Origin of the sequence: Planococcus shenhongbingii, assembly GCF_030413635.1 — a bacterium.
GTDB lineage: Bacteria > Bacillota > Bacilli > Bacillales_A > Planococcaceae > Planococcus > Planococcus shenhongbingii.
This window is the reverse complement of sequence record NZ_CP129235.1, coordinates 3281774-3397116: the sequence shown is the minus strand read 5'-3', so window position 1 is coordinate 3397116 and position 115343 is coordinate 3281774. Positions and strand designations below refer to the sequence as shown.

Annotated in this window: 115 protein-coding genes and 1 riboswitch (2 of these 116 running past the window's edge); of the genes, 76 read left to right on the top strand and 39 right to left on the bottom strand. The window is 44.8% G+C overall.

The window, feature by feature from the left end; translation table 11 throughout:
- Window positions 1-936, top strand: partial view of a phosphoglycerate dehydrogenase gene (gene serA / locus QWY16_RS16445; RefSeq protein ID WP_300990310.1) — the 3' portion only. The gene continues 651 nt to the left of window position 1, outside the view; 936 of the gene's 1587 nt are visible here — the last part of the coding sequence; its start codon lies off the left edge, out of view; the stop codon is at window positions 934-936.
- Window positions 937-981: 45 nt separating this feature from the next.
- On the opposite strand, the gene QWY16_RS16440 is transcribed toward serA, so the two are convergent.
- Window positions 982-1767, bottom strand: coding sequence for an HAD family hydrolase (locus QWY16_RS16440; protein ID WP_300990309.1), 786 nt, complete (start codon window positions 1765-1767; stop codon window positions 982-984).
- A gap of 137 nt (window positions 1768-1904) precedes the next feature.
- Between QWY16_RS16440 and QWY16_RS16435 the strand changes: the two genes are divergently transcribed.
- Together QWY16_RS16435 and QWY16_RS16430 are read left to right on the top strand one after the other, a co-directional pair.
- Window positions 1905-3008, top strand: a complete 1104-nt coding sequence (locus tag QWY16_RS16435; protein WP_300990308.1) for a nitric oxide synthase oxygenase — start codon at window positions 1905-1907, stop codon at window positions 3006-3008.
- 13 nt (window positions 3009-3021) lie between these two features.
- Window positions 3022-3261: a hypothetical protein gene (locus QWY16_RS16430; protein WP_300990307.1), complete on the top strand. Its 240-nt coding sequence runs from the start codon at window positions 3022-3024 to the stop codon at window positions 3259-3261.
- Window positions 3262-3290: 29 nt separating this feature from the next.
- On the opposite strand, the gene QWY16_RS16425 is transcribed toward QWY16_RS16430, so the two are convergent.
- The gene (locus QWY16_RS16425; protein ID WP_300990306.1) at window positions 3291-4034 is read right to left on the bottom strand and encodes an SDR family NAD(P)-dependent oxidoreductase; all 744 of its coding nucleotides are present in this window, start codon (window positions 4032-4034) and stop codon (window positions 3291-3293) included.
- A 183-nt stretch (window positions 4035-4217) separates the two neighbouring features.
- On the opposite strand from QWY16_RS16425, the gene QWY16_RS16420 reads away from it, so the two are divergent.
- From QWY16_RS16420 to QWY16_RS16350, 15 genes are all read left to right on the top strand, one after another.
- Window positions 4218-4937 carry a YebC/PmpR family DNA-binding transcriptional regulator gene (locus QWY16_RS16420; RefSeq protein WP_300990305.1) on the top strand — a complete coding sequence of 240 codons (720 nt, stop codon included), beginning with the start codon at window positions 4218-4220 and terminating at the stop codon, window positions 4935-4937.
- A gap of 151 nt (window positions 4938-5088) precedes the next feature.
- A complete protein-coding gene (locus QWY16_RS16415) occupies window positions 5089-5673 on the top strand; it encodes a TetR/AcrR family transcriptional regulator (protein ID WP_300990304.1) in 585 nt (194 codons plus the stop codon).
- A gap of 21 nt (window positions 5674-5694) precedes the next feature.
- On the top strand, window positions 5695-6681 hold the full coding sequence (locus QWY16_RS16410; protein WP_300990303.1) for a quinone oxidoreductase family protein: 987 nt from the start codon (window positions 5695-5697) through the stop codon (window positions 6679-6681).
- 245 nt (window positions 6682-6926) lie between these two features.
- Window positions 6927-8171: a dicarboxylate/amino acid:cation symporter gene (locus QWY16_RS16405; RefSeq protein WP_300990302.1), complete on the top strand. Its 1245-nt coding sequence runs from the start codon at window positions 6927-6929 to the stop codon at window positions 8169-8171.
- Between the two features lie 137 nt (window positions 8172-8308).
- Complete coding sequence (locus tag QWY16_RS16400; protein WP_300990301.1) at window positions 8309-9292, top strand: LacI family DNA-binding transcriptional regulator; 984 nt, start codon at window positions 8309-8311, stop codon at window positions 9290-9292.
- Window positions 9289-10170, top strand: coding sequence for a ribokinase (rbsK, locus tag QWY16_RS16395; RefSeq protein WP_300990300.1), 882 nt, complete (start codon window positions 9289-9291; stop codon window positions 10168-10170). Before QWY16_RS16400 ends, rbsK begins: the two co-directional genes overlap by 4 nt.
- Window positions 10167-10553 (top strand): D-ribose pyranase, encoded by a 387-nt coding sequence (rbsD, locus tag QWY16_RS16390; protein WP_300990299.1) that lies wholly within the window; start codon window positions 10167-10169, stop codon window positions 10551-10553. Before rbsK ends, rbsD begins: the two co-directional genes overlap by 4 nt.
- Before the next feature lie 17 nt (window positions 10554-10570).
- Entirely contained in the window at window positions 10571-12073 is a 1503-nt protein-coding gene (locus QWY16_RS16385; RefSeq protein WP_300990298.1) for a sugar ABC transporter ATP-binding protein, read from the top strand.
- A complete protein-coding gene (locus QWY16_RS16380; RefSeq protein WP_300990297.1) occupies window positions 12054-12998 on the top strand; it encodes an ABC transporter permease subunit in 945 nt (314 codons plus the stop codon). Before QWY16_RS16385 ends, QWY16_RS16380 begins: the two co-directional genes overlap by 20 nt.
- A 13-nt stretch (window positions 12999-13011) precedes the next feature.
- On the top strand, window positions 13012-13935 hold the full coding sequence (gene rbsB / locus QWY16_RS16375; RefSeq protein ID WP_300990296.1) for a ribose ABC transporter substrate-binding protein RbsB: 924 nt from the start codon (window positions 13012-13014) through the stop codon (window positions 13933-13935).
- A gap of 85 nt (window positions 13936-14020) precedes the next feature.
- A complete protein-coding gene (locus tag QWY16_RS16370) occupies window positions 14021-14290 on the top strand; it encodes a hypothetical protein (protein WP_300990295.1) in 270 nt (89 codons plus the stop codon).
- Between the two features lie 352 nt (window positions 14291-14642).
- The gene (gene dacB / locus QWY16_RS16365; RefSeq protein WP_300993488.1) at window positions 14643-16073 is read left to right on the top strand and encodes a D-alanyl-D-alanine carboxypeptidase/D-alanyl-D-alanine endopeptidase; all 1431 of its coding nucleotides are present in this window, start codon (window positions 14643-14645) and stop codon (window positions 16071-16073) included.
- A 147-nt stretch (window positions 16074-16220) separates the two neighbouring features.
- Window positions 16221-16943: a gamma-glutamyl-gamma-aminobutyrate hydrolase family protein gene (locus QWY16_RS16360; protein ID WP_300990294.1), complete on the top strand. Its 723-nt coding sequence runs from the start codon at window positions 16221-16223 to the stop codon at window positions 16941-16943.
- A complete protein-coding gene (locus QWY16_RS16355; RefSeq protein ID WP_300990293.1) occupies window positions 16944-17969 on the top strand; it encodes a dipeptidase in 1026 nt (341 codons plus the stop codon).
- Window positions 17917-18687 (top strand): class I SAM-dependent methyltransferase, encoded by a 771-nt coding sequence (locus QWY16_RS16350; protein ID WP_300990292.1) that lies wholly within the window; start codon window positions 17917-17919, stop codon window positions 18685-18687. Before QWY16_RS16355 ends, QWY16_RS16350 begins: the two co-directional genes overlap by 53 nt.
- Before the next feature lie 38 nt (window positions 18688-18725).
- Here QWY16_RS16350 and QWY16_RS16345 read toward each other — a convergent pair whose 3' ends face one another.
- The 4 genes from QWY16_RS16345 to QWY16_RS16330 form a co-directional block, all read right to left on the bottom strand.
- Window positions 18726-19574 (bottom strand): YihY/virulence factor BrkB family protein, encoded by an 849-nt coding sequence (locus QWY16_RS16345; protein ID WP_300990291.1) that lies wholly within the window; start codon window positions 19572-19574, stop codon window positions 18726-18728.
- 118 nt (window positions 19575-19692) lie between these two features.
- A complete protein-coding gene (locus QWY16_RS16340; protein ID WP_300990290.1) occupies window positions 19693-20055 on the bottom strand; it encodes a YolD-like family protein in 363 nt (120 codons plus the stop codon).
- Between the two features lie 131 nt (window positions 20056-20186).
- Complete coding sequence (locus QWY16_RS16335) at window positions 20187-21470, bottom strand: hemolysin family protein (protein WP_300990289.1); 1284 nt, start codon at window positions 21468-21470, stop codon at window positions 20187-20189.
- Window positions 21471-21581: 111 nt separating this feature from the next.
- On the bottom strand, window positions 21582-22208 hold the full coding sequence (locus QWY16_RS16330) for a YfbR-like 5'-deoxynucleotidase (protein WP_300990288.1): 627 nt from the start codon (window positions 22206-22208) through the stop codon (window positions 21582-21584).
- A 93-nt stretch (window positions 22209-22301) separates the two neighbouring features.
- Here QWY16_RS16330 and QWY16_RS16325 point away from each other — a divergent pair, with 93 nt between their 5' ends.
- The gene (locus QWY16_RS16325; protein WP_300990287.1) at window positions 22302-22781 is read left to right on the top strand and encodes a metal-dependent hydrolase; all 480 of its coding nucleotides are present in this window, start codon (window positions 22302-22304) and stop codon (window positions 22779-22781) included.
- A 71-nt stretch (window positions 22782-22852) separates the two neighbouring features.
- Window positions 22853-23047: a hypothetical protein gene (locus tag QWY16_RS16320; protein WP_300990286.1), complete on the top strand. Its 195-nt coding sequence runs from the start codon at window positions 22853-22855 to the stop codon at window positions 23045-23047.
- Between the two features lie 15 nt (window positions 23048-23062).
- Here QWY16_RS16320 and QWY16_RS16315 read toward each other — a convergent pair whose 3' ends face one another.
- Both QWY16_RS16315 and QWY16_RS16310 read right to left on the bottom strand, forming a co-directional pair.
- The gene (locus tag QWY16_RS16315) at window positions 23063-24262 is read right to left on the bottom strand and encodes an MFS transporter (RefSeq protein WP_300990285.1); all 1200 of its coding nucleotides are present in this window, start codon (window positions 24260-24262) and stop codon (window positions 23063-23065) included.
- Window positions 24263-24383: 121 nt separating this feature from the next.
- Window positions 24384-24815 (bottom strand): hypothetical protein, encoded by a 432-nt coding sequence (locus QWY16_RS16310; protein ID WP_300990284.1) that lies wholly within the window; start codon window positions 24813-24815, stop codon window positions 24384-24386.
- Window positions 24816-25104: 289 nt separating this feature from the next.
- Between QWY16_RS16310 and QWY16_RS16305 the strand changes: the two genes are divergently transcribed.
- From QWY16_RS16305 to QWY16_RS16215, 19 genes are all read left to right on the top strand, one after another.
- Window positions 25105-25797, top strand: coding sequence for an aspartate/glutamate racemase family protein (locus QWY16_RS16305; protein WP_300990283.1), 693 nt, complete (start codon window positions 25105-25107; stop codon window positions 25795-25797).
- Window positions 25798-25866: 69 nt separating this feature from the next.
- Complete coding sequence (locus tag QWY16_RS16300) at window positions 25867-26544, top strand: SOS response-associated peptidase (RefSeq protein WP_300993486.1); 678 nt, start codon at window positions 25867-25869, stop codon at window positions 26542-26544.
- A gap of 144 nt (window positions 26545-26688) precedes the next feature.
- Window positions 26689-27537, top strand: coding sequence for a patatin-like phospholipase family protein (locus QWY16_RS16295; protein ID WP_300990282.1), 849 nt, complete (start codon window positions 26689-26691; stop codon window positions 27535-27537).
- A 33-nt stretch (window positions 27538-27570) separates the two neighbouring features.
- Window positions 27571-28422: a pirin family protein gene (locus tag QWY16_RS16290; RefSeq protein WP_300990281.1), complete on the top strand. Its 852-nt coding sequence runs from the start codon at window positions 27571-27573 to the stop codon at window positions 28420-28422.
- Window positions 28423-28528: 106 nt separating this feature from the next.
- Window positions 28529-28975: a GNAT family N-acetyltransferase gene (locus tag QWY16_RS16285; protein ID WP_300990280.1), complete on the top strand. Its 447-nt coding sequence runs from the start codon at window positions 28529-28531 to the stop codon at window positions 28973-28975.
- 106 nt (window positions 28976-29081) lie between these two features.
- Entirely contained in the window at window positions 29082-29531 is a 450-nt protein-coding gene (locus tag QWY16_RS16280) for an Lrp/AsnC family transcriptional regulator (RefSeq protein ID WP_300990279.1), read from the top strand.
- Window positions 29532-29824: 293 nt separating this feature from the next.
- Complete coding sequence (gene nikB / locus QWY16_RS16275) at window positions 29825-30766, top strand: nickel ABC transporter permease (protein ID WP_300990278.1); 942 nt, start codon at window positions 29825-29827, stop codon at window positions 30764-30766.
- Between the two features lie 14 nt (window positions 30767-30780).
- Window positions 30781-31668 carry an ABC transporter permease gene (locus QWY16_RS16270; protein WP_300990277.1) on the top strand — a complete coding sequence of 296 codons (888 nt, stop codon included), beginning with the start codon at window positions 30781-30783 and terminating at the stop codon, window positions 31666-31668.
- Between the two features lie 18 nt (window positions 31669-31686).
- Window positions 31687-33246: a glutathione ABC transporter substrate-binding protein gene (locus QWY16_RS16265; protein ID WP_300990276.1), complete on the top strand. Its 1560-nt coding sequence runs from the start codon at window positions 31687-31689 to the stop codon at window positions 33244-33246.
- Between the two features lie 7 nt (window positions 33247-33253).
- Entirely contained in the window at window positions 33254-34267 is a 1014-nt protein-coding gene (locus QWY16_RS16260) for an ABC transporter ATP-binding protein (protein WP_300990275.1), read from the top strand.
- Window positions 34233-35252 (top strand): ABC transporter ATP-binding protein, encoded by a 1020-nt coding sequence (locus QWY16_RS16255; protein WP_300990274.1) that lies wholly within the window; start codon window positions 34233-34235, stop codon window positions 35250-35252. Before QWY16_RS16260 ends, QWY16_RS16255 begins: the two co-directional genes overlap by 35 nt.
- Before the next feature lie 42 nt (window positions 35253-35294).
- On the top strand, window positions 35295-36899 hold the full coding sequence (locus QWY16_RS16250; RefSeq protein WP_300990273.1) for a gamma-glutamyltransferase family protein: 1605 nt from the start codon (window positions 35295-35297) through the stop codon (window positions 36897-36899).
- Between the two features lie 11 nt (window positions 36900-36910).
- Complete coding sequence (locus tag QWY16_RS16245; protein WP_300990272.1) at window positions 36911-37492, top strand: chromate transporter; 582 nt, start codon at window positions 36911-36913, stop codon at window positions 37490-37492.
- On the top strand, window positions 37489-38022 hold the full coding sequence (locus QWY16_RS16240; RefSeq protein WP_300990271.1) for a chromate transporter: 534 nt from the start codon (window positions 37489-37491) through the stop codon (window positions 38020-38022). Before QWY16_RS16245 ends, QWY16_RS16240 begins: the two co-directional genes overlap by 4 nt.
- A 140-nt stretch (window positions 38023-38162) precedes the next feature.
- On the top strand, window positions 38163-38645 hold the full coding sequence (locus QWY16_RS16235) for an RrF2 family transcriptional regulator (protein ID WP_300990270.1): 483 nt from the start codon (window positions 38163-38165) through the stop codon (window positions 38643-38645).
- 26 nt (window positions 38646-38671) lie between these two features.
- Window positions 38672-38896, top strand: a complete 225-nt coding sequence (locus tag QWY16_RS16230) for a DUF896 domain-containing protein (protein ID WP_300993484.1) — start codon at window positions 38672-38674, stop codon at window positions 38894-38896.
- Window positions 38897-39043: 147 nt separating this feature from the next.
- Window positions 39044-39922 (top strand): Hsp33 family molecular chaperone HslO, encoded by an 879-nt coding sequence (gene hslO / locus QWY16_RS16225; RefSeq protein ID WP_300990269.1) that lies wholly within the window; start codon window positions 39044-39046, stop codon window positions 39920-39922.
- A gap of 385 nt (window positions 39923-40307) precedes the next feature.
- On the top strand, window positions 40308-40910 hold the full coding sequence (locus tag QWY16_RS16220; protein WP_300990268.1) for an alpha/beta hydrolase: 603 nt from the start codon (window positions 40308-40310) through the stop codon (window positions 40908-40910).
- 118 nt (window positions 40911-41028) lie between these two features.
- Window positions 41029-41994 (top strand): glutaminase, encoded by a 966-nt coding sequence (locus QWY16_RS16215; protein WP_300990267.1) that lies wholly within the window; start codon window positions 41029-41031, stop codon window positions 41992-41994.
- Between the two features lie 26 nt (window positions 41995-42020).
- Here the strand turns inward: QWY16_RS16215 and QWY16_RS16210 are convergent, their stop codons facing one another.
- Window positions 42021-42602, bottom strand: a complete 582-nt coding sequence (locus QWY16_RS16210) for a hypothetical protein (RefSeq protein WP_300990266.1) — start codon at window positions 42600-42602, stop codon at window positions 42021-42023.
- Window positions 42603-42864: 262 nt separating this feature from the next.
- Between QWY16_RS16210 and QWY16_RS16205 the strand changes: the two genes are divergently transcribed.
- The 4 genes from QWY16_RS16205 (at window position 42865) to QWY16_RS16190 (ending at window position 48172) form a co-directional block, all read left to right on the top strand.
- Complete coding sequence (locus tag QWY16_RS16205) at window positions 42865-44127, top strand: YsnF/AvaK domain-containing protein (RefSeq protein WP_300990265.1); 1263 nt, start codon at window positions 42865-42867, stop codon at window positions 44125-44127.
- Window positions 44128-44223: 96 nt separating this feature from the next.
- Window positions 44224-44427 carry a YwbE family protein gene (locus QWY16_RS16200; RefSeq protein WP_300990264.1) on the top strand — a complete coding sequence of 68 codons (204 nt, stop codon included), beginning with the start codon at window positions 44224-44226 and terminating at the stop codon, window positions 44425-44427.
- 308 nt (window positions 44428-44735) lie between these two features.
- Window positions 44736-46862 (top strand): ATP-dependent helicase, encoded by a 2127-nt coding sequence (locus QWY16_RS16195; RefSeq protein ID WP_300990263.1) that lies wholly within the window; start codon window positions 44736-44738, stop codon window positions 46860-46862.
- A 41-nt stretch (window positions 46863-46903) separates the two neighbouring features.
- The gene (locus QWY16_RS16190) at window positions 46904-48172 is read left to right on the top strand and encodes an MDR family MFS transporter (RefSeq protein ID WP_300993482.1); all 1269 of its coding nucleotides are present in this window, start codon (window positions 46904-46906) and stop codon (window positions 48170-48172) included.
- A 502-nt stretch (window positions 48173-48674) separates the two neighbouring features.
- On the opposite strand, the gene QWY16_RS16185 is transcribed toward QWY16_RS16190, so the two are convergent.
- Window positions 48675-48986 (bottom strand): DUF3243 domain-containing protein, encoded by a 312-nt coding sequence (locus tag QWY16_RS16185; RefSeq protein ID WP_300990262.1) that lies wholly within the window; start codon window positions 48984-48986, stop codon window positions 48675-48677.
- Window positions 48987-49147: 161 nt separating this feature from the next.
- On the opposite strand from QWY16_RS16185, the gene QWY16_RS16180 reads away from it, so the two are divergent.
- Window positions 49148-49987 (top strand): VLRF1 family aeRF1-type release factor, encoded by an 840-nt coding sequence (locus QWY16_RS16180; protein WP_300990261.1) that lies wholly within the window; start codon window positions 49148-49150, stop codon window positions 49985-49987.
- Window positions 49988-50027: 40 nt separating this feature from the next.
- Here the strand turns inward: QWY16_RS16180 and QWY16_RS16175 are convergent, their stop codons facing one another.
- Window positions 50028-50708, bottom strand: coding sequence for a hypothetical protein (locus QWY16_RS16175; protein WP_300990260.1), 681 nt, complete (start codon window positions 50706-50708; stop codon window positions 50028-50030).
- A 144-nt stretch (window positions 50709-50852) separates the two neighbouring features.
- Here QWY16_RS16175 and QWY16_RS16170 point away from each other — a divergent pair, with 144 nt between their 5' ends.
- The gene (locus QWY16_RS16170) at window positions 50853-51221 is read left to right on the top strand and encodes a VOC family protein (RefSeq protein ID WP_300990259.1); all 369 of its coding nucleotides are present in this window, start codon (window positions 50853-50855) and stop codon (window positions 51219-51221) included.
- A gap of 50 nt (window positions 51222-51271) precedes the next feature.
- Here QWY16_RS16170 and QWY16_RS16165 read toward each other — a convergent pair whose 3' ends face one another.
- Both QWY16_RS16165 and QWY16_RS16160 read right to left on the bottom strand, forming a co-directional pair.
- Window positions 51272-51916 (bottom strand): hypothetical protein, encoded by a 645-nt coding sequence (locus QWY16_RS16165; protein WP_300990258.1) that lies wholly within the window; start codon window positions 51914-51916, stop codon window positions 51272-51274.
- Window position 51917: 1 nt separating this feature from the next.
- Window positions 51918-52745 (bottom strand): ABC transporter ATP-binding protein, encoded by an 828-nt coding sequence (locus tag QWY16_RS16160; protein WP_300990256.1) that lies wholly within the window; start codon window positions 52743-52745, stop codon window positions 51918-51920.
- A gap of 194 nt (window positions 52746-52939) precedes the next feature.
- On the opposite strand from QWY16_RS16160, the gene QWY16_RS16155 reads away from it, so the two are divergent.
- Both QWY16_RS16155 and QWY16_RS16150 read left to right on the top strand, forming a co-directional pair.
- On the top strand, window positions 52940-53917 hold the full coding sequence (locus QWY16_RS16155; protein WP_300990255.1) for an ABC transporter substrate-binding protein: 978 nt from the start codon (window positions 52940-52942) through the stop codon (window positions 53915-53917).
- A complete protein-coding gene (locus QWY16_RS16150) occupies window positions 53917-55878 on the top strand; it encodes an iron ABC transporter permease (protein ID WP_300990254.1) in 1962 nt (653 codons plus the stop codon). Before QWY16_RS16155 ends, QWY16_RS16150 begins: the two co-directional genes overlap by 1 nt.
- Window positions 55879-56058: 180 nt before the next feature.
- On the opposite strand, the gene hmpA (QWY16_RS16145) is transcribed toward QWY16_RS16150, so the two are convergent.
- Together hmpA (QWY16_RS16145) and hmpA (QWY16_RS16140) are read right to left on the bottom strand one after the other, a co-directional pair.
- A complete protein-coding gene (hmpA, locus tag QWY16_RS16145) occupies window positions 56059-57240 on the bottom strand; it encodes an NO-inducible flavohemoprotein (RefSeq protein ID WP_300990253.1) in 1182 nt (393 codons plus the stop codon).
- Window positions 57241-57404: 164 nt separating this feature from the next.
- Window positions 57405-58622: an NO-inducible flavohemoprotein gene (hmpA, locus tag QWY16_RS16140; RefSeq protein WP_300990252.1), complete on the bottom strand. Its 1218-nt coding sequence runs from the start codon at window positions 58620-58622 to the stop codon at window positions 57405-57407.
- Between the two features lie 83 nt (window positions 58623-58705).
- On the opposite strand from hmpA (QWY16_RS16140), the gene QWY16_RS16135 reads away from it, so the two are divergent.
- Window positions 58706-59140 carry an RrF2 family transcriptional regulator gene (locus QWY16_RS16135; RefSeq protein WP_300990251.1) on the top strand — a complete coding sequence of 145 codons (435 nt, stop codon included), beginning with the start codon at window positions 58706-58708 and terminating at the stop codon, window positions 59138-59140.
- 34 nt (window positions 59141-59174) lie between these two features.
- On the opposite strand, the gene QWY16_RS16130 is transcribed toward QWY16_RS16135, so the two are convergent.
- The 3 genes from QWY16_RS16130 to QWY16_RS19420 all read right to left on the bottom strand — a co-directional run bounded on the left by QWY16_RS16130 (window position 59175) and on the right by QWY16_RS19420 (window position 61527).
- On the bottom strand, window positions 59175-59597 hold the full coding sequence (locus QWY16_RS16130) for a pyridoxamine 5'-phosphate oxidase family protein (protein WP_300990250.1): 423 nt from the start codon (window positions 59595-59597) through the stop codon (window positions 59175-59177).
- A 709-nt stretch (window positions 59598-60306) separates the two neighbouring features.
- Window positions 60307-61200 carry an EamA family transporter gene (locus QWY16_RS16125; protein ID WP_300990249.1) on the bottom strand — a complete coding sequence of 298 codons (894 nt, stop codon included), beginning with the start codon at window positions 61198-61200 and terminating at the stop codon, window positions 60307-60309.
- A 96-nt stretch (window positions 61201-61296) separates the two neighbouring features.
- Entirely contained in the window at window positions 61297-61527 is a 231-nt protein-coding gene (locus QWY16_RS19420; protein WP_300990248.1) for a YczO family protein, read from the bottom strand.
- Between the two features lie 181 nt (window positions 61528-61708).
- Here QWY16_RS19420 and QWY16_RS16115 point away from each other — a divergent pair, with 181 nt between their 5' ends.
- Complete coding sequence (locus tag QWY16_RS16115) at window positions 61709-62728, top strand: STAS domain-containing protein (protein WP_300990247.1); 1020 nt, start codon at window positions 61709-61711, stop codon at window positions 62726-62728.
- Between the two features lie 64 nt (window positions 62729-62792).
- On the opposite strand, the gene pepT is transcribed toward QWY16_RS16115, so the two are convergent.
- Together pepT and QWY16_RS16105 are read right to left on the bottom strand one after the other, a co-directional pair.
- Window positions 62793-64016, bottom strand: coding sequence for a peptidase T (gene pepT / locus QWY16_RS16110; protein WP_300990246.1), 1224 nt, complete (start codon window positions 64014-64016; stop codon window positions 62793-62795).
- A 240-nt stretch (window positions 64017-64256) separates the two neighbouring features.
- Window positions 64257-64898: a glycerol-3-phosphate acyltransferase gene (locus QWY16_RS16105; protein WP_300990245.1), complete on the bottom strand. Its 642-nt coding sequence runs from the start codon at window positions 64896-64898 to the stop codon at window positions 64257-64259.
- A gap of 131 nt (window positions 64899-65029) precedes the next feature.
- Window positions 65030-65145: riboswitch (SAM riboswitch) on the top strand.
- Window positions 65146-65248: 103 nt separating this feature from the next.
- Here QWY16_RS16105 and QWY16_RS16100 point away from each other — a divergent pair.
- The 3 genes from QWY16_RS16100 to QWY16_RS16090 all read left to right on the top strand — a co-directional run bounded on the left by QWY16_RS16100 (window position 65249) and on the right by QWY16_RS16090 (window position 68498).
- On the top strand, window positions 65249-66538 hold the full coding sequence (locus tag QWY16_RS16100) for an O-acetylhomoserine aminocarboxypropyltransferase/cysteine synthase family protein (RefSeq protein WP_300990244.1): 1290 nt from the start codon (window positions 65249-65251) through the stop codon (window positions 66536-66538).
- A gap of 12 nt (window positions 66539-66550) precedes the next feature.
- On the top strand, window positions 66551-67564 hold the full coding sequence (gene metX / locus QWY16_RS16095) for a homoserine O-acetyltransferase MetX (RefSeq protein ID WP_300990243.1): 1014 nt from the start codon (window positions 66551-66553) through the stop codon (window positions 67562-67564).
- Window positions 67565-67712: 148 nt separating this feature from the next.
- Window positions 67713-68498, top strand: coding sequence for a hypothetical protein (locus tag QWY16_RS16090; protein WP_300990242.1), 786 nt, complete (start codon window positions 67713-67715; stop codon window positions 68496-68498).
- 47 nt (window positions 68499-68545) lie between these two features.
- On the opposite strand, the gene QWY16_RS16085 is transcribed toward QWY16_RS16090, so the two are convergent.
- Complete coding sequence (locus QWY16_RS16085) at window positions 68546-68776, bottom strand: helix-turn-helix domain-containing protein (protein ID WP_300990241.1); 231 nt, start codon at window positions 68774-68776, stop codon at window positions 68546-68548.
- Between the two features lie 110 nt (window positions 68777-68886).
- Between QWY16_RS16085 and QWY16_RS16080 the strand changes: the two genes are divergently transcribed.
- The 3 genes from QWY16_RS16080 to QWY16_RS16070 all read left to right on the top strand — a co-directional run bounded on the left by QWY16_RS16080 (window position 68887) and on the right by QWY16_RS16070 (window position 72864).
- On the top strand, window positions 68887-69792 hold the full coding sequence (locus QWY16_RS16080; RefSeq protein WP_300990240.1) for a DMT family transporter: 906 nt from the start codon (window positions 68887-68889) through the stop codon (window positions 69790-69792).
- An 80-nt stretch (window positions 69793-69872) separates the two neighbouring features.
- The gene (locus tag QWY16_RS16075; RefSeq protein ID WP_300990239.1) at window positions 69873-70562 is read left to right on the top strand and encodes a response regulator transcription factor; all 690 of its coding nucleotides are present in this window, start codon (window positions 69873-69875) and stop codon (window positions 70560-70562) included.
- Between the two features lie 142 nt (window positions 70563-70704).
- On the top strand, window positions 70705-72864 hold the full coding sequence (locus tag QWY16_RS16070; RefSeq protein ID WP_300990238.1) for a sensor histidine kinase: 2160 nt from the start codon (window positions 70705-70707) through the stop codon (window positions 72862-72864).
- A 122-nt stretch (window positions 72865-72986) separates the two neighbouring features.
- Here QWY16_RS16070 and QWY16_RS16065 read toward each other — a convergent pair whose 3' ends face one another.
- The 5 genes from QWY16_RS16065 to QWY16_RS16045 form a co-directional block, all read right to left on the bottom strand.
- Window positions 72987-73622, bottom strand: coding sequence for a response regulator transcription factor (locus QWY16_RS16065; protein WP_300990237.1), 636 nt, complete (start codon window positions 73620-73622; stop codon window positions 72987-72989).
- Window positions 73600-74643, bottom strand: a complete 1044-nt coding sequence (locus tag QWY16_RS16060) for a sensor histidine kinase (protein ID WP_300990236.1) — start codon at window positions 74641-74643, stop codon at window positions 73600-73602. The genes QWY16_RS16065 and QWY16_RS16060 overlap by 23 nt, the downstream gene beginning before the upstream one ends.
- Window positions 74640-75338, bottom strand: a complete 699-nt coding sequence (liaF, locus tag QWY16_RS16055; protein WP_300990235.1) for a cell wall-active antibiotics response protein LiaF — start codon at window positions 75336-75338, stop codon at window positions 74640-74642. The genes QWY16_RS16060 and liaF overlap by 4 nt, the downstream gene beginning before the upstream one ends.
- A gap of 65 nt (window positions 75339-75403) precedes the next feature.
- Entirely contained in the window at window positions 75404-76042 is a 639-nt protein-coding gene (locus QWY16_RS16050) for a PspA/IM30 family protein (RefSeq protein WP_300990234.1), read from the bottom strand.
- Window positions 76043-76054: 12 nt separating this feature from the next.
- Entirely contained in the window at window positions 76055-76396 is a 342-nt protein-coding gene (locus QWY16_RS16045) for a lmo0954 family membrane protein (RefSeq protein ID WP_300990233.1), read from the bottom strand.
- Between the two features lie 174 nt (window positions 76397-76570).
- Here QWY16_RS16045 and QWY16_RS16040 point away from each other — a divergent pair, with 174 nt between their 5' ends.
- From QWY16_RS16040 to trhO, 5 genes are all read left to right on the top strand, one after another.
- Entirely contained in the window at window positions 76571-77656 is a 1086-nt protein-coding gene (locus QWY16_RS16040) for a metallophosphoesterase (RefSeq protein ID WP_300990232.1), read from the top strand.
- A 13-nt stretch (window positions 77657-77669) separates the two neighbouring features.
- Window positions 77670-78287, top strand: coding sequence for a DedA family protein (locus QWY16_RS16035; protein ID WP_300990231.1), 618 nt, complete (start codon window positions 77670-77672; stop codon window positions 78285-78287).
- A 129-nt stretch (window positions 78288-78416) separates the two neighbouring features.
- Window positions 78417-79367: a 2-hydroxyacid dehydrogenase gene (locus QWY16_RS16030; protein WP_300993480.1), complete on the top strand. Its 951-nt coding sequence runs from the start codon at window positions 78417-78419 to the stop codon at window positions 79365-79367.
- 11 nt (window positions 79368-79378) lie between these two features.
- Window positions 79379-79792, top strand: a complete 414-nt coding sequence (locus QWY16_RS16025; RefSeq protein ID WP_300990230.1) for a VOC family protein — start codon at window positions 79379-79381, stop codon at window positions 79790-79792.
- Between the two features lie 172 nt (window positions 79793-79964).
- Window positions 79965-80927 carry an oxygen-dependent tRNA uridine(34) hydroxylase TrhO gene (trhO, locus tag QWY16_RS16020; protein ID WP_300990229.1) on the top strand — a complete coding sequence of 321 codons (963 nt, stop codon included), beginning with the start codon at window positions 79965-79967 and terminating at the stop codon, window positions 80925-80927.
- Between the two features lie 500 nt (window positions 80928-81427).
- On the opposite strand, the gene QWY16_RS16015 is transcribed toward trhO, so the two are convergent.
- From QWY16_RS16015 to QWY16_RS15990, 6 genes are all read right to left on the bottom strand, one after another.
- Complete coding sequence (locus QWY16_RS16015; protein ID WP_300990228.1) at window positions 81428-82954, bottom strand: tripartite tricarboxylate transporter permease; 1527 nt, start codon at window positions 82952-82954, stop codon at window positions 81428-81430.
- Window positions 82955-82972: 18 nt separating this feature from the next.
- Entirely contained in the window at window positions 82973-83422 is a 450-nt protein-coding gene (locus tag QWY16_RS16010; protein ID WP_300990227.1) for a tripartite tricarboxylate transporter TctB family protein, read from the bottom strand.
- 50 nt (window positions 83423-83472) lie between these two features.
- The gene (locus QWY16_RS16005) at window positions 83473-84483 is read right to left on the bottom strand and encodes a tripartite tricarboxylate transporter substrate binding protein (RefSeq protein WP_300990226.1); all 1011 of its coding nucleotides are present in this window, start codon (window positions 84481-84483) and stop codon (window positions 83473-83475) included.
- Between the two features lie 137 nt (window positions 84484-84620).
- Complete coding sequence (locus tag QWY16_RS16000; RefSeq protein ID WP_300990225.1) at window positions 84621-85298, bottom strand: response regulator; 678 nt, start codon at window positions 85296-85298, stop codon at window positions 84621-84623.
- Complete coding sequence (locus tag QWY16_RS15995) at window positions 85291-86883, bottom strand: ATP-binding protein (protein WP_300990224.1); 1593 nt, start codon at window positions 86881-86883, stop codon at window positions 85291-85293. Before QWY16_RS15995 ends, QWY16_RS16000 begins: the two co-directional genes overlap by 8 nt.
- Before the next feature lie 266 nt (window positions 86884-87149).
- Window positions 87150-88055 (bottom strand): MerR family transcriptional regulator, encoded by a 906-nt coding sequence (locus QWY16_RS15990; RefSeq protein ID WP_300990223.1) that lies wholly within the window; start codon window positions 88053-88055, stop codon window positions 87150-87152.
- A 253-nt stretch (window positions 88056-88308) separates the two neighbouring features.
- Between QWY16_RS15990 and QWY16_RS15985 the strand changes: the two genes are divergently transcribed.
- Genes QWY16_RS15985 through QWY16_RS15975 form a run of 3 tightly spaced genes read left to right on the top strand, consistent with a single transcriptional unit; the run spans window position 88309 to window position 92191 of the window.
- On the top strand, window positions 88309-89790 hold the full coding sequence (locus QWY16_RS15985) for an aldehyde dehydrogenase family protein (RefSeq protein WP_300990222.1): 1482 nt from the start codon (window positions 88309-88311) through the stop codon (window positions 89788-89790).
- A gap of 20 nt (window positions 89791-89810) precedes the next feature.
- Window positions 89811-90977, top strand: coding sequence for a saccharopine dehydrogenase family protein (locus tag QWY16_RS15980; protein ID WP_300990221.1), 1167 nt, complete (start codon window positions 89811-89813; stop codon window positions 90975-90977).
- 20 nt (window positions 90978-90997) lie between these two features.
- Window positions 90998-92191, top strand: coding sequence for an acyl-CoA dehydrogenase family protein (locus tag QWY16_RS15975; protein WP_300990220.1), 1194 nt, complete (start codon window positions 90998-91000; stop codon window positions 92189-92191).
- A 39-nt stretch (window positions 92192-92230) separates the two neighbouring features.
- Here the strand turns inward: QWY16_RS15975 and QWY16_RS15970 are convergent, their stop codons facing one another.
- Window positions 92231-93145 carry a diacylglycerol/lipid kinase family protein gene (locus QWY16_RS15970; protein ID WP_300990219.1) on the bottom strand — a complete coding sequence of 305 codons (915 nt, stop codon included), beginning with the start codon at window positions 93143-93145 and terminating at the stop codon, window positions 92231-92233.
- Between the two features lie 106 nt (window positions 93146-93251).
- Between QWY16_RS15970 and QWY16_RS15965 the strand changes: the two genes are divergently transcribed.
- From QWY16_RS15965 to QWY16_RS15945, 5 genes are all read left to right on the top strand, one after another.
- Window positions 93252-94448: an alanyl-tRNA editing protein gene (locus QWY16_RS15965; protein ID WP_300990218.1), complete on the top strand. Its 1197-nt coding sequence runs from the start codon at window positions 93252-93254 to the stop codon at window positions 94446-94448.
- A gap of 59 nt (window positions 94449-94507) precedes the next feature.
- Window positions 94508-96655 (top strand): beta-propeller domain-containing protein, encoded by a 2148-nt coding sequence (locus QWY16_RS15960; protein WP_300990217.1) that lies wholly within the window; start codon window positions 94508-94510, stop codon window positions 96653-96655.
- Window positions 96656-96820: 165 nt separating this feature from the next.
- Window positions 96821-97960 (top strand): zinc-dependent alcohol dehydrogenase, encoded by a 1140-nt coding sequence (locus QWY16_RS15955; RefSeq protein ID WP_300990216.1) that lies wholly within the window; start codon window positions 96821-96823, stop codon window positions 97958-97960.
- A gap of 357 nt (window positions 97961-98317) precedes the next feature.
- Window positions 98318-99073 (top strand): threonine/serine exporter family protein, encoded by a 756-nt coding sequence (locus QWY16_RS15950; RefSeq protein WP_300990215.1) that lies wholly within the window; start codon window positions 98318-98320, stop codon window positions 99071-99073.
- Between the two features lie 11 nt (window positions 99074-99084).
- Complete coding sequence (locus QWY16_RS15945; protein ID WP_300990214.1) at window positions 99085-99552, top strand: threonine/serine exporter family protein; 468 nt, start codon at window positions 99085-99087, stop codon at window positions 99550-99552.
- Between the two features lie 21 nt (window positions 99553-99573).
- Here QWY16_RS15945 and QWY16_RS15940 read toward each other — a convergent pair whose 3' ends face one another.
- Window positions 99574-101580: a bifunctional diguanylate cyclase/phosphodiesterase gene (locus QWY16_RS15940; protein ID WP_300990213.1), complete on the bottom strand. Its 2007-nt coding sequence runs from the start codon at window positions 101578-101580 to the stop codon at window positions 99574-99576.
- Between the two features lie 186 nt (window positions 101581-101766).
- On the opposite strand from QWY16_RS15940, the gene QWY16_RS15935 reads away from it, so the two are divergent.
- From QWY16_RS15935 to QWY16_RS15915, 5 genes are all read left to right on the top strand, one after another.
- Window positions 101767-102315, top strand: coding sequence for a copper resistance CopC family protein (locus tag QWY16_RS15935; RefSeq protein WP_300990212.1), 549 nt, complete (start codon window positions 101767-101769; stop codon window positions 102313-102315).
- A complete protein-coding gene (locus tag QWY16_RS15930; RefSeq protein ID WP_300990211.1) occupies window positions 102312-103373 on the top strand; it encodes a CopD family protein in 1062 nt (353 codons plus the stop codon). Before QWY16_RS15935 ends, QWY16_RS15930 begins: the two co-directional genes overlap by 4 nt.
- Before the next feature lie 44 nt (window positions 103374-103417).
- Window positions 103418-104353 (top strand): DMT family transporter, encoded by a 936-nt coding sequence (locus QWY16_RS15925; protein WP_300990210.1) that lies wholly within the window; start codon window positions 103418-103420, stop codon window positions 104351-104353.
- Between the two features lie 114 nt (window positions 104354-104467).
- Complete coding sequence (locus QWY16_RS15920) at window positions 104468-106195, top strand: ABC transporter ATP-binding protein (RefSeq protein WP_300990209.1); 1728 nt, start codon at window positions 104468-104470, stop codon at window positions 106193-106195.
- The gene (locus QWY16_RS15915; protein ID WP_300990208.1) at window positions 106188-108011 is read left to right on the top strand and encodes an ABC transporter ATP-binding protein; all 1824 of its coding nucleotides are present in this window, start codon (window positions 106188-106190) and stop codon (window positions 108009-108011) included. Before QWY16_RS15920 ends, QWY16_RS15915 begins: the two co-directional genes overlap by 8 nt.
- Window positions 108012-108055: 44 nt before the next feature.
- On the opposite strand, the gene QWY16_RS15910 is transcribed toward QWY16_RS15915, so the two are convergent.
- Window positions 108056-109108 carry an acyltransferase family protein gene (locus QWY16_RS15910; protein WP_300990207.1) on the bottom strand — a complete coding sequence of 351 codons (1053 nt, stop codon included), beginning with the start codon at window positions 109106-109108 and terminating at the stop codon, window positions 108056-108058.
- Between the two features lie 144 nt (window positions 109109-109252).
- Between QWY16_RS15910 and QWY16_RS15905 the strand changes: the two genes are divergently transcribed.
- Window positions 109253-110104 carry a GNAT family N-acetyltransferase gene (locus QWY16_RS15905; protein ID WP_300990206.1) on the top strand — a complete coding sequence of 284 codons (852 nt, stop codon included), beginning with the start codon at window positions 109253-109255 and terminating at the stop codon, window positions 110102-110104.
- Window positions 110105-110145: 41 nt separating this feature from the next.
- Here QWY16_RS15905 and QWY16_RS15900 read toward each other — a convergent pair whose 3' ends face one another.
- Window positions 110146-110655, bottom strand: coding sequence for a YusW family protein (locus tag QWY16_RS15900; RefSeq protein ID WP_300990205.1), 510 nt, complete (start codon window positions 110653-110655; stop codon window positions 110146-110148).
- 148 nt (window positions 110656-110803) lie between these two features.
- Here QWY16_RS15900 and kynA point away from each other — a divergent pair, with 148 nt between their 5' ends.
- Window positions 110804-111658: a tryptophan 2,3-dioxygenase gene (kynA, locus tag QWY16_RS15895; RefSeq protein WP_300990204.1), complete on the top strand. Its 855-nt coding sequence runs from the start codon at window positions 110804-110806 to the stop codon at window positions 111656-111658.
- 11 nt (window positions 111659-111669) lie between these two features.
- Window positions 111670-112383 carry a glycerophosphodiester phosphodiesterase gene (locus tag QWY16_RS15890; protein WP_300990203.1) on the top strand — a complete coding sequence of 238 codons (714 nt, stop codon included), beginning with the start codon at window positions 111670-111672 and terminating at the stop codon, window positions 112381-112383.
- A gap of 744 nt (window positions 112384-113127) precedes the next feature.
- On the opposite strand, the gene QWY16_RS15885 is transcribed toward QWY16_RS15890, so the two are convergent.
- From QWY16_RS15885 to QWY16_RS15875, 3 genes are all read right to left on the bottom strand, one after another.
- Entirely contained in the window at window positions 113128-114147 is a 1020-nt protein-coding gene (locus QWY16_RS15885) for a DUF2804 domain-containing protein (RefSeq protein ID WP_300990202.1), read from the bottom strand.
- 140 nt (window positions 114148-114287) lie between these two features.
- Window positions 114288-115142: a DegV family protein gene (locus QWY16_RS15880; protein WP_300990201.1), complete on the bottom strand. Its 855-nt coding sequence runs from the start codon at window positions 115140-115142 to the stop codon at window positions 114288-114290.
- Between the two features lie 132 nt (window positions 115143-115274).
- Window positions 115275-115343: the 3' end of a glycerol-3-phosphate acyltransferase gene (locus QWY16_RS15875; protein WP_300990200.1), read on the bottom strand. 498 nt of this gene lie beyond the right edge of the window; only the last 69 of its 567 coding nucleotides appear in the window; the start codon falls outside the window, past its right edge; the stop codon is at window positions 115275-115277.

The window sequence follows — 115343 nt, the reverse complement described above, 5'->3', positions numbered from 1 at the left end:
GCATTTAAAATTATGAAAGACGGTGTACAGATCATCAACTGTGCTCGCGGCGGCATCATTGATGAAAATGCGCTGTATGATGCCATCAAAGGCGGAAAAGTGGCCGGAGCTGCTCTTGACGTTTTTGAGCAGGAACCGATGGTGGATTTCCGTTTATTGGACTTGCCGGAAGTAGTGGCTACCCCGCATTTAGGGGCCAGCACTATTGAAGCGCAGGAAAGCGTCGCAGTGGATGTCAGCAAAGATGTCATTAGTTATTTCACAACCGGCATTGTCCGCAACTCCGTCAACTTGCCGTCTGTTCCAAAAGAAATTATGGCGAAAATCGAACCCTATTTTGATTTGGCTGAACGGCTTGGAAGATTTTTGACGGATCTGAGTGAAGGCACTGCAGAAGAAGTTCATATCCATTATTCAGGGGAATTGGCGAACGTAGAAGTAGGCCCGCTAACGCGTAATGCCTTAAAAGGCTTGCTGAAGCGCCATCTCGGGGAAAACGTTAATGACGTCAATGCTTTGTACTTGGCTAACCAAAAAGGAATCACGGTTAATGAAAGCAAGTCGACCACTGCAAAAGGCTTTACTAATTTAATCACAATGGAAGTGAAATCAGCTAATGGCACAAGAACAGCGGCCGGCACGTTGCTGAATGGACAAGGCGCACGCATCGTCAAAGTAGACAATTACCTGGTGGATATTGTTCCTCAAGGACACCTGGTGTTTATCCGCCATAATGACCGTCCAGGAGTGATCGGGCGTGTCGGAACCTTGCTTGGCGAAGAAGGCGTTAATATTGCAACAATGCAGGTATTCCGTTCAAATGCAGGCGGAGACGCCATCATGATGCTGTCAATTGATAAAATGGCTGAAGACAGCGGCTTAGCGCAATTGGCAAGCATGGCGGAAATCGAACATGTGACAGCTATTAATATGTGAATGAAAACGAAAAGAGACCCTTGTCGAAGGGTCTCTTTTGTGTTTCTATGGCTTCTCTAAAATCGGAAACAATTCTTCAAGATGTGTGATTTCGTATGTAGGAGTGATGCTTTCGTGTGGCGCTTTTTGTTCCCGGTTGATCCATACCGAGCGGATGCCGGCTTTTTCGGCTCCGATGATATCGGTCATTAAATTGTCGCCAACCATTAATACATCGTCTGCCTGATAGCCGAATTTGGCCAGCGCATGTTCAAATATCGCAGGATCAGGTTTTCCTTTGCCGAATGCTCCAGAAATGACGATGTGGTCGAAGTAAGGGGCTATTTCCGGAGTGATTTCAAGTTTGATATTCTGCAAAGCTGGAGAACCGTTCGTCAACAGCAAAAGCTCATACTTCCCTTTCAAGCGGTCGAGAACGGAAAGTGTTTCTTCATATAGGACAGGGCTCTGTCTGCGGGCTTCAGGGAAATATTCGGCAAGCTCCTGGCCAAGGTCCGGGTCATCGATGCCGATTCTTTTTAAACCGCGTGTCCACGCGTCACGCCGGTATTCGGGAACGATTTTTTTCATTTCCTGAAAATCAGCGCCTTCGTCTTCAAAAGTTCCCCATAACCCTTCAAAAGGATTGATGCCAATCATCTGGGTGAAAGGATAAGTTGCATATGCAGCATAAAGGCCGCTTGCTTCCTGGCGAACAGCTTCTTCAAGCCCGGTGCAATCTTTTCCGCTTTTATCTGCTGCCATTTCACAGGTTTTCTGGAATGCCGCAGCAACACTTTTTTTGTCCCATAACAACGTGTCATCCAAATCAAAAAAAATAGCCTTTACCATCAATGATTCTCCTTGTGACTGTATTTTCGCTCAATTCAAGTGTACTGCACCTGTTCTCAAAAAACAAAGTGCATAAAGGTTCTGCAAGTGAAAAAAATGAATGGATGATGATATGATGTTGACGAGGAGTGATGAAGTTGAACGCTGTGGGGACACCCAATGCCTTACTCGACGAAGCGATAGAGTTTTTATCCGTTTGCTACTATGAATTAGGGAAGAATGAGCAACAACTGAATGATAGAATTGCTGAAATTGCCAGTGAAATTGAAACTACTGATACGTATCGACATACATTTGAAGAGCTTGAACACGGTGCCCGGATGGCATGGCGCAATAATAACCGCTGCATCGGCCGCCTTTTTTGGAACTCATTGACCATTTTTGATGAACGCCGGCAAACCACTGCCGAAGGGGTTTATGACGCTTTGGTGAATCACATTGAATTTGCGGCGAATAAGGGTAAGATCCGGCCAACGCTCACTGTTTTTCCGCCAGCTGCAAATGGCGAAGACGCGATGAGAATCTGGAATCACCAATTGATCCGGTACGCCGGTTATGAAAAAGACGGAGAAATTATAGGAGATTCGACTTCCATCGAGTTCACTAAGCAATGTGAAAAATTAGGCTGGCAAGGTGAAAGGACGCATTTTGACTTACTGCCCTTGGTCATTCAAGTGAAAGGCGAAGAACCCCGTTATTTTGAAATGCCTAAAGAATCTGTGATTGAAGTGGAACTGGAGCATCCGGAATTTGACCGTTTTGCAGAGCTGCAGGCCAAATGGTATGGCGTTCCGATTATTTCCGACATGAAATTGGAAATAGGCGGCATCCATTATCCGATGGCACCGTTCAATGGCTGGTATATGGGGACGGAAATAGGAGCCCGCAACTTAGCTGATGAAGACCGTTATAACTTGCTGCCGGCTGTCGCGGAAGTGATGGGCTTGAATACCGAGTCCAACCGTTCGTTGTGGAAAGACAAGGCGCTGGTTGAGCTGAATATTGCGGTTCTGGATTCATTCCAGAAGGCCGGTGTCACCATTGTGGATCATCATACCGCTGCCAAGCAGTTTAAAAGTTTTGAGAAAAAAGAAGATGCGGCGGGCAGAAATCTGACCGGCAACTGGGTATGGCTGATTCCGCCGATATCACCAGCGACAACGCATATTTTCCATAAGCCGTATAAGAATGATATAGTCAAACCCAATTACTTTTTTCAGAAGGCTCCGTATTCTAAATAAGGGGATGGCTGCTTTGAAGGAATTCAAAATCACTTACTTTTTTGATGAAGAACATTACATCCGCAGATTTATCCACGTGGAGTCACAGGAAAAAGCGGAAGCTCTGATCCACAGTGAACGGGATCAGTATATATCGTTTACAGACAGCAGAGGCATTTATCATGAATTGCATACGGGGAATGTCCGCGTTATTCAGCTGTCGGAATATTTTCGAGTAGATAAAAGCAAAACCAAAAAAGCTGCCTTTGACTGAAGGCAGCTTTTTTCTAGTTGAAGATTTCTTTATTTGAAGCTTAAGAATCCGTCATCTACCGCAACAGTTGAACCGTTGATAGCAGAGGCTTCTTCAGAGAATAGAAACTTTACTACATTGGCCACTTTTTCAGGCTGAATCAGCTGATTGTGCATATGCAGCGCAGACAAAGCTTTTTTCATTTCTTCATTGTCTCCAAGAATCGGCGTATCAATGAACCCAGGAGCAACGCCGACTACACGGATGCCATGTTCAGCCAGTTCAAGGGCTCCCGATTTGGACATCATGACCACCGCAGCTTTTGCGGCATTGTAATTGAAGCTGCCTTTTGCAGCCATTGAGCCGTAAATGGAAGCGGTGTTGACGATTGTCCCTTTGGCTCCAAGTTCCACCATTTTTTTCGCTCCATAATAGATGCCGTAGTAGACACTGTGCTGATCGACATCAATTACTTTATGGTAAGAAGCGGGATCCATTTCAAGCAATGGTTTAACTAAGCCGATGCCGGCATTGTTGAATAGGCCATTCAATGTACCGAATGTATCAACCGCAAAATCAACCATCGCTTCAACTTCTTCCGCTTTCGATACATCCACTTTAAACGCTGCTGCTTTGCCGCCTTGCGCTTTGATATTTGCTGCCGTTTCTTTTGCGCCTTCTTCGTTGAAATCGGCTACCACAATTGCATTTCCTGCTTTGGCTAATTGATAAGCAGCCTCGCGCCCGATGCCGCTAGCTCCGCCTGTGATAATAATTGCTTTGTTTCCTGCCATTTAGAATTCCTCCTTTTAAATTTAATACATCCTTCTCTTATAGTGTCTTGCCTCCGAAGTACCTATTCAAACCAAGTCATGAAGTTTTTGAGTATATATGTCGATAGAAATGCAGGATTTATTATATAATAAAGATTAGTGAACGTTCTTCACATTCAAAGCTGAAAGAAAGTGGGAAACCATATGGGACGCAAGTGGAATAATATTAAAGAGAAAAAAGCTTCCAAAGACGCTAACACAAGCCGTATTTATGCGAAGTTCGGCCGGGAAATCTACGTTGCCGCTAAACAAGGCGAGCCGGATCCGGAATCGAATCAGGCGCTGAAAGTGGTACTTGAACGTGCGAAAACATATAGTGTGCCAAAAGCCATCATTGACCGGGCCATTGAAAAAGCAAAAGGCGGTTCAGAAGAAAGCTATGATGAACTGCGTTACGAAGGCTTCGGCCCTAACGGGTCAATGGTGATTGTCGATACATTGACGAACAATGTGAATCGCACAGCTTCAGACGTGCGTGCGGCATTCGGCAAGAACGGCGGAAATATGGGCGTCAGCGGATCGGTTTCGTATATGTTTGACCATACGGCTGTCTTCGGGATTGAAGACAAAACAGCTGATGAAATTCTTGAATTGCTGATGGAAGCGGACATTGATGTGCGTGATATCATCGAAGAAGAAGATTCGGTAATCGTTTACGCTGAACCGGATCAGTTCCACGTCGTGCAGGAAGCATTCAAAAATGCCGGCATTACTGAATTCAGCATTGCCGAGTTGACGATGCTTGCACAAAATGAACTGGAACTGCCGGAAGACACGCAAGTGCAATTTGAGAAAATGATTGATGCCATCGAAGATTTAGAAGATGTGCAACAGGTATATCACAATGTTGACTTAGGTGAATAATAGAGTTGAGGGCCCTTCATTTTACAATGAAGGGCTTATTTTTTGTTCGTCGTATTTAATCGGCCATTCAAAATTGTTTCAGTAATTTATAATAGGGAAAAAGGCAAAAGAGAGCAGGCAATGAGAAAATAAATAAGTATGAGGTGCTGCGATGAATTTAAGAGAAAAAAAAGCGGCTAAGAAAAGAGAGGACATCCTTCGTTCAGCCAGTCTGGTTATCTCAAGAAAGGGATTCCATCATACGACAATGGAAGATATTGCAGCTGAACTGCTGATGACAAAAGGATCGCTTTATTATTATTTTAAGAATAAAGAAGAATTGTTGTTTCAATGCCACGATTTAATCCTGTCTAATGCTTTTAATCAGTTGGAAGACATATATGGAAAGGAAATTTCCTCCGGGGAAAAAATGAAGGCAGCCATAAAAGTCCATTTGGATATTGCCATACAAGAGAAAGAAATTTTCAACCTGACTGTAAAACCGGAGCAGATTTTCTCGGAAGAATACATCGATCCGATTGTAAAAAAGAGAGATGCATATGCGGGGCTTTTCGATCAAATGATTCAGCAGGGAATTCAAAAAGGGGAGTTCACGGTAAACCAAAAAAAAATGGCCAGGATGATTATTTTAGGTGCGGCCAATTGGATTCAAGTCTGGTATTCGCCAGAAGGAGAATTCAGCAAAGAGGAAATTGAACAGATTTATGCGGATTATTTACTTAAAATTTTAACATGAAAATTTTAGGGGGATGGGTGAATGAAAGCAATCGTTGTGAAGGAACTGGGAGCGCCTGAAGTCATGCAGCTTCTGGAAGTGGAAGAACCGAAAATTACGCCGAACCAGGTGCTGATACAAGTACAGGCAATCAGCGTGAATTTTGCAGATATCAAAGCGCGCCAAGGACAATACCATGGAACAGCGCCGGGAGCAGCGTTTACTCCGGGGCTGGACTGTGCAGGGGAAATTATCGAAGTGGGAAGTGAAGTAACGAAGTGTAAGCCGGGGCAGCGGGTGATGGCATTTCCAAAAGAAGGGTCTTACGCTGAGTACGTGGCAGCGGACGAAGATTTGACTTATATGGTTCCGGATGGAATGGATATCGAAACGGCCGCAGCTTCGCTGACCGTGGGAATTACCGCGTACAACGTCATACAAAAAATGGCGCGGCTCGCTCCGGGAGAGAGCATCCTGATCCATGCGGCGGCAGGCGGCATCGGCTCGACGGCGATTCAGTTAGCCAAAATCTTCGGTGCAGGAATGATTATTGGAACGGTTGGCAGTGACGAAAAAAAGGGCATCGCCAAAAACTTTGGGGCTGGCCATGTAATCAATTACGTGACAGGAGATTTTGTAGAAGAAGTGAAAAAATTGACGGACGGCAAAGGGGTGGATGTCATTCTGGATACTGTTGCTGGAGAGAATTTTGAGAAAAGCATGAAATGCCTGGCTCCGTTTGGCAGAATCATTTCTTTTGGCCATGGAAATTCAGGGTCTGTGCCGGGAAAAATCACGACTGCTGATCTGCATTCCAGCTGCCGCTCAGTCATCGGCTACAGTACAGGAACTTACCGCAAACAGCGGCCGGAATTTTTACAGGAAGCAGCACAAAGAATAACGGCATTCATGCTTGAGAAAAAGCTCGAAATGGCCATCTCAAAACGCTTTCCGTTAGCGGAAGCTTCAGAAGCGCATGCCCACATTGAAAGCAGAAAAAGCATCGGCAAGATATTGCTGATACCCTAGTGTAAAATAACATATTTTCCTTATTAAGGAAAGTGGGTTATTATTATGCCTTTCAGCCCGCTTCCATACCCTTCCTTTTTAAATTTATTGAATATTGGAAAGTTCAGTAGGGTAATATATCTAGGAGCCATAATGATATCGAAGTATATTAATTATTGTCGTTAGCTGAATACATTTAATACTTGTATATTAATTTGATTTTCAGTTAAACTAATGTCTAAGTCAAAAAAAAGAGGAAGAGATACATGAAAAAAACGAGTTTAACTGTAAAAGTATTAACCGGACTTGTTACAGGTGCTATTGTAGGATTACTTATTAATTTATTTGCACCCGGAGCTTTCGAAAATTTAAATACATTTTTATTTGTGCCGCTTGGCCAACTATTTTTGAGCATGATCAGTATGCTTGTAGTACCACTTGTACTGTTCTCTATCATTTTGGGGACAGCAGGACTTGGTGATCCAGCTAAACTGGGGCGCATCGGCTTTAAGACGGTTACATATTTCTTAGTGACTACGACAATTGCGATTATAATTGGGCTTAGTCTGGCAACAATAATCAAACCTGGCCTTGCAGGAGATTTTGATCTTGGAAGTGCTTCATTTGAAAGTGAGGAAGCTCCTTCCGTAGCTGATACGCTATTAAATATTATTCCAGACAACCCGTTGGCTGCTATGACAGAAGGCAATATGCTTCAAATTATTGTGTTTGCCGTATTTATTGGACTGGCACTGACAGCGCTTGGTGAAAAGACAAAAGGGATCTTCAATCTTATTGAACAAGGAAACGAAGTCATGATGTATCTGGTGGGCTTGGTCATGAAGTTTGCACCGTATGGTACATTCGGATTGATTGCGACAGCGGTAGGGTCTCAAGGGTTTTCAGCGATGAAAGCAATGGGATCTTATATGATAGTAATTTTAGCTGCACTTTTTATTCATTCTGTGGTTACATATGGGGGAACGGTTGCATTTTTGGCAAAGAAAAATCCAATCTGGTTCTTCAAGAAATTTGCACCAGCAATGAGTGTAGCATTTAGTACATCCAGCAGTAATGCGACCTTGCCGGTATCGATGGAAGTGGCACAAAAAGATTTAGGCGTGCCAAAATCCATCAGTTCATTTGTACAGCCGCTTGGGGCGACTATCAATATGGACGGCACTGCAATCATGCAAGGTGTTGCAACGATATTCATTGCACAGGCCTTTGGAATTGAATTGACATTAGTAGAGCTTGCTACAGTTGTATTGACAGCAGTATTAGCCAGTGTCGGGACTGCAGGAGTTCCGGGCGTCGGCCTCATCATGCTGGCAATGGTCCTTAGCAGCGTTGGGCTGCCGGTTGAAGGAATTGGTCTGATCATCGGTATTGACCGCTTGCTTGATATGACAAGAACCGCCGTTAACATTACGGGCGATGCAGCTTGCGCAGTTTATGTAGCGGAAACAGAAGAAAAGCGTCTGCAGAAAACTGAAGAAGTAAATGCTTAAAATGATAAATGAATCGAGAAAAACAGACTTTCAATGAAAGTCTGTTTTTTTATTGCAAAAATTCATATTGACAGATTTTATGGAACGATGTATATTTTTGTGTAACCGGTTACATATTTAGAGAACGGAGTATGATTATGACGACGATTAGAGACGTGGCAAAGAAAGCGGGAGTTTCAGTGGCGACCGTGTCCCGTTACTTGAATGACAGCGGATATGTCAGCGGAGAAGCAGCGAGAGCGGTCGCTGACGCTGTTAAAGAGTTGAAATATGAGCTGAATCCAGTTGCCCGTTCTCTCAACACGAAAAAGACGAACATCATCGGCCTTATTGTACCCGACATTACCAACCCTTTTTTTCCGGAATTGGCCCGCGCCGTTGAAGATGTCGCCTTGACATATGGCTATACGGTCATCTTATGCAATTCGGATGAAAACCCTGAAAAGGAAAAAAATTATATTGAAACATTGAGAAAAAAATACATTGACGGATTTATCGTCACCTCCAACCAGTTGGATGCTCCCCATTATGCCAATATTCCTTTGCCGATCGTAGCACTTGACCGGGCGATCAATGCGAATATTCCTACGGTAGCTTCCAATAACCGGGAAGGCGCTGGAATCGGAACCCGCGCGCTATTGGAAAGAGGCTGCAAGAAAATTCTCTTTCTGCGGGGACCGGAAGAATTGAATCCGGCGAATGATCGCTATGAAGGGTTTATGGATGTCATCCGCCATTCCGGCATTGAACATCACGTGGCCATTTGTCCATTCCATTTTACGGAATCAGAAAAAATAGTAGAAAGCATTCTGCAGGAACAAAAAGATATTGATGGCATATTCGCCAGCAGCGATGTGTCTGCAGCAGGCGCTTTGAAGGCGGCGAATACGCTTGGCATCAGTGTGCCGGATGAGCTGCAGATCGTGGGCTTTGACGGAATCGCGATGGGGGAAATGCTGTCGCCCGGATTGACGACAGTAGCACAGGACATTTATAAAATGGGCGCTATCGCCACCCGAGTTTTAATCAAACGGATAGAAAATCAAACGGAAGAACAGCATTTTTATGAAGTGCCAGTGGAATTGAAAATCCGGGGAACTACAAGGAGCGTGGAAGAGTGATTACAGTAGTGGGAAGCATTAACATGGACTTGGTCGTGCGCACCAGCCGTTTTCCAAAACAAGGAGAAACGGCTTTGGGCGATCTATATACGACAGTACCTGGAGGGAAAGGTGCCAACCAGGCCGTTGCAGCCGCTCGGCTTGGAAGTGAAGTGCATATGATTGGAGCGGTTGGCACTGATGCTTTCGGCGATGAGCTGCTTGCTGGATTGAAAATAGAATCCGTCCACATAGAAGCGGTGAAACGGATGCCGGGAACAAGCGGCATTGCCAACATCCTATTGTCTGAAGGCGACAACCGGATTATCGTCGTTCCGGGAGCGAATCATGGTCTGAAAGCGGAAGAAATGGATACCTTTGAATCGCAGTTGTCACGAAGCAGCATGGTGATCATGCAATTGGAGATGCCGATTCCGGTTATTCAGAGGACTTTGGAAATTTGTCATCAGCACGGGGTGCCGACTATTTTGAATCCGGCTCCGGCAACAGGCTTCACTGATAGTTTTCTGCCCTATGCAACGTATTTAACGCCGAATGAAACAGAGGCGGAAGAGATGTTTGGCGAAGATTGGGAAAAAGCGCTCGAACAGTATCCAAACCGGCTTATCGTCACAATCGGCCAACAAGGGGCGCGCTATTTTGATGGCTCCCGCCACGTCATAGTTGAAGGGTTCACAACCGAAGCTGTTGATACAACGGGTGCTGGAGATACATTCAACGGTGCGCTTGGTGTTGCGCTGGCTGAAGCTATGCCATTTGAAGAGGCGGTGCGATTCGCTAATGCAGCAGCTTCCTTGTCTGTTGAAAAATTTGGTGCCCAAGGCGGAATGCCTAAAAGGGAAGAAGTATTGGCACGCTTGAAAGGGGAACGGCTATGAAGAAATTGGGAATGATCAATCGGGATATTGCAGCTTCTCTCGCATCATTCGGCCATACAGACTTATTGGTGATAGGCGACTGCGGATTGCCAATTCCAAAAGGTGTACCGTGCATTGATTTATCCTTCCGTATCGGGGAGCCTTCTTTTTTAACTGTTTTAGAGGCAATTCTAGAAGATTTCCAAGTGGAAGCGGCTTTTATTGCCCGGGAAATAACAGAAGGGAATCGGGAAGTGGAAACTGGAATTCTGGACCAAATTGAAGCCGGCTACATATCGCATGAGGAACTGAAAGAACAAAGCAAGCAAGCAAAACTGATTATACGCACAGGAGAAGCTACCCCTTATGCGAATATCATCCTTCGTTCCGGGGTAATTTTTTAACAGGGAGGTGAGCCGCCATGATAAAAATGAACAATATATCAAAATCGTTCAGTGGAAACAAAGTTCTTAATAACGTCCAATTTTCTTTGGAAAAAGGAGAAATCCATGCATTGATGGGGGAAAACGGTGCAGGGAAATCGACATTGATGAAAATATTGACCGGCATTTATTTCCGCGACAGCGGAACCGTTGAAGTAAAAGGGAAAGAAGTCCATTTCACTTCGCCTAAGCAAGCAGAAGAAGCCGGAATTGCAGTGATTCATCAAGAATTAAACATTCTGCCGCATTTGTCGATTACCGATAATCTTTTTCTGGGAAAAGAAGAAACATTTGGACGCAGTGGAATTTTAAAGACCAAAGATATGCGGGAGAAAACGCGCAAGGCTTTATCAGAACTCGGTTTGAATGTCGACCCATCTCAGCCAGCCAGCATGCTTTCGGTTGGACAGCAGCAAATCGTAGAGATTGCAAAAGCGCTGTCTGCCGAGGCTGAAGTGATTGTCATGGATGAACCGACTGCTGCTTTAACAGACCGGGAGATTGACACGCTGTTTGCGACAATCCGCAATTTGCAGAGCAAAGGAGTTTCGTTCATCTACATATCTCACCGAATGGAAGAGATTTTCTCTCTATGTGACCGCATCACTATATTGCGGGACGGCCAGTATGTTGGAGACCGGAATATCAGTGAAACTTCTTTTGAAGAAATTGTCCAAATGATGGTTGGGCGTGAACTGGGTGAACGCTTTCCTGAGCGCAATGCGCAAATCGGAGAAGTCAAATTGGCAGTCAAAGGATTGTCGCGGAAAGACTGTTTCGAAAATGTCTCATTCGAAATCCGAAAAGGGGAAGTCCTTTCGATTGCCGGTTTGATGGGAGCTGGGCGTACAGAAGTGGCTCAATCTTTGTTTGGCTATAAGAAAGCGGATACAGGGACGATTGAGTTGGACGGCCGCCAAGTCAAAATCGATAAGCCAAAGACTGCAAAAGAACTGGGAATCGGTTACGTAACAGAAGACCGGAAATCCGAAGGGTTGATTGTTGATTTTAGCGTAGAAGAGAATGTCAGCATGACCAACTTTTCTTCTATTTCCAAGAATGGCTTGATTTCGAAAGATAAAGAGCGTTCGCTATATGATCGGATGGTCAAACGTTTAGGGATCCGGACTTCGGGGCCGACCCAGACAGCAAAATCACTGAGCGGTGGGAATCAGCAGAAAGTGGTAATTGCTAAATGGCTAGGAATCGAACCGGAACTGCTGATTCTCGATGAACCGACTCGCGGCGTCGATGTCGGAGCGAAAAAAGAAATTTACTCGATCATCAACGAGCTGGCTGAACGCGGCGTGGCGATTTTGATGATTTCATCTGAATTGCCGGAAGTGATTGGCATGGCAGATCGGGTCATCGTTATGCACGAAGGAAAAGTGACGGCCGATCTGCCGAAACAGGAAATGACGCAGGAACGAATTATGCATTTTGCTACAGGAGGTGGAAAACTTGCAGTTGAAAACAGGTAACCAATCGGTGCTTCAAAAAATCGCTCCGTTTATCGGATTGATCCTTATTGTCCTTATTATCTCTATTTTAGAGCCAAGATTTCTGGCTGCGAATAACTTGCTGAATGTTTTGCGGCAAGTTTCAATGAATGCGCTGATCGCATTCGGAATGACGTTTGTCATTTTAACCGGAGGAATTGATTTATCGGTCGGTTCGATACTCGCCCTTACCGGTGCTGTTACAGCCGGGATGATGGCGAGCGGGATGGACCCGATTCTGGCCATGCTGCTCGGATTATTGCTCGGAGCTGTTTTAGGGGCGATAAATGGAATCATCATTGCCAAAGGAAAAGTGGCACCATTTATTGCGACACTTGCCACAATGACGATTTATCGTGGCTTGACGCTGGTTTATACAGAAGGCCGTCCGATTTCGGGCCTGGGTGACAGTATGGCTTTCCAGATGCTTGGGAAAGGTTATTTTCTAGGGATTCCAATTCCTGTGGTTACGATGCTCATCAGTTTCGGGATTCTGTACTTTATCTTGAAAAAGACCACATTTGGCAGGCGTGTGTTTGCAGTAGGAGGCAATGAAGAAGCATCTATTCTTTCAGGCATCAATGCCGACCGCATTAAAATCTATGTATATGCATTGGTTGGTCTGCTTGCCGGACTTGCTTCTTTAATCCTGACTTCACGGCTGAACTCAGCTCAGCCTACAGCAGGGGAAATGTTTGAACTGGATGCCATTGCAGCGGTTGTCCTTGGCGGCACCAGTTTAACGGGAGGCCGGGGATGGATTGTCGGCACTTTGATCGGTGCATTGATCATCGGCGTCTTGAATAATGGATTGAATTTGATCGGGGTTTCATCCTTTTTTCAGCAAGTGGTCAAAGGTGCAGTAATATTATTGGCGGTTCTCCTGGACCGCAAAAAAACAGCATAAGGGGTGTAAGAAAATGAAGAAAATATTTTTACTATTGGTATTGGCAGCAATGATGATTTTGGCAGCATGTTCAATGGAAGCGCCTGGTTCTGAATCAGAGGATGCTGGAGGCGGTGGAGAATCGGGTGGAGATTACAAAATCGGTTTCTCTATTTCTACATTGAATAACCCGTTCTTTGTCACATTGAGTGAAGGTGCTGAAGCGAAAGCGAAAGAACTGGGCGCAACGATTTCTGTAGTAGATGCTCAAGATGATGCAGCAAAGCAGGCAAGTGACGTTGAAGATTTAATTCAGCAAGGCGTGGATTTAATCATGATCAACCCTGTGGATTCTGAAGCGGTGGCTGCAGCAGTTGAATCTGCCAATTCAGCAAACATTCCTGTGATTACAGTTGACCGAAGCGCAGCAGTCGGAGAAGTTGTTTCCCATATTGCATCAGACAACATTGCCGGTGGGGAAATGGCAGGAGAATACTTATTGTCGCTTGTTGGCGACGGCGCACAAGTAGCTGAACTGGAAGGCGTGCCAGGAGCTTCTGCAGCACGTGAACGCGGAGAAGGCTTCAACAAAGTAGCAGTAGAAGGTTTAGAAGTAGTAGCGAAACAAACAGCTAATTTTGACCGTGCAGAAGGTTTGACGGTTATGGAAAACATTCTTCAAGGAAACCCTGACATTAAGGGAGTGTTTGCGCACAACGACGAAATGGCATTGGGCGCTCTTGAAGCGATTGAAGCAGCAGGAAAAGACATCACAGTGGTTGGCTTCGATGCAACAGAAGACGCAGTTAAAGCGGTGGAAGAAGGCCGCTTGGCTGGAACCATTGCCCAGAAGCCGGAATTGATCGGGCAGACAGCAGTCGAGACTGCTGTAAAAGCATTGGATGGCGAAGAAGTGGAAGCATCGATTCCGGTTGAACTGGAATTGGTGAAACAATAATTAGAAAACGAGGCATTGCGGAAACGCAATGCCTTTTCTATTTCTGCTATACTGACTTTAACAGTAACGAGCAGGAGGCGATGGTATGAGGCATGTCTGGAAGTTGAAGTACGGATCGCACACAATTCAAGTAGAGAAAACCTTATCAAGTGAAAAGCTTTTTGTGGATGGCGTTTTGCAGGATGAACAATTGGGGTTCCATTGGAGTTCACGGCTGTTCGGGAAAGTGCAAAATGATGAAGGCGAGACTGAAGACATCAAAGTCTCGATCGGTTTGTTCCTTTTTAAAGTGCAATGCCGGATTTTTGTCGGAGAACGGCTTGTCCATTCAACGGATATCCAGTGGGAAGGCTGAAAATTAAAGCGGGTGTATGAAGAGAGGCAGGACATGCCTCTCTTTTTTTCGTTTTATGCTCTACTTCAAGCCGATTATACCCTACTCTGGATGCTTTATGCCCAACTAGCAAGGTAATATGCCCAATTGCCATTTCCAGCTATTATTTTTTAATAAAAAATGGATAATATTACTACTAATGATAAAAATTATATGTTCATTGATTCATTTGTATAAAAAACGGAATATTCTTTCTATTGATATGCTACGCTTCTGTTATTACACGATTGAAGGAGATGGAAAAGTGGAAAAGAAGCGGTCTTGGAAGTGGGGAGTTCTTTTATTTTTAGCAGCGGTATTGGCTTTTTCGCCGATGCAATGGGGTGATGGCAACCAGTCGGCGGGGGCGGATGAAGACTATGCAGGGTTGGTTAATGACATCAATGGAATTTTACAGGATAAGCGGCTGGATGGGGCAACCACCGGTGTCAGTGTACGAAAAGCTGATTCAGGGGAAGTGATTTACGACCATTTCGGCGATGTTCGCCTAAAACCGGCGTCGAACACGAAATTGTTCAGCAGTATGGCTGCACTTGAAACGCTTGGGGAAGACTATCAGTTCACCACGGAAATACATACAGACGGCAAGCTTAAAGGAAAAGTCCTGCAAGGCAATTTGTATTTGAAAGGCAAAGGAGATCCGACTTTGCTGCAGGAAGACTTTGAACAGTTTGCTGCCGAATTGAAAAGCCAAGGCATCCAAAAAGTGAAAGGCGACTTAATCGGCGATGATACTTGGTATGACGACGAGCGGTTGTCTGAAGACATCACTTGGAAAGATGAAATCTACTATTACGGGGCGCAAGTATCCGCCCTTACTGCTTCACCAAATGAAGACTACGACGCCGGGTCAGTCATTGTGGAAGTCAATCCGGGAGATCAAAGAGGAACCGAAACAAAAGTGACACTCACGCCGCATACGGATTATGTAAATGTCATCAATAAAACAACGACCGTGCCGGCGGGGCAGAAAAAGACAGTTTCCATCACACGCGATCACGGAACAAATGACATCCTTATTGAAGGGGAAATGCCGCTTGAAGGATCGCGGACACGCGAGTGGATTGCGGTCTCAGAGCCTGCCGGCTATGCGCTTGATTTATTTGAAAACGCATTGCTGGCTGAGGGCATCCAATTGACCGGCAATCACGGTCTAGAGATGGGAGAAACCCCTGAAGGCACCACAATGCTTGCTGATCGGAAATCCATGCCGCTGCGCGATCTTTTCATTCCGTTCATGAAGCTGAGCAATAACGGGCACGCGGAAATTTTGGCCAAAGAGATGGGACAGGTGGTATCCGCTGAAGGCAGCTGGGACGCGGGCCTTGATGTAATTGAAGAAGTAGCGGCAGAGCTGGGCGTCGATACGGATACCATTCAATTGCGCGACGCTTCAGGTATGTCTCATGTGAATTTGATTCCAGCGAATGAAATTTCTCAGCTGCTTTACGCGGCGCAGCCAAAAGATTGGCATGACACTTTCTTAACTTCTCTCCCAGTAGCTGGTGCAGCAGACCGCATGGTCGGAGGAACGCTTCGCAACCGGATGAAAACAGGGGAAGCAACAGGAAATGTCACAGCTAAAACCGGAAGCCTGACAGCTGTTTCTTCATTATCCGGATATGCCACCACGAAAGAGGGAGAGAAGCTGGTCTTTTCGATTGTGATCAACAATGATTTAGCCACCGTTACGCCAATTGAAGACGCCATCGCTACAGCGATTGCAGCGTATGACGGTGAATAACTGACACAAGCCCCGAAAAGTAAATTTCTTTTCGGGGCTTGTGCTGATTTGGAGAAAAACTCAATAACCTCATTGAGCGTCTAGTAATTTCACTCTCAATTCTGTATGTTTAAGGTATTCAGAAAAATAAGCAAGGAGGAACTACATATGAGACCGATTATTGGAGTTACTTCATCAAAAGAGTTAGGCAAAGAAAAATACCAGATTCAACTGGCGGATACAGAAGCGATTCTGCACGCGGGAGGATTACCCATTATGCTTCCGCATTTAACAGAAGAAGCAGATATAGACCAGATAGCTGAGCACATTGATGGGCTATTTGCAGCAGGCGGCTATGATGTGGATCCAACTCTTTTCGGAGAAGAGCCCCATCCGAATTTAGGCACCATTATTCCTTCAAGGGATGCTTTTGAACTGGCATTGATCCAAAAAGTCCTGGAACTGGGCAAACCGATCCTAGGCGTATGCCGCGGAGCACAAATTTTGAATGTCGCAGTGGGTGGAGATATGTATCAGGATATTCCTGCTCAAAAAGAAGGCGATGTGCTTCAGCACCAGCAAAAGGCGCCAGTGGAACATGGCAGCCACTTCGTTCACGTGGAAGAAGGTTCGTTGCTTCATCGTTTGACTGGAACTGAAAAACTGAGAGTCAACAGCCGCCATCATCAGGCGAACCGGCATGTTCCTGATTCATTTCTAATCAGCGGAACCGCAAGCGATGGCGTAATAGAAGCGATTGAAAGCAAGGCGCATCATTTCGTACTGGGGCTGCAATGGCATCCCGAAAATATGGCGATCGCATCCGATGAGCCTTCTCAGAAAATTTTCAAGGGATTCGTTGAAGCTTGCGTGGAAGAAGGAGATGAATAAATGAAAATCATCGATACACATTGTGATGCTTTGCTGAAATTGCAGTTAGCTAAAAGAGGAAGTTTTTTTCAACAAGAGCCGTTAAACTTTACTGATTCTGAGGCATTGGATACAAATTTCCAGCGCCTCCATGCAGGCGGCGTAAAAGTCCAGTTTTTTGCTATTTTCCTTTACCCGGATGTACCGTCAGATGAGAAGTGGCAGCATGCGCTGGAGCAAGTGGATTTGTTCTACACGGAAGTTCTCGGTAAAAACCCGGCGATGAAACATATCAAAAAATGGGAAGACATCGACCGCTTAAAAGACAATGAAATTGGCGCTGTTTTGACGCTTGAAGGAGCGGATGCATTCGGCAACGATTTGATGAAACTGCGCCAATTATACCGCTTGGGTGTGCTGTCAATTGGACTGACGTGGAACAACGCCAATTTATGTGCAGACGGCGCAGGAGAACCGCGTGGAGGCGGCTTGACGCTGCTAGGCAAAGAAGTGGTGCGCCTGAACAATGAACACCGGGTTTTCACGGATGTTTCTCATTTATCCGTAAAAGGCTTTTGGGATGTCATGGAACTTGCGGATTATCCGATGGCGAGCCATTCCAATGCCCGCGCGCTCCGTAATCATCCGCGCAACCTCGACGACGATCAGGCCAAAGCGATGTTTGCGAAGAACGGTTTGATCGACGTGGTATTTTGTCTGGACTTTATTAAAGAAGATACGTCCAAGGTCACCATTCCGGATTTGATCAAGCACATCGACCACTTCTGCGGACTTGGCGGCGTCCAGAATATCGGAATCGGTTCCGATTTTGACGGCATCGGTGCGTATATAGAGGATTTGGAAAATGCCTCGAAATTCCAGAATCTTGTCAATGAACTGCAAAAGCGTTATTCGGAAGAGGAAGTTGCCGGTTTCGCCTACCGGAACTTTTTAGAGCATCGGCCTGGCATCCAAGCATTAAGGGGGATAGATAATGGAAGAACAAGTGAAAAACAAAGTGAAGTCGGTATTTGGCAAAAACGCTGACAAGTATGTAACAAGCGATATCCATGCGAAAGGGGACGATCTTCCGCTCTTAGCTGAGTGGCTGCACCCTGAAAAAACATGGACCATCCTGGATATTGCGACAGGCGGCGGGCATGTCTCCAGAGTACTGGCACCGCGAGTCGGTACAGTCGTTTCAACCGATTTGACAGAGGCGATGCTGGAAAACACAGCAAAGCATCTCCAAAAGGACTTTGACAATATTTTTTATGTGGTTGCAGATGCTGAAGCTTTGCCTTTTTTAGCCGATAGCTTTGATGCAGCAGTTTGCAGAATCGCGCCGCATCATTTTCCACATCCGGAAAAGTTCATCCAGGAAACAGCACGGGTATTAAAGCCGGGCGGAAAACTTATTTTGATTGATAATGTTGCCCCAGAAGATGCTGAATTGGGCATTTTCATGAATACCACAGAAAAACTGAGAGATGACAGCCATGCGCGTTGTTTGTCCAAAAGGGAATGGCGCCATTTGCTGGAAGCTAATGCACTGGAGGAAATCCAATCACTGGACCGCAAAAAAACATTCAAGTATCCAACATGGGTAAGACGGACGGCAGACAGCGAAGAACAGATTGAACGTGTCACGTGGCATTTGCTGGAGGCAAATGCCGCAGCCAAAGACTATTTTAAAATCGCTGTCCAAAACGGAGAAATTCAGACTTTTGAGATTGATGAATGGATGGTTATGTACCAAAAATAAACCAGCGCACTGATTTTTATCAGTGCGCTGGTTTTTTGCTACTCTTCAAATACTTGAGCAGGTGCATTTTTTGTGTGTTTTCGTTTATGCAGGATGGCGTTTATTTCCGCACCGACGACCAGGATTAGACCGGTCAGGAAAAACCACAGCATTAAAACAATAATGCCGCCGAGACTGCCGTAAGTAGCAGAATAGCTGCCGAAGTTTGAAACATAAAACGAGAAGCCGAGTGACACGACTTGCCACAGAACCGTAGCAATAACAGCGCCGATAATTACTTCTTTAAACGGAAAACTCTTATTCGGCGCAAATTTATAAAGGAACGCCAATACAATGCTCATAACCGCAATGGAAATGACCCAGCGAAGCACTTGGAAGATAATTTCGGTTTGCGGGGGTAAACTTAGAATTGAACTGATCGTGTCGATAATGGTGCCGCCGAAAATCGGCAGAACCAGTGCCACAATAACAGCAACCAGCATAAAGAGAGTCAAGATAATTGCCATGCCTTTCAATTTGATGAAAGAACGCGTTTCTTCTACATCATAAGCTTGATTAGTCGCTTCGATAAAGGCTGTCATGGCATTAGAAGCAGACCACAGCGTTCCCAAAATACCGAATGTCAATAAACCGCCGGATGGTGTAGTAACTACACTAACAATTGTATCCTGGAACGTGGCAGCCATTTCTCCTGGAAGAACCGTACCGACCAAATCCATCACCCGTTGTGGGTCGAGCTGTAAATACGGAAGAATTGCTAGTAACAAGATTAATAATGGAACAATAGCTAATAAATAATAATAAGCTTGTGCAGCAGCCAGTGTCGTGGCCCTGTCTTTTTTAATTTCGCCGACCAAATCTTTGGCGACGGCCTTCGCTTTGCTCATAAATCCAACCTCCTTAGTTAATGTTGCTTATCTTTTATATGCCCCGTAATGCTGTACTTTAATCCTCTAAACGGAAAGAAGCGGACATGCAGATGGGCATGCCGCTTCTTTTTCCTGCTTAATCCAAGGTCTTAGCACCTATAATTTCTGCAAATGAAAGCTTTTGGGTATGGAGTCCGGTATCGAGATGGAGCTTCTGCAGGCGCAAGTCAACAACAGTGACAATGCCCGCGAAAGTTTGCGCGTCTCCGCGCCAGACGCGGATTTCAATATCACATTGCCGTTTATAGGCGAGTTGGATTTCTTCATAAATAGCTTCCAAGTCAAATTCGTCCAGATCAGGTTTCGTGTTGTAGCGGTCTTCTTTCTGCCATTCGCGAAGCATTTGCACATGCTCTGGCAGCATCATAGCAGTCCATTTAATGCTTCCTCGGTCTTTAATGTGCCCTTTTACTGATAAATGTTTGTTTAGCTTCATCATGAGCCTCCTTCTGTTAAGAACGTTTGTTCTTATTTTATATAAGAGATGACTAAAGGTCAATTCTGAGCCGAATTAATTGGATTTTTTAGACAAAAAGAAAGGCATTCCAACTTAGGAATGCCTTTCTTTTATTAATTGGTGACGATTTCAACCGCCACTTTCAGGATATGGTGGTTCTCCATGTCAATAATTGACCAGCGGTGGCCTTCTTTTTCGACAACATCTCCAGTTTCAGCCTCAATCAACTGGTGTTGAATCCAGCCGGCTATCGTATCGATGTCTTCGCTGTCTTCAAATTCCATGTTAAAGCGCTCTTCCAAGTCTTTTAAAAGAACGCGCCCGTTTATAAGATAACGGTCTTCGCTTTCTTTAATAATTTCAGCTTCTTCTTCATCGTCAAATTCATCGCGTATTTCGCCAACGATTTCTTCTAAAATATCTTCCATCGTAATGATGCCGGATGTTCCGCCGTATTCGTCAATAACAAGCGCGATATGTGTACGGTCCTTTTGCATTTTCATGAGCGCCGTTTGAAGCGGCGTAGTTTCATGGAAATAAGGAAGTTCATGCATAAAGTCAACCATGTTGACACTGCCATTTACCGCATAATGCGTTAAAATTTCCTTCGCATTAATAAACCCAATCAAATCGTCTTTATCTCCGTTATTCGCAATAGGATAGCGGGTATACCGGTGTTCTCGAAGCTCCGCCAGCAATTCCTCGCTGTTCAAATCCTGCGGGAATGCAATGATTTGTGTGCGGGGGACCATGACGTCCTTCGCACTTCGCTCATCGAATGCAAAGATGTTTTGCATATAGGAAAGCTCAGTCTGATTGATTTCACCACTTTGAAAACTTTGAGCCATGATGATTTTCAGTTCTTCTTCTGAATGGGCCTGATCTTCTTTGACCTGCTGTACGCCGAAGATCCGCAGAAACACTCGAGCGGAGCCATTTAAAATGAAGATAAAAGGTGCCATGACTTTACCAAACCAGTAAAGTGGTGGAGCCAAGGACAAAGTCATGCGCTCAGCAAATTGCAGCGCCAGCGATTTCGGTGCCATTTCACCGACTACAACATGCAGGAAAGTCACAAGTGAGAATGCCAGGACAAACGAAATAATCAGGGAAACAGAAGCAGGAACGCCAAGAATTTCGAATAGAGGATGCAAAAGGCGCTCAATTGTAGGTTCTCCCAACCATCCGAGCCCGAGCGCTGTCACTGTGATGCCAAGCTGACAAGCCGATAAGTAATAATCCAAATCGCTGACTACTTTTTTTACAAGCACAGCTTTTTTATTTCCTTCTTCAATCAGCTGATCAATGCGCGAAATGCGGACTTTGACAACAGCAAACTCTGCACCGACGAAAAACGCAGTCAACGCGATTAGTAAAACGAGTAAAGCTAAATTCATTAAAAGTATGGGGTCCAATAAATTCCCTTAAATAAGGGATTCACCTCCGGGTTATTTTATATAGTAATAAATTTACCATAAATTTAAGATAAAACATATAGCAAACGCTTGTTAGCCCTTCAATACCTCGCGGGTAATTTCCCTGATATCAATAATGGTCTCTTCGCTGATGACATCTTCAAGCACAACTTCTCTAAAATAAGTGACACTTGCTTTTAGCGGGATGGCCAGCAACTTTTTCAATGCAATCCGGTACATCGCCACAAATTCCTGGTCAGCGTTGCCTCGTTTCAGTTCTGCAAAAGATTCGTAAAACTGATCCAGTTTGTCCGCCATTTCAAGCAGCCGGCCTTCAATAGTCGCATCTTTGCCTTCTTTCATCCGATCAAAAAAGACTTCCTGAAAATCTTCAGGGATTTCCCGTAGAATGAACTTTTCCATCATGCCTTCTTCAACTTTTGCAATCATTTCCTTCAATTCAGGAGATGAATGCTTGACGGGGGTTTTGATATCCCCGATAAAGACTTCTGCAAAGTCATGATTGATGGTTTTTTCATACAGGGATTTCCAATCGATGGTCTGTCCAGCCCGCTCTTCAATTGTTGCAAAGAATAAGGCATACTGGCTGACTTTCCAAGAGTGCGCTGCCACGTTATGTTCTTCGAATTTAAATCTTCCAGGAGCCCGGATAATACGCTCCAAATCATTCAATGAAGTAAAAAACTTATGAATTCCCATTCCCTCGACTCCTTTTACGTAATTTCTCTAACAACACCATACCCTATTTTGCGTATAATAAAAGATGGAACAATAAAAAAGGAGACAATTCGCATGACAGGAAAAACACATATCACAGGCGGTATCGCAGCAAGCCTTGCTTTTGCACAAATCACCCATTACGATCCGGTGATCTTGCTGGGCGCCGGAGTGATCGGCGCTATCCTTCCCGACATTTGCCACGGCGGCAGCAAAATCGGAAGAACTTTTCCGATGTTGTCAAAAATTATTAATACATTATTTGGGCACCGTACCTTCACTCACAGTCTGCTGTTTTTAATATTGATTGGCGCTTTATTAAATGCTGTTTCTGTAAACGAAGCGGTAACTGCTGGAATCTTAGTAGGGATGGTGAGCCATTACATATTGGATATGGCGACAAAAAACGGCATCAAGCTGCTGTTTCCCCTTAAAATTACAGTTCGTTTCCCTATAACCACCAAAACTGGAAGCATAGCCGAATATGCAGTATTTGCTGCCTTGTCTCTTTTGTCGGTTTATTTCGGCTACGAAGCTTTCTCTTTCTATTTTTGATTGCCGAAATGATGTTTTATAAAAGGCAATAAGGGAATATGTTCCTTAAAAGAGATAGGGAGGCAGGTTTAATGGGGAAAGACGACTTTTCAACTGAAAGACAGCCGAATTCGAATGGTACAGAAGATCGGCGGCAGCGGGAAGAATTTGAAACCATTGAGCAGGAATCCAATGAGGATGGCATTGAAATGGGGAAAAAAGGCGCTCACAGCAACTTAGGAATCGGAGATGAACAAAATCCGATTAAAGAGCGTGAACAAGATTGAAAAGGAAAAGCACCTTTAGGTGCTTTTCCTTTTTTCTTTGCGTCTGTACAAAGTGACTGCAAATAAGTAAAGCAATGGCAGAAAAGCCGTAAAGAGCACCAATCCGGTCCAGCCGCTGACTAACCATAACGGGCTTAGTAATGAACTTCCGGCAGCGACGCCAATATAATAAGAAACCAGGTAAAGGCTTGAAGCACTGCCTTTATGGTGAGCCGCTTGCTGGCCGACAGAAGCGGCAGTCAGAGAATGGGCTGTGAAAAAACCGAGGCAGGTAATACATAAACCGGCCACGACTACCCAAAGAAAAGGGCTTAAAGTTAAAAGGATGCCGAAGGAAAGAATCACGACGCCGGCTCTGCGGATTTCCCGCAATCCAAACTTTTCTGCAGCCCGTCCGGCCAACGGCGAACCGATCACGCCGATTCCGTAAACAAAAAACAAATAGGAAATTGACTGAAGGGACATGGAGAAAGGCGGGTTTTCCATGTGAAACGGCAAATACGTCCAAATGCCTGTAAAGGAGATTTGAAGAACGGCACCCAGCCCGAAGACAACCAGCAATGATGGATTTTTCAAATGAAACCAAAAACCTTCAAGGTCTTTTGCAAAAGACACATCGCCTGGCTGAAAATGGCGGGATTTTGGCAGCAGGAACAAGACCGCTATGAATAAGAAGAGGCCCGTGACACCAAAAAGGACAAAAGCGGCTTGCCAGGAAAAGCGATCAGCCAAAAAACCTGCAAGCACTCGCCCAATCATGCCGCCAAGAGCATTGCTGGAAATGTATAAAGCTGTCGCATAACCGATATGTTTAGGAGCGATTTCCTCACTTATGTAAGCAAGCGCTGCGGCTGGTACGCCGGCAAGCGCAAATCCCTGGACAAAACGGAGCAGTAAAAACCAAGTATATGATTCAACCAGTGGAAGCAGGAAAAAAGGAAGCGCTGAGCCCAACAAAGAGAAAATAATGTAAGTCCGTCTGCCGCTGCGGTCTGAAAAAAAGCCTAAGACAACCAAACCGATGATGAGCCCGATTGTAGTCAGCGACATGGCTAAGCTTGCAGCAGAGACCGACACTTGGAATTCAGTTACGAACAGCGGCAAAAGCGGCTGGACAGCATAAAGGTTAGCGAAAATAAAAAGAGAAGCCAGCAGCAGGCTGAACATGATTTTCCAGAATTCGTGATTTTCTGTTGTATACCTTTCTGCCTCCATAAAACCACTTCCGTTCGTTTAGCAATACGTTCATATTACCATTAAACAGAAAATTCCGGAGGTTAACAAAGCAATTATCCGCATTAAAAAATCCCGCAATTAGAATCATTGCGGGAGCCGTTTATATTTTTTTAAAGAAAGCAATGATTTGTTTTTTTGAAGGTTCTTGTAGACGGTAACGAAGTTCTTTGTTCTGAGTGTTTACCAGATGGTATGCAGGGTTTTCCGCGACGGTAAACTTCCAATGCGGTTTGGTATTTTTCTTCTTGATTTGCAGTTCAGGCGGCATCATCTTTTTTTGAAAACTTTCCAGCTTAGCCATTAAAAAGGTGTCCATATACCGTACGATCAAAAAGCCTTGCTGACGTTCCGGATCAAATTTCGCCAAATTGAACTCGCTGATATCGAACCCCTTCTCATAACGCTGAACCGATGGGGACAGCACAAAACAATCCTCGTTTGTAAAGACCGTAGAATTGCCCTGTTGTTTCAGCCCTAATTCTTCAACCAGAAAATCCTTGTTAACCAGACTCATTTCTCGCGCCGTAGCCATGTAATTCCTCCTAATGAAACATATTATACTTTTATTATAACACTCTTCCGACAATAAAGGGGCTAAGATGAGCTGTTGCATTTTCGTGTCCTCTAAAAAACTTATATCGGACAAAAGCTTTGGAGAGGAGATGGCAATAAAGAGAAACTCAATCAATAGAAGATCTTCATTCCTCACTAAGTAAAAGCGGACATAGGCTGAGAGTCTTTAAAGATGAACAAAACGGGAATAGTGGTGAGAAGTGCTAGCTATTGTTTGGAAAACGAAATACAGGAAAGGAAGGAACTCCATGAAAACAATCGGAATGATCGGTGGCATGAGCTGGGAATCTTCGGCTGAATACTACCGGCTGATAAACGAAGAAGTGAGAAACCGCTTAGGCGGCCTACATTCAGCGAAATCCATCCTTTTCAGTGTGGATTTTGAAGAAGTGGAGCGCTGGCAGGCAACCGGGGATTGGGAGAAAGCCGGGAATTTACTGGGCCAAGCAGCAGCGGCGCTTGAAAAAGCGGGAGCTGATTTTATTGTCATCTGCACCAATACAATGCATAAAGTAATAAGCGACATTGAAGAGAATATCTCGATTCCGGTACTGCATATCGGAGAGGCGACTGCCCGAAGGATACACGACAGGCAAATTCGAAAAGTGGGCTTGCTCGGCACAACATACACGATGGAAATGGATTTCTATAAATCCCGCCTTACTTCAAATGGAGTGGAAGTGTTGATTCCGGAAGAAAAGGAACGGGAAGAAATTAACCGCATTATTTTCGAGGAATTGTGCATGGGTAAAGCGGTACCGTCATCGAGGGAATTTTTTCAGGAAACGATTCAGAAATTGGCAAGCAAAGGGGCAGAAGGAATTGTGCTTGGCTGCACGGAAATCGGCTTGCTGATTCAAGAAAAGCATGCAGCTATTCCTTTGTTTGATACCACCGCTATCCATGCGCAAGCAGCCGTAGAACAAGCGCTCAGCAAATAATCGGCATTGCGGGAAAGGTTCTGCTATATTAAAGATAATAACAAGCCAGCTTCGGAAAGGATGGTCATGATGTGTGGAAGATACTCATTGTATGCAGATTACAGTGCGATACTGGAACGCTTTGACATTGATGAAGTGACGTTTGGAGAAGAAGAATATTCGGAGAGCTATAATATCGCCCCTTCCCAGCAAGTGGTGGCAGTAGTCAATGACGGAACCAAGAACCGTTTAGGATTTTTGAAATGGGGACTTGTTCCGCCATGGGCAAAAGATGAGAAAATCGGCTACAAAATGATCAATGCACGCGCGGAAACAGCGGCTGAAAAGCCAAGTTTCCGGAATGCCTTCAAGAAAAAGCGCTGTCTCGTTGTAGCTGATTCTTTTTATGAATGGAAACGGACCGATGACGGAAAAACACCGATGCGCATCAAATTGAAATCGGGTGAGCCTTTCGCTTTCGCGGCATTATGGGAATCCTGGAAGTCGCCCGAAGGCAAGACAGTCAATACTTGTTCCATTTTGACAACTAAAGCAAATGAGTTAATGGGTTCTATTCATGACCGAATGCCGGTGATTTTATCGAAAGAAGCGGAAAAAGTTTGGCTTGATCCGAAAGTGCAAGATGAAGAAGTGCTTGGAAATCTATTGAAGCCATTTGATTCCGCACAATTAGAAGCATACGAAGTTTCGGATGCAGTCAACTCTCCAAAAAACAATGGGCCCGAATTGATCCGGAAAGTAGGCTGACGGGAAGCTGGCGGAAATGATCCGGCCAGCTTTTCTTGCCTTCTTTATTCGCAAGGAGAATTTATAGAAAAAGACAATGAAGACAAATACCGGCTTTTGAAAAACCCAAATGGGCACTGTGCTTATAAAAGAGGGGGATTTCGAATGAAAAGCGGTCTGATATTAGAAGGCGGAGGCATGCGGGGGGTGTACACTGGAGGTGTCCTCGAGAAATTCTTGGAAGAAGAGATTTTTGTGGATTATATTATTGGGGTTTCGGCCGGTGCCTGCAATGCTTCTTCTTATGTGTCGCGGCAGACGGGGCGCAATCATAAAGTGACCATCGGCTCTGTGCATCATCCGGATTATATTTCTGTAAAGAATTTATTGTTGAAAAGAGAACTGTTCGGGATGAATTTGATTTTTGATGACATTCCGAATCGGCTGGTGCCTTTCGATTATGACAGTTTCCATAATGCAACTGAAGAATTTGTTATAGGGACCACGGATTGCCTGACTGGGGAAGCGGTCTATTTTGAAAAACGCCAGCATGCCAAGGATGTCTTGTCCCTCGTCCGGGCCTCCAGTTCACTGCCTTTTATGGCGAAGCCGGTTGAATTCAAAGGCAGACTCCTGATGGACGGCGGAGTGGCTGACCCTATTCCAATCCGTAAAGCTCTCGAAGATGGTGTAACAAAGCCTATAATCGTCTTGACCAAAGAAAAAGGATACCGGAAAAAGAGAAATTCTTTTGCCAAATTGATGCCGGCTTTTTATCGCCAATTTCCTGGCATCGTGAAAAGCATGGAAAGCTGGTATTTAAGGTATAACGAAACGGTGGAGTTTATCGAAGAACTGGAAGTTGAAGGGAAAGTGCTTGTCATTCAACCTTCCAGATTTTTTAAAATGAACGGGATGGAACGTGATACTGAAAAGTTAACGGAATTGTATAACCAGGGCTACCATGATGCAGAAGAAAAAATGCTGGCAATCAAAAAGTTCATCTCGCTTTAACGGTTGCCAGGAAAAATAAGGAGTGGCATAGAAATGGCTGGAGTAAAACGGATAGAAGCAATATTAAGCGGTTCTGAACCGTTTAAAGTAATCGACATGGAAGTGAAAAACTATCTGCCGATTTTATCAGATCATCAGCGCATGAGCCCGTTCTTTATGCTGGACCATGGACCGTTGAAAAGATTCTCCCCGATTTCAGGGGAAGGAAGAGTCGACGGGCTTCATCCACACCGAGGATTAGAGACGGTGACGGTTGTCTATGAAGGAGCAATCACGCATTATGATACGAAAGGCAATGGAGGAACAATCCATAAAGATGAAGCTCAATGGATGACAGCGGGTGCAGGGATTCAGCATACTGAATTTCCAGAGCTTCCTGAAGGCGGCTTATCTGAAATGATTCAACTATGGGTGCTGCTTCCCAGAGCACATAAAATGACAGAGCCGAAGTACCAGCCGTTGACCCGGGAAACAATAAAGTCTGTTCCTGTCCGGGATGGGGAAGTTCGGATCATTGCGGGAAATTATTCAGGAGTAACCGGCCCTGCAACTTCCTTTACGCCGATTCATCTTTTGGATGTCCGACTGGAAATGGACGGCGAGGCGGAATTAACATTTCCAGCGCATTTTAATACCGGTGTTTTCGTAGTAAAGGGGGCGGTTGAAGTGAATGGCGAAACCGCTGTGGCATCCGGCAACTTTATTCTCTTTGAAAATGCAGGAGAAGATTTGATGCTGAAGTCCCTCAGCGACCGTACGGTTTTGCTTATTTTGAGCGGCCAGCCGCTGCAAGAACCGATTGCGCACCGAGGACCATTTGTGATGAACATACCAGAAGAACTCGATGAGGCATACCAGGATTTTTGGGGCGGAAAATTCGGCTGACTTTAGAACTGCCCGATTCACATAGGAAGCTTAGTGTTTTTCTTTATACAGGATGAATACTTTATTCATTTATACATAGAAGCTAAATCAGTGAGGAGCGTTCTTTATGATTGTACGGCTAGATCATCACTTGGAAAAAGCAGCGCAAGCCATTCAAAAAATTCAGCAACCGGCATATAAAGTTGAAGCGGCATTGATGGGGTTTGAAGGAATCCCTCAACTGCATGAAACGGTTGAAGAAATCCAAGACAGCCAAGAAATTTTTATGGGCTTTTTGGAAGGAGAATTAAAGGGATTTATTTCTTATAAAAAAGAAGACTGTACAATCGATATACATAGATTAGTAGTTGCACCTTTTTACTTTCGCCAAGGCATCGGCAGAAGACTGCTGACTTACTTATTGGAGCAATATAAGGGCCATGACTTTATCGTAAGCACTGGGACTGCCAATGAACCGGCTAAAAAATTATACGAATCGCATGGTTTTGTTGAGCAGGATTGCTTTGAAGTCGCGCCTGGAGTTTTTTGCAGCCGCTTTCTAAAGAGGAAGTAAAAAGTTCTATTTTCTTTCTAAAGGGAACCAAAAATAATTTATGTATTCCAAAACGTAATCAAATGTCGTATAATCATCTTCAAACTTATAGTACTGAGGTGACTTTATGAAAATAGATGAAATCGATAAGAAGATTTTAGAATTGTTGACGGTGAACGGCCGCAGTTCTTATGTAGATATCGGAAAAGAGTTAAACCTTTCGCGTGTAGCGGTTCGAGAACGGGTCCACCAATTGACAGAGGCCGGAATTATTGAAAAGTTCACGGTGGTGATCAACAGTGAAAAAGTTGGGAAGCAAGTATCGGGATTTTTCGAAGTCGATTGCGAACCTTCTTCACTTGTCGAAGTGGCTCAGGCCTTGGCAGACAATCCAAACGTAGCCAGCTGTTATCAAATGACTGGTCCGTCCACTCTCCATATGCATGTTTTAGTAGATGACTTTCAGGGGTTGGAGAAATTTATCAATGAAGAGTTGTACGCACTTGATGGCATCACCCGTGTAGAAAGCCATATTCTACTGCGTCGCTTCAAAAGCAGAAATGGTTTAAAACTATAAAAGCCAACAGCAAATCTATTTTGCTGTTGGCTTTTTCTTTTTGTTTGAATTTTTCATTATAAAAACCTAGCGAAAATAAACAAAAAGAGTTAGAAACAAGAATAAGATGGACAAAAAGAAAGTCTGGCGAGATTATTTAAGTATTTCTGTTAATTGAAACTGAGTAAATAGTACTTTTTGAAAATTCTTATAGATTTTTATTTTTACTTAAATTATAATCAGATTAATTAAAATACTTCGTTTGTTAAGAGGATATCGATTTATTTTTAACAAATGTAAGGGGAGGTGTAGAGTTGGTTGCTTTAATTATTCGTCGTGCATTGCAATTAGTGTTCTTGCTTTTGGGAATATCTTTCCTCGTATTTTCTTCCATGTATATTGCTCCTGGAGATCCGGCATCAATCATCGGGGGGCCGACTGCAACCGCTGAGGATATTGCAGCGATTGAATCCAATCTCGGCTTGGACCGGCCGTTTCTTGTGCAATATGCCAATTATTTGGCCAATGCGGTGCAAGGCGACTTTGGCTATTCTTATCAGACGGCTCAGCCGGTAGCGGACGCTATCGCGGTCCGTTTCCCGAATACGCTGAAGCTGGCCATCGCCAGTATGATCGTGGCGGTGATTATTGGAATCATTACAGGTCTTATATCGGCATTGAAACAAAATTCTCTATTGGATGTATCTGCTACTACATTCGCCCTTGCAGGAATTTCAATTCCGAACTTCTGGCTGGGGGCATTGCTGATTCTCGTTTTCTCAGTCAACTTGCAATGGCTGCCAGTCGGCGGGATGTCAAATCCATTCTATACACTGGACGGCATCAAGGAATTGATTTTGCCGGCTATCACTTTGGGAACCGGTTCTGCTGCGATGATCGCCCGTATGACGCGGTCTTCCATGCTTGAAGTGATCCGGGCAGACTATGTCCGAACAGCGCGAGCCAAAGGCGTAAAAGAAAGAGATGTCATCTGGATCCATACATTGAAAAATGCAATGATCCCGATCATTACAGTCATTGGTTTGAATTTCGGCTTCCTGCTAGGCGGAACCATCATTACAGAAAAAGTATTTGCGATAAACGGGGTTGGCCGCTTGATGATCGATGCAATTGCGGCACGGGATTTTCCGATGGTGCAAGGGTCGGTTTTGCTGGTCGCCACGTTGTTCGTTCTTGTTAATCTGATTGTCGACATTATCTATACCTATATCGATCCTCGCATCAAATATGACTAAAAGGGGGGAATGCTATGACAACGGCTGAATCGGTAAAGTTAAAACCAAAGAAAAAGGAAAACTTCTGGCAGACGACATTCAGGCGCCTGTTTAGAAACAAGATGGCTGTAGTCGGTTTAATCGTCGTACTCCTCCAAGTATTGATGGCCATTTTTGCACCGGTCATCACCGTGCATGATCCTATCCGGCAGAATTTGGGCAGCAGCGAATTGCCGATGTTCAGCGCAGGACATTGGCTCGGAACGGACAATTATGGACGGGATGTTTGGAGCCGGATTGTCTATGGTGCCCGCATTTCGCTGGTTGTAGGTGCAGTGGCTGTTTCACTTGGACTGTTCGGTGGAGTCATACTAGGCATGCTGGCAGGATACTACCGGAAATTGGATGCCGTCATCATGCGCTTTGTTGACTTGCTGTTTTCATTCCCTGGCATTTTGCTGGCGATGCTGATTATCGCTATTCTAGGCACTAGTTTAGTAAACGTTGCAATTGCAATCAGTATTTGGTCAATTCCGACATGTGCCCGGATTGTCCGGGGGTCGGTGCTGTCGATTAAAGAAAAAGAATACATTATGGCAATGCGTTCCATGGGAGCTTCGGATTTACGGATCATGGTAAAGCACATTCTGCCGAATGTTACAGCGCCGATCATCGTTTTTGCCACGATGCGGATGGCGACAGCTATTCTTTCCACAGCGTCATTAAGCTATTTGGGCCTTGGCGCCCAGCCTCCTACTCCTGAATGGGGGGCGATGATTTCACAGGGCCAGGATTTTATGTGGACTTCGCCGCATTTGACGATTGTCCCGGGGATTGCCATTATGTTGACGGTTTTTGCTTTTAATGTGCTCGGCGACGGTTTAAGGGATGCCCTTGATCCTAATATGGATGTTGAACAATAAAACATTGGGGGAATATAAATGAAGAAACAATGGCTATTTTTAGTGATGTTAATCGGTATGTTAATTTTAAGTGCTTGTTCAGGAAGCACAATTCCTGAAGGGACGGAAAGCGGAGGGACAGGCGGTGGTGAACCTGCTTCAGATGCAGAACAGGAAGTTGTTTACGCCTCTACTTCAGATGCCGTTGGGCTTTCTCCGACGATGACGAATGACTCAGTATCTTCGAACGTTATGACTCAAATCTATGAAAACTTATTTGAAAGAAACCCGGAAACCATGGAATTGGAACCGAAACTGGCAGAATCCTACGAAAACCCGGATGATTTGACTTGGGTGATCAAGTTAAAAGAAGGAATCAAGTTCCAGGACGGTACAGACTTTAACGCGGAAGCTGTTAAATATTCATTTGATAAATTGCGTGATCCTGCAACAGCAGCACCGCGGGCTTCTCTTTTAGAACCGGTGGAAACAGTAAATGTAATTGACGACACTACTGTGGAAATTAAAACAAAATATCCATATGGTCCATTGCTTGCTGCCTTGTCGCATTCCAATGCCGCCATCATCAGCCCGACAGCAGACCAAAAACAAGATTTAATGCAAAATCCTGTAGGAACAGGACCATTCAAATTTGTCAGCTGGAACCAAGGCGATGAAATCGTCCTCGAAAAGAACGCGGACTACTGGAACGGAGAAGTGGCGCTGAACCAAGTAAGATTCAAAGTCGTTCCTGAAATTTCAACTGCCATTTCAATGCTGCAAACAGGCGAAGTGAATTTCCTTGATGCCCTGCCGCCGGAACAGATTTCCCGTATCGAAGGGCTCGAAAATGTAGAGGTTACAAAGCAGGAGGGAACACCAGTCTACTACTTGACATTCAACCACTCACGAGAACGCAACCAAAATCCGGATTTCCGTAAAGCGGTAGCAAGTGCAGTTGACCGCGATGCATTTGTTGAAAAATTGAACGACTTAGGTGTCAGAAGCGACAGCATTCTGGGGCCGAAAGTATTCGGTTACACAGAAGAACTGGATAATGCAGGAACTCCATATGATCCGGAATTGGCGAAACAATTGGTGGAAGAAAACGGTTTTGGCAGTGAACCGATCAAATTGCTTGCAGCTAACCGTGATAACTTTGTTTTGATGGCTGAAATTGTACAGTCGCAGTTGACTGAAGCCGGATTCAATGTAGAGATTGAAATGATGGAATGGGCAACATTCCTGGATACAGCACGCGGCGGCCAATATGACCTGACGTTCCTGAGCTGGTCGAACGTAACGAGTGACGGTTCTGAAATGTTCTATCCGAACTTCCATTCAGACAACGTTGGAAACTCGAACCGGGCTCAGTACAGCAACCCCGAATTTGATAAATTGGTAGAAGCGTCCCGCACAACGATCGTACCGGAAGAACGCGAGAAATTCTTGGCCGAAGCCAATCAGTTCATGCTGGATGACAATGCAGCTATCGTGATGTACCACGGGGTAGTTACTTCTGCCACTGATAACTCCATTAAAGGCTTAAAAGTGGACCCGAATGGCCAGTGGAGCTTGGCAAACGTATCGAGAGAGTAGGGAGAATATGACACAGACATTGCTTGAAGTGAAAAATTTAGTCACCTCGTTTCGTACAAATGATGGCACAGTACAGGCGGTCAAAGGAATTTCTTTTCATGTAGAAAAAGGGGAAACACTTTGCATCGTAGGTGAGTCGGGCTGCGGGAAAAGTATTACGTCATTGTCTGTGATGGGGTTGTTGCCTTCAAACGGCTCGATTGAAAGCGGAGAGATTTTGCTGAACAGCGAACCTCTCCAGAATCTTTCGCAGGAACAATTGCGGAAGCTCCGAGGCAATCAGATGTCCATGATTTTCCAGGAACCGATGACCGCCCTCAATCCGGTATTGACGATCGGCTACCAATTGCGGGAGCCATTAATGCTCCATCATAAATTATCGAAATCCGAAGCGACCATACAAAGTGTGGAACTGCTCAACCAAGTCGGGATTCCGAATCCGGCGAAACGCTTAAACCAATATCCGCATGAATTGAGCGGCGGGATGCGGCAGCGGGTTATGATTGCAATGGCCCTTGCTTGCCATCCGAGCTTATTGATTGCAGATGAGCCGACAACGGCGCTTGATGTAACCATCCAGGCACAAATTCTCGATTTGATCAATGACTTGAAAGAAAAAATGAATATGGGCGTCTTATTGATTACGCATGACATGGGCGTTGTAGCAGAAGTAGCGGACCGGGTGATGGTCATGTACGCCGGACAAAAGATAGAAGAAGGCCCAGTGGAACAGATTTTTAATAACCCAAGCCATCCTTATACGATCGGATTATTAAATTCAGTGCCGAACGTCGACGATCCGGAGTTTGAGCTTGAACCGATACCGGGTAATATGCCAGGGTTAAATGAACATATTCCAGGATGCCGTTTCCATCCGCGCTGCAAATTTGCAATGGATAAGTGCAAAGTAATAGCGCCTCCTGAATTCCAGGTGTCCAGAGGCCATTCTGCAACTTGCTGGCTGAACGAAAAGGAGGCCGAGAAAGATGAGAACAATGGAAGAGTCACCATCGAAGCCTGAAATACTTCTGGAATTAAACGGCGTTAAAAAATACTTCCCGATTAAAGGCGGCATCTTAAAGAGAGTACAAGGAAATGTTAAAGCTGTTGAATCGGTATCTTTGAAACTGTATAAAGGTGAAAGCCTTGGAATTGTCGGAGAATCCGGGTGTGGAAAATCCACGCTCGGCCGCACGATTCTTGGACTTGAAGAACTGACAGAAGGTAAAATAAAGTTTAATGAGCAGGAGATTCAAGATTTAAAGCGAAAAGAGAAGAAGAAGTTCGTAAAAGAAATGCAGATGATTTTTCAGGATCCTTATGCTTCTTTAAATCCCCGGCAGCGAATAGGGAATGCATTGGATGAAGTATTCCGGATGCATACGAAAATGCCGGCGCAGGAACGAAAAGAGGCCGTGCTGGATTTACTGAAAGAAGTAGGATTGAAAGAAGAACATTATGACCGCTATCCCCACGAGTTCAGCGGCGGCCAGCGCCAGCGCATCGGAATTGCGAGAGCGATTGCGCTTCATCCTTCATTTATCATTTGCGATGAAGCGGTTTCCGCTCTGGATGTTTCCGTTCAAGCCCAAGTCTTAAAACTGCTAAAAACTTTACAGGAAAAGTATCATTTATCTTATCTGTTCATTTCGCATGACTTAGGCGTTGTCCGTTATTTCTGCGACCGGGTCCTGGTGATGTATTTGGGGCATACAGTGGAAATGAGCGATGTAACGAGAATTTTTAATCATCCGCTCCATCCATATACAAGAGCATTATTATCGGCTATTCCAAGACCAACAATGAATGTGAAAAGAGAGCGGATTCGACTAGTCGGCGATATGCCGAATCCGTCGAACCCGCCTAGTGGATGTGTATTCCATACACGCTGTCCAATGGCGCAGGAAATTTGCAGCGTCGACAAGCCGGCGTTTATCGAACACGAAAAAGATCATTTTGCGGCATGCCATTTTGCAGGCGAATCATTGAGCCGGGTGCTGGGATAATTCCCTGCAGTCGGCTCTTATTTTGAAACTGGAGGAATTTCAATGGACTATTTACAGCATCCGTTTGACGCCAAACGACATACAGCATTTTCAAGAAAAGGCATGGTGGCGACATCGCAGCCTTTAGCAGCACAGGCGGGAATTGAAGTCATGCAAAAAGGGGGCAATGCGATTGATGCCGCTATAGCGACAGCCGCCGCTTTGACAGTTGTGGAGCCGACTTCGAACGGCATTGGAGGAGATGCTTTCGCGCTTGTCTGGGTAAAAGATAAACTGCATGGGCTGAACAGTTCCGGTCCTGCTCCTGCAAGCATTTCAGTGGAGGCGGTGAAAGAACGCGGGCATGATAAAATGCCAGTTCATGGCGTTGTGCCGGTTACGGTTCCAGGAGTGCCGGCTGCATGGGCCGAGCTGTCCCGAAAATTTGGAAAGCTGCCTCTTTCCGAAGCTTTAAAACCGGCAATCCGATATGCGGAAGAAGGTTATCCGCTTACGCCGATTCTGGGGAAGTACTGGAAACTTGCCTATGACAAATTCAAAACCTCCTTTACTACAGAAGAGTATCAAGCATGGTTCGATACTTTTGCGCCGAACGGCAAAGCGCCGGAAATCGGTGAAATGTGGTCATCACCCGGACACGCCTCGACATTAAAGGAAATTGCTGAAACAGAAGCGCGGTCATTCTACGAAGGCACGCTTGCTGATAAAATCAGCGAATTTATGAAAAAGCACAATGGTTTTTTGGCGAAAGAAGATCTTGCTGCCTTTAAACCGGAATGGGTGGAACCAGTTTCAACCAATTACCGCGGCTACGAGGTATGGGAAATCCCGCCGAATGGCCAAGGAATGGTAGCACTTATGGCATTGAATATTTTCAAGAATTTAAGCGAACCGAAATGGCAATCGGCAGAAACCTATCACGAACAGATTGAAGCGATGAAGCTTGCTTTTACAGATGGCAAAGCATTCATTACCGAACCGGAAGCCATGCCGGTAAGTGTGGAACACCTCCTCTCTGATAATTATGCAAAGCAGCGGGCTTCAGTTATTGGAGATGCCGCTTCTCAGCCGGTTCCCTATGAATTGCCGAAAGGCGGTACGGTTTATTTAGCTACTGCTGATGAAGAAGGAAATATGGTTTCCTATATTCAAAGCAATTATATGGGATTTGGATCCGGCATTGTTATTCCCGGGACTGGAATTGCACTTCAAAACCGCGGGGCTGATTTTTCATTGGAAGAACAGCATCCCAATGTATTGAATGGAGGAAAACGGACTTACCATACCATTATTCCGGGTTTCATGACAAAAGACGGCAAAGCAGTCGGGCCGTTCGGAGTCATGGGAGGCTATATGCAGCCGCAAGGGCATTTCCAAGTTGTTGCCAATACTGTAGATTATTTATTGAATCCACAAGCGGCGCTTGATATGCCAAGGTGGCAATGGATGGAAGGCAAAACGATATTAGTGGAACCGAACTTCCCAAATTATTTGGCACAAGCTTTGGCGCGCAAAGGGCACGCTATTCAAATTGCTACTGATGGCGGCGCTTTTGGCCGCGGCCAGATTATTTGGCGCAATCCAGAGACGGGTGTATTGTCGGGCGGCACAGAATCCCGTACGGATGGATCGGTCGCAGTGTGGTAACGGATAGAAAAATGCGGAATAAGACGACCAAAACCTCCAGCTTAAAGGCAAATGCCGATATTTTTGCCGCCTTTTTCCGTGTCGGCATTTTAGGATTTGGAGGAGGTCCGTCAGCAATTCCGCTCTTTCATGCAGAGGCTGTGAAGAAATATAAGTGGATGACAGAAGATGAATTCGGGGATACATTGGCGCTTGGCAATACAATGCCCGGACCCATCGCCACTAAAATGGCCGGTTATATCGGGTATCGGGTGAATGGCGTTATTGGCAGTATTGTCGCATTAGTGGCAGTGGTGGTTCCTACCGTCCTGCTGATGATTCTGTTGCTCGGAACTTTGCAGCAATTCAAGGGAGTCGAGTGGGTCAATAGCATGTCAGCGGCAGTTGTGCCGGTGGTCGGGGTAATGCTTGGTGTCATGACTTGGGATTTCCTGAAAAAATCAGGACAGTCGCTGGGTTGGCCACGGGGCATTCTTTTTACAGTGATAGCCGCTATATTAATGGAGGGATTGAACCTTCATCCGGTGATTTTAATCGTTGGAATCCTTTTAATTTCCTTACTGTCGTTTAAGAAAGGGGGAGGGACAGCGTGATTTACTGGTACATTTTTCTGGCATTTTTCATTCCCGGCATATTAGGCTACGGCGGAGGGCCGGCTTCGATTCCGCTTGTTGAAAAAGAAGTGGTTGACCGGTATGGCTGGATGACGACTCAGGAATTCGGGGAAGTGCTGGCGCTCGGGAACGCCCTTCCTGGACCTATTGCGACAAAAATGGCGGGCTATATCGGTTATATGGAAGGCGGGATTCTTGGTTCCGCCATAGCGCTATTTGCCTCTGTCGCCCCTTCCCTTATTTTGATGATCCTTATGATGGTGACGCTATTGAAATACAAAGACTCACCTAAAGTAAAAAACATCACCAAGCTGATCCGTCCTGTGATTGCGGTGCTGCTCGGGGCCATGACTCTTCAGTTTTTCATGACTTCCATTGATACTTCCGGCAGTGTGCAGACAATTATCCTGATTGTTGTTAGTTACTGGATGCTTGAAATAAAAAAAATCCATCCGGCATTCGTTATTTTGCTTGCGCTTGCCTATGGTGGCATCTCGGCGTTTCTATAACTAACCAAAACCATCCGTCGATTTACTGCGGATGGTTTTTTTCGTGGAGTTAAAATTCTTTACTTTCTTTCTTCCACCACTTATTATATGACAATGCGGATAAATGTTATCCGCGTTAGGAATGGATTGAGGTGAACTCCATGCACATGAAGACAGGTGTCGAACAATCGGTTTATGCCATATTGCTATTAAATATGCTGCCCGATAAAGCGGTATTGCCGGGTGAAGCAATCAGCCAGCAATTAAATGCATCCCCTACTTATTTTCAGAAGCTATTAAGAAAATTAGTGAATGCGGATTTGATTGCATCCGTGCCTGGAGTAAAAGGCGGCTTTAAATTAAAGAAAAAACCGGAAGAAATTTGTGTTTATGATATATATCTGGCGATTGAAGGGCGGCAGTCGCTTTATTCGCCAAGTGGAATTTTAGGGGACATGCTGGAGCTGGAGCAAGAAGATGCTTGCTGTCTGCTGTCCGACTTGATGGATGAAGCTGAAAATGCCTGGAAGTCGGTCATGAAACGGGAAACAATAGCCACTTTAGCGGAAAAAATGAAGCAACAGCGTTTCCTAATGAAGACAGAAACGCTCCAACAGTGGATACAGAAAAAGATGGTTGCCTAACAAAGAGAAACGAAAGGGTGGGGACAATGATTGCCAGCATTACACGCATTAATGAATTAGCAAAGAAAGCTCGAGAAGCTGGATTGACGCCAGCTGAAAAAGTAGAGCAGCAAGTATTGCGGGAAGACTATCTGCGGGAAATCCGTGGACAAATCGAGAATACAGTGACGAGCCTTAAAGTGCTCGATCCTTTAGGAAACGACGTTACACCGGACAAAGTAAAAAACGAAAAAGAAATGCGGAAACAATAAGTGAAACTTCACTCAGTGGGGTTCTCTCCACTGATTGTTAGTTGAACCAATCGGACATTTACGGTCAGTGGGTTCCCGCTTGAAAAGCAGGGGACCATACTGCCCGTTAATGTCGCATAAACTATTATAGAAAGAACGTGAAAATAGATGAACGATTATTTAGTGAAAGCTTTGGCTTACGATGGACAAGTGCGCGCTTATGCCACCCGGACAACTGAAACAGTAGGAGAAGCACAGCGCCGACATTACACATGGCCGACTGCTTCAGCAGCTTTGGGCCGTTCCATGACAGCAAGTGTCATGCTGGGTGCCATGATGAAAGGCGAAGAGAAACTGACCATCAAAATCAACGGCGGCGGTCCGCTGGGAACAATTTTAGTGGATGCTAATGCTAAAGGTGAAGTAAGAGGATATGTTTCAAATCCCCAAACTCATTTCGATTTAAACCCCCAAGGAAAATTGGATGTCAGAAGAGCGGTCGGAACCGACGGAACTCTCTCGGTTTCCAAAGACATCGGTTTAATGCAGCCGTTTGTTGGACAAGTACCAATCGTATCGGGTGAACTTGGTGAAGATTTTACTCACTACATTGTAACTTCTGAACAAATACCGTCGTCTGTCGGTGTCGGTGTGATTGTCAATCCGGATAACACTATTCAGGCATCTGGCGGATTTATCATTCAAGTATTGCCGGGTACGGGCGAAGAAGTCATTACTCAAATTGAACAACGGTTATTGGAAATCCCGACGATATCGAATATGGTTCGACAAGGCATGACGCCGGAGGAAATTCTTGATGAAGTACTGGGAAGCGGGCATGTCAAAGTGCTGGACACTATGCCGGTTCAATTCCAATGCCAGTGTTCAAGAGAGCGAATCCATAGTGCAATCATTAGCCTTGGAACAGAAGAAATCAAAGACATGATCGTAACTGATGGCCAAGCTGAAGCGCAATGCCATTTCTGTAATGAAAATTATCTTTTTACAAAAGAAAATTTAGAAGACATGCTTGAAACAGCTAAATAAATTACTTTAAACCGTCCGCTGATTTTTCAGTGGGTGGTTTTTATATGATAGCCATCTTTTATTTAGAGAAAAGCCAGAACGAGTGCGCTATATAAGTTGAACTAATAATTACAGCTGGATACTTTGGTCGGCAGCTTTGCGATGAGCACACGTCTTTGCCTTACTCCGAAGCAGTATAGTAATGGATGATTCTTTAGTTCAACTTATTTAAGCTTGCGCATTTAATGGAGCTTCTTGAAGAATAACGGTGAAGGTCCCAGAGGGTTACGATTGGAATTCAATCACTTCTATGTTATTGTTATCTTGAATTCGAGATAAGTTTTACTTATCTGTAAAGAGGGAAACTAACCAAATAGGCAAACTCACCATTAGGAGGTATTTTGTAATGAAACATATTTTCCAACCAGGTTCAAATCCAGCTAAACCTACTTTTCTTGTATTGCATGGGACAGGGGGCAATGAAAACGATTTGTTGCCGATTGCTGCACATATTGATCCCGAAGCTTCTGTACTGAGTGTCCGGGGGAATGTTTCTGAAAATGGCATGCCCCGTTTTTTCAAGCGCTTATCAGAAGGTGTCTTCGATATGGAAGATTTGAAAGTCCGTACAGAGGAGCTCAATGACTTCGTAAATAAGGCAGCAAAAGAACATGGTTTTGATCGCAGCAATGTAATTGCTATCGGTTATTCGAACGGAGCAAACATAGCGGCCAATTTATTATTTACTGACGCAGATGCTTTAAAAGGAGCCATTTTACACCATCCGATGGTGCCGAACCGCGAAACGGCATTGCCTGATTTATCAGGTGTGGGCGTCTTTATCGCAGCGGGAACCAACGATCCTATTTGTCCTGCAGAAGAGTCGACTGATTTGGAACAATTGTTAAAGAACGCTGGTGCAAATGTGAAATTGCATTGGGAAAGTTATGGACACCAATTGACGATGCCGGAAGTAGAAGCGGCAAAAGCTTGGTACGATAACCTATAAAAGACTAATCCCCTTGTGAAGACGAGGGGAATTTTTATAAAGAGAAACTTCAATTGGCGAAAGTTTCTTCACCACGTCTGATTGTTAAAGTACGATAAAGCTTGCGAGGAGAGATGGTATGCAAAATAATCCGTTAATCCAACAACAATTGGAAGCATGGGTACAAGAAAACAAAGGACATGCTATTTTAGGGACGACTGCACAGTATATACCGGCACTTGGGAAAGTAGATCCAAGCCTGCTTGGTATTTGTATGGTTGATGAAGATGGCCAGTACTATTGTGCAGGAGACACTGACAAAGAATTTACCCTTCAAAGTATTTCCAAAGCACTGACTTTTATTGCCTTGTGCTGCCATTACGGATTGGAATTTGTTCTTGAACGCGTGGATGTGGAACCGACCGGAGAAGCTTTCAACTCAATTATTCCATTTGAAATACACCGCCCAAACAAGCCATTCAATCCTTTCATCAATGCGGGAGCAATTACGATTTCAGCTTTGCTGCCAGGACCCACAAGTCAAAAGAAGTACGAGCATCTGCTGTCGTTTCTGGAAACCCTCGTGGGCCATCCGCTTGAGATGGACCGTGAAGTCTACGATTCTGAATGGAAGACTTCCCATCGCAACCGTGCACTTGCCTATTATTTAAAAGAAGCTAATTTTTTGGAAATAGAAGTGGAAGAAGCGTTGGATATATATATCCGCCAGTGTTCCATCAAAATCAGTGTAAAAGATTTGGCATTAATCGGATTAATCATCGCCTATGATGGCTTTAATCCCATCACGAATGTGAAACATTTTTCAGATGAAATTGCCCAAGTAGCTAAAGTGCTAATGGTGACATGCGGCATGTACAATTCTTCTGGAAATTTTGCAGCGCATGTCGGCATTCCCGCAAAAAGCGGTGTATCCGGCGGCATCCTGGCCGCCGTTCCGCCTAAGCTCCATTCCCAGACCTATGAATTCAGGGCAGGAGCAGGCATTGGTGTCTATGGCCCTGCCATAGACGTAACCGGAAACAGTGCAGCAGGAACGATGATGCTTCGCCAAATATCGAAAGAATGGGACTTGAGTATCTTTTAAAATAAAACCCGTGAGCCTTAATCAGCTCACGGGTTTTGTTTTGAGGTTAAGTAAGGAATTTCCTTTACTTGAAAGTCCATACTTTTTATATTTACAATGCATTCGAATTTCCGTTTATCTGCCAAATCTCTGAACTGCAAAGTAATAAGCTGAGCGCTGACTGATTTGATTTCCAAAGCCATAATGTCTCCTATCTCCTGATTGAGCAGCACATGGTGAATGGCTTGGCTGATAAGCAGGCTCTTTTCATCTTCATGCCGCATAAGAGACAACAAGATTCCTTTTTGAGGGAAGTGGCCGGTTGTTTGCTTGCTGGCTGTTAAAGACACTAGGTCTCCTGAATGCAAATCCTCTGGATGAAGATTGGAGCCTGTAGAGTTAGCCAGCGCTGAGGCAGGAGTGATTTCATAATATGTATCACCAATCAACAAACTAGTAGCAGTAGGCTGGTGAATGACGGCGACAGAACTATAATCTGGCATCGCTGTATTTTTAATTGTATCCGATTGTGGAGGAGTTTGGCTTTTAGAGGAAACAGGATGCGACGAACAGCTTCCAAGCATTAATGAAGCTAAACAGATAAATAGAATTATATTCATGTTTCCCATCTCTCTTTCTCCTCCTTAAAATATCCCTTAGTAAGCTGGACGGAAAAATGGAAGGAAAGTTCCAATAAATACAGAAGAAAAAGAAAAGTTTAGATTTATCTTTTATTGAATCAACAAAAGGATATAACTGACTGTCAATTCAAAATATTTTGGTTTTATCGGCCGATTCAATTCCCAAATATGTTTGAGAAAGCATCGGCGGGGTATTTCTTGAGTAGTAAGATTTTTCAAGGACGCATATCAAAAATTGGAGGTATCGAAAATGGCGAGCAATAACTTTATGGGCACATTCGACAGCGAAACAGAAGTGTTGAGAAAAATCGAAGAACTGAAATCGCAGGGAATATCGGAAGACCACATGTACGTCATGGCTCATGACAAAGATCAGATTTCTATGGTCCGAGGGCGCACGGATGTAGATTATAAATCTGCTGAAGGCGGAGGCTGGATGGATAAGTTTATGGGCTTTATGTCCGGAAATGAACCTATACGCCAAGCTTTTAACGACATGGGTGTTGATGGCCAGGAAGCCGACCGTTACTATCAGGAAGTGCAGAACGGAAAAATCTTGCTGTTTGTTGATAAGGAAATTGGAGATTCTTATGACAGCAGACCAAGAAGCGGCAGTTCCGCATATGGAGATCCTACAGGCAATACCTCAAGAACAGGCATTGTGGGAGCTGAGGATACTTCCCGTTATACGGGAGAAGACTCAGGCATGGTTGGACGCGATGGTTTAACCGTGGATACAAATGAAGCTAACGATGTGAATTTCCATTCAGGCCATAACTTGGTGGATGCTGATAAAACTTCGGCTTCTTCCAGACTTGATGACAGCGAATCGGCTGGAGTCGGCAGAAATGCAGGTACAGGCTTCGGTTTAGGAACGGGCAGTTCGGTAAATGACGTTCCATCTCCAAGCCGGGATACCGGAGATTTTACAGCTACAAATGAAAGCCGGTACAATGACACGGACCGTGATAGACTGACTGACAGAAATCGGACAGACCGCGGCTTTATGGATACTGACCGTGACCGGACGGATCGTGATTTTGTCGGAACCGACCGTGACCGGATGGACACAGACCATGACCGAGCTGATGACACAGAGGAAGACCGTCTTCGTCTTCACGAAGAAAGACTGCAAGTTGACAAAAATCGTGTGCAAACCGGTGAAGTGAATGTCGGCAAGCGTGTGGTTGAAGATAAGCAGACAATTGAAGTGCCGGTTGAGCGGGAAGAAGTATATATTGAACGCCGCCCAGTAAACGAAGAAGTGACAGATGACTCCCGGATAAGCAAAGATGCTTATCAAGAAGGAGATGACATCCACATTCCGTTAACGGAAGAGCGTGTGAATGTCACAAAAACAGATGTAGTAAGCGAAGAAATTGTAGTAGGCAAGCGGAAAGTCCAGGATACGGAAGTCGTCAACGAAACAGTCCGCCGGGAAGAAGCGGATATTGATGATGATTCAGATCTTGGCACTGATGATTTTGATCGCAACCGTACAGACCGGCGCTAGTGAGTACACTAAATGAGGCGGGGAGCATTCCCTGCCTTTTTGTGTGGAAAAAAGCAAGGAATAGCGTATTATGAAGGAAAGGCAGGAGGAGTTTTAATGGACGGCAAAAAAAGAAGCGATATAAAACCAGGCTTAGAAGTGAATATTGTCTTGAAGCAGGACCAAAGAACGGGCAAGAAAACCCGTGGCATCGTTAAAGATCTTTTAACAAATTCCGCTTCGCATCCCCATGGCATTAAAGTGAGGCTTGCGGATGGCCAAGTAGGGCGCATTTGCGAAATTCTGAGCTCGGATAAATAAGTTTATAGGTGCAAAAAGGACCCTTCATTTTGGGTCCTTTTTTGTCGAGCGTTAATGGATGGCAGGATCCTGATTCTTCAGGAAGGAACTCAATTGACAATCAGTGAAGGTTGCGAAAAAACTCGACTGATTGAAGCAATTCTTTGTGCTAAAATAAAGTGAACTTTATTCTGGAAAAACAAAACCTTTTAACTACGGATTGATCTAATGAACTTTAATGTCCAGTTGATTTTAGCTCTCAGCAGCTAGGAGCCTTACTGAATATGTAAGGTGTAAATAAAGGAACTGAAAATGCGAAGGAGTATAGTATGAGCAACTTTTTTGAACGCAAGAAAAAACAACTCGGAGTTGAACTAAATAAAATCCAGCGCAAAGCTGTTGAACGCACGGATGGCCCGTTATTGCTTTTGGCATGTCCCGGATCTGGAAAAACGACTACGATGATCATGCGCATCGGTTACTTGATTGAAGAAAAGGGTGTGCAGCCGCACCGCATAAAAGCCATTACATTCAGTAAGGCATCCGCGACTGATATGCAGGAACGCTACAAACGCTTTTTTCCGAAGCTGGCACCGGTTGATTTCTCGACCATCCACAGCTTGGCTTTTCAAATCACACGGGAGTATTTTGCCAATTCCCGCTACGTGATGATTGAAGGAAGCGAATCCAACGGTCTTCATAAAAAGCGGCTGTTGCGTGAAATGTATGAAACAGAGGTCGGGGAACCAATTACCGATGACCAGCTGGATGAGTTGACATCATTCATCAGTTTCGTGAAAAACAAAATGACTCCTCGAGAACAATGGAAAAAACTGGATGCTCCTTTTGAAGGGGCAATTGAAATATTAAAGACGTATGAAGCATTTAAAGAAAACTATGACGTTAGGTTAGTTGATTTTGACGATATGCTGTCGCTTGCCAATGAAGCGCTGGAAAAAGATGAGGCATTGCTTGGGAAGTATCAGCAGCGCTGGGATTACGTCATGACCGATGAAAGCCAGGACACGTCCATGATCCAGCACGCCATCGTTGAAAAATTAGTGGCACGCCACCAGAACCTCTGCGTTGTTGCAGACGATGACCAATCTATTTATACATGGCGTGCCGCGGAGCCGACGTATTTATTGAAATTCAAAAATGTTTACCCAACGGCCTATGTGATGAAAATGGAACGAAATTACCGGTCTTCAAAAAACATTGTAGATGCTGCGAATTTATTTATTAAGACGAATAAAAAACGGCATGACAAAAATATGTTTACAAAACAGCCGGAAGGAGACCCCATCGTTATTCGTCGGCTTGCTTCAGAAGAAGCGCAGTTGAAGTATGTAATGAAAGAATTGAAAGAATTGAGCCATTTTGGAGAAGTGGCCGTCCTTTATCGCAATAACTCGTCTTCGACTTTGCTGATCAGCGAATTGAATCGCCTGGGAATTCCTTTCTATATGAAAGATGCGGATAACCGGTTTTTCTCGCATTGGATTGTAGAAGATATGCTCAATTTTATGCGTTTCAGTTTGAAGCCGGAGCGTGTCGATGTTTACGCGAAAATCGCATCGAAAACCAATGCTTACTGGTCAGGAAGCCAATTAAAAGCGCTGAGCCGGATGAAGCCGTCCACAGTTAATGCTTTTGATGAGATTAACCGCAGCATTACATTAAAGGATTATCAAATCAACATACTGAACGAGCAGAAAAAATGGTTCGAGGCATTAAATCACATGAAGCCGCTAAAAGTCATCCGGACAATTCGCGGAGAACTTGGGTATGACCAGATGCTCTCAAGCCGTGCTGAAAAATTCGGTATGCGGATGCAGTATTTGGAACAAATCCTGATCACGCTTGAACAAATCGCAGGGCCGCTGTCGAGCATGACCGAGTTCGCCAAAAGACTGAAGGAACTGGAGCAAGTCACGCAAAATGCGAAAGCCGAAAAAACAGATGATATGCTGACATTATCAACATTCCATAGCTCCAAAGGATTGGAATTTGAGCGTGTCTATATGATTGATTTAAATGAAGGAATTATTCCCGCTGAGGAAGATACGGAAAAACCGGATGCTTTGGAAGAAGCACGGCGTTTATTTTATGTCGGGATAACACGTGCTAAAAAACATTTGGAATTGATCAGCTATGACAGTGAATCCCGGTTTGTTGATGAAGTAAGGGGCATTATCATGCCAGAAAAACCAGCTGTTCGGCCGCAGCGGGCTACGGCGTCAAAAACAGTCCAAGTAAAGGTGCCGGATAATCCGAACGCAGTAAAAAGAGATGACGAACTGTTAGAAGGAGTCAAAGTGCGCCATCGGGTTTTCGGGACTGGAAAAATTGTGGAACGGGATCATGAACGGCTATCGATTCAATTTGCGAAGGAACGCAAAGACTTAATGATTGATATTTGTTTAAGCTATAAGTTATTAGAAGTGCTGGATTGATAATCGAATAGGAAAAGTTTGCAGAACGCGGGGAAATGATGATGAGGATTAGGGATTGGGATCGAAGTTTAAAAGTTCGCCTGGTGGGCGAATTTTTTATGAACACAAGTTATTGGATGGTTTTTCCGTTTTTAGCGATTTACTTTGCCGAAGAATTTGGAAAAGGAATGGCGGGTCTTTTGCTCGTCACCTCTCAAGTTTTTTCAGTTGCTGCTAATTTAATCGGCGGCTATTGCGCAGACCGGTTCGGCCGGCGCACGATGCTCGTTTTTGCGTCAATTGCTCAAGGGGCGGCTTTTTTTCTGTTTGCATTCGCTAACTCCCCGTGGCTGGAGTCGCCTGAACTTGGATTTATCTCTTTTACATTGGCGGGCATGTGCAGTTCGCTTTACTGGCCAGCCAGCCAGGCGATGATTGCTGATGTCATCCCGGAGAAATACAGAAGCGATGTATTCGCTATTTTTTATACGACGTTGAATATTGCCGTAGTAGTGGGGCCTTTGGTCGGAGCGGTGCTGTTTTTCTCTTATCGTTTTGAGCTGCTGCTGATTGTTACGGTTATTTCTATGCTGCTTGGCCTCGTTCTTAGGCTCTACACAAACGAGACTTTATCCCATGAATTAAAAGGTAAATGGGAGACAGCAGAAGCAATCGGCTGGACAGGAGCAGTCGCTAAGCAATTCAAAGAGTACGGGTTGATTTTTAAAGATCGGCTGTTTCTTCTTTTTGTCATTGCGGGAGTGCTGGCAGCACAAACGTTCATGCAATTGGACTTGCTTATTCCTGTATATTTAAAAGAAACCATTGATGTACAGACAATTGCTTCTTTCTGGGGAAGGGAGTGGACGGTTACCGGAGAGACTTCTTTTGGCTTCCTGTTATCTGAAAATGGATTGCTGGTTGCTTTATTTACGGTAATTGTCACTCGCTGGATGACAAGCTTTCCTGAAAAATGGGTCTTTTTCCTATCGACCATTCTATATGCTGTGGCGATGCTTCTGTTCCCGATGACATCGTGGTTCTGGATGTTTGTGGGAGCGATGGCGATTTTCACTTTAGCAGAGCTGATGGTAGTAGGGGTGCAGCAGAGCTTTATCTCGAAACTTGCTCCGGAAGATAAGCGTGGGCAGTATTTTGCGGCAGCAAGCATGCGCTATACAATCGGACGGATGATTGCGCCAATTTCAATTCCCATGACTGCCTGGTTTGGCTTCGGCTGGACGTTTGCCATTTTAGCTGCTTTATCTGTTGTGAGCGGATTTGTTTATCTTTCGATGTTTAAACTGTTTGAAAAAAGGCCTTCCCATTAAGGGAAGGTTTTTTCAGTTTGTTGAGGAAGTTAAAGTTTCTATTAGTAATCCTTCCTTAACCGATATTCCGCCAACCAGCTGCGCTTGCCGCGGGCGAGCGCCAAGCCGCTTCGTCGCTTCGCTCCTGTTTCTGTATCGCTTCGCTAGCTTCGAAACATGAAAGGGCGTTGCAGGGTCTCGGCTGTCTCGCTATCCCGCAGGCGTCTCCGCTGGTTGGCTCCATATCTGGAGAGTAGGAATAAGCAAGAGAAGAATTTCTTAAAGCGTCCCACTTTTAGAGCGTCTCTAAAAGTGACAACAGAGAGCGGAATGCAGCGGAAGGCGGCGACTTCTGCGGGAATAGGGCGAGTCCTGAGACCCCGCAGGGAGCGCCAGCGAGCGAGGAGGCTTAGGCCGCCCCCCGCGAAAAGCGTCCGCCCTGGAGCGAAATGAGAAAAGGCTATCAAGAGTTTCTTGACAGCTTGAAAAAAGGCCTTCCCATTAAGGGAAGGCCTTTGGCATTTTACGAATCTTTTTTAACTAAACGCAGCAGCATATGGGCAAGCATATGGCGTTCTTCTTTTTCACCGACACTCCATAATTGTTGCAGTACATATTCTTCTCGGTTTTTTGGGTCTTCATTTTTAGCCAGGTAGTTCGCTACCTTCTCAGTGATTTGAGCAAGACGCTCTTCGCTCAATCCCATTTTCTCACCAAGCTCGACTTTGCCGCCTAAGTATTGTTTGAAGTTTTCAAAATTGGCTAAAATGTCTTCTTTCTTTTCTTGGTCAAATGTTTTTAGTTTTTCGTCTACTTTTTTATCGATATTTTCCATGTTTCTTCACACTCCTTTTATTTTCATTGCATTATCTGTTTACCTCGTGTGCCTTATTTTAAACGTCAGAATTATTGAAAAAGTAAAAACTTGCCTGTTTAATGTAAACGACTTAGGGTATTGAATTAAGTAGTATGGATTTTAAGGAGGATGATGGATGTATGACATTATACGATGAAATTCAGAAACTTAAAGCTTTTAGCTGTGAAGAACGCTGTGTTTTGAGTGTGTATTTAAATACCAATCCCGCTGACTTGAACGCCCAAAGTGGGGCGTGGAGAATTCATCTGAAAAATGGTTTGAAGCGCATCGAGGAATACTTGACGGCTTCTCAGAATGAGAAAGAGTTGAAATCCTATCAAACCTTAAAGAAAAAGGTTGAAAGAGAAATTATGGACCACCAAGACGACCTCCATAAGGGTGTCGTTATTTTTGCCTCTCCTAAAGATGATCTTTGGTTTGTCCATTATGTGCAAGTTGCTGTAAAGACAAGTTTCCACTGGGAAAACGCACCTGTATTGGACGAATTGAGATATATGTATAAAGCTTATCCATACGCTGGAATTATTTTGCCAAGCTTCAAAGGAGTTCGCATTCTGGATACTTCGATGGGAATGGTCAATGAAGAAGTATTTTATGAATTTGATTCAGGCTTAGATGTCTGGAATGAACAGCAAGGTGTCCATTCCGCCTCGCATACTGCAGGCAGCAACACTGGCGGATTTGGCCAAGCAAGCCATGTTGGAGGAAACTCCGGCAGTGCAGCAGATGATTTCAACTGGCGGATGAAAGAGAATCTCGAGCGCTTCTATAAAGACTTAGGAAGCAAAATTGAACAGTTGAAAAAAGAACGCCACTGGGATGAAGTGCATATAGTTGGAGAAACTGAACAAGCAAAATCTTTTGCAAAGGGATTGCAGAAGAAACCGGCGAGCTGCATTTATAAAAACTTGACGAATGCCAGTCCGAGCCAGATTATACATGAAGTGTTTGAGAAATAATGAAAAAGCCTCAGCGATTGCTGAGGCTTTTTTTGTGGAATCAATGCGGTTGTGGACAGAATGTGCAAGTGGAAAAGGCAGGCAATTCTTTGTACAAACAGCATGTCTTTCGAAGAGGACCGGAAACTGCCTGCTCAAGTGAGGCCGTTCCCATTAATTTGTATAGATAAGAGGCTTTGATCGGCTTCCAGTTGGCCGATTCGAGCAGCCATTCGATATCTTCAGCAGCTCTCCTAGGGGCATGTTGCTGCAAAGTGGCATAAAACCAAAGGACTGAGCCAAGGACATTTTCCCATAATATAATGGGGGAAATCTTTACATGTTTTCTGAACTCATCAATTAAGTCAGCTACTTGGCGGCACAGTACAAAATGCATCGCCTCAAACCGGTTTTCCTGGGAAACAGAAGTAAAGAAGTATGAGTCAACATGGGTTTGAAGTAAATTAAACCCATAATTGTGAATGCGGCTGAATTGAAGGTCTTTCCACGAACAAGCAAAATAGCCATTATAATTAGTGAGCAAATCAAATTGTGCTGAAATGAACAGTGCATATTGGCGAAAAAAATAAGAAACTGCTACACCATTATTTTGGGTGCCGCTCCATTGTTTGATTTCGTTGATCCGTTCTTTAAAATCGGGAGAGAGGGGGTGTGCAGGAGGGCGGTCTACTGCGATGGATTGTGATGCCAATGTATATTTAAGCTGAGCAGGAAACTCCATATGCGACGACTCCTTTATTTTTCATGCTACGGGAAAAAGGAACATTTGGAAAGAGATAAGAAAAACTTATGGAAATACATAAAAACAATCACCTTTTCTTTACTTTATAAATTAGCTAAGCTGGAAGCAAGAAGGGGTGATGAGATGAAATTCACAATCGAAAAAATTGACCATGTACAAGTTGCGGCACCCAAAGGCCAAGAAAAAGAGGCTGTCAATTTTTATGCTGGGGTGCTCGGGATGAAAGAAGTGGAAAAGCCGGATTCCTTGAAAGGAAGAGGCGGGGCCTGGTTTGAATTTGGAGCATATCAGCTTCATGTCGGGGTAGAAGAACCTTTTTCGCCAGCTAAAAAAGCGCATCCAGCTTTTAAAGTGAAGGGGTTTGAAGAGCTTCAGCAACACTTGGTTGCTGAAGGGATTGAAGTGGAAAATGACGGCAGCATTCCAGGAGTCCAACGCTTTTTCATTTCCGATCCATTTGGCAACCGGCTGGAATTTTTGGATGGTCAATAGTCGTCCAGTCATTTAAAACTATGCAAAAACGCCCCGCAGCTGCGGAGCGTTTATTTTTTTAAGGGGCAATAAGGGCATTTGCCGGTATTGGGCAATTCTTTATACAAACAGCATGTGATGCGTTTATAATCAGCCTTTGCCTCGCTATAACTGCGTCCACCCAAAAATTGATGGAAAAATGACTTGCGCATCTCCGGCTGCCAAATATCAGCACCCAACAAAACCTGCACGTCCCGTTCAGCTTGTTCCGATTCCAGCATGCCGTACATCCAGATAACATATCCCCAGATATTTTCCCAAAGAATCAGCTTGGAGACATGCCCGGCTTTCCGGACCGCTTCAACGACGGGGAACGCGTAAACCTTCAAAACCTTTTCCAAATCGCCTTTACTGCGATTTCGGACAAAGCGCTCATCCAGCTCGAATGCAATGCCGCCTTCGGTTTTTACCAATTGGGCCGCTTCAAGCGGACCATCCCACATTTTTCCATGCGCTAATAAGTACAATTGAGCTGTTATAAAAAAACCGAAGCGCCGCATGAAGATAGACGATGCTACTGCTTCAGAAGGTGCTCCGGTTTGTAATTGAATGTCGGTAATCAGTTCAGAAAAGCGATGACCAATGCTTTCTTGCAATGTCATGAAACCCTGTGCCCGTTTTTGGACTTTTACTTGGAAAAGCTCCAGTTCCTTCATCTTAAGAACCACTTAGTGATTCCCGGATTTCTGGAACAATACAGCGTCCTCTGCCGAATGGCACGCAATGCGGCGTCCCGAATAGCGGATCTTTGGAAACTTGGCATTCCATTCCAAAAACAGCGCGAACAAGATCACAATTGATGACTTTTTCAGGCGTTCCTTGGCCAAAAACAGCACCATCTTTAATGGCAATGATGTTATGGGCATATCGAGATGCTAGATTTAAATCATGCAGCACCATGATGATGGTGCGGCCTTGCACTTCATTCAATTCGAACAATAAATCCAGTATTTCAATTTGATGCGTCATATCCAGGTAAGTCGTCGGTTCATCCAAAAGAATGATGTCTGTGTCCTGGGCGAGTGTCATGGCTATCCATGCCCGCTGCCGCTGTCCGCCTGACAGTTCATCAACAGGCTTGTCGCGGAATCCATCGACGCGTGTCGCTTTCATGGCTGCTTCCACTTTCTCAGTATCTTCTGTGGTCCAGCGCTTGAGCCAAGACTGGTGTGGATAACGCCCTTGTTTTACGAGGTCATGGACAGTCAAGCCTTCCGGAGAAACCGGAGACTGGGGCAGGATGCCCATTTTCTTTGCCACTTCACGTGAAGACATGCGATGAACTTCTTTTCCTTCTAATAATATAGAACCTTCTTGAGGTTTAAGTAAACGCGCAATAGAGCGAAGCAGCGTTGATTTACCGCAGCCGTTGCTGCCGACAAATACCGAAATTTCGCCGCGCGGAATGGATAAGTTCAGGTTTTCAAATAATAGGTGATCATTATACCCAATTGACAAGTCGTTTGTTTGAACAGCCGTCGCCATTGTGTAATTCCTCCACATCTTTTTCCATAAGTCCAACTGATACAATTTCTCATTAACGCTACTATATCATAATTTCCAGATAAATGAGAACGATTTTCAATTTATTTTACAAGAAATCCTTTACAATGCAGAGAACAAGAACTAGAATGGAATTTATTGAGAATCGTTATCAAATAGCTGGGAGGCTTACTTTTATGAAAAGAAAATGGATGTTATTAATAGTAGCGGTCCTGCTGGTGCTGGCAGCTTGTTCTTCGGCTGAAGACAATGCAACAACTGAAGAAGGAGCTGCAGGAAATCCTGTTACGATTGCAGGCACGAACGGAGAAGTGAAGCTGGATGCGCCTGCTAAAAAAGTGGTCGTGCTGGAATGGACATACGCGGAAGATTTATTGGCGGTTGGAGTCCAGCCGGCCGGGATGGCGGATATTGCGGATTATGGCAATTACGTCAATATTGAGCCGCAATTGGATGAAACGGTTGTGGACGTCGGCGGCCGGCAAGAACCGAACCTGGAAGCAATCGCAGCAATCGAACCGGATTTGATTATAGGGGTAAGTTTCCGCCATGATGCCATGCTTGCGGAATTGGAGACCATTGCGCCAACAGTCATCTTTAATCCATATCCGGAAGATGAAAACATTGATTTGTATCAGGAAATGGAAACAACATTTAAGGAAATCGCAAAAGCGGTGGATAAAACAGCAGAAGCGGAACAAGTTCTGGCTGATCTGGAAAAAGAATATGATGAAAGCGCGTCGGCTATCGAAGCGGCAAACTTGAAAACGAAAGACGTTATTTTAACATTGGCTTATACGGGCCCTCAGGCTCCGGAAATCCGGGTATTTACGCCCAATTCAATGGCTTCGATCATATTGGAGCGCATCGGTTTGAACAATGTCCATCAGCCGGATCAGTTTGAAGTATTCGGATCGAGCACATTCAATGTAGAAGGATTGGTCAAGTATGAAAATGCCAATTACTTATACACGGTTCCTGATGAAGACAATATTTACGAAAACCAGCTGAAAGGCAACCCCGTCTGGGAAAACTTGGCGTTCGTAAAAGAAGACCGCACATATGACTTGGGTGCGGATACCTGGTTATACGGCGGACCGTTAAGTGCTAAAACATTGATGGACCAAATTACAACTGTGATGGTGAATAAATAATGCCCGGAAAATTAAAACAGAAGTCCTTTGTCTCGCTGACAGGGGGCTTTTTCCTGCTTCTTGCGCTGTCGGTTATCCACTTGACACAAGGGCAGGCGGATTACACAATTTCAGAACTTTTGACCGGCGTCTGGACGGAAGGGCGTATCCAGGATATCGTCACGTCTCTGCGTTTGCCTCGCTTAGTAATCGGCATGATTGCCGGTGGAGCGCTTGCAGTGTCGGGTGCTGTCCTGCAGACATTGACGAATAATCCGCTTGCTTCACCAGGAACACTTGGAATCAATGCCGGAGCCTTTTTCTTTGTTGTGATTTCGACTATTTTCTTTCCAGGCGCTTTAGGGGATTTCCCGTTTATCACCGCCTTGCTTGGGGCCGTTCTATCATCCGCATTGGTAGTAGGGCTGGCCGGAAAAGCCATGGAGCCGGTGCGCGTGGCTTTAACAGGAATGATCATCTCGCTATTGTTTTCTTCTTTGACCGGCGCATTGCAGCTGCTGTTCGAAAATGAAACAAACGGCTTGTTCTTGTGGGGGTCAGGGACGCTGGTCCAGTTGAACTGGGAAGGGGTACAGTTTGCTGCTCCCGTGGTGCTGATGCTGTTTATCGGCGCGTTGCTGCTGGCGAAGCCGATGGATATATTATCGCTGGGTGAAGATATTGCTTCTTCGCTTGGCCAAAATGTCCAAGCAGTAAAACTCATCGCTTGGGGAGTAGCAATTATTCTGTCCGCAGCTGTTGTGAGTGTGGTCGGACCGATTGGTTTTATCGGGTTGATGGCTCCGCATATTGTCCGCATGATGGGCATACGCGGCCATCTGCAAGTTTTCATCCATTCGTTTTTATGGGGCAGCGTTATGCTGATCGGAGCGGATGTGCTCGGACGCTTGATCCAGCCGGGGCAGGAAGTTCCTGTTGGGGCCATGACCGCGCTTGTCGGAGGCCCTTGGCTTTTGTACTTGGCCTGGAAGACGGCAAAATCATTGAAACGCGGAGACCGCCAAGTGGGCGGGACGACAAAACCGATCCGTTTAAGTGTATTAACCCCTATTTTAATCGCCATTATTGCAGTTGTTATGATTTTGGCTCTCAGCTTTAACGGAGCTGCCTGGAATTTTGCCTGGCTGGAACCGGTTGTCTGGAACTTCCGGGTGCCGCGGGTGCTGACTTCTTTCATCGTGGGAGTCATGTTGGCTATAACCGGGGTGATTTTGCAGGGAGTGCTTCGAAATCCTTTAGCAGATGCCAGTGTGCTCGGAGTCACTTCAATGGCTGGGGCAGGGGCGATGCTGCTGCTTGTCATTTTCCCTGCCATACCGGCAGTCTATCTGCCGCTCGGCGCTACACTCGGCGCTGCTTTGGCACTTGGCACTATCCTGGTCACGGCTTGGAAAAATAACTTCCAGCCGATGCTGGTCGCTTTAATGGGAATTGCCATTTCCGCTTTCGGTTCAGCCGCGACTCAAGTGTTCGTTGTCAAAGCGAAACTGGCTGTAGCAAGTGCACTTGTCTGGCTATCAGGCAGTACATACGCCAAAGGCTGGGATGATGTGCAATTTGCCTTGCTGCTCTTTGCGCTATTTATCTGGCCCGCGATTTACATTACCCGCAGTTTGGATACCCTGACATTCGGAGATGACGTTGCGGCAGGCCTTGGCTTGGATATCCGGTCAACGCGTGTGTGGGCGCTGGTTATCGGCGTAGCCATATCAACGGCAGCCGTATCGATTGTCGGCACCATCGGCTTTATCGGATTGGTGGCTCCGCATATAGCACGCCGGCTTGTCGGTTTTCGCCATTTGCCGCTGATGCTGTCATCCGGGTTGATCGGCGGCTTGCTGCTTGTTGCGGCAGATTTTATCGGCCGTATCCTGATTGCACCAAAAGACATTCCGAGTGGTTTGATTGTCGCATTGATCGGAACGCCGTATTTACTGTATTTATTGCGGAAAATGAAATAGATGAAAGAAAGGCCCTGCCAATGCGGCAGGGCCTTTCTTTTGGAGCATATAAAATTTCTATGAGCGTTCGGGTAAGTTCTATGATCACTTTCTGGGCTTCTATGAGCGTTCGGGTGAATTCTATGATCACTCATGCAAAAAAAGCTGTCCGCTACTAAAAGCGGACAGCTTTTTAATTTCTTATACGGTTTGCAATGCGACGGCAGGGCCGAAGAATTCAAAATGTATTTGGTCTTCAGTCATGCCAAGAGCACGCAATTCTTGGATCATCTGTTCCATGAAAGGCACAGGACCACAGACGTAAACGTCGCCGGTCACATCGATCATTTCTTTTAATACATCCCGAGTAATATAGCCGTTCGGCTGGTCGGAATACAATGTTTTATAAGCTGCATTTTCCATGCTAGCTGTATATTTTTGAATATCCTGATCGAAAGCGTGCAATGATTCGTTACGGGCCGCATGCAGGAAAGCAGTCGGGCGATCTGGAGTAAGCGTTGCAACTGTTTCAAACATGCTCATCATTGGCGTGATGCCGACGCCGCCACTGATGAAGGCAATCGGAGATTTTTTATTGGCATCCAGAACGAATTCGCCTGCCGGAGCGCTGACTTCGATCTTGTCGCCCACATTAACTTCTTCATGAAGATAAACAGAGACGCGGCCGTTCGGGTCGTTGTCTGCTTCCCGTTTAACGGAAATACGGAATTCATCTGATTGTGCGGCTTGGGATAAGCTGTATTGGCGGTTGAATAAGTATTTTTCGCCTGGAATTGCCAAGCGCACTGAAATGTATTGGCCAGGCTGGTAAGTTGGAACATTTGATCCGTCCGCCGGCTTTAAATAGAACGAAGTGATGTTATCACTTTCTTTTACTTTACGGGCTATCACGAAATCTTTAAAGAATTTCCAGCCATTTTCCTGGCTTTCGGCTTTCGTGTACATTTCATTTTCAACACCGATAAAGGCATCCGCGATCGCACCGTAAGCCTCTGCCCATGCGTTGATGATGTCGTCTGTTGCAGCATCACCCAGAACTTCTTTAATGGCTTTTAACAGATATTCTCCGACAATCGGATAATGCTCAGGTTTAACGCCGAGACTCACGTGTTTGTTGGCAATCTGCACCACTGCCGGAAGAATGGCTTCCAAATTATCAATGTGGACTGCTGCCGCATAAACGGTATTGGCCAGTGCTGCTTGCTGGCGTCCTTTTTTCTGGTTGGCATGATTAAAAATATTTAAAAGTTCAGGGTGCGCTTCGAATAAGTTTTTATAAAATACAGTTGTAATCGCTGTTCCATGTTCTGCTAAAACCGGTACTGTGGATTTAATAATTGATCTTGTTTGTTCTGATAACATAGTCAATCTCTCCTTTTGTTTTCTATAAATCAACTATATTCCAGAAAACATTTTAAAGATATATTCAAAATACATCTTTAAAATTTAGACACAAATTGTATTCACAGAACAGCCACAAAAGACCCACGATTGCATCGAGGGCCTTAAGAAGAAAGTAGGTGTTATTACTGGATGGTGCTTTCTTCTAAATCCATTGCCGGACCAAAGAATTCATAATGGATTTGCTCATCTTGCATTCCAATATTGCGCAGCTCGCGGATCATGCTGACCATAAAAGGAACTGGGCCGCATACATAAGCATCGCCGGAAGGGTCTACAAATTCTTCAAGCATTTCGCGGGTGATAAAGCCATTTTCCTCATCTGAATAAACAGTCTTGTAAGAAGCGTTTTCCATCCGTTCTGCAAATTGGCGGATGTCTTCATCAAAGGCATGCTGGTAGCGATTTCGGGCCCCGTGCAAGAAAACGGCCGGACGTTCTGGTGTAGAAGTTGCCACTGTTTCAAACATACTCATCATTGGAGTAATGCCGACACCTCCACTAATAAACGCGACGGGAGTAGTTTTGGCGGCATCCAGCACGAATACTCCTGCAGGTGCACTGACTTCAAGCCGGTCGCCTTCTTTGATTTGCTTATGGAGAAAAATGGACACAATGCCGTTGGGATCATTGTCTGCTTCACGTTTAACGGAAATCCGGAACTCATCCGGCTTGGATGCCTGAGACAAACTGTACTGGCGGATCATCATATATTCTTCACCTGGTATGGAAACCCGTACTGAAATATACTGGCCTGGAATATAAGTCGGCACATTTGAACCATCCGCCGGCTTTAAATAGAACGAAGTGATGATTTCGCTTTCTTTTACTTTGCGGTCGACGACAAAATCCTTAAAGTAGTTCCAGCCATTTTCCTGCTCCGCAGTATTTTGATACATGCTTTTTTCAACGCTGATAAAAGCGTCTGCTATGACGCCATAAGCATCAGACCAAGCTTGAATAATTTCGTTTGTTGCTGCATCTCCAAGCACTTCCTTCATGGCAATCAGTAAATTAGCGCCGACAATCGGATAATGTTCCGGCTTCACGCCTAAACTCACGTGTTTATGGGAAATCTGGATAACGGCTGGCATAATTTCTTCCAAATCATCAATATGCACTGCCGCTGCATAAACCGTTTTCGCTAAAGCAGTCTGCTGCCGGCCTTGTGCCTGGTTGGCATGGTTGAAGATATTCAGCAATTCGGGATGCTCTTCGAAAAGCCGTTTGTAGAATCTGGTGGTAATCGCCACGCCATGTTCTTCTAAAACAGGTGCTGTCGATTTGACAATCATTTTTGCTTCATTTGATAGCATAATGCAACTGCTCCTTTCATTTTGCATACCATTAATCCAAAGCTTCGGTCTCAATTGCTTTTCCAAAAATCGGTTCACCCGTATAATGAAATTGCAGGGAAGGTGAAATAATGAGACTGACAATGTACACCGACTACTCATTGCGTGTATTGATATACTTGGCTTCGAAAGAAGAAAACAAGCTTTCGACCATCCAGGAAATTTCAGACGCTTATACCATATCGAAAAACCATTTGATGAAAGTAACATTTGAACTGGGCAAGGCCGGCTTTATCCATACCGTCAGAGGACGGGGAGGCGGCATACGCCTGGCAGATACCCCTCAAAACATTAATATTGGCACCGTAGTCCGGCGTATGGAAGATGATTTCCATTTAGTTGAATGTTTTGACATGGAGCATAACCGCTGTCCGATTGCACCTGTCTGCGGACTCCGCGGTGTATTGGGAAAAGCATTGCATGCTTATCTCGCGGTTCTTGATGAATATAATTTAGAAGACTTGTTGTTCAATAAAGAAGGACTTCGGGAAATATTGCAAACATAAAAAAACGGCTCAAATAAATGAGCCGTTTTTTGTTTTACAATTGAAGTGTTTGCGGCTCTTGGCCTTTTTTATTGATGAGTCGGGCACGGGTTGGCTGGATAGCTAAAATGACCAAATCGGGATCATCCGGTCCTGTGAACCAGCCTTCCAAATGTTCGTTCCAAACTTTATCAATCATGCTTTGATCATCATGTACGCCCATTGTTCCTTCGATTTCCAGGAAGGCATCGCCTACGCCTTGGCCCTCATAGCCTAAAAGGATATGTGCATGTGGATTAGCTTCCAATTCATCAACTTTTTGCGTTTGTTTGTGTGTCGCTGTGTATAAGGTGAATTCGTCATGGAAAAATGTCATGTAGCGAGAATGCGGCTTATTGCCTTGCACCGTCGATAAAATGCCTACATGGCTTTCTTCTAAAATCTTCAAAGCGTTTTGCTTCAATTCTTCCTGATTCATCCTCTTCACTCCTTTGATAGTTAACTGCTCCCTTTATATATTCCTGTTTAAACCCAAGCTAAACATAAAGTGAAACTTCAATCCGTGGGGGTTCACCCCACGGATTGTTAGTTGAACCAATCGGACTTTTATCATTCATTAAAGAGAAAAGAAAAAAGGCCCGCTGGAGGACGGACCTTTAACAGTTTGTTGAGAAAGATAAAACTTGTATTGGTAATCATCCTTTAACCGGTATTCTGCCAACCAGCTGCGCTTGCCGCGGGTGAGCGCCAAGCCGCTTCGTCGCTTCGCTAGCTTCGAAACATGAAAGGGCGTTGCAGGGTCTCGGCTGTCTCGTCGCTTACGCTGCCCCGCAGGCAAGCCATTAGCCGAAGCCGGCGAGGCTAAGTCTTTGCGACGAGCCTGCGCAGGAGCAGTACGGTTTTCTCCGCTGGTTGGCTCCATATCGAGAGAGTAGGAATAAACAAGAGAGGAATTTCTTAAACCGTCCCACTTTTAGAGAGTCTCTAAAAGTGGCAAAAGGGAAGCTGAATGCAGCGGAAGGCGGCGACTCCAGCGGAATCAGCGCGAGCTGAAGACCCTGGACTGAGCGAAGCGAAGGAAGCGGCTGAAGCCGTGCCCGCGGAAAGCGTCCGCCCTGGAGCGAAATGAAAGAAGAACATATGAATTTCTCGACAGCCTAAAAAAGGCCCACCAAAGAGGCAGGCCTTTAAACGGGTTCTATAATTTTAGGGTTGCGGCTGAATATACTTGGCAGCACCATGCCGAACAGAATAACAAAGATGCCGACAATTTGAAGAACCGTCAATGTTTCGTTCAAGACAAGGACCGAGGCAAAAACAGCAACCGGCAATTCCATGGCACTTAAAATTGAAGCAAGGCCGGATCCAACATGCGGTACAGCGATCGAGAAGAAGCAAATCGGCATGACGATACCGAAGAATCCGAGCAACAGGCCGTATACCCAAAGACCTTCATCAAAGAGTTTGCCATTCCACACCACTTCGGGCGTTTGGAAAAAGGCGACAACAATGGCAGCGACAAAAGAGACATAAAACAAGCGGGTAGTAGTATCCATGCCTTCGACTTTTATGCCGTTGACAAACATAAAAGCAGAAAAACAGAAAGCCGCCCCGATTCCCCAAGCCCATCCTTGCCAAGGAATGCTGCTGAGGTCTGCATCAATCACTCCTGCAGCCAATATAGTCCCGCCGAATAATAAAACAAGTGAGATGGCTTCAGTTCGTTTCAGCCATCTGCGGTGTACAATGCAATCCAAAAACATGCCGATCCAAGTAAATTGAAACAGCAATACGACTGCCAGTGACGCTGGCAAGTACACCAAAGACTGTCCGTATACCATACCGGTGGCAGCGGTAAATGAACCGGACATTACTAAAACTTTCCAACCGTGCAAGCGGGGAAGTCTCCGCTTTGTAATTAAAAGCAAAATAGCTGCTAAGGCAAATCCGACAAAGTATTGGCTGGTTACCGCTTCTGCGGCTGTAAAACCGTTTTCCATTGCTACTTTGATAATAGTGGAAAGGATGCCATAACAACTGGCTGCCACTACTACCATAAACGGGTAAATCATATTTTTCATATTTAGGTCACTCCTGTTCCAACATGAATCATAACACAAAAAAACAGCTTGGCGGAAGCCATGCTGTTCTTCAGAAAAGTAGGTTTATTCTGTTGATTAATCAGGATAGATTTCGTCGCTTCCCGAGTTGTCTTTGGTGGAACGCTTATTTTCTTCGTCTTCCATATTTTGCTTCAAATCTTCCAATGGAATTGCATCGACAGTCTGTTCTTCTTTAAACATTTCATGCATTGTTTCTTTGTCTGTTTTTATCTGTTCCGGATTGTCCATGGGGCGACTATCTCTTGTTTCGCGATTTTCTTCGTTAAAAGGTTTATTGTCTGACACAAGGAGCACCTCTTTCTTTTTGTATGGTTATTTTTGTATTCCTTTAATTATCGAATCTCAAACCTGAAGATGTAAACACAATCTTGTATCATAGAAAGAGTGATTACATAAGCCTGCAGATTAATAAGTGGAACAAGAGGGTTATGGTGAAATAAATTTTAATAGTGGGAGGAGCTGCAATATGGAAACTAAACCATCAATAAATGTAGGCGGACTAGAATTTGCATGGGATTTGGATGAAGGCAGATTCTTATTCGAAGGCCAGGATGCTGTGCTGTTTTGGACGGCCAGTGCGATGAAAACATTTTTTGATTCAATAGAAGAAATATCAGGAGAAGACGCAGCAAACGTAGTGATGGAGTCTACGGGGTTCCGCCAAGGTTTGATAGTGGGCGACTATTTCACGAGCAGGAAAAATGTCAGCATTTCAGAAGCGGCGAACTTAATAACAAATACATATGCTTCTGCAGGATGGGGAAAAGCCGAGATTCAGAAAATGAATGAATCGGAAAGCACGCTCCAAGTCAATTTGAGAAATAGCTGGGAACATAAAATCAATGTAGCCCAAGGGAAAAAGCAGGGAGGCAGTTACCTGGCAGCCCATTACGCTGGGATCTTCACGTCGCTTTTCGGGCGCAACGTTTGGTACCGTGTGATCCACCATCAAATTGAAGGCTACCCTGAAACGATTATTGAATATTTTCCTTCAGAAAAAAACGTTGAAGAAAATATTCACCGGCTGGCTCGCTTGAAAGAAGCAGAGCAGATCAATCAGCTTGAAAAACTGGTCGAGAAAAAAACAGCAGAACTGAATGCATTGATTCAGGAAATCTCTTCGCCGATTATTCCAGTGCTCGAAGATATCGTCGTTGTGCCGCTTCTCGGAACTTATGATGAAGCGCGTGCAGAAGAATTATTGGTAAAAACCTTGCAAAATTTACCGACTTATAAAGCAAGATATTTGCTGTTGGACTTAACAGGATTGAACGATAATTTCACACAGCACGCTGCAAGTTTGATTGAGAAATTGGGGTCAACGGCATCTCTGATCGGAACTTATACGGTACTAGTGGGCATTTCTCCGCAAATGAGCATGGTCATTACCGAGTCGGGCATCAATTTATCAAAATTCAACTGCTTCCAAACTTTGCAGCACGGCATCCACTATGCGCTTGCACAAAATGGACGCAGCATTATTTAAATATGAAAAGTGACAGCGTTTCTTAAGCGTTGAAGCATGAACAAAAATAAGCGCCCGCGGGCGCTTATTTTTGTTCCATCGATCTCGCGATTTCTATAATGACTTTTGTGGCTTTTTCCATGTTCTGCACAGAGATGAACTCGTACTGGCCATGATAGTTCTCACCGCCAGTAAAAATATTAGGTGTGGGCAAGCCCATATAAGATAATTGGGAACCGTCTGTACCACCTCTGACAGGCACGATGTTTGGTTCAATCTCAAGTGTCTTCATAGCTGTTTCGGCTGTATCGACAATTTCCATTGCTGGTTCAATTTTCTCACGCATATTGTAATATTGATCTTCAATCTCAAGTTTAATGGCTTTATTGCCATACTGCTCTTGCAGTTTAGCAGCCACGTTTTTCATATGGCTCTTTTTCGCTTCGAAAGCTTCTTTGTCAAAGTCGCGGATAATGTAAGAAAGAACCGCTTTATCAACATTGCCGTTGAAACTGTTCAAGTGGATAAACCCTTCGTAGCCTTCCGTCCGTTCAGGCACTTCGTTTTTTGGCATTTCTTCCTGGAAGCGGATAGCGACCGTTTGGGCATTGATCATTTTATCTTTGGCTGAACCGGGATGAACGCTTTTCCCTTGGACCGTCAGTTTGGCAGCCGCTGCATTAAAGCTTTCATACTGCAATTCGCCAAGAGGCCCGCCGTCCATTGTATAAGCAAAGTCAGCTGCGAAACGCTCTACATCAAACTTATGTGGTCCGCGGCCAATTTCTTCATCCGGTGTAAAAGCTACACGGATTTTTCCGTGCTTGATTTCAGGATGCTGAACCAAGTATTCCATGGCGGTCATAATTTCGGCAACACCCGCTTTATTGTCGGCACCGAGCAAAGTAGTGCCGTCAGTAGTAATCAAAGTATGGCCGACGTAATTCTTCAAGTCAGGAAAGTCGGCGACTGCCATGGTGACGGAAGAACTCAATTGAATGTCGCTGCCATCGTAATCATCGATGCGCTGCGGATTGACGTTTTTTCCTGTGAAATCCGTAGCGGTGTCGACATGCGCCAGAAAGCCGGCAACGGGTATTTCTTTTTCTGTGTTGGCAGGCAAAGTGCCGAACAAATAACCGAATTCGTCCATGCTGACATCTTCCAAGCCGATTTCTTTCATTTCGTTTTCGAGTTCATGCAACAAATCCCATTGCCCCGGCGTAGAAGGTGTTTCAGTGCTCTCAGCATCCGATTGTGTATCAATTTTTGCATAGCGGACAAGGCGCTCAATCAGCTTTTCAAACATATACAGTTCCCCCTAAGTATGTAATCACTTTATTTTAGCATGAAAATAGGGAATTTTGGCAATTCGCCCAAGTGTTGCGCAGTCAGCTCAGAGGAAAAATGAAATGCAGCCAGCAACGTATAAAATATGACCAGTAGCAGACGAAATACGGCCAGTAAAGATAAAAATACGACCAGCAAGACAAAAAATACGATTCTAGACAATAAAAAAGGCAGCGGATCCGCTGCCTCTGCCGGCTTCTTAAGCAGAGCCGGCAGGTTTTTTCCGGAAAACAGAAGAAACCTTGTTTTCTGTTCCGTTTTTAATGCGCGTGATGTTCTCGAGATGCTTCCAGACTGCCATAGCAAACAAAGCGAAGGCGGTGACTAAAGGCCATATGCCTTCGGCCGGCCAAAAGGCAATGGCAAAAAACATGCCATATAATACGAGAACCCCGACCACTAAATAGTCGGTAGCCAGTGCTGCCAGCACCAGCAGCAGACCGCCGGCAAGGCCAAGATTCCAATCAAGGGCCAGCATGGCGCCGATGACTGAAGCTGTCCCTTTTCCGCCATCAAAGTTCATATAGAACGGAAAGTTATGGCCGAAAACGACAGCGGCCGCTGCGAGAAATAGCAGCATCCAGACCATTTCATCCGGCAAAGAAGATCCGCTTAGCAAAAAGCGGAATCCCATAACAACAGCTGCTCCTTTAAAAATATCAAGAACAGCAACAAGCGCCCCGTATTTCCAGCCGAGAACGATAGCTGCGTTTGAAGCCCCTGAATTTTTGACGCCTTTATTTTTGACGTTTACGCCGGACAGCAGCTGGGCAATAACAGAACCATGAAGACAACCGATAAAATAACCTGAAAAGAGTGCAAGTGCAATCCATAGAATCATTATTGTTCACCTCTATACAGTAAACGTATTCAATAAGTCATAGGTTTCAAAATCTTTTGAAAAAATGCGCTTGACAAATTTATCTGTTATATTCTATACTACTCAACATGATGGAAAACTAAATCTGAATACTCTTATCAAGAGAGGCGGAGGGAATAGGCCCTATGATGCCCGGCAACCAACAAGCAATGCTTGGAAAGGTGCTAAGTCCTACAGATCCGGCAAGACGGGATCTGGCAGATGAGAGGAGGCAATCCGTATATCACGGCCCTCTTCTTAATTGAAGGGGGCTTTTTTCTATTCCTCCTCAACCATGGTTTCCATCAAAAAAACCTTAGGAGGAAAACAAAATGACAAACTTTAAACCAGAAACGCTTTTATTACACGGAGGACAACAGCCGGATCCAGTTACTGGAGCAAGAGGTGTAGCCATCCATAAAACGACTTCTTATGTGTTTAAAAATACGGAGCACGCCCAAAATTTATTCGGTTTAAAAGAAACAGGAAATATTTATTCACGCATTATGAACCCGACGGTTGATGTTTTCGAACAGCGCGTGGCGCTTCTTGAAGGCGGAACAGCTGCTGTAGCCTTGGCTTCAGGAATGGCAGCTATTGCATTTTCTGTTTTGAACGTAGCAGAAGCGGGCGATGAAATTGTTGCGGACGCCAATTTATACGGAGGTACATACAGTCTCTTTGCCAACACATTGCCGCGGTATGGCATCAACGTCAAATTTGTTGACGGTACAAACCCTGAAAACTTCCGTGAAGCCATTACCGATAAGACAAAAGCAATTTTTGGAGAAATTATCGGAAATCCAAGTTTGAATGTTCTTGATGTAGAAGCAGTGGCAAACATTGCCCACGAAAATCAGATTCCTTTATTGATCGATAACACATTCGCTTCGCCATATGGCAGCAACCCGATTGAGTTCGGTGCTGACGTCGTTATCCATTCTGCAACAAAATGGATTGGCGGACACGGAACAACCATCGGAGGAGTTGTTGTAGATGGCGGTAAATTCAACTGGAATAATCCAAAATTTCCGAGCTATACACAACCGGATGAAAGTTATCATGGAATCCGTTACGGCATTGATGTGGAAGGTGCGTCTTTCGCGACGAAACTGCGCGTTCAATTGCTGCGTGATTTCGGTCCGTCATTAAGCGCCGAAAGTGCCCATGCCTTTTTACAGGGATTGGAAACTTTGCACTTGCGCATTCCACGCCACAACAGCAATGCCCGTATTGTAGCGGAATACTTAAAAGCTCACCCTCAAGTCGAATGGGTCAATTACATTGGATTTGAAGACCACCCATCTCATCAATTGGCACAAAAGTACTTAAAAGACGGATACGGTTCGATTGTCAATTTTGGTGTCAAAGGCGGACGGGAAGCAGGGCGCAAAGTGATTGACAGCGTTGTGTTATGGTCTCATGTGGCAAATGTCGGAGATGCGAAATCGCTGATCATTCACCCGGCTTCGACAACGCATCAGCAATTGAAGAAAGAAGAACTGGAATCATCAGGTGTTACGGAAGAATTGATCCGTTTATCGATAGGATTGGAAAATCCAGAAGACTTAATCGCCGACCTTGAACAAGCAATTCAGGCAGCGGTACTCGAGAACGTATAGGAGGGGACGGAAATGACGACAGTATCCATAGGAACACTTTCCCTGGAGTCGACGGAAGTCTTGCATAACGTAGAACTTGCCTACGAACGGTGCGGCAAAAAAGGTGCTCCTGTGATTCTCGTCTGCCATGCTTTAACAGGCGATCAATTTGCAGTCGGCAGTGCTGAAAATCCAGGCTGGTGGTCAGGATTGATCGGACCAGGGAAAGCCGTGGATACAAACGTTTTTCAAGTCATTACGTTTAATGTGCTGGGTGGCTGCAATGGATCAACCGGTCCATTGTCCATCAATCCGGAAACCGGTCAGCCATACCGGGCTTCGTTTCCAAATCTCACAATCCGCGATATGGTCCGGGCGGAGCATGCGGCGTTAAAGGAGCTGGGCATTTTCCATCTGACCGCGGTCCTTGGAGGATCGCTGGGAGGAATGAAAGCACTTGAATGGGGGCATTTATACCCGGATTTTGTTGAGGCCATTCTTCCGCTTGCTGTGACCCCTGCATACAGTGATTATGGTGTGGCTTTCAATTGGATTGGCATCCAGGCGATAGAAAATGATGCGCTCTTTAAAGACGGAAATTATACGGATTCCTCCGAGCTGAAAGGCTTTGAATTGGCGCGCATGGCCGCCATGGTCACTTACCGGAGCGGCAATCTATTCGATCAGCGGTTCCGCCGCTGTTCCAATGACAGCCGTTTTGAAGTGGAGTCCTATCTTGATTATCAAGGGAAAAAATTAGCTAGGCGTTTTGATGCCAATAGCTACTTGACCTTGCTGAAAGCGATGAATACCCATGATGTATCAAAAGAAAGAATAGAAGCAGAAATCTTTTCCTTGTCTTTTACAAAAGATTTGCTGTACCCAAGCGAACAATTGATTCCCTGGCTTCAAGGCCTGCCGAATGCATCTTGGGAAATCATTGAAACGGATTTCGGGCACGATGGATTCCTCGTTGAATTTGAGAAATGGAATGGCCATATTAAAAAGAAATTGGATAATTTAGTAGTTCCCCAACTCATGCGATAAGCATGAGTTTTTTTGTGAAGTACAACAACAGGAAAGTTTTTTAAAGACAGAGGAAATTTTTAAGGATCTAATAAAAATTGAATAGTTTACCATATTGTTTAAGGAATGATATTATTTAGAAAGACGGAATTAAAGGAGAAATTCATCGATGAATGACCAGGCTACGCAGCTGCTCCTGAAAAAAGTGAAGAAGCATAAAAAATGGACGGAAGGCATATTTGTGAATCCGATTTTTTGGATGGTGAACGGCAAGCCTTATTACATGGCTGGATTCACCAAAAAAAATGCGTCTGTTGCGACTGCTTATGTGACCCCAGGTGAAGAAAACCGGGAAGAAGCGCTGGAAGCTCAGCGCCATTTAGCTCTTTTTGGTGATTTGAGCAATAATATATTCAATATTGGCATGGATTATTTGAAAATAAACGCAGCTTTTTTTACAAAACCGTTAAGCATCCCTGTTTCTACACTGGATTCAGCTGTTTTAGAAGGAAGGGAAGCTTTTGCTGAGCTCTGGAAGATACAGCAAAACTTGACTACATTAATAAAAGACTACAAGAACTATTATGAAAATGACGTATTGATCCGCAAAGAAATTGTTGAAGCAGACGTCATTAAGACACTGGAAACGGCAAACCTGCTGACTTTGTATCAATATTTGAATTTACAGCTGCTCTTGGAAAAAAATGCTGAAATCCAAGCTTTTGCTTCTTTTCTAAAAACAACTGAAGACTGGAATAGGCTTGGGGAAGAATCACAGAAATTTGTTCAGGGAATCACCGATAACGCAGAAAAAATGCGTAAGAACCTGAACGGCTTGAATGTAATTGCAGATCAAGACTTCGAAAACATGAAAAAGCTGAATTACGATAAAATGATCGAAGACAATAAAAAAATCATCGAAGGCCAGCGGCAATATATCCGCTATCCAAAATAAGGAATAAAAAAGCATCTTAGCCTGAAAATCGGCTAAGATGCTTTTGCTTAATCTTCGTCTTGAATATCCACATCGTCCGGAATAGGGATGGCACGCCATTCTTCAAGGGCCTGTTTTGCTAACTCAAGCTGCTGGAAATGCGTTTCGAACTGTGAGGTATTGATCAAGTACTGTTCTCCGTCATTGACTGCGCGAATACGGCCTTCAAGCACGTAACTCATCACTTGTTCTTCAGGCATTGATAGAAAAACGGCAGTTTCCGGGATTGTCATATACATATGATCATCTCCTCTCTTTTCTTTTATTATAATTGATGGAACAGGCTATCTCAAACTATAAAATTCATGATAAGGTTTACTACATTGATGGAATACAGGGAGTGTTGAATGTGAATTATTGGCCATATATCTGGGTTTTGCTAGGAGCGATGCTGTGGGGAACAACTGGGACTGCCCAAAGTTTCCTTGAAGGGACTGCGCATCCTTTGACGATTGGGGCTCTGCGGTTGAGCATTGGAGGATTTACGCTTTTGGCATTTGTTTTATGGACGAAAAAGTTAATGTTCCGGTCGATTCCTTGGAAAGCGGTCTTTTTATCAGCAGCCACGATGGCCCTGTTTCAGCCTTTATTTTTTTCTTCGGTCCAATTGACAGGTATCGCGATCGGTACAGTTGTAGCTATTGGCAGTGCGCCGGTTTTTTCAGGCATTCTTGAATGGGCTGTATTAAGAAAAAAAACGGACCGCGTTTGGGCCATGGCGACCGGCTTGGCAATTGTCGGCTGCTTGCTGTTGTTTGCCGATAAAGACGCACCGGCAGTCAATCCGGTGGGCATTTTGCTGGCGCTTAGCGCTGGCTTGTCGTTCGCCGCCTATGCGCTTATCAGCAAAAAAGTCTTGGAAAGAATGGATGCCGTTCCTTCAGTGGCTGTGATTTTCTCGTTAAGCGCTTTGTATTTGATGCCGTTCTTATTCTTTTTTGATTTGTCATACATAGCGGCACCTGAAAACTTAGGGGTTATTTTATACCTCGGCCTAGGAGCTACGAGTCTTTCGTATATTTTATTCTCAAGCGGATTAAAAATCATTCCTTCTTCTTCTGCAGTGACGCTGTCACTTGCTGAACCGATGACAGCAGCGCTTTTAGGCGTTTTCATTGTCGGTGAAGTGCTGACAGGAATCGCTTGGCTAGGCGTTTTGCTGCTTTTGGGCGGGATTCTGGTGTTAACATTCGGCAGAAAAAAGAGCTATCCGAACAGCAAAGCTGCCTCTATGGAAAAAACACCGCTTTCTTAAGAATTTCTTCATATTTTTGCTAGGCTCGGCTTAAGAATTTCCATTTACAATTAGGTTCATAGAGGGAAGAGGTGCAAGAAATGAGGCATACAGTGCTGGTGACAGACGATGACCAGGATATCCGGGACGGTATTGAAATATATTTGAAAAACGAAGGCTATAAAGTACTGAAAGCGGCGAATGGCCTTGAAGCAATGGAGTTGCTTGAAGAAAATGAAGTGCATGTCATGATTCTCGATATCATGATGCCGAAAATGGATGGAATTTCGGCAACTTTTAAAATCAGGGAAACACGCAATATTCCGATTATCATGCTAAGCGCGAAAGCGGAGGATTCCGATAAAATCCACGGCCTGTCAGTAGGAGCGGACGATTATGTGACAAAGCCGTTCCACCCGATGGAGCTGGTTGCCCGAGTGAAATCACAACTAAGACGCTACGTCACTCTTGGCAACTACCAAGATAAAGCCCAGCATATTGAAATAGAAGGTCTTGTGCTGAATACAGAAGCGAAGGACGTGTCGCTTCACGGAGAGCCAATCAAACTGACGCCGATTGAATTTAAAATAACGGAATTATTGATGGCCAATGCTGGGCGCGTGTTTTCCATCCATGAGATTTATGAACGTGTCTGGAATGAACCTGCTTATAACGCTGAAAATATCGTGGCGGTACATATACGCAAGATTCGTGAAAAAATCGAGGCAGACCCAAAAAATCCGAGGTATGTAAAGGTGGTATGGGGCATTGGCTACAAAATGGAAAAATGATATATGGTCGGTAGTTGCGATTGTCTGTGCTTTGTTCAGCCTGCTTTACTGCTTTACATTTATCTTTGAATTTTTTATAACTTCACCGGTTGCTGAATTGCTGGCTTCTCTCAGGAACTTATCGAGAGGAGATGCTTGATTAATGAAGAAATGGCTGTGGCTGTTCATTGCATCATTTATCATAATTGGCTGTTTTAGCATTTTGGAACTGGGTTCGAAGTATTTTGGGAAGTCCTATTTGGACACGGCTGATTTCGAAACGGATTTCGTTTATTTTACCGATCGGCTTATTGCCCTGGAATTGGATCCATTGACCGATGAGACTGCTGTACCGGTCACTTCATCGGAAATAGAAGAATACCGCAATCGAAATGGTACATTAGCGGACCAACTCTTCAGTATCCGCAATCAGTATGAATCGGATATTCAGGAAGCCATTTCTGCTGGCAATAAAGATTTAGAAGAGGCACTTACTCAAGAACGGGAAAAGAAAGTGGAGGAAATTCGGAATAACTTCTCCGATGATGAAGCGGTTGTCCGAAAAATACTGATGGAACGGAAAGAGTCGATCGAGCAAATAAGCCGGGATTCAGGAAACGAGAAAACGGATTTTTTAAAAGACACCGCATATTACGTATACGAACTTACTGATCTTGAAACCAAAGAGACATTTACAAAAGGACAGCTGAAAGAGCAGCCGTATTTCGAAAAAACATATTCGAAAGATAATCCGTTAAGTTCTACAGGGGAGTATTCGGTAAATATGAATTCGGCATTTTTTAATACCGAATCATCTGCTGTTCCGAATTCGAGTGCTGATTTCGTCGGGACCATACAGATTGATCGATCATTGCTGGCGTCTTCCGAACAAGGTGTGAATTTCATGCAATTTACAGTGGTGAAGAGCATATTATATGCATTCGGCGCTTTGGTGATCGCTGGAATTGTCGTTCTGTGGACACATCTTCGATTTGAGCTGGAATGGTTCATTAAAACGCCTTTCTATGTAAAATGGTCGCGTTTGACAATGGATAGCCGCTTTCTGCTGGCTGCCATCTCTATTGTGTTTGCGCTTTTTGCCAGTTCGGAGCTGTTCTGGACAATGGCAAATACATGGACCGATAACTATATTGGTTACGGATTCGATTTGGCTTGGAAGTTGATTGCGGCGCTCGGTTTAACGGCTTTAAGCTTGCTGCAGATCATTTGGCTGTTCGCCTATTACAGAAAAGGGCAAGTGTTCAAATATGAATTCCAGCAAAGTTTTATGCTGCGCAGTATCCAAAATGCACGCCAGGCTTTTTTGAATAAATCCATCGGCATCCAGACTCTTATGTTGTTGATTATCGTCTTTTTCTGGGGAGCAGGAACACTGTTGCTGTTCATTTATCCTCAGATGATTATTTTATGGCTGCCCGCTTCGGCATTGCTTGGGCTTCCAGCTGTTTTGGTTATGCTGAACCGATTCGGCTATCTGAATGTACTGATGCTGGAAACAGAAGCGATGGCAAGCGGCCGGCTAAACCAAGAACTGCCGATTCGCGGCAAATCACCGCTCGCACAGCACGCCAGACAATTAAACCGCCTGAAAGAAGGCGTCAAAATGTCTATGTCTGAGCAAGCCAAAAGCGAACGGCTGAAAACGGAATTGATTACCAATGTCAGCCATGATCTGCGCACACCGCTGACCTCAATCATCACGTACACGGATTTGATGAAAACACCCGATTTATCGAATGAGGAACGGCTGGCATACGCGGAAATCTTAGACCGTAAGTCACAACGCCTGAAAACGCTGATCGAAGATCTGTTTGAAGTTTCAAAGATGGCGAGTGGCAATATAGAGCTTCAGCGTACACGAATCGATTTGAACCAATTGCTGCAGCAAGCGCTCGCTGAACATGCAGAAGACATCGGGCTTTCAGGGCTGGATTTCCGTGTCACCAATCCGAACAAACCCGTTCCTGTGCACGTCGATGGCCAAAAATGGTGGCGTGTTTTTGATAATCTGATTTTGAATGCCATCAAGTATGCATTGCCAGGCACTCGCGTCTATTTATCATTGAGTGAATCCGATGGACAGGCTGAATTTGTCATTAAGAACATTACCCGCTATGAACTCGGTGAAAATACCGATGAACTGTTCGAACGCTTTAAAAGAGGAGACGCATCACGGCAAACTGAAGGATCTGGCCTTGGGCTTGCCATTTCCCAATCCATTGTCGATCTGCATGGTGGTGTGATGAAAATCGAAGTGGACGGCGACTTGTTTAAAGTGATGGTTTCGATTCATACTATATAAATAAAAACGAGGCTGTCCCGAAAGTCGATTTCACTGACTTTAAGGACAGCCTCTTTCAATTTTACTTAGTGCATCAAGCGGCGTGTAAAAGATTCGAATTAATATAAACAAAAAATCTCTCCTCACTGCGGAGGAGAGACGAGTTTATGCTGGAAGGCGTAGATGACGGCTTGTGTGCGGTCATGGACTTCCAATTTCGATAGCAGATTGCTGACATGGGTTTTGACGGTTTTCAAGGCGATAAACAGCTCATCAGCAATTTCCTGGTTGGTGTAGCCGTTTGCCAGCAGCAGTAGGATTTCCATTTCGCGTTCCGTTAAATCTTCATGCAGCACACGGTCATGGCGCATCTGCTTCATCATTTTGCTCATTACTTCAGGTTCCAGTACAGACGTGCCGTTCATCGTTTCCCGAATTGACTCTGCGATGCGGGACGCCTTGGACGTTTTCAATATGTAACTGACCGCTCCTGCTTTTAATGCCGGATAGACTTTGTCGTCATCCAAAAAACTGGTGACAATCATGATTTTCGCTTCCGGCCATTGCCGGATGATGGCATCGGTTGCTTCAGCTCCGTTCATGATCGGCATGACCATGTCCATTAGAATGACATCCGGGCGAAGGTCGAGCGCCATTTTTACCGCTTCTTCGCCGTTCACTGCTTCACCGACGACTTCCATATCGCTTTGCGACTGCAAGTAAGCAGAGACGCCAATGCGTACCATTTCGTGGTCATCAACCAATAAGATTCGTATCATCGGAAACCATCCTTTCGATAGGGACTTTTACTTCTACGATAGTACCTTCTGAAGGCACTGAAACAATTTTGCTGGTAGCGCCGATTTCAATGGCTCTTTCTTCAATATGCTTTAGCCCGTAGGAAGTTGACTTGGACTGTTCGCTTTCAAAACCGACTCCGTTGTCCTGGATGCGTAAAATAGCAAAGTCATCACGTTGAATAAATAAAATATGGACTTCGGTCGCTTTGGAATGGCGCAGCGTATTCGACAGTGTTTCTTGGGCAATGCGGAATAAATGGTCTTCAGCCCCTTTTGGCAAAGGAACTTCTTCCAACTTATGTTCAATAGTGAAATATACTTTTTCTTTCAACTCAGAGACCAGTTCAAACAACCCTTGGCGCAGACTTTTGTCATGAAGTGCAGCGGGGCGCAGATGCAGGAGCAAGGCACGCATTTCAAGCTGGGCCTGCTGCACCATTTTTTCAGTCTGCAATAGACCGGGAGATGCCCCTTCTTGCTCGGTCATCGACGACAGCAGCATCGAAGCCGCAAAGAGCTGCTGGGAAACCGAATCATGGAGCTCGCGCGCCAGGCGCTGGCGTTCCATGATCAGCCGTTCCTGGATGATCTGGTCCTGGGTTTCTGCCCGTTCATTGGAAATGCGCGCCAAGCTTTTGCGCTGGGATTCCAATAGCTTCTGCAATTTCAAAATTGAAGCGGATAAATGATTCGGCAAAGTTTTCATATGGGCCGCTTCAATGACGGTCTGGTCTTCGTTGCGGAGGAGGGCCTGGAAAATATCGTCGAGTTCCTGCACTTTCGAGCGCGTTAACGATTCAGACCACCAGGCGATTCCGGAAGACAAAGCGAGCATCAAGACGAAAAGCCAAATACCAAAAGGAAGACCGGCCACAAAATCTTCCCACAGGACTGCCCATGTGCGTTCGGTGGGGAGCCCCAGAAGCACAATCAAAATACCAAAAATGATGATTGCAAATAAGCCCACGAAAAACAGGCCGCGCGGAAGAATCTGTCTCATCTGCGAATCACCTCGACATCTCCCATCCAAGTTGAAAGAGATATGACCAATTCGGTTTTATTGTAATCGTCTTGGCTGTACCCGTCTTCTGCATGGATGGTGCCGTTCCAGATGCGCTTTTTTTCGCCGCTGAAAAACTGGGCGTCGCCAAGAAGCGTCGTGTAATAAATGCGGACAGGAATTTCATATGGCAAAACAATTTTGACTTTGCCAAATCCTTGCCGGATGGAAATTAAGGAAGTCTTTTTCGGTAAGACGGTCTGCGTTGCATCCACAAGCAAATCGCCGACAAATCCTTGTACATGGATGTCTTTCCATTCATAAGCTTCAATTGGGGTGCTTTGGGCAGAAAGGAATTTGTTTTGGATCAGGCCTTTATCGACCTCTCCTTGAATCGGGACACTTTGCTGCCATTCATCACCTTTCCAAAGACGGATGAGTAAATAAACCGCTATTGAAAAGATCAGCAGCCGCAAGCTCCACATTGATAAGACGGAGATGCCGATCAGGATTATTCCAGTCCAGATGTAAGATTTTCGCGTTTTCGCACTTTTATTAATTGCATAGTAAATCAGTCCGATACCAAGAAGAACCAAAAATACACTGCCGTTTCCGAAAAAAGCAGCTTCCACGAATATGAGAAGTAAAGCGCTCAGAATGATAAACGCCTGTTTGTTAGTAGTGAACTGTTGCATCGCAGTTTTGCCTCCTTCTTTGTATCGGAAAAGTGAGAAGAAGGAATCCTTCTTCTCATGTTAGTTTACCCAATTTCCTTTTGTTGTGCGCTGTTTTTTTCTAAAGCTTCCAGCCGGCGTTCCATTGCAGAGCGTTCATGTTCCTGTTCAACTTTTGAGCCCAGTGTTTGGATGTAGGACGCCATGTCATCATAAGATCCGAGGCGCTCTGCTGCGAGTTCCGGATTTAAGACTTTATCCATCTGATGATGGGCACGCGTTGCATTTTCTTTGCCCATCAATTGAAGCTGGCGTACTTTCATGTCTTTTACTTTATGTTTCATTTCCTCATGGCGCTGCTCCAGCCCGTTTAATTCGACCAGATTTTCTTCGATTGTCCGGTTTAACTGGGCTGTACGGTTGGAGTAAGCCGCCACTTCCATTTCCGCAAATGCGGACAAGTCGCTTTCACCTGAATTCTGCGCCAGTTGGAGCTGTGACTGCCGTTTTTCAAGCATGGATAGCGCTTCAGCTAATTCTTTTTCCAGCTTGCTGTTCAGCTTAGCTTGGCGCTCCACCCATTTCCCTGTTTCCTCAGTCTGCTTTTCAGCTTCCACGATATAACGGTTCAAGACGGCCAGTGGATTTTTTTCTTCTTTCTTTGATACCAGTGTGTCTACGTCTGTTGCTACTGTGAATTTAAACCGTTCCCATAAAGATGCCATTTGTATTCCTCCTTATTTTGTAAGTTTGTCCCATTGTCTTTCGAAATTTGTGAACGGATCATCTGTTTTTGCGACAGTGACGGGGCGTTCATTCCAGTTGCGGTAAATCCACCATAATCCGGCAGCTGCTGCGACACCAATCAATGCCGGTACGTTGGAAATAGCTGAAAGTACGCCCACAGCTCCAACAAATCCCCACCAGATTTTTGCTGCAGTTGATGTGCTTTTCAGGTAAAAATGCACACCCATGTAGAGAATCAAACCAGAGACTGCCAATCCCATGATAGCACCGAGATTGGATAGTACGATGATGCCAGCGACGATGCCCAGTGTAATCATCCAAAACTTATTCAATTTAATTCCTCCTCTCAATTTGTATCTTCATCTTATCAAGTGCTGAATCTTTTCAATACGGTCCCTGACTGCATCTTTTACTAAGACTTGAGGCGTAGTTTCGTTTAGGTAAGGTGGATTGAAATGTAAAATGCTATAATGTCTTTTATATAGTATGAAGAAGGGGGCTGCTCAATGAGAATAATCACTTACAGCATTACGGCATTAAGTATTTATCTGGTCATTGTCACTTATCTGGGCTGGAACGTATATGTATGGTTTGAATCATGGGCAGAATGGATTTATCCGGTGCTATTCGGCGTCATCTGGTTGATTCTTGCTTTCAGCTTTTTCATAGGACGCCTGGGGCATAGGTGGCTGGCATTTTCAGTGATTGGTGCTTATTGGTTCGCTTTCCTGGAATACGGCCTTCTTTTCTTTCCAATTGCGAACATAGTCAGCCTATTTGTAGAATGGGATCAGGAAGCCCTTATCCTTGGAAATGCAGTGGCGATCATTTTTGCTTTGATTTTTATTGTTGGTACATTTCTGGCTTATAGTCCGGTTGTCCGTAAATTGGAGATAACCGTTGAAGGACCCACTTCAGACCCTCTTCATATAGTTGTCGGATCGGATTTTCATCTGGGCGTTCTTTCAGGCAGACGGCATCTTAAGCGTTTTGTCACAAGATCCAATAAATTAAAGCCGGATGCCGTCTTGCTTGCCGGAGATTTAGTGGACGATGACCCGGTATGGTATGCACGTTACGGAATGAAAGAAGAGATGGAGAAACTGGAAGCTGAATTAGGCGTCTATGGCGTTTTGGGGAACCATGAGTATTACGGCAAAAAAATCCCTCTGCTGGTAAAGCTAATGGAAAGTTCCGGTGTGAATATCCTGCGGGATGAAACCATTTCGGTTGGAAATCGTTTCTATTTAACAGGGCGTGAAGACCGGACAAACGGCAAGCGCCATGCATTGGAATTATTGAAACCAGAAAATGAATTGCCGTGGATTATCCTGGACCATACTCCATCCGATTTAAAGACGCCTGTAGACTTACAGGCAGATTTACATATATCCGGCCATACCCATAAAGGGCAAATGTGGCCGAACCGCTTCATAACGAAAAAAGTATTTGAACTGGATTACGGCCATCGCTTGATAGAAAAAACCCATTTCCTTGTGTCGTCGGGTTTTGGATTTTGGGGACCAGCCATCCGTATTGGAAGCCGCTCAGAATTATGGTCGATTAAGATGAAATTTGAGCAAACAAACTAAGAGGAGCAATTAAATGGAACAGTGGATTACATCAATTATGTCTGACTATGGTTACATCGGGATTTTTTTACTTATCATGCTGGAGAACGTGTTTCCGCCAATTCCGTCTGAAGTGATTTTAACAGTGGGTGGATTTATGACAACGACAACGGATATGACCATTCCGGGAGTGATTCTCGCTTCAACTGCCGGTTCAGTATCGGGGGCGCTAATATTATATGGAATTGGACTCCTATTGGATGTCGAGCGTTTAGAGAAAATAGTGGAGAAATACGGGCATATACTGCGCGTCAAAAAAGCCGATATCCACCGTGCCGATGCCTGGTTTGACCGCTACGGCGTCTGGACCATCTTTTTTGGCCGGCTAATTCCGCTGGTTCGCAGTTTAATCTCTATTCCAGCAGGAATGGCCAATACGAAATTTTGGCTGTTTCTGACATTAACTACATTAGGGACTGTTCTATGGAATACCGTTCTGGTCTTTGTGGGGGAAGCAGTAGGAGAAAACCGCGATGAGATAATGAAGCAGCTCGATATTTATTCCAATGTCGTCTATGTTTTGATTGTGCTGGGAGGAATTGCGGCCATCTGGTTTTATGTTAAGAAAATCAGAACACGCGAAATGGATTGAATCTAATTTGGAAAAACTGCCGGTTGTTTGCCGGCAGTTTTTTTTATTGTTATAATTGTTTGATAATGGAAAAATGCTAGCACCTGTTAAGGCATAGAGGTACATACAATGGAATTGGAGAGGATCGGCATGAAACCAATCGTTTACATTACACAGAAGTTACCTGATGAAGCTGTAGCAGGCTTACAGCAATCCTATGAAGTACGGATGTGGGAAGATGCGGAAACATCCGCTCCGCGTGAGGAATTATTAAAACAAGTGAAAGACGCGCAAGCGCTTTGGACGATGCTGCCGGATCAAATCGATGAGGAAGTCTTCGAAGCCGCCCCGAATTTGAAAATCGTCACAAATCTGGCGGTGGGCTACAACAACATCGATTTGGAAGCCGCCCATAAACATAAGGTGTTTGTCACGAATACGCCGGATGTATTGACCGAAACAACAGCAGATTTAACGTTTGCACTGCTGTTGGCAACGGCACGGCGCATCGTGGAAGCAGATGGAACCGTGCGATCGGGTGAATGGAAGTCTTGGAGCCCGATGGGGATGACCGGCCAGAACGTCGGTGGAGCAACACTTGGCATTATCGGCATGGGGCGAATAGGAGAAGCGGTGGCGAGGCGCGCTCAAGGTTTCGGCATGAGCGTACTTTACCACAACCGGACACGCCGAAGCCTGGAGGATGTAAAATATGCGGCATTGGAAGATCTTCTGAAAGAATCGGACTTTGTGGTGATTTTAACGCCGCTTACAGAGCAAACAAAAGGCATGATCGGTGAAAAGGAACTGTCGTTGATGAAAGAATCTGCTTGTCTGATCAATGTGGCACGTGGCGGAATCGTAGACGAAACCGCTTTATACGAAGCGTTAAAAGCGAATAAGCTATGGGGAGCGGGATTGGATGTTTTTGAACAAGAACCGGTTCCGACGGACCATCCGCTGCTTAGTTTGCCGAATGTGACGGTATTGCCTCATATCGGCAGTGCTACTGTCCAGACGCGGCTCGCGATGATGGCAATGAACGCAGAAGCCATTGCATCGTGTTTTGAAGGGCGCTCTGTAAAAAATCGTGTATGTTAGGGGATGTTTAAATGAAAGGTTCAATTACACCATATCTTACATTTTATGGCCAAGCAGGCGAAGCATCATCTTTTTATGAGGAGGTTTTTGGCTTAGAAAGAATAGGAAGCCAAACATACGGGGATTCCGGCTTTCCAAGCCCGGATCATGCCAAAGAATATCTTCTGCATTGTCTTTTGCAAAAAGGTGATTTCCGGTTGATGATGGCCGATTCTGTAGAAGAACAACCGGAACAGCCCCGTTCAGGCCTGGCGCTTGTCGTGGAGTGTGAAAGCGAAGAAGAAGCCACAAACATCTTTGGCAAGTTGTCCGAAGGCGGACAAGTGATCATGGAACTTCAGGATACTTTCTGGGGGGCCAAATATGGAAAAGTGAAAGACCAATACGGATTTGTCTGGGATCTCAACGTGGAAAAAGAAAAGTGAAGGCGATCAAGAAGGATCCTATTTAAATCTGATCATAGAAGGCAGCTGCTTCAGGCAGCTGTTTTTTCAATTCTGCAAAAGTTGAATTTTACCGGTTTTTATTGTAAAATGATTTAGGTTTTTGAAGTCTTTGGGGCTTACGAAACAAATTGAAGAATAGGGGGTATGATTCATGCAAAATCATACACACAACGTTTTACTTTATTATTTATATACACCAATCGAAGATCCTGAGGCTTTCGCAGCTGAACATTTGGCAGCTTGCAAGGAAATCGGGCTTAAAGGCCGTATCCTTGTTTCCCATGAAGGAATTAACGGTACATGTTCAGGCACGATCGAGCAGACAGAAGCATACATGGAGATGGTGAAAAGCGATCCCCGTTTTTCAGAAATCGTCTTCAAAATTGACGCGGCAGACGGCCATGCATTCAAAAAAATGCACGTGCGCGCGAAAAAAGAAATCGTTCACTTGGGCCTCGAAGATGACATCGACCCGAACGAATTGACTGGAACTTACCTGGAGCCTGCAGAATTCTATAAACGCATGCAGGACCAAGATACAATCGTGCTTGATGCACGCAACGACTATGAATATGACTTGGGCCATTTCCGCGGCGCAGTGCGTCCGGATATCGAAAACTTCCGTGATCTTCCGGAATGGGTCCGTGAAAATAAAGAAATGTTCGAAGGCAAGAAAATTTTAACTTACTGCACAGGCGGAATCCGCTGTGAAAAATTTTCGGGCTGGCTGAAAAAAGAAGGCTTTGAAGATGTAGCACAATTGCACGGCGGCATCGTGACTTACGGAAAAGATCCGGAAGTCCGCGGCGAACTTTGGGACGGACAGCTTTACGTGTTTGACGAGCGCATTGCAGTTCCTGTGAACCAAGTAGAGCATGTTGTGGTTGGAAGAGACCATTTCACTGGCGAGCCATGTGAGCGCTACGTGAACTGCGCAAATCCGGAATGCAACAAGAAAATTATTGCTTCTGAAGAAAACGAACATAAATACATGCGTTCATGCTCTGACGAGTGCCGTGAACATCCACGCAACCGCTATGCCTTTGAACACGGGTTAACGGGAGCAGAAGTTCAGGAACGCCTGGATGCATTAAAAGAAACAACTGAAGTATAAGCAATCAAAAAAACCGTCCTTTAGGGGACGGTTTTTTCAGCTTGTTGAGGAAGTTAAAGTTTCTATTAGTAATCCTTCCTTAACCGATATTCCGCCAACCAGCTGCGCTTGCCGCGGGCGAGCGCCAAGCCGCTTCGTCGCTTACGCTCCTGCAGGGTCTCGGCTGTCTCGCTATCCCGCAGGCGTCTCCGCTGGTTGGCTCCATATCTGGAGAGCCGGGACAAATATTAGAGAGCTTTCCAAAACAATCACACTTTTAGAGAGTCTCTAGAAGTGGTGAAAGGAAGTGGAATGCAGCGGAAGGCGGCGACTTCTGCGGGAACAGTGCGAGTCCTAAGACCCCGCAGAGAGCGCCAGCGAGCGAGGAGGCTTAGGCCGCACCCCGCGAAAAGCGTCCGTCCTGGAGCGAAATGAGAAAATGCTATCGAGAGTTTCTCGACAGCCTGAAAAAAACCGTCCTTTAGGGGACGGTTTTTTTGTATGGCTGAAGGTCATATCAATCATCCTTCTTCATTCAGTACTACAGAACGGCCTTTCAATTTCAAAAGCAGCGGGACAAGCAGCCAGGCAGCAGCCACTATCAGCAGCACCAATGAAATCGGATTGGAGACAAAAATTGAAAATTCACCGTTTGAAATGGTAAGTGCACGTCGCATATTGTTTTCAATCATTGGCCCAAGGACCAGCGCCAAGACCAGCGGTGCAACCGGGAAATCATTTTTTGTCAACAAGTAACCAAGGACACCGCAGGCAAGCAGCAAGTAAAGATCGAACGTCGTATACTGCACAGCGTAAACGCCGAAAAACGAAATGGCAATAATGATCGGCAATAAATACTTTTTCGGTGTTTGAATAATCTTAGCAAACACTTTTACAAGAGGCATGTTCAGTATAAGAAGCATCAAGTTTCCGACAAACATACTGGCGATCAGCCCCCAGGCTACTTCAGGATGATCTTCAAATAATAAGGGGCCAGGCTGGATGTTATACATGATTAAAGCGCCCATAAGAATGGCGGTTGTCCCGGATCCGGGAATCCCTAAAGTCAAAAGGGGAATCATGGCGCCTCCAGAAGCGGCGTTGTTGGCCGATTCAGGTCCAGCTACACCGGCGATGGCACCTTTGCCGAATTGTTCAGGGTTTTTGCTGAATTTTTTCTCGCCGATATAGGAGAAAAATGAAGCCAGAGTAGCTCCAGCACCTGGCAAGACCCCGATAAAGAAGCCCAATAACGAACCGCGCATTATAGGAGCTGCGCTATCTTTCAAGTCTTGTCTGGTCGGCAGGATACGGCCGATTTTAGCCATTGTTCCATCTTCATGATCTCTTTCCAGAACTGTCTTGAAAACTTCACCTAAAGCGAAAAGGCCGACAGCAATGGTAAGGAATTCTAGCCCGGAATATAAGACGGGAATATCATAAGTAAAGCGGGCAATGCCTGAAACAGCATCGATACCGATAGTGCCGAGCATTAAACCAAACACGGTCATCATCAACGCTTTGGTCATCGATTTTCCAGCAAGGCCGCTGACTGCTGCAAGCCCCAAAAGCATTAAAGAAAAATACTCGGCAGGCCCGAATTCCAAAGCTATATTTGATAAAGGCTCAGCCAGCAAAACGAGACCGATCAAAGAAATGATGCCTGCTGCAAACGAACCGATGGCAGCAATTGATAAAGCTGCTCCGGCACGCCCTTGCTTGGCCATCTGGTAACCGTCAAGAGTTGTAACAACTGACGAAGATTCACCAGGCGTGTTCAGCAGGATGGAGGTGGTTGAGCCGCCGTACATGGCGCCGTAATAGACACCAGCCAATAGAATAATCGAACTTGCCGCCGCTGCCTCCGTCGGCAGCCCGGCTGTCAAAGTAGCAGTTACAGGAATAAGAAGTGCCACTCCGCTCATGGGCCCGATGCCAGGCAATACGCCGACCGCGGTTCCGATTAACACTCCGGCAAATGCAAAGAGGATGTTCTGCCATTGAAACGCGATACTGAATCCATCCATCAGAAATTGTAAGGTATTCATAATACTCCACCTCTCAAGTTAAAATACCGGGAATCCTGGCAGCGAGCCTCCAAGGAATTCGGCGAAAAAGTAATAGACGCCAAATGAGAACAAACTGGCGATCAAAATGGATTTGACCCATTTGCCGCGCTCCATTGTCTGAAAGGCGATTAAAAGAAATGCGAAAGTCGTGATGACATAGCCAAGCGGCTCCAGTAATATGGCATATAAAAGTGCACTGACAAAGATTATGATAAATTTCTTATACTGGACAGTTTCGCCGTTTTTGGTTCCTGTTTGGTAACGGAACGTTTCGTATAGCAAACGCAGGCTCAACAAGATTAATATGGCTCCTAGACCAATAGGAAAGATGTCCGGACCAACTGCTGAACCGTATGAGCTTTTGGAAATCCGCTGGCTCTCAATGACAAACAGAAGGCCAATCAGTAAAAAAGCGATTCCTGCAAAGCGATCGAACGTTTTACTCATTGTCTTTCACTCCTTTTTAAAGTAAGAAAGCGGCCGAAGCCGCTTTCGATTTATTTTTGCATTTCAAGAGCAGTTAATAATTCAACAATTACTTTTTCTTGATTTGTAAGATATTCTGTAAAATCTTCGCTGTTTTTATATTCACTTTGCCAGCCATTTTTCTCCAGCTCTTGTTTCCACTCTTCAGAAGCAGACATTTCTTCTAATTTCGAAGTCCAGTATTCTTTGGCGCCATCCGACATGTTTTTAGGCCCGAAAATTCCGCGCCAGATGGTAAACTCGGCATCAATTCCTTCTTCCATGAATGTCGGAACTTCACTCAGTGTGCCTTCCAGACGTTCCGGTGAACTTACAGCCAATACCCGAACATCTCCGGATTTCACATATTCAGCAATCGTCGATGCGTCAGTAGCAATGACGTCTGCATTTCCTCCGAGAAGGGCAGCTACGGCTTCACCGCCGCCATCATAAGAAACGTATTTAACCGATTTTGGGTCTATGCCGTATTCAAATGCTGGCAAAATGCCTACTAAGTGGTCCATGGATCCGGGAGCCGAACCTCCAGCAAGCGTCACTTTCTTAGGATCGGCTTTGATTGCCTCTAGGACATCTCCCAATGATTGGAACTTAGAATCTGCTTTTACGACAATGGCACCGTAATCGCGTGTCAATTGTGCAAGCGGTGTTGTATCTTTATAGCCGTAAGGGCTATTGCCTTCTGCTTTGTTATTATTGATCAAAATCGGCGGTGATTTTACCAGCATCATGTAATCGTTATCCACTTCTTTTGTCGCATATTCTGCCATATAAACGGCTCCGCCGCCGCCTGGTTTATTCTCCACGGTGATGGGCTCTTCAACCAATTTAGTAGCGTTCATTGTCTTAGCGATCGAGCGGGCAGTCAAATCCCAGCCGCCCCCCGCGCCTGATGGAGCCACGATGGTGATGCTGCGTTCAGGATAATTTTCAGAACTTGCATTTGAACTTTCCCCAGAAGAACAGGCAGCAAGACCAACTGCTAATACACCGGCCAATGAAACTGAAATCAATTTTTTTAACATATAATTCATCCCCCTTTAAAATGATAAAAAGACAGCGCTTTCATCTGCTGCCTTTAATTTATCAGAACTTTTACCAAATTCAATGTTTGTGGTCATAAGAGGGATATTGTCCAATTTGTGAATATTGTTCATAAAGGTCACGGCCAGGGGAAATACCGCCGTTCCGGCCTGCCAATAGTGCCGTAAAGCAGCTCCGCATGGGCTGATTGCTCAGATACCAGGTGTTCCAAATAACGCCGGGCTGTCGAGCGGCTCATTCCGCAAGCGGCTCCCATTTCTTCTGCCGTAAACCCATTAACTGAGGCAGCAAGTTTCTTTTGGATCCGGGACATCGTATTCGGGTCAATTCCTTTTGGCGTCATCAACGGTTCTGCAGAAACAGAACGGCTCTTATTCCAGAGCAGTTGAATCGATTCTTCATTCAATGGACCTTCTGTTTCAAGAGAACGCCGTTTTGCCTGATACATGAGCAGGCTTTCTTTAAAACGGTCGAATGTCAGCGGCTTTAAGATGTAATCGGAAACCCCGCTTCTGAATGCTTTCTTAACGATATCTGTTTCCGAAGCAGCGGTAATAAAGATAACATCAGAATCCGGGCTTTCAAGTTGGATAAAAGGCATTAAATCCGTTCCTTTTATATCCGGCAAATAAACATCAAGCAAAATAAGCTGGGGTTTTAATACTTGGATCCAATCCTTTGCTTCAGCTCCTGTATACGCAGAACCGACCACTTGGAAGCCTTCGATTTTTTCAATAAACCGTTTATGGATATCAGCTATTCGCTTGTCGTCTTCGATAATCAGAACTTCAATCATGGCCGTTTCCTCCAATTTTTATGGAAATAATGAACAACGCTCCTCCAAGGTCGCCAGTTTCCATAGCGATTTCACCTTGCAGATCTTGTACATTTTCATAGACTTTGAGCAATCCAAAGCCGCGGTCACCACCGGCTTTGGTTGAAATGCGTTTTTTAAATAAAGTGGAGAGAATTTCGGCGTCCACACCATCTCCGGAATCTTCTACTTCAATCAAAATTTCACTTCCGTTATCTGACAAAAGAAGCCGGACAATGCGCTTTGATTCTGAAAGCTTCTCAACCGCCTCAAAAGCGTTAGTAACTAGATTGCCGAGAACTGAGACAAACAAACTTTTTTCAAGATGAGAAGGAAGCTTTCTTAATGAGCTTTCTTCATCCAAAATAAATTTTACTTTTAATTCACGTGCCCGGTTGAAAAGGCCGATAACAATGCCCCCAAGAAACGGGTCTTGCACACGCTCAGTAACAAATTTCACCAACGATTGCTGTTCTTCGGTTTCATTATGAATCAATTGCATCGCTTCCTCGAGAGAGTTTAGCTGGATCAATCCTGAAATGGTATAAAGGAAATTTTGATGTTCATGGGTCTGAGCACGCAAAGCATTAGCGTATTGCCTGACCTGGGTAAGTTCATTGCGAAGTCCTTCTATGTCAGATTGCAAACGGAAACTGGAAACGGCTCCGATGATTTCGTTTCCAAGATGGATCGGGATTCTATTGACAATCAATTTCCTTCCGCGAATAATCATCGGCCTGTCTAGCTGTGCTTCACCTGTCTGCAGAACCTTAGGAAGCAATGTGTTCGGCAAGACTTTATCTACAGGCTTGCCGATTAGCTCAGTTTCTTTTTGCAAAGATAACAATTCATATGCGGAAACGTTGGCCATTGTAATGTCGCCAGCCCTGTCCACCATAAGGATGCCTTCCCTGACGGATTCAATCAAGGCATTGCGTTCAGTATACAAATGGGCGATTTCTGCCGGTTCTAGGCCAAAAAGAGTCTTTTTGATATTGCGTGCCAGAATCATGGAACCAATGGCGCCAATAACGATGGCAATAAGAACAATGCCGGTAATAGAGTCGGCGTATTCCAGAAAAGTGGAAGTTATATTTGTTTTTAGAAAACCTACGGAAATAACGCCAATAATCGCTCCGTTTTCATCGAATATAGGGGCTTTCCCGCGGAGTGCCGGTCCAAGTGAACCGGTGGCTTCTGAAATATAGGAATCACCGAATGAAAGCGCGCGGGCATTATCATCGCCGACCATCATTTTTCCGATTCGCTCTTCAATGGGATGGGTATAGCGGATGCCATTTTTATTGCCAATGACAATATATTCAGCACCGGTTTGTTCCCGGATAAGTTCAGCAATTGGCTGGAGAACTGATGAAGGGTCAGTTTCTTTAAAGCCGTCTTTAATGTCTTGGCGTTCGGCTGAAGTAACGGCGATGGCTAAAGCCCGCTTTCCAACCTGTTCTTCAATGGCATCAGAAATTGTAAAGTAAAACGAGATTCCAGCCAGTACCATGACGGTCGAGATGAACAAAGCTCCGTAGATAAAAATTCTTCGCTGCAACGGCATGGCGAAATCACCCACTTCCTTTTTGATACTCTATTCTATCCAATTTTAAACAGTTAAGAAAGAGGGCTAGAGAAGAGAAAAGTGGGTTTTGGCAATTATCAGGCACAAAAAAACGCAAAAGTTTTCACTTTTGCGTTTTTTCTTCTTGATCCTCCTGCGCTTCAGCGCATTCAAAGCAGAAGAGCTGGCCTTCTATATAAACTCCATCCAAAAAACCGTCACGGCAATAAATGTCTTTTCCGCAATTGCTGCAAGGCCCGATGAGTTCACGCATTCTGATGGGCTGCCGCGTATATGTACATGGCTTCTTTCAAATAAGTCGACAGTCCTTTTCCGTGCTGGTCAATATTATTCGCAAACCGGCTGTCCGATGCATACAAATCTGCAAGGCTGCGGAACATTTTCGGCGTACAATCATAAAAACGGTCCAACAGATTATAATAAGCCTTCATTTCAACTTGAACATTCGGGGAAGCGGGTGAATGATTCATCAGAGATGCTACCGCCTTATAGATGCGATTGCCTTCACGGTTGATTTCTTCCAAATTCTCTTTCTCTTTTTCCTGCTTGGGTTCTTCGTGTACCACTGTTTCTTCAATAAGGTCAAGCTGAGGAGCGGCCTCGGATTCTTCTGCAGGATTAGTTTCTTCAGCAGGCACCATCTCTTCAACCGATGCTGTATCCTCAGCTGGTTTTAAGTCAGGAGCTAAAGAATGTTCTGACAGATCTGCTTGTTCAGCAGAAGATTTTGGTTCTTCAGAAACTGCTGCTTTATACTTTTTGATATCATCGTCTGATTTTTTAATAGAAAAAGCTGCAAAGCGGTCTTCATCGGACAACTCTTCACCGTCTTCAATTTCAAGGCGAGTTCGTTCAGCATTTTCAATCAGCTTTTCAATACGCCTTTTTTTCTTGCCCAATAATTCAATATGCTGGACCAAAGCAAATTTCGAATCAAAACCTTCAGCCACAATCTCTTGAATTTTCTTCAATGAAAAACCAAGCTCTTTAAAAAATAAAATATGCTGGAGCAATTTTAAATCTTCATCGTTGTAATAACGATACCGATTGGAACCAATATTTGACGGCTTTAACAATCCGACACTGTCGTAATGGTGGAGTGTGCGGACACTGACTCCTGCGATTTTCGCTACTTCTTGTACTTTGTACATCTTGATCACCTCTTCATTATGATTAGACTATTACGAACCGTTAGTGTCAATAGATTTCCAGGATTTCTTTATAAATGGCTCATTTCTCACAGAAAGAAAATTGAAGAGTCTCGATTAGCGGGTCCATTCTCTTAGACTGTTAACAAAAAAAGAAAGATTGATATTTCTAACAACTCCTAGAAGTTTCCTGAGTAATGTGAAATAATAGAAATGAAAGCGTTTTCAATAATGTGAATTGAAGGGGGAAGCGTCTGTGAAGTTAACAAATTTTATTAATGGGGAATGGCAAGACGGTTCAAATGCGAAATATATTCCAGTGTTAAATCCCGCGACCGGGGAAGAGTTGGCTCAAGTCCAGCTGTCGACAAAAGAAGATGTGGATACGGCCGTCGAGGCAGCAAAAGCGGCGCAGAAAACATGGGCAAAAGTTCCGGCTCCAAAAAGGGCCGATTATTTGTATGAAATCGGACGGCTGATGAAACAAAAGAAAGAGCAACTCGCACAGGTGCTGACGAAAGAGATGGGGAAAGTAATCGAAGAAGGCAGAGGGGAAGTCCAAGAAGGAATTGATATGGCTTATTATATGGCGGGTGAAGGCCGGCGGCTGTTCGGTGAAACTACTCCTTCTGAACTTGCTGATAAATTTGCGATGAGCGTCCGTGCGCCCATTGGGGTAGTCGGATTAATTACGCCTTGGAATTTCCCGGTAGCAATCGCCACTTGGAAATCCTTCCCGGCAATCGTCGCCGGCAATGCATTTCTTTGGAAACCGGCCACTGAAACACCAATGATGGCTTATGAAATGGCGAAGATCTTTAAAGAGGCCGGATTGCCGGATGGTGTAGCGAATATCGTGTTTGGTTCCGGATCTGAAGTCGGGAACGCTATGATTGAGCATAAAGACATCAAAGTCATTTCATTTACCGGCTCGACTGAAACAGGCCGTAAAGTTGCGGAAGCGGGCGGACGCAATTTAAAAAAAGTTTCTCTTGAAATGGGCGGGAAAAATGCAGTGATTGTCATGGAAGACGCCGATTTAGACTTAGCGGTTGAAGGAATTTTATGGAGTGCATTCGGCACTGCTGGACAGCGCTGTACAGCTTGCAGTCGGGTGATTGCCCATAAAGACATTAAAGAAGCGCTACAAAACCGCTTGCTGGAAAAAATTCAAACCTTGACAATTGGAGACGGAATGGACGAATCCGTGAAAGTCGGACCGGTAATCAACAAAAAAGCGTTGGAGAAAATCCATTCGTATGTCGGAATCGGGCAGCAAGAAGGGGCAACCTTGCTTGTAGGAGGAGAGATTCTAGCGGAGGCTCCATACGACAAAGGGAACTATTACGCACCGACAATGTTCACTGACGTTACTCCGGATATGCGGATTGCGCAAGAAGAAATCTTCGGGCCGGTTATTTCAATTATCGAAGTCAGCAATTTTGAAGAAGCCATCGAAGTAAATAACGGCGTAATTTACGGGTTATCAAGTTCGATCTACACAGCGGATGTGAACCGTGTATTCAAAGCACAAAGAGATTTAGATACCGGTATCGTTTATATCAATGCCGGAACCACAGGAGCAGAAATCCATTTGCCATTTGGGGGAACTAAAGGAACCGGCAACGGACACAGAGATTCCGGAGTGGCTGCACTTGATGTATTTACCGAATGGAAGAGCATCTATGTGGATTACAGCGGGAAATTGCAGCGCGCTCAAATTGACAATGAGATCTGAGACAGAGAGGGGCAATGGAGATGAAAGTTGCAGTTTTAGGTGCAGGTTTAATGGGCAAACAGGCAGCAGGCGATTTAATCGCAAGTGCTGAAGTGGAGAAAGTTTATTTGGCGGATGTAAATATCGCGCAAGTAAGCTTGTTCAAAGAATATATTGGCAGCGATAAGCTGGAAGCTGTGTATTTGGACGTCAATGACGATGAAGAACTGGCGGCTGTAATTTCTAAAGCCGATGTAGTCATTAATGCTTTGTTTTATACTTTCAACGAAAAAGTGGCAAAGGCTGCACTTGCCTGCGGTGTTCACTCTATTGACCTCGGCGGGCATATTGGCGGTGCGACAAATGCAGTGCTTGCTCTGCATGAAAAAGCGCAAGAAAAAGGAGTTACGCTAATTCCGGATTTAGGCGTAGCGCCGGGAATGATCAATATTCTAACCGGATATGGCGCTGGCAAACTTGATAAGGTGAACGAAATCAAGATTTTTGTCGGCGGCATCCCGGTAGAGCCGGAACCGCCGCTTGAGTATAATCACGTATTCTCGCTCGAAGGAGTTTTTGACCATTATACCGATCCATCCCATGTAATCCGGAAAGGAGAGCTGCTTGAGGTAGCTTCTTTATCTGAAATTGAGCAGGTGGAATTTGAAGGGTTTGGTGAATTGGAAGCTTTCCATACTTCTGGCGGAACATCAACTTTAACTGATACATTCAGCGGCATAGAAACGCTTGAATATAAAACTTTGCGCTATAAAGGCCATGCTGAGAAATTCAAATTGCTTGTCGACCTTGGATTTACAGACCGGGAAAAAACAGTTACAGTCAATGGCCAAACGATCAAGCTGCGGGATGTGCTCCGGGAAGTATTGACCCCGATTACTGAACTAGGAGATAAACAAGATGCAGTGCTGCTGCGTGTATTGGTATCTGGAACAAAAGGGGAAGAAGATTTAACGTATGAATACAATATGATTACCATTAAAGACGCTGAAACCGGAGTAACAGCTATGGCTCGGGCAACTGCCTATACCATTTCTGTAATAGCTCAGATGATTGGAAATGGAACAATCGATAAACGTGGAGCTTATCCGCCGGAACTTGTTGTTCCAGGGGATGAATATATTAATGAGATGACCAAACGGGGAGTCCAAATTAAAGAAACTGTGCACCGTTCGGCATTTCAGAGTTAAAAGAGAGCGGGGGTAAACAGATGAACTTTGAATTCTCGGAAGAACAGGAGCTTCTTCGAAAAACAGTCAGGCAATTCGTGGATAATGAAATTCTTCCACATATTGCTGATTGGGACACAAAAGGAGGATTTGATCCGATTATCTGGAAAAGGCTGGCCGAGCTTGGGTTGATGGGAGTTTGCATTCCGGAAAAATATGGAGGCAGTGGGATGGACTACAATTCGCTGGCAATCGTCTGTGAAGAACTGGAGCGAGGAGATACGGCATTCCGTACGGCCGTATCTGTCCATACCGGTTTAAACTCTATGACGTTGTTGCAATGGGGAACGGAGCAGCAAAAACAGCGGTTTTTAGTGCAGCAAGCTAAAGGGGAAAAAATTGGCGCGTTTGCTTTAACGGAGCCGGGGGCAGGATCGGATGTTGCAGCCCTTTCAAGTACAGCGGTCCGTGATGGCGATGAGTACATTTTGAATGGCCAAAAAACCTGGATTTCTTTGTGTGACATTGCCGATCACTTTATCGTTTTCGCGTATACCGACAAAGCAGAAAAACACAACGGCATCAGCGCCTTCGTTGTTGAACGGTCGCGTGAAGGTTTCTCTTCCAAAGCAATCAAAGGAAAATATGGAATCCGGTCAGGCAATACAGGGGAACTGTTTTTTGATGATGTCCGGATTCCAGCCGAAAACCGTCTGGGTGAAGAAGGGGAAGGATTTAAAATCGCCATGGCTTCGCTTGATAATGGAAGATTTACAGTAGCGGCAGGAGCTTGCGGTTTGATCATGGCTTGCTTAGAAGAAAGCGTGAAATATTGCCAGTCGCGTTCGACTTTCGGGAAGCCGATAGGTGAGCATCAGCTGGTCCAGCAAATGATTGCGAATATGGAAGCTGGGTTTCAAATGAGCCGCCTGTTAGTATACCGGGCCGGTGAAATGAAAAACAAAGGAATTCGCAACACGAGAGAAACTTCACTTGCGAAATGGCAGTCATGTGATTTCGCCAATAAAGCAGCAGATGACGCGGTCCAGATTCACGGAGCTTACGGCTATTCAGATGAATACCCGGTTGCGCGTTTTTTGCGGAATTCCAAAGCACTCGTTATTTATGAAGGGACCCGGGAAATCCACACGATCATGCAAGCGGAATACGTACTCGGAAAACGGCAAGATAGAAAACTGAACCGGATGCTGCCGAAATGGCCATTTGAAGACTAAGAAAAAGGATGGCCGCTTTGGCGGCCATCCTTTTTTGCGTTAAATAGCTGTTTCTTCTGCTGTTTTTGGCACAAGCATTTGCAGTCTTTTTGGCTGGATTTGAATAGTTACAGGCGTTTTCAAATAAATCTCCCCGTCAGTATCCACTTCCATTTCCTGTTCTGTCCGGATGGTGATGTGTTTTCCTTGATGATGCGTGATATGGTCCAGTTCTTCCGGGGAGACATCCGGCTGGGAAAGCGAGAACCACTCCCGAATCGCTGCAAGTGAGGATGTCTGGATGATGAAAATATCAAGCAAGCCATCAGCAGGATCAATTGTGGCGAGTGGAAATGTGTGGGTGCCAATCGATTTTCCATTCATCACCAGCACTGCCACTCCTTCCTCGATATAATGAACGCCATCAATTTCCATAAAGATAGAAAAAGATTCGGATTGGCGCATCGTTTGAAGGGCACTCATAAAATAACTCAATTTACCGTAGCGCTCTTTTAAATCCGGATCAATATTCATCGAAGCGTCAGCAATCAAGCCGATGCCGGCAAAGTTTAAAAACGAATGTTCATTGATCTGGGCAGAATCGATTTCCTTAATCTCCCCGCTGACCAACTCTTCGGCAGCTGTGTCGAGTGCCATTGAAATAGTAAGTGTACGCGCAAAATCATTGCAGGTACCGCTTGGAATGATGCCGAGAATAGGGGGTTCTTCTACGCTGGAAAGTACTTGGACAGCTGAATGGACAGTTCCATCTCCTCCGGCAACAAAAAGGACGTCTGCAGCACCAGATGAATTTTTACAGGCTTCTTCAAATTCCTCTTTAGAATGTGTTTGGATGAGTTCCAGCTTTTTTGACGCCCTGGCGAGAGCCGGTACGGCTAAAGGAAGTACCGCCTCGGACGTTGCTGCTCCTGCCGCTCCGTTATACAATAAGACCGAACGCCCAAATCTCGGCATGCATTAAACCTCCTTAAATCTCGTGTTAGTATTCATTTTCCACTAATCATTCAATCATAAACTATGCAGTGCAATCAGTCATTCAAAAGAAAGAAGGTATATTTTCATGACGTCGAAACTTTATTACGAGGATTCTGAGCTGGCCAAGGTGCCTGTTACAGTCACTCAGACAGGTGAAGATGCAAAAGGGATATTTGCTATTTTGGATCAGACTTGTTTTTACCCTGAAGGCGGAGGCCAGCCGGCGGATACCGGCACAATTGGAGATGCCAACGTTCTGGATGTTCAGACAGCCGATGGAGAAATTCGCCATTATACGGACTTTAAGCTGACTGAAGGCACTTTTCCGGCTGAACTGGACTGGAAACGCAGATGGGATCATATGCAGCAGCATGCCGGCCAGCACGTTCTCAGTGCGGTTTTTGATGATGGCTATGGCATGAAGACTTCCAGCTTCCATTTGGGAGAGGAAAGGGTCTCAATTGACTTGGATACACCTCAAGTTTCCAAAGAACAGCTGCTGGAAGCGGAGACCGCGGCAAATGAGGTCATTCGGCAGCATCTGCCAATCAGCACGGAATGGGTTTCCAATGAGCAGGCAAAAAACTTGGAGCTGAGAAAAACTCCTGCTGTGACAGGGGAGATCCGGTTGGTGAAAATTGAAGGTGTGGACCTTAACGCTTGCGGAGGAACCCATCCTAAAAATACAGCGGATATCGCGATGATTAAGATCATCGGCACGGAAAAAGCGAAAGGCGGCACACGCGTATATTTCTTATGCGGAAACCGGGCAATGGATTATTTCCGGCATTTGGTTGAAACGACGGACGAATTGGTCCAGCAGCTGAATGCCCCGGTACAGGAACTTCCGGAAGCTGCAGCTTTGCTGCTGAAAGAAAAAGTGGGAAATGAGAAAGCGCTGAAAGAACTTCGAACCCAATTGCTGGAAGCGGAAGCAGAGGCCATCCAGCCGGAAGATGATACGGGACTGATCCAGCAAGTATTCCACAATCGTTCGGTAAAAGAAGTTCAGCAGCTGGCGCGTCTGGCAATCGCCAAACAGCCTTCAGCGATTTTACTGTTTTTGATTGCAGAAGAAGAAAACATCCGCTTTGTTTGCGCTAAGGGTGAAGAAGCGGAAGGGGACATGAGAAATGTATTGAAAGAACTGCTGTTGCTGACGGATGGAAAAGGCGGCGGCAATGCACAGTTTGTCCAAGGCGGCGGAAAAGCAGAACATTCTCCTGAAATGTTCTTCCGTGCTTTTCAATTGAGTTTGAAAAATATCCAAGGAATTCTGTAACTTTTTCAGATTTTTTCTGTCTAATGGAAAAAGAGCGGATTGAAAGGATGTAGGCGAAAATGAAGAAAAGGAGTATTTGGCTAATAGTTGCAGCAGCTGTTGCAGCAATTGCTTTATCACTTGTTTTTATCGTCGATAAAGTATCGGTAAGTGCATCTTCCATAGCCTTAGCGGAACAAGGATGGCAGGCGAACTTTTCTTCTGCGCTTCATCCCGATGCCGTCAAAGACGGGGATCTGTATATCACAAATGAAAATGGTGAACCGGTTGAAGTGGAAATGGCTTTGAATAACAATGGCAAGACCGTTGAAATTCCGCAAATCCCAGTGGGAGAGTACAAGCTTCATATCAAAAAGTCTGCATTAAAGGGGAATTTATTGAAATCGCTGGACGTAAAAGAAATCGCTTTTAGCGTCCAGGAAGAAATTACTGCCTTGACCAGTGAAGAAGAATTGAAAGCTTACTTTGCTCAATTGCTGGCTTTGCAAAAGAATAGCCAACAGCCGGGATTATTCAATAATGAAGGCGGAGCTGTAGAGGAATCTGCTGAAAGCGGCGATGCCAGCCGAGATTCTAGTAGCGGCGGTGAACATTCGACGACAAACAACCAAGTTGAAGGCGTGGATGAAGCCGATATGGTGAAAACGGATGGTTCTTTTATCTACTCAATCAGCGAATCACAGGTCATCATTTCAGACGTCCGCAAACCGGATGCAATGACCGTCGCAAGTGATATAAAATTTCAAGAGGAAATGTATCCGCAGCAGCTGTTTTTGTCTGGAGATACCTTGATAGTAATAGGCAGCCGGTATTCTGCCATACCGTTTGAAGACACGGTCAGAGAATTCCAGCCCCATATTGGTTTAACCTCTGTTTTCCTTTATGACATCAGCAATCCAGCAGAGCCGCAGCTGATCCGGGAATTTGGGACAGAAGGAAGTTTGAACAGCGCACGTCTTGCCAATAACATCTTATACTACGTCACAAATGTTTATCCTGATTTTTGGACATTGGAAGAACAAAGTGGCGTTGAATTGCGTCCGCATACCTATGATTCTAATGACAACAATGATCTTAAGCCCATGCCTTATGAGAACATTTCCATCCTTCCAGGAACCATGGAAGGCAGCTACAGCATTATATCGGCAATCGATTTGGCTGAACCGGCACAGAATACTGTCTCAACAAAAGGTTTTTTAGGAGGCAGTGAACAATTGTATATGACAGAAGAAAGCATGTATTTGACTGCAGCGAAATACATGCCGGTGGATGAAGAGAATGTAGAAGATGATGTGCGCATGTCGATTTGGCTTCCGCAATTGGCTAACACGGAAATCTTTAAATTCACATTAGACGGAACAGATGTGCAGTTCCTGTCTTCAAGCGAAGTAACAGGAACTTTGCTCAATCAATTCTCGATGGATGAGCACAATGGATATTTCCGGATTGTTACGACGGAAGGAATTGCCTGGGATGAGGCAGCACCTTCCAAAAACCATTTATTCATCTTGGATAGCGGCATGAAACAAGTGGGATCTGTGGAGGATTTGGCTAAAGGAGAGCGAATTTACTCAGCCCGATTCATCGGAGACAAAGCTTATATGGTGACGTTCAAAGAAACGGATCCGTTGTTTGTCATCGACGTTTCGGCTCCAACAGCCCCGAAAGTATTAGGCGAACTGAAAATTCCAGGATTCTCGAATTATCTGCATCCACTGGATGAAAATCATTTAATCGGCTTTGGTTATGACACCAAATTGGAACCGGTAAAAGATGGAGAGCCTCGAATCGTAACAGGAGGAATGAAGATTTCGCTATTTGATGTCAGTGATTTTTCAAATCCACTGGAAAAAGATACGGAAATCCTTGGTGGCCCAGGGACTTATTCGCCGCTGCAATATGACCACAAAGCCTTGTATATTCATCCCGAAACCGATTTGTTCGGCTTCCCGGTTACTTTATACGGCGAGTCAGATGGTGCAGAAGTGAACTTTGAAGCAGCCGGAGCCATGATTTATACGATTACTCCGGAAGGCATCACCGAAACGGCGAATCTGATGACAGCATCTGAAATGCCGTATGAGGACTGGGAAACCAGCGTACAGCGCATCGTTTCCATTGGAGACACTTTATATACGGTAGCGAACAGTGAAGTGAAAAGTTATAGTGCTGATACGTTCGACTTGCTGCAAACTTTAAATTTCTAAAATAAAGGACTGGACCGCAGATGCACTCGAGAAATCCGAGTGCATCTGCGGTCTTTTATATGTGGCATGAAGCCAAAAAGTTCATAGGCTATTTTTTTCTAACGTTTTTCATTAGCAGAAAAAGGGAAGAAGAAAAGTATTCTGAAAATAAACGGAGGGATATGGATGAAAGCGGTAACTTTTCAAGGCACGAAAGATATGAAAGTCAAAAACGTGAAAGATCCAGAAATCCAGAAAAGAGAAGACATTATTGTCAAAATTACTTCAACGGCAATCTGTGGAACGGATTTGCATATTTATCAAGGGGCGCTGCCGACGACAAAAGACACGGTCATTGGCCATGAGCCGATGGGGATAGTTGAAGAAGTCGGCCCTGGAGTGACAAAAGTGAAAAAAGGCGACCGTATTGTATTGCCGTTTAACGTAAGTTGCGGCCAGTGTTTCTACTGCAGCCATGACATGGAGAGCCAGTGCGACAACTCAAATGGCAACCCTCATTTCGATACCGGCGGTTATTTAGGACTGACTGAGCGCTATGGCGACTATCAAGGAGGACAAGCTGAGTATTTGCGTGTCCCTTATGGAAATTTCATGCCTTTAGTGATTCCGGAATCATCAGAACTTGAAGACGAATCATTGCTGTTCTTATCGGATGTTTTGCCAACGGCTTGGTGGAGTGTGGAGAATGCAGGAGTACGGCAAGGAGATACTGTGGTTGTTTTAGGTTGCGGACCGGTTGGTCTGATGGCTCAGAAATTTGCCTGGATGCAGGGCGCTAAGCGGGTTATTGCCATTGATGAAATTCCATATCGTATGAATCTGGCTAAAAAAATCAATAATGTAGAAGTATTTGATTTCTCGCAGCATGATAATATGGGGGCGTTCATCCATGAAATCACAAGCGGAGGAGCGCGCGTCGTCATTGATTGTGTAGGGATGGACGGCAAAAAATCCCCGGCTGAAGCAGTTCAGCAAAAATTGTTCCTTCAAGGCGGTACACTTAGTGCGATTAAAACTGCCAAAGATGCAGTTAGTAAATTCGGGGTTATCCAGTTAACCGGGGTTTATGGTTTAAACTATAATCAGTTCCCGTTAGGCCATCTTTTTGAACGCAATATTACACTGAAAATGGGACAGGCACCAGTTATCCATTTGATGCCAATGCTTTACGAAAAGATTGAAAATGGTGAATTCGATCCGCGTGAAATCATTTCGCATATCATGCCGCTTGAGGAAGCAAGCGATGCCTATAAAATTTTCAATGACCATACAGATGATTGTACAAAAGTAGTCTTAAAACCGTAACGTCACAAACATGCTAAAACTTATTAGATTAAGCGCCCCATATGGCTTGGGGCGTTTAATTTTTGGCCCAAATACGTTATGATGAGAGATAAAGTGAAACTCACTCAGCGGGGCTGCGTCCCCGCAGAGTGCTAGTTGAACCAATCGGACTTTTACGGACAGTGGATCTTCCGCTCGGAAAAGCGGAAGCCGTACTGACCGTTAAAGCGGGATAAAGTGAAACTCACTCAGCGGGGCTGCGTCCCCGCAGAGTGCTAGTTGAACCAATCGGACTTTTACGGACAGTGGATCTTCCGCTCGGAAAAGCGGAAGCCGTACTGACCGTTAAAGCGGGATGAAAGTTAGGGGAGGAAGCCTGTGGCTCAAATTGGAGAAACTAGACGCGAGCTTGCCTTGGATTGTTTTCTGTTAGCTGGAAAAATTTTAATGGAAAATGGAGCAGAAACTTATCGCGTGGAAGATACAATGATCCGGATGGCGGTTTCTCAAAAAATGACGAATTCCCATTGTTTTGTGACACCTACCGGAATTATGTTTTCTCCAAGCGATGAGTTGTCTACACGATTTGTCCGAATCAACAATCGCCAAACAGATTTAGAACGGGTTGCCCTTGTGAATTCGGTCTCTAGAAGATTGGTAGCAGGTGAATTTACGCTTTCGCAAGCTTATGATGAATTACAGAAAATTGACCAAACAAACCTGAAGTTTAATATATGGCTGCAAATTTTAGCGGCTGCTACTGCAAGCGGCTGTTTTCTTATTTTACTTGGAGGCAGCTGGACTGATTTGCCTTTTGCTTTTGTATTCGGAGGCACCGGTTTTATCATTGTGGAAACCATCTTAGAAAGAACCCGTGTGAAATTTTTTGCTGAATTTATCGGCTCACTCGCTATTGGCCTATTAGCTTTATTGGCTGTCCATTCCGGTTTCGGGAAAGATTTGGATACAATTATAATCGGATCCATCATGCCGCTGGTTCCGGGGCTGCTCATTACCAATGCAGTTCGTGACTTGATGGCTGGCCATTTCGTTTCAGGACTATCAAAAGGCGCGGAAGCATTTTTGACAGCATTTGCCATAGGAGGCGGCATTGCTTTAATTTTATCATTTTAGGAGGAAATTGAATGAATTGGCCATTAGAGGCATTTCTTAGTTTTCTGGCGGCCGGTGCATTTGGCGTTATTTTCAATACACCGCGCCAGACCTTAATCAGTTGCGGCTTGGTGGGAATGACCGGCTGGCTCATTTACCGCAGCTATAATTTCATGATGGATGACTCGGTTCAGGCGACTTTTGCGGGAGCTTTCGGAGTCGCGATTGTAGCCCATTTGCTGGCGAAAAAGTTCAAGATGCCCATGATCATTTTTAGTGTGGCGGGGATTATTCCGCTGGTGCCGGGAAGCAAAGCTTATAATGCCATGCGCAATATTGTTGAAAATAATTACCTGGAAGCCATCACATTTGCTTCTGAAGCCTTGATGATTTCTGGGGCAGTAGCGATGGGACTGGTATTTGCGGAAGTGCTCATGCAGTCTTTCTTCAAACATCAGGCAAAACGGATCCAAAAAAAAATCGGTATGACCCTGGAGTAAAACTAGGGTTATACCGATTTTTTATTTTAGCCATTTTTCTAATTCTTGGGCTTCCATAGGGCGCCCTGAAATATATCCTTGGATAATGTCGCAGTCCATGGCCTTCAGCAATTCCAGCTGATCGTTCGTTTCGACTCCTTCAGCGGTAACTTGGAAATCCAAGCTCTTGCCGAACTGAATCATGCCTTTGATCATTTTCTGCATTTTTTCTTGTTTGGTAATCGTTTGAATAATGTCACGGTCAATCTTTAAACTGGAAATCGGCAGCATGAGCATATAACGGAACGATGCATATCCTGTGCCGAAATCGTCAAGCGAGAATGAAATGCCGGCTTGATGCAGCTGTTTCATTTGTTTGATGATGGATTGTTCGGCCTCTGCTTCTAAGGCGAATTTCTCAGTTATTTCAATGGTCAGCGAGCTGGCATCGCATTCGTTAAGCTGCAGCTGCTGCAAGAAAACTTTCGCCATATCCTTGTCGCGGAATTCACGAATGGATGAGTTGATGCTGACATTTATGTCGATGCCTTTTGCTTTCCATTCTTTCATCTGTGCGCAAACCGTCTCAAGGACATACATTCCAATTTCATGGATGCTTCCGCTTTCTTCAGCAATTGGAATCAATTCATCAGGGGTAACAACCCCGATCTCTGAATCTTCCCATCTCACCAGCGCTTCCACACCTTCCACTTTTCCGGTTTTCAAGTTGACTTGCGGCTGATAAAGCAAGCGCAAATTCCGGCGGTCAAGTGCATGGACCAGACGTTTTTCAATAAGGGATTTCCGGTTCAGCCGTTCGTGGTCGCCCGATGTAAGAATGGAAATGGCGCTGCCGCCGCGTTCCTTCACTTTTTTGATGGTTGCGTAAGATGCTTTGATCAAATGGACGAACGATTGCTGATCTTCAGGATATCGGGTAATAGCTCCACTAATGGTTAAAGGAATAGCCGTTCCTTGCAGGTAAATTGGATGCTGCTGCAAGTAATGCAGGAAACCTTCGATAAACCAGCTGCTGAGAGGTGTCACTAAAGCAAACTCATGCAAGCCAGCACGGGTAATGACCGAATCAGAGAAATACATGCGAAGGCGTTTTGTAAACTCGATCAGGAGTTCATTTTCCGTATCTGTATTGGAAACGTCCCTCAAAGTATAAAAACGGTCAATATCTAGGAAAACAAAAGAAAAGTGCTTGCCTTCCTCGATGAATTCATTGACCACTTGTTCCAGGCGATGGCGGTTTTCGAGACCAGTGATTGGATCTACGAAAGCAATTTGCTCCAGATGCTGCTGAGCTTTCTTTGCGGTTGTTATATCCTTTTCAAGGAAGATATAATAAGTATCATCCCCTTTGATCTGCATAGGGATGGCTGTTAAATCGACCCAGTAAACCTCGCCGTCTTTTTTCAGTTTCTTAGCTTGGCCGTTCCAAACGCTGCCTTCTTTTAATGTAGTTGTGAGCGATTCTACAAACCGGATATCCTCGCTTTGTTCTCCAAACATTGACCAGATCGGTTTGCCGAGAATGCGTTTTGGCGTCCATTTGCTCAATTTCAAGAAAAGGGGATTTGCATACGTGATTAAAAATTCTTCGTCAAAATACAGAAGCATGAACGAGTCATCCAATCCGTTGCGCAAGCTGTTGAGTTCCCTGCTGGCTGATCCTTCTTCATCAGCCTCATCCACTTCAAAAATAGACATGACAAATTGCTCGTTATCCGCCGAAAAAGCTTTTGTTACGATTGTTGTATAAGTGCGAGAGCCGTTTCCTAAACCTACTTCCATTTCTTCGAACCGTATAGGTTCTTTGCTATGTAAAATGGTTTCCCAAGAATGCTTGTAAAGCGCAGCTTTTTCAGGGTTCATATAAGGATAAAGTTGCCCTTTGAGCAAATTCGTTTCGAGTTGGAAAACACGTTCAGCATGGCGGTTGCACCATACAACAAGTCCGTCTTTGTCCATAATGATAATGGGAAAAGGGATATGGTTAAAGACGAGATTATCTGATAATAGTTCTTGCAATTCACTCATTCCATGACGCTCCTTCTCCGTAGTTTATTTCCATTATAAAGAAGAAAAGGACTATCGTCATCCTTTTCAAAATATCTGCATGCGAAAGTTCAAGATACATTCACTATGTTTATTCTAACAGCCATGAGAGAATGGTGGAAGAAAAAAAGAAAATTATGAGAGAAATGAAAGAAGAGGGAATAAAAAATGAAGAAAATTACAATTATTTCAATAATGATCTTGCTCATGCTGCCGCTTTCCGTACAAGCACATACCACGCTGATTTCATCCAATCCTGCTGAAGGCGAAGTTCTTCAAATGCAGCCCGAAGAATTAGAATTGGTTTTTGGCACAGTCATTGAAGAAGGAAGTACGATGACGCTGAAAGGGCCGGACCAATCTTATCCTATAGAAGATATCGCAATTTCTGAAAATACCATGACCGGTGCAATCAGTGAAGAACTGCCGAATGGCCAATATATTATTGGCTGGGAAATCATCGGAGAAGACGGCCATCCGATTGAAGGCGAAGTTCCTTTTAACTTAACTGCAGAAGCTGCTGCAGCAGAACCGCCTGCTGAAAATGAAGCCACTGAAGAAGAACCCGTAATTGAAGAGCAAACAGAAAGCCCGGAAGCCACGGAACCTTCTGAAAGCGGCCAAGAGGAAGGCAGTCCATTGTCCACCATCTTGCTTGTTGCTGCTGCTATTTTAGTGGGATTCGGTGTTTATAAGCTTCTTAAGAAAAAAGCATGATTTTTTTTACGGCGCTTTCCGATGTCTTGATGTATATTGCATTTTCGTATATCATCGGTTCAGTGGTTTTGGGGTTTGTACCAAAGACGCATAAGCCGGCAATGCAGGAATCCAAGATTATGCGGCTTTTGAGTGTCGCCGGCATTGCCTTATTTTCACTTGCACCGGTAATTGAACTGACCGTTTTTTTGAATAATGGAGAGAGCTGGTTCAGTACATTCTTCCATATACTGATCGATTATCGTGTAGGAAACGGCTGGGTATTGACACTGCTGTTTTGCGTTCTTCTCGGACTTACTGTGCATTACGATGGTTCAGTTCATATGCGCGCGTATTATACGGGAATCTTAGTCTTGATCGTCGGTTTTTTCAGCCATGTTTCCACTTTGAATTTATGGGGCGGCTTTATCAGCCATTCCCTTCATTTTTTAGCCATGTCGCTATGGATTGGCGTTTTGCTCCATGTGGCATGGTTTGCGCGGGACGGCTCAAACTGGCGCCGTTTCATTTCCTGGTTCACTCCTTTTGCATTAGTCTGTGTAGCGATGCTAATAATCAGCGGAATCTTCATAATGCTGTTTTTTGTAGAACCTGCCGATTATGTGAAGTCATGGGTGCTACCGTACGGCCAATTGCTGTTACTGAAGCATCTGGTCATCATTCCCGTTTTGGCTGCTGCATGGATCAACGGATTTTTGAATAGAAAAGGAAGTTATGAACGGGCTTGGCTGAAAGTGGAATTTTTATTGATTTTGCTGGTTTTTGTTTTTACCGCTTTTATGAGCAAGCAAGCACCGCCGCATGATATCAATAATACATTCCGGTCAGAAGGGCCAGCTCCGCTGATCGAGCTGTTAAAAGGCCCGCAGTTCATCCCGATTGATGGAGCATGGTCTGTTTCGATGAACGGCATCTTGTTGATGGTTATAGGCATCATGTGTTTAGCCATGATGGTGCTGGGCTATAAAAAACAATTGCCGCTTTGGCTGTCATTCATTTTCGGACTGATTTTTGTAGGTGCGGCATATGCCGGGTTAATGTTGAATATTGCATTTTAACAATAGCAAAGAATAGACTGCCAGTTGGAGAAAGGAAAGGTTCGATGGGGCGTATTAAAGGGATTGCCATGATTATAAGCGGTGCCATGCTTTGGGGTGCGACAGGTCCATTGATGGAGTGGTCACTGGCAACCTTCGGCTTTTCTGCATCATTCCTATCCACGGTCCGGCTGGTACTTGCCGGGCTCCTGCTGCTTGGATTTTTAAAATTAAAAAATATCCCGATTACTTCAATTTTCAGAGACAAGGTCTGGATTCGTCCGCTGCTGATTTTCTCTGTCTTCGGCATGCTTGCTGTCCAGTACTCATTTGTAGCAGCAATTGAAGCAAGTGACGCGGTCGTTGCGACGCTGCTCCAATTTTTGGCGCCGATTTACATCATTTTATTTGTTTCGTTGCGGCAGAAAAAGCTGCCCCCCTTTTATCAGATTACAGGTATGGCTGGAACGCTGATCGGCTTGTTTCTGCTGTTGACGAATGGACAGCCGGATAAATTGATCATCAGCGGAGAAGCGTTGTTCTGGGGGCTGCTTGTCGGTTTAACGTTTGCATTCTATACTTTGTATCCGGCACGGTTGATGCAGGAATGGGGCGTGCTGCTTGTCGTAGGCTGGTCGATGCTGTTTGGCGGAGCTTTTTTAGGGATAGTCGACCCGATTTTTCTTTCAAACGAGTGGGAGAAATTCCTTGATGTTCGGGCAGTTCTGGCAATGGCAGCCATTATTGTGATCGGGACAGTGGCTTTTGTTTTGTTCTTGAGCAGCATGCGTTTTATCTCTCCTATTGAAACAAGCATCCTGTCTTCTCTTGAACCTTTGACAGCCATGGTGATTTCTGTTTTCTGGTTTCATCAGATGCTAGCGCCTGTCCAACTGGCAGGAGCTTTGACCATGCTTGTTTTTGTTACTTGGCTGTCTTTAGCCGGAAACTTAAAATCGAAAAAAAAGAAAGCGGAATACTCAGCACGCAGTACCTTATGAAGGTGCTGCTTTTTTTCTATTTTTCAGAGATTATTGCTGTCTGTTGTCAGAGAATTGTGGCATAATAGTCAACATAAAAGATTCGTGTTTCGAAATGTTTAGGGGGTTAACCGGGTGAAAACTGTTTTTTCTTACGCCAAGCCGTATAAGTTGCTGATTGGAATCGCTTTGGCTTTTATGCTACTGGAATTGACGGTTGAGCTGATGCAGCCATTGGTTATTGCAAAGATTATCGACGAGGGCATCATCGCTGGAAACCGGGACCAAATTATCCAGTATGGAGTTATCCTGATCGCATTATCCGCAGTTGCTTTTGGAGCTGGAATTATTAATTCTTATTATGCCGCGCATGTATCGCAGAGCTTTTCTTTTGATTTGCGCAAAGCTCTCTATGGGCGCATCCAATCGTTTTCAATTGCCACTTTTAACAAGTTTCCGGCCTCCGGTTTGATAACGCGCTTAACAAGCGATGTCACGATGGTGCAGCAGGTGCTGTTCATGGGGCTCCGCATTATGCTGCGTGCGCCGCTACTGGTAATCGGAAGTATGATTATGGCACTCGTGGTAAATGCTGAACTGGCGTTTTATTTGGTGATTGTCTTCCCATTCCTGCTGATTTTTTTATATGTCATGGTCAGAAAAGGCGTGACGTATTTCAGTTTTGTCCAGCGGCGCCTTGACCGCCTAAATCGAATGATTCAGGAAAACCTGCAAGCGGTGCGGCTGATCAAAGCCTATTTGCGGGGCAAATATGAATCCGGCCGTTTTTCAGAAGTGGCCGGGTCATTAAAAGTGGATACTGTCAAAGCGTTCCGCATTATGGAAGTCATTTTGCCGGTCTTATTGTTCGGCATGAACTTGGCGTTACTGGGAGTCATCTGGTTCGGAGCTAATGAAATCCGGCAAGGCGGCGCCCAAATTGGGGAGCTGGTGGCCATAGTGAACTATGCCATGCGCATGACGGGAGCTTTTTCAATGTTTTCGTTTATCATCATGGCTTACGCACGGTCGAAAGCTTCTTCCGGACGGATTGAAGAAGTGCTGCTGGCAGAAGATGTCCGTGAAAAAGAAGAAATAGGGGAAGAAAAGGCGGTTCGCCGAGGAGAAGTGGTATTCGAAAATGTTTCGTTCACTTATCCGGGAACAAGCCGGAAAGTTCTGGAAAATGTCTCTTTTAAAATGAAACCTAATGAAAAATTGGCGATCATGGGAGCGACGGGTTCAGGAAAATCTTCACTGCTCCAGCTCATTCCGCGATTTTATGACGCAACAGAAGGCACCGTCTATATCCATGGCCGTGATGTAAAGGACTGGTCATTGCGTTCGCTCAGGAAAACAATCGGCGTTGTCCCTCAGCAATCATTGCTCTTTACAGGGACGATTTCCGATAATCTGTCATGGGGCAAAGAACAGGCGCTGCAGGAAGAGCTGGCTGGCGCAGCTGTAAAAGCACAGATCCACGATACGGTCGTGAGATTTCCGAAAGGCTACAGCACCCGTGTCGGCCAAAAAGGCGTTAATTTATCAGGCGGCCAAAAGCAGCGGCTGTCCATTGCGCGGGCGCTCGTCCGGAAGCCGTCGATTTTGATTCTGGATGATAGCACGAGTGCACTTGACGTAAAAACAGAAGCGGCATTATGGGAAGAACTGGAGCGCGAAAAAGCGACGATGCTTGTCGTAACCCAGAAAATTCGCACCGCATTAAAAGCGGATCGTATCCTGCTCCTTGAAGAAGGAGAAATATCGGCATATGGAACCCATGAACAGCTTCTGGAAAGCTCAGAATTATATAAACAAATTGCGAAGTCGCAGCAAGAGGAGGAGGTGGACGAGTATGTTTGATGCAATCCGCCGGCCTTTCGGTTATGAACCGGTCATCAAAAAAGAGGATCTGGCAAAAGGAGCTTCCAAGAAAACGGAGCGGGCGGAAAACTGGAAGTCCACACTGCTGCGCATCTGGAAGCTGGTGGATGAGCACCGTTTGCTATTGATCACGGTATTGTCGCTTGTATTTGTCAGTTCTGCCCTGGCCCTTCTTGGCCCTTATTTGATTGGCCATATTATTGATGCCTATATCGTGCCGCAAACATTCGAAGGAATGGGGCCGATTGTGTTGTGGCTTATTGTGATCTATATCGGCCATTCCGTATCGCTTTACTTGCAAAACTATTGGATGGTCGGCATTGCCCAGCAAGTGATTTATCGGATGCGTACAGGCTTATTCCAGCATATGCAGCGTTTGCCGGTATCTTTCTTTGATAAGCGGCAGCACGGAGAATTGATGAGCCGGATGACCAACGATATTGAAAACGTTTCTACAACATTGAACAGTTCATTTATCCAGGTTTTCTCAAGTGTCTTGACGCTGACGGGCACGGTGATTGTCATGCTGATGCTCAGTCCATTGCTGACTGTGCTGACGTTGCTCATCATCCCGCTTATGTACATTGCCATGCAATGGATCACGAAAAGAACAGGCAGGCTGTATAAAGAACAACAGCAGGCGATCGGTGAACTTAACGGTTTGATTGAAGAAACCATTTCCGGCCAGAAAATCATTAAAGCATTTTCCCAGGAGCCGCGGGTCATGGAAGAGTTTCTCGTCAAAAGCGAACGCCTTCGGAGAACAGGGTTTTGGGCGTGGACTTATTCCGGATTTATTCCTAAAGTCATGAACTTCCTGAACAACGCGAGTTTTGCAATTGTCGCGGGTGCAGGCGGGATTCTGGCATTGAACGGTGAAATCACTATCGGGGTCATCGTCATCTTCACGGAATATGCCCGCCAATTTACCCGGCCGCTCAATGATTTGGCGAACCAGTTCAATACGGTATTATCCGCGATTGCAGGAGCAGAGCGCGTTTTTTCCATCATGGGAGAAAACGAGGAGAAAGACGATGAAGTCCAAAATGCGGATAAAGAGCTGCAGGGCTATGTCGAATTCGACGATGTATCATTCAAATACGAAGGTGCGGAAGAAGATTGGACGATCCGCAATGTCAGTTTTACTGTGGGAATCGGGCAGACGGCCGCTCTTGTCGGCGCCACAGGGGCCGGGAAAACGACAATCATGCAGCTGCTCGCGCGTTTTTATGATGCCAATGAAGGCGAAATACGGATTGACGGCACGCCGATCGCTGAAATGCCGCGCGAAACGCTGCGAAAGCAAATTGCATTTGTGCTGCAGGATCCTTTTCTGTTTGAAGCGACGGTTTGGGAGAATATCCGCTATGGCCGCCTGGATGCTTCAGATGAGGAAATTATCGAAGCCGCAAAAAAAGCGAATGCCCATGATTTCATCGTTAAACTGCCTGATGGCTACGATACGGTCCTGAAAGGGGACGGTTCAATGATCAGCCAGGGCCAAAAGCAATTATTGTCGATTGCCCGCGCATTGGTGGCTGATCCGGTCATTTTGCTGCTGGACGAAGCGACGAGCAGCATTGATACGGTCACGGAACTTAAAATTCAGGAAGCTCTGGAGCGCCTGATGGCGGGGCGGACGAGTTTTGTCATTGCCCATCGCTTGAATACCGTACGGCAAGCTGATTTGGTCCTGGTCATGGAAATGGGTGAGCTGGTAGAATACGGAACACAGCAGCAGTTAATAAATACACGCGGCCTATATGCCAATATGCTGGCAGACGCCAAATTATAACTAGATGTAAAAAGGCTGATCCGTTTTTTCGGATCAGCCTTTTTTTATGGATGGGTTTGCATAGGGGCTCTTGGTTTAAAGCGCCCTAATAGAATTTCACCAAGCGGAATTGTTTTAGGGATAAGAATCGATAAAATGATTGGCACCATCAAACCGAGAAGCGTGTATGTGAGTAAATTAAACGGCAGGAATTCTTTTACAAAAAAGCCAGCCAGAATGTGCAAGTACATAATGGAAATCGAGTGTTTTTCAATTTTCATTAGCCAGGGGAAAGTCGCCATTAGAGATAGTTGCTGAAAAATGCCGACGATTAGAATAGTGAAAGCAATTGGAATGACAAGGTCTAATAGAAAATGGTCATAACGCAAAAACTTCATGCTCAGATGGTAGTCAATCCATCCGGCTTTATCCGCGAACATGGCGGTTGCTGCCACTCCGGCTGCTGCCACTATGGCAGTTTTAGGGATTTTCATCCAGAAAGACTTAAAGTAATAGCCTATGGCATAATAAATGACGGCCATCAAAGCCACATCCAAATTCCAGATCATCGGAATCTGCTGGGAAGCAGCATCGGGATCGCTTGCTAAGGCCATTGCAAAAGTGCCTTCGATTTGGGCGAGTACATAACATCCTGCTAAAATGACAAGCTGGATGGAACGCTTAAACCGGGTAATCCATAGAAACAGCAAATAAGTGGCGAACATGACCGTTACAAACCAAAACACACCGTGTTCACCACGCAGAAAACGTCCTCCAACAGTCAAATCGATTAAATCCTGCCTTAGGAAAGAAGCTGTAAAATTTCCTTCGCCAATGGCAATGCCATATTTTATCGATGTCAGCAGCAATAAGAAAAACAAATAAGGAACCATCAATTGCATAAAACGTTTGTGAATGGCTTGCTTTAAAGCGGTAGAATCAATCACAGGTTTAAAAAACAACCCGCTTAGAAGAAAAAATGCTGGCATATGGAACCAGTATATGTATTTTATAAGGGGGAAATCTGTTATCATGGGTCCGGAATAATGTCCGATGACAACTAAAATCATCAAGAAACCTTTTGCCGAATCGACCCAAGTCAAGCGTGTTTTTGCCAAGAAAATGACCTCCATGAGTAAACTTATCAACTCAGTATATCCTAATAGATCAAGGGTTAACGCGTTGATACAGAACGGTAAAAATTCGTTCAATTCAGTATTCTTATGTTAGGATAAAAATAATAAGGGAAAGGATGGTGGAAAATGAATATCTCTCTATCAATTGAGTCATTTCCGCTGAATACAGAAACCATAAAAGACATGAAAAGTTTTTTATCTTTATTTCAGGAAGATTACAGCATGGTGATGCAGGAGCCGGTCTGGGGAAGGGCGGATGCCAGAGGTTTTGCAGTAGTTGCTTATACGGATGAAGGTAAGTTAATTGGATTTGCAACTTCTGTTGACATCGTCGGCCTTCATCATTATGAGTGGTCGGCTATTGTTCATCCGGATTACCGGAGGCAAACGATTGGATCTGCACTCGCAGATGGCATTCATCATGGGCATGTGCAGCGGGAAGCTGAAGAAGAATTGGCAGCTTTTATTGAAGAACCGGGAGCGGCTGAATTTCTTAAAAATTTGGGCTATGAAGCTGATTTTAAAGAAATCCAGTTAGGGGTAACGGCTTTGGAAAAGCTGGATTTGCCGGATGGCTTAACGGTCGCGCCTTTTGGTGGTGAACGTGAAGAATTGGAATCTCTGCTGCGGGCAGCTTTTGATGAAGAAGTGATTCCAGTGATTGCACATAACCTGGAACAAGCGGGAAGAGATGTCTGGGTCATGAAAAAAGAGGGCCGTCTAGTGGCAACCGCTACAATGATTGCTGAAGAAGACGCTTTATGGGTGACCGCTTTTGCGGTGCATCCTGAACAACAGGGAAAAGGCTATGGACAGGCTTTTCTATCCTGGAGCCGCAACTTGGCATTTATAAAAGGCAAGCAACAAGTACTGCTTGATGTAGAAACGGATAACCATGCACTTCGGGTATATGAAAAAGCTGGGTTTGTGCCTGTAAGTACAGTCGCGTATTGGAAGAAAATCTCAGTCTCCGAATAGAAAAACCATCCGTTTACACGGATGGCAGTGTAGCAGGGAAATCAGTTTCCCGTTCCTTTAAATTCTTTTTCAGTGCCGTCAGAAAAGCGCACATCTATTTCAATTGCATTGTAGCCCGCTTCAATGCCAAATGCTCCAATCACTTGTTCAATGGCTTCGTCATTAGGCGTATCGGGAGACAAGTCCAGCTGCTGGAAAGCCGGTTCAATTTCATCCATCGCATCATTTCCGGATAAATCCTGGTTTTCTAATTTGTTCTCGAAGCTGGCTTCTATATTGTCGCGGTCTTCCTCATAACTGATATCGATCGCATCATCTTGATCGGGATAATCTACGTCGACACTGAATTCAGTAAAGCCGAACGTGCCGCCTCCAATGCTTTCTTCATCAAGTCCACCGCCAGGGGAAGCGTCACCCGTACCAGGTGCAGGGTCAGTTTGGGATTCATTGCCGACCGGTTCGTTCACTTCGTCGCTTTCTCCGCAGGCCGACAAAACTAAAGCGGAAGAAAGCAGCAATGCCGTCAGTATAGATGTTTTGTTATAGGTCATGGAAGTCATCCTTTCGCATTAGATTCATTACCGACAGTATTCCCGATTTCCTTGGTTTTAATCGTTGTATGGAGTGGTTGAAAGTGTACACCATAGCAGAGAACTGAGCTGAGCGGAGAAAAAGGAGAGCCGGAACGGAGCAGCCTACATGAATGATTATACAAATGGGCAAAACATTGCAGCGTCTTCTGAAAAAGGCATTCATACAGACTTTCAGCAAAACATGACTTACGGAGAATATTTGCAACTTGATCAGTTGCTATCGGCCCAGAGCAGTATGAGCGGAGAACATGACGAAGCGCTGTTCATCATTATCCATCAAGTTTCCGAGCTGTGGATGAAACTGATTTTGCATGAATTGGACGCTGCAATCAGCCATGTGAACCAAGACAAGCTGCAGCCTGCCTTTAAACAATTGGCAAGGGTATCAAAAATTCAATCGCAAATTATCCAAGCGTGGGATGTATTGGCAACCATGACTCCTGCAGATTATCTGAAGTTCCGGGATACCCTTGGAAATGCCAGTGGATTTCAATCTTATCAATACCGCATGATTGAGTTCGGTTTAGGGTATAAAACTAAACATGTACTAAAAATTTATGAAAAAGAGCCAGCGCTGCATAAAGAGCTTGTTTTAGCGTTCAATAAACCAAGTATTTATGATGCAGCTATCCAAAAACTTGCACGAAGCGGATTGTATATCGAGACGGGCGTACTCGATCGAGATGTTACAACAGTCTATGAATCAAACATCAGTGTAAAAACTGCATGGAAAACGGTTTACCAGAACACCGACGCATACTGGGAATTGTACCAGCTGGCAGAAAAGCTGGTGGACATTGAAGATTGCCTGCAGCAATGGCGATTCCGCCATATGAAAACTGTGGAACGCATTATCGGTTTCCGGCAGGGGACAGGCGGCTCTTCAGGCGTCCATTATTTGAAAAAAGTGCTGGATCACTATTTTTTTCCTGAACTTTGGGAACTGCGGACAGATATTTAGGAGGACAAGTCATGAAGATTTACGCACACAGAGGATGCTCAGGCACCTATCCGGAAAATACATTGGCTGCTTTTCGCGCAGCTGCAGAATTGCCGATTGACGGCATTGAGATAGACGTCCAATTGACCAAGGATGGAAAAATGGTCGTCATTCATGATGAAAGAATCAACAGGACAACGAACGGCAAAGGTTATGTTAAAGATTTGACACTTGAGGAACTGCAGAAGTATGACGCTGGATCCTGGTTTTCTGAAGAATGGAGCGGAGAATACATTCCAACGCTGGATGAAGTGCTGGAAATCTTTCAGGACACCGAACATATCCTGAACATTGAAATCAAGTCAGATATATTCCCGTATGTGGGCTTAGTGGACAAAGTCATTAACTTGGCTACTAGAAGAGGGCTCCTTGACCGTATGATCATTTCTTCTTTCAATCACGAAGACGTTCAGAAAGTCTGCCATGAAACCGATGCGAAGTCTGCCATTATCACTTCACAAATTTATGTAGACATCTATGACTACGCACGTGTCATTGGCACAAAGCGGCTTCACATTTCATTGCCTTCCGCCTATCGGAAAATGACCACTGAAGCACTTCGGAAAGGTTCCATTGTTTATGTATGGACAGTAAACAGCCTGGAATATGCACAAGAACTGCAAAAAATCGGCATCCACGGAATCTTTACCGATTATCCCGAACGGATGCTGAAAGAGCTTAAGTAAAGTGAAGAATTAATTTAGATAGACTGTTGAGAAGCTCTCATTAATTTTCATTTCGCTTTAGGCGGACGCTTTCTTATCCGCAGTCAAGTGGTTTTCTCTTTTTTCTGAAAGAACAGACGAAGAAAGGTTTTTGAAGCGGTTGCTTTCCGTTCCGGCGCGCGCTTTCCGCGGGCTCGCGCCCAAGCCTCCTCAGCCGCTCTGCGTCTTGCGGGGTCTCGGTCGTCTCGCTATTCCGCAGGAGTCGCACACCTGCACTCCAAGCAACGGCGAATCCCTCAAAAAGGGGCATGCCAAAAGCCTGCCGGTTCCTATTTTTTTCGCCAGGTCGTCTATGCTTTGGTGAAAGAGAAATATTTTTACGAAGCCTTGTCGGATTCGTACTGGTGAAGAAGTCCATATCGAATAAGGTGAAATACGACTTTCCTGACCTCATTGACACAGGCGATGACTGCAACCTGATGGAGTTTTCCAAACCGTTTGTTTCCGAGCGGACCTTATGCTTCATTCAACTTCTTTTTGTTTTCTTTATCTGTTCTTTAAAACAGTAACTGTATAAGAAAGCCCTTATTCTTCTTTCCTTCTCTCCAGATATGGAGTTAAACAGCGGAGGAAACCGTACTGTTTCTGTCTTTGCATCGCTGCGCTAGCTTCGAGACATGGAAAAGCGTATCGGTTAAGTGATAGCAATTAAATGATATTTCTATTTTTAAAATAACCAAAAAAGAGGCGCAATTTGCGCCTCTTTTACCATTTTGCATAATGTTCTTCAACTGCTCCAAGCATTTGAAGGATTTTTAGTTTTTTGCCATCCGGATAACGGACATAGCCATTATAATAGCCGAAAAGCTGATGGACTTCAGATTTCACCAGTTTCATATCCGTTTTAGAAACCCGTTCAAAAAATGGGGTGAAGGTCAGTTTCACATCATCGGAGAATTTGGTATGAATCAGCCATGGTTCCTTATAATTTTCCGGATTATAGTGAAACAGTACATCTTCATGGATTTTAGTCATTTTGCCGTTAACGAAAAATGCATTTTCCGTCATGCCAGTGCCGTCTGTCCACTTGCCTCCTAAATTCAATCCAATCGATCTCCCCAACGAACGCTGCGAAGCTACTGCCCAGTTCCAGGAAGATTCACGCGGCCAAACTCCTCTGCCATAATCCAGAACGGCCAAACTGTCTTCCGGTTCGAAGTCAAAACGCTGGCTTCCGATTTTTACATATCCTGAAGTGGGAAGGGAAAGATGTTTCCCTGTAAATTGAAAGGTCTGCCGATTCCAGGGGATCACAACATTGAGAGAATCATAGGCTTCTGGATGCTGGATTTCCAATGAGGCATGAAGAGATTCCCCATCGAAGTCCTCTATACTTACCTGCATCTGTGTCGTGTTCTGTTTATAGCTTATTTGAATATTCATATCGCCGTGGCGAAAATGGCAAGCATCTAGCACTTCATCCGATAATTTTAATTGACGTGTAAAAGGTACAACTAAGGTCTTTTCATGAAACCGCTGTGTTTCATAATTTAAAAAATAGACAAAACAGACTGTCGCATAATCCAGATGGCAAATAGTGGCAGAAAACATGATTTCATCACCAAAAACGCACCAATAATTCCACTTTTTCTTTCTCATGAAATTTCCTCGAAGATTGCTGACAACGACAGGCTGGCGTGCATATCCGATGGCTGCCGGATTTAATTGACCTTTTGCATCACAAAGCATTACGTGTTCTGTAAGTTCTCGTTCTACATGCTGCATTAAATCCACCTCGCTCATCATTCTACTTCCATTGTAGCAGAACAACCATGTGAAGACCGTGAAAAAGTAAATGAGAAGGTACGAAAGGAGGTGTTATCCATTACTTGCTTATGTGAAAATACCTTGTTTTATACTAAGTATTACTGAACAGGTTTTCTCCACATCAATACTAGTGTCCCTTCACCGGCATGGACAGCAAGAGAAGAACTAAGGTCGCCTATCAGCACGCGGGCTTGCGGATTGATTTTCAAGACTTCTTGTTTCAAGTTCTCAGCTTCCTCATGAACATTGCCATGCATAATTTGGAAAGTGTCTATTTTGAACTTTTCATAGTCTGCCTTGGCATGGTCGATCAAATACTGCACGGCTTTTTTATGAGACCGCACTTTGTCGATTGGCACCAATTCACCTTCAGCGCTTAACTGGACAATCGGTTTCACTTTTAAAAGGCTTCCTAAATAGTACTGGGCGCCACTCATTCGGCCGCCTTTATACAATTGCGACAAGTTTCCGATTAAAATATAATTACGGAAGTTTTGCGTTTCCTGCTCCAGGCGCTCAGCGATTTCTTCAGCGCCAATTCCTTGGTCAGCCAATTCCATGCCGCGTTCTAATAATCCGCTCAATCCGTAAGACAGAGCCAATGAATCGACAGCATAGACTTTGAAGCCGGTCATATCGGCTCCGGCAACAGAAGAAGCGATCGTGCCGCTAAGTTTAGCGGAAGGATGGACTGCGATTGCACATTCGTACTCTTCCTGGAGCTTTTCATATAACTCAGCAAATTTTCCAGCAGAAGGCTGTGAAGTTTTGGGGAACTCTGAAGCGTTTTTAATGCGCTCATATAGTTGTGTATTCGTTAAATCGACTCCATCTACAAATTCTTCTGAGCCGAAATGGATATTAAGCGGCACGATATAAACATCCGGATGAGCCTTAAATTCTTCTGTTACAAATCCAGTGGTATCCATAACCCAAGCAATTGGTTTTTTCATTTTTAAACATCCTATCATAAAAGTATTTTGAATAATTAAACTATAACACGGATAAGGAGCGTCGAATAGCCTATAAGGTAGAGGTTCAAGACAAACTGCCGACTTGTCTAAAAAGATAAGTTTACAGTTAAACTACAGTTTGGCAAAACGTTTTTCGAATGATTCACGTAAGTCGTTTTGGTGTTTAATCAGGATTAGGAT

Coding starts and splice junctions, on each gene's coding strand:
- QWY16_RS16440 (WP_300990309.1), bottom strand. CDS start 1,767: ATGGTAAAGGCTATTTTTTTTGATTTGGATGACACGTTGTTATGGGAC.
- QWY16_RS16425 (WP_300990306.1), bottom strand. CDS start 4,034: ATGGCAGGAAACAAAGCAATTATTATCACAGGCGGAGCTAGCGGCATC.
- QWY16_RS16420 (WP_300990305.1), top strand. CDS start 4,218: ATGGGACGCAAGTGGAATAATATTAAAGAGAAAAAAGCTTCCAAAGAC.
- dacB (WP_300993488.1), top strand. CDS start 14,643: ATGCAATGGGGTGATGGCAACCAGTCGGCGGGGGCGGATGAAGACTAT.
- QWY16_RS15995 (WP_300990224.1), bottom strand. CDS start 86,883: ATGCCGTTGCAGCGAAGAATTTTTATCTACGGAGCTTTGTTCATCTCG.
- QWY16_RS16215 (WP_300990267.1), top strand. CDS start 41,029: ATGCAAAATAATCCGTTAATCCAACAACAATTGGAAGCATGGGTACAA.
- QWY16_RS15955 (WP_300990216.1), top strand. CDS start 96,821: ATGAAAGCGGTAACTTTTCAAGGCACGAAAGATATGAAAGTCAAAAAC.
- QWY16_RS16105 (WP_300990245.1), bottom strand. CDS start 64,898: ATGATTCTATGGATTGCACTTGCACTCTTTTCAGGTTATTTTATCGGT.
- QWY16_RS15900 (WP_300990205.1), bottom strand. CDS start 110,655: ATGACCTATAACAAAACATCTATACTGACGGCATTGCTGCTTTCTTCC.
- QWY16_RS16035 (WP_300990231.1), top strand. CDS start 77,670: ATGGAACAGTGGATTACATCAATTATGTCTGACTATGGTTACATCGGG.
- QWY16_RS16320 (WP_300990286.1), top strand. CDS start 22,853: ATGGGGAAAGACGACTTTTCAACTGAAAGACAGCCGAATTCGAATGGT.
- QWY16_RS15890 (WP_300990203.1), top strand. CDS start 111,670: ATGAAGATTTACGCACACAGAGGATGCTCAGGCACCTATCCGGAAAAT.
- QWY16_RS15990 (WP_300990223.1), bottom strand. CDS start 88,055: ATGTACAAAGTACAAGAAGTAGCGAAAATCGCAGGAGTCAGTGTCCGC.
- QWY16_RS16135 (WP_300990251.1), top strand. CDS start 58,706: ATGAGACTGACAATGTACACCGACTACTCATTGCGTGTATTGATATAC.
- QWY16_RS16185 (WP_300990262.1), bottom strand. CDS start 48,986: ATGGAAAATATCGATAAAAAAGTAGACGAAAAACTAAAAACATTTGAC.
- QWY16_RS16085 (WP_300990241.1), bottom strand. CDS start 68,776: ATGTATATGACAATCCCGGAAACTGCCGTTTTTCTATCAATGCCTGAA.
- QWY16_RS16415 (WP_300990304.1), top strand. CDS start 5,089: ATGAATTTAAGAGAAAAAAAAGCGGCTAAGAAAAGAGAGGACATCCTT.
- QWY16_RS16300 (WP_300993486.1), top strand. CDS start 25,867: ATGTGTGGAAGATACTCATTGTATGCAGATTACAGTGCGATACTGGAA.
- QWY16_RS16115 (WP_300990247.1), top strand. CDS start 61,709: ATGGAAACTAAACCATCAATAAATGTAGGCGGACTAGAATTTGCATGG.
- QWY16_RS16000 (WP_300990225.1), bottom strand. CDS start 85,298: ATGATTGAAGTTCTGATTATCGAAGACGACAAGCGAATAGCTGATATC.
- QWY16_RS16170 (WP_300990259.1), top strand. CDS start 50,853: ATGAAATTCACAATCGAAAAAATTGACCATGTACAAGTTGCGGCACCC.
- QWY16_RS16200 (WP_300990264.1), top strand. CDS start 44,224: ATGGACGGCAAAAAAAGAAGCGATATAAAACCAGGCTTAGAAGTGAAT.
- QWY16_RS16305 (WP_300990283.1), top strand. CDS start 25,105: ATGAAAACAATCGGAATGATCGGTGGCATGAGCTGGGAATCTTCGGCT.
- QWY16_RS16130 (WP_300990250.1), bottom strand. CDS start 59,597: ATGAATCAGGAAGAATTGAAGCAAAACGCTTTGAAGATTTTAGAAGAA.
- QWY16_RS16250 (WP_300990273.1), top strand. CDS start 35,295: ATGGACTATTTACAGCATCCGTTTGACGCCAAACGACATACAGCATTT.
- QWY16_RS16050 (WP_300990234.1), bottom strand. CDS start 76,042: ATGGCATCTTTATGGGAACGGTTTAAATTCACAGTAGCAACAGACGTA.
- QWY16_RS16030 (WP_300993480.1), top strand. CDS start 78,417: ATGAAACCAATCGTTTACATTACACAGAAGTTACCTGATGAAGCTGTA.
- QWY16_RS15970 (WP_300990219.1), bottom strand. CDS start 93,145: ATGCCGAGATTTGGGCGTTCGGTCTTATTGTATAACGGAGCGGCAGGA.
- QWY16_RS15975 (WP_300990220.1), top strand. CDS start 90,998: ATGAACTTTGAATTCTCGGAAGAACAGGAGCTTCTTCGAAAAACAGTC.
- metX (WP_300990243.1), top strand. CDS start 66,551: ATGACGACAGTATCCATAGGAACACTTTCCCTGGAGTCGACGGAAGTC.
- QWY16_RS16285 (WP_300990280.1), top strand. CDS start 28,529: ATGATTGTACGGCTAGATCATCACTTGGAAAAAGCAGCGCAAGCCATT.
- QWY16_RS15940 (WP_300990213.1), bottom strand. CDS start 101,580: ATGAGTGAATTGCAAGAACTATTATCAGATAATCTCGTCTTTAACCAT.
- QWY16_RS16325 (WP_300990287.1), top strand. CDS start 22,302: ATGACAGGAAAAACACATATCACAGGCGGTATCGCAGCAAGCCTTGCT.
- hmpA (WP_300990253.1), bottom strand. CDS start 57,240: ATGTTATCAGAACAAACAAGATCAATTATTAAATCCACAGTACCGGTT.
- QWY16_RS16245 (WP_300990272.1), top strand. CDS start 36,911: ATGCGGAATAAGACGACCAAAACCTCCAGCTTAAAGGCAAATGCCGAT.
- QWY16_RS16260 (WP_300990275.1), top strand. CDS start 33,254: ATGACACAGACATTGCTTGAAGTGAAAAATTTAGTCACCTCGTTTCGT.
- QWY16_RS16370 (WP_300990295.1), top strand. CDS start 14,021: ATGAGGCATGTCTGGAAGTTGAAGTACGGATCGCACACAATTCAAGTA.
- QWY16_RS16410 (WP_300990303.1), top strand. CDS start 5,695: ATGAAAGCAATCGTTGTGAAGGAACTGGGAGCGCCTGAAGTCATGCAG.
- QWY16_RS15935 (WP_300990212.1), top strand. CDS start 101,767: ATGAAGAAAATTACAATTATTTCAATAATGATCTTGCTCATGCTGCCG.
- QWY16_RS15980 (WP_300990221.1), top strand. CDS start 89,811: ATGAAAGTTGCAGTTTTAGGTGCAGGTTTAATGGGCAAACAGGCAGCA.
- hmpA (WP_300990252.1), bottom strand. CDS start 58,622: ATGCAAAATGAAAGGAGCAGTTGCATTATGCTATCAAATGAAGCAAAA.
- QWY16_RS16255 (WP_300990274.1), top strand. CDS start 34,233: ATGAGAACAATGGAAGAGTCACCATCGAAGCCTGAAATACTTCTGGAA.
- QWY16_RS16220 (WP_300990268.1), top strand. CDS start 40,308: ATGAAACATATTTTCCAACCAGGTTCAAATCCAGCTAAACCTACTTTT.
- QWY16_RS16090 (WP_300990242.1), top strand. CDS start 67,713: ATGAATGACCAGGCTACGCAGCTGCTCCTGAAAAAAGTGAAGAAGCAT.
- QWY16_RS16340 (WP_300990290.1), bottom strand. CDS start 20,055: ATGATGAAGCTAAACAAACATTTATCAGTAAAAGGGCACATTAAAGAC.
- QWY16_RS16235 (WP_300990270.1), top strand. CDS start 38,163: ATGCACATGAAGACAGGTGTCGAACAATCGGTTTATGCCATATTGCTA.
- QWY16_RS15885 (WP_300990202.1), bottom strand. CDS start 114,147: ATGCAGCATGTAGAACGAGAACTTACAGAACACGTAATGCTTTGTGAT.
- QWY16_RS15880 (WP_300990201.1), bottom strand. CDS start 115,142: ATGAAAAAACCAATTGCTTGGGTTATGGATACCACTGGATTTGTAACA.
- QWY16_RS16060 (WP_300990236.1), bottom strand. CDS start 74,643: ATGAGACAGATTCTTCCGCGCGGCCTGTTTTTCGTGGGCTTATTTGCA.
- QWY16_RS16330 (WP_300990288.1), bottom strand. CDS start 22,208: ATGGGAATTCATAAGTTTTTTACTTCATTGAATGATTTGGAGCGTATT.
- QWY16_RS16360 (WP_300990294.1), top strand. CDS start 16,221: ATGAGACCGATTATTGGAGTTACTTCATCAAAAGAGTTAGGCAAAGAA.
- QWY16_RS16195 (WP_300990263.1), top strand. CDS start 44,736: ATGAGCAACTTTTTTGAACGCAAGAAAAAACAACTCGGAGTTGAACTA.
- QWY16_RS16205 (WP_300990265.1), top strand. CDS start 42,865: ATGGCGAGCAATAACTTTATGGGCACATTCGACAGCGAAACAGAAGTG.
- QWY16_RS15960 (WP_300990217.1), top strand. CDS start 94,508: ATGAAGAAAAGGAGTATTTGGCTAATAGTTGCAGCAGCTGTTGCAGCA.
- trhO (WP_300990229.1), top strand. CDS start 79,965: ATGCAAAATCATACACACAACGTTTTACTTTATTATTTATATACACCA.
- QWY16_RS16160 (WP_300990256.1), bottom strand. CDS start 52,745: ATGGCGACGGCTGTTCAAACAAACGACTTGTCAATTGGGTATAATGAT.
- QWY16_RS16025 (WP_300990230.1), top strand. CDS start 79,379: ATGAAAGGTTCAATTACACCATATCTTACATTTTATGGCCAAGCAGGC.
- QWY16_RS16010 (WP_300990227.1), bottom strand. CDS start 83,422: ATGAGTAAAACGTTCGATCGCTTTGCAGGAATCGCTTTTTTACTGATT.
- QWY16_RS16230 (WP_300993484.1), top strand. CDS start 38,672: ATGATTGCCAGCATTACACGCATTAATGAATTAGCAAAGAAAGCTCGA.
- QWY16_RS16100 (WP_300990244.1), top strand. CDS start 65,249: ATGACAAACTTTAAACCAGAAACGCTTTTATTACACGGAGGACAACAG.
- liaF (WP_300990235.1), bottom strand. CDS start 75,338: ATGCAACAGTTCACTACTAACAAACAGGCGTTTATCATTCTGAGCGCT.
- pepT (WP_300990246.1), bottom strand. CDS start 64,016: ATGTTTGAAAAGCTGATTGAGCGCCTTGTCCGCTATGCAAAAATTGAT.
- QWY16_RS16315 (WP_300990285.1), bottom strand. CDS start 24,262: ATGGAGGCAGAAAGGTATACAACAGAAAATCACGAATTCTGGAAAATC.
- QWY16_RS16355 (WP_300990293.1), top strand. CDS start 16,944: ATGAAAATCATCGATACACATTGTGATGCTTTGCTGAAATTGCAGTTA.
- QWY16_RS16190 (WP_300993482.1), top strand. CDS start 46,904: ATGAGGATTAGGGATTGGGATCGAAGTTTAAAAGTTCGCCTGGTGGGC.
- hslO (WP_300990269.1), top strand. CDS start 39,044: ATGAACGATTATTTAGTGAAAGCTTTGGCTTACGATGGACAAGTGCGC.
- QWY16_RS15915 (WP_300990208.1), top strand. CDS start 106,188: ATGTTTGATGCAATCCGCCGGCCTTTCGGTTATGAACCGGTCATCAAA.
- QWY16_RS16405 (WP_300990302.1), top strand. CDS start 6,927: ATGAAAAAAACGAGTTTAACTGTAAAAGTATTAACCGGACTTGTTACA.
- QWY16_RS16310 (WP_300990284.1), bottom strand. CDS start 24,815: ATGGCTACGGCGCGAGAAATGAGTCTGGTTAACAAGGATTTTCTGGTT.
- QWY16_RS16125 (WP_300990249.1), bottom strand. CDS start 61,200: ATGAAAAATATGATTTACCCGTTTATGGTAGTAGTGGCAGCCAGTTGT.
- QWY16_RS16065 (WP_300990237.1), bottom strand. CDS start 73,622: ATGATACGAATCTTATTGGTTGATGACCACGAAATGGTACGCATTGGC.
- QWY16_RS16175 (WP_300990260.1), bottom strand. CDS start 50,708: ATGGAGTTTCCTGCTCAGCTTAAATATACATTGGCATCACAATCCATC.
- QWY16_RS15965 (WP_300990218.1), top strand. CDS start 93,252: ATGACGTCGAAACTTTATTACGAGGATTCTGAGCTGGCCAAGGTGCCT.
- QWY16_RS16075 (WP_300990239.1), top strand. CDS start 69,873: ATGAGGCATACAGTGCTGGTGACAGACGATGACCAGGATATCCGGGAC.
- QWY16_RS15930 (WP_300990211.1), top strand. CDS start 102,312: ATGATTTTTTTTACGGCGCTTTCCGATGTCTTGATGTATATTGCATTT.
- QWY16_RS16040 (WP_300990232.1), top strand. CDS start 76,571: ATGAGAATAATCACTTACAGCATTACGGCATTAAGTATTTATCTGGTC.
- QWY16_RS16295 (WP_300990282.1), top strand. CDS start 26,689: ATGAAAAGCGGTCTGATATTAGAAGGCGGAGGCATGCGGGGGGTGTAC.
- QWY16_RS16150 (WP_300990254.1), top strand. CDS start 53,917: ATGCCCGGAAAATTAAAACAGAAGTCCTTTGTCTCGCTGACAGGGGGC.
- QWY16_RS16290 (WP_300990281.1), top strand. CDS start 27,571: ATGGCTGGAGTAAAACGGATAGAAGCAATATTAAGCGGTTCTGAACCG.
- QWY16_RS16265 (WP_300990276.1), top strand. CDS start 31,687: ATGAAGAAACAATGGCTATTTTTAGTGATGTTAATCGGTATGTTAATT.
- QWY16_RS16005 (WP_300990226.1), bottom strand. CDS start 84,483: ATGTTAAAAAAATTGATTTCAGTTTCATTGGCCGGTGTATTAGCAGTT.
- QWY16_RS15925 (WP_300990210.1), top strand. CDS start 103,418: ATGGGGCGTATTAAAGGGATTGCCATGATTATAAGCGGTGCCATGCTT.
- QWY16_RS16015 (WP_300990228.1), bottom strand. CDS start 82,954: ATGAATACCTTACAATTTCTGATGGATGGATTCAGTATCGCGTTTCAA.
- QWY16_RS16335 (WP_300990289.1), bottom strand. CDS start 21,470: ATGAATTTAGCTTTACTCGTTTTACTAATCGCGTTGACTGCGTTTTTC.
- QWY16_RS16385 (WP_300990298.1), top strand. CDS start 10,571: ATGATAAAAATGAACAATATATCAAAATCGTTCAGTGGAAACAAAGTT.
- rbsB (WP_300990296.1), top strand. CDS start 13,012: ATGAAGAAAATATTTTTACTATTGGTATTGGCAGCAATGATGATTTTG.
- QWY16_RS16345 (WP_300990291.1), bottom strand. CDS start 19,574: ATGAGCAAAGCGAAGGCCGTCGCCAAAGATTTGGTCGGCGAAATTAAA.
- QWY16_RS16400 (WP_300990301.1), top strand. CDS start 8,309: ATGACGACGATTAGAGACGTGGCAAAGAAAGCGGGAGTTTCAGTGGCG.
- QWY16_RS16210 (WP_300990266.1), bottom strand. CDS start 42,602: ATGGGAAACATGAATATAATTCTATTTATCTGTTTAGCTTCATTAATG.
- QWY16_RS15905 (WP_300990206.1), top strand. CDS start 109,253: ATGAATATCTCTCTATCAATTGAGTCATTTCCGCTGAATACAGAAACC.
- QWY16_RS16350 (WP_300990292.1), top strand. CDS start 17,917: ATGGAAGAACAAGTGAAAAACAAAGTGAAGTCGGTATTTGGCAAAAAC.
- QWY16_RS15945 (WP_300990214.1), top strand. CDS start 99,085: ATGAATTGGCCATTAGAGGCATTTCTTAGTTTTCTGGCGGCCGGTGCA.
- QWY16_RS16155 (WP_300990255.1), top strand. CDS start 52,940: ATGAAAAGAAAATGGATGTTATTAATAGTAGCGGTCCTGCTGGTGCTG.
- QWY16_RS16280 (WP_300990279.1), top strand. CDS start 29,082: ATGAAAATAGATGAAATCGATAAGAAGATTTTAGAATTGTTGACGGTG.
- rbsD (WP_300990299.1), top strand. CDS start 10,167: ATGAAGAAATTGGGAATGATCAATCGGGATATTGCAGCTTCTCTCGCA.
- QWY16_RS16270 (WP_300990277.1), top strand. CDS start 30,781: ATGACAACGGCTGAATCGGTAAAGTTAAAACCAAAGAAAAAGGAAAAC.
- kynA (WP_300990204.1), top strand. CDS start 110,804: ATGAATGATTATACAAATGGGCAAAACATTGCAGCGTCTTCTGAAAAA.
- QWY16_RS16070 (WP_300990238.1), top strand. CDS start 70,705: ATGAAGAAATGGCTGTGGCTGTTCATTGCATCATTTATCATAATTGGC.
- QWY16_RS16180 (WP_300990261.1), top strand. CDS start 49,148: ATGACATTATACGATGAAATTCAGAAACTTAAAGCTTTTAGCTGTGAA.
- QWY16_RS16165 (WP_300990258.1), bottom strand. CDS start 51,916: ATGAAGGAACTGGAGCTTTTCCAAGTAAAAGTCCAAAAACGGGCACAG.